Raw genomic sequence first — 115,343 nt, 5'->3', positions numbered from 1 at the left:
ATGGGAGTTTTGTAGCCTAGCGTATCAACAGCCAACACCCTGTTTCCATCATACATAATGAAACAGTAATCAAGCGTCACTCTCGTCATGTTCTTTCGCAATGTGCTCTTTTGGTACACTTGGTCCAGTAATTCATCTGGGAGATCTTCAATCCGGTTTGCCACATAATCAAACAAACGCTCGGTTACTTGTATAATCTCCGCTTGGTCCAACACTTCAATTCTGTCATCTGACGTCCATTCATGAAAAGGACATACGTTGTACCCGTTTTCTTCACCCTCGAACCAGTTAATCCATACATCACGGATCCGGGCCATGTCCTCACCCTCCTTGATATCCAGTAGTATCCACAGTATAGTCAGAGAGAAAATGTTTTATTCTTCCTCTCCCTTCATTTTTATCTATATTTTTCCGGCCAATATATACTTCCGGTAATAAGCAGTAGTCCAATTGCCAAAACATACAACTCCAAACGCTCTAGTATAAAGGCTCCGTACTGCGGTATTGAAAAGCCTGCTGGTATATAGTTCAAATAAGCAAGTAAGCTTACTCCCCCACCCGCTGCCAAACCAAAACCGACAGTCCAAACAATCAACCTGGCGATCATCAGCACTCGCCCCTTAAAATTAAAATGTACTTCGCCTTAAAAATAATAAAATCCTTTGTCTTTTAGGAAATCCTTGTTAAAATCATTCGACATAGGCTGTTTATTTCATTTATTTCTTACCATTATATTATGCACGAGGTGGTGGCGATGACTACACATCGAGAAAGATTGCAAAATGAATTGTATAAAAAAATCGAAGAATATGACGTTCTTGTCAGCTGCTTGAATGAACGAGCCCGCCATTTGGGAAATGAGACTTATTTTACCCACCTGCGGCTTTACAAAGAGCAAAAAGACCAAATAGAAGATATTATGAAGTATTTTGACGAGGTCGGTTTAGATGCCAAAGAAAACACAACAGAAATGATATTAACAATTGCTTTAAAAGAATTTCACCACTATATCATGAAAATTAAAAACGGGTAAACACTAAAGCCGGAGGGGTTCTAATGAAAATCATATTAACACACGATCATATGGATTTTGATGCGCTCGCTTCGCTCGTAGCCGCATCAAAGCTGTATCCTGCAGCGAAGATGTTACTTCCGAAATTGCAATCAGAACAAGTTAAGAAATACTTAGCTATCTATAGAGACAGCTTTGCCTTCTCATCTTTTAAACAAGTTGATTGGGAGGAGACAGATCACCTTATCTTAACGGATGTTGCCTCCGTTAAAAGGACGGAGGGGGCCTCCAAATGGAAAGACAGCATGGAAGTAACAGTTTATGACCATCATCCGTTAGCAGAGTCAGACAAAGAGGACCATTTTACATACCATATTCATCATACAGGAGCAGCCGTTACCATTTTAATTGAAGAAATCATCAAGCGAAATATCCCTGTTGCTCCTTATGAAGCGACCTTATTTGCTCTCGGTCTTTACACGGATACCGGTTCCTTTACTTACCCTCATACAACGATAAGAGATTTAAAGGCCGCCTTATTTCTAATGGAGAAAGGAATGCAGCTTGACATTGTTAGGCAATTTTCCGAGGAATCGTTCACAGTTGACCAACAGGAGGCATTTCAAAGCTATCTAAACAAGGCTGATAAACTCGTCGAACATGGGGTAACCATGATTGTGAGCAGCCTTGAAGCGAGTCGATTTGTTAATAATGTCAATAGTATTACGGCACGAGTCTTAGAGACGACAGGGGCAGATGCCGTCATTACAGTAACAAATATGCAAAACAAAGTATTTGTTATTGGCCGCTCGGCTACGGACCGCATCAATCTGCTTCCGCTTATGAAAAGATTCCATGGCGGTGGCCATCCTAAAGCAGCGTCAGCGTCTATCAAGCATGGAAATATAAAAGAGATTACAGGAACCGTCAAAGAACTGCTTCCGGGAATGATAACAGTTTCGGTTTGCGCAGAAGACCTCATGTCTGCCCCTGTTAAGACCATTACGGAGGAAGCGTCGATTGATAAAGCCAAGCAGCAAATGCTTTATTACGGCCATAATGGCTTTCCTGTTGTAGATGAAAATGGGAAATTAACAGGGATTATCTCCAGACGTGATATCGATAAAGCTGCACAGCACGGATACGGCCACTCCCCTGTAAAAGCGTATATGAGTACGGATCCGGTTACTATTTCTAAAGCAACGTCATTTGAGCGTATTCAACAGTTAATGATCCAACATAACATCGGCCGCCTTCCTGTTCTCTTTGAAGATGAACTGATTGGAATCGTCTCCAGAACAAATGTGATTGAACATATGCACTCGCAAACGATAAAAAGAGATAAAAATAATATAAAGGCGGACATGCAGTCCCTACTGTCGCGGCCCGTCTTTGATTTATTAACGAAGGTGGGGGAGCTTGCAGACCAGCTACATTTTAAATCGTATATCATCGGTGGTATCGTACGAGATTTGTTGCTTGGGATTCCTAATGAGGACATTGATATTGTAATTGAGGGGGATGCGATCAAATTTGCCGAGACATTCGCGGATAAATATGGTGGGACTGTAAAGCGTCACGAGACTTTCCAGACAGCTTCGGTAGAAACAACCGATCAGAGTAAACTTGATTTCACTACGTCGCGAACGGAGTTTTATAAAAGACCGGCAGCCCTGCCAACTGTAACTAACTCAAACATTAGAGAAGATTTGTACCGGCGTGATTTTACAATGAACGCAATAGCTGCATCTCTCCAGCCTGCGACATTTGGTGATTTGATTGATTATTTTAATGGCGCAGCTGATATCGAGAAAAAACAGCTTCGGGTTCTCCATAACCTCAGTTTCGTGGAAGATCCAACGAGGATTTTGCGAGGAATTCGTTTCGAAAAACGCTTTTCTTTTAAAATGGATAAAGAAACAGAGTCTTTTTTGCGGGAGTCCATTTCGTCCATAAGTGCGCTGACAAAGTCAAGAATTTCCACGGAACTTCGCTATCTGTTCGCAGCAACCGATCCTGCTGGCAGTATCGCACGGATGGATCATTTAAATGTCCTTGACGCTTTTTTGCCAGGGGCTGTTTGGAATGAACGAACGGCTGCCACGCTAAATGCCTTGCTTATCCATGAGGATATGAAGGATTGGGACAGATCTGGTAACGACTTTTGGTTTATCACCGTCCTCACCCTTTATACGATAGACCTTGACAGACTGCGGTATAGTGAAACAGTTGCCGAGACGAAGCATCAACGCAAGTTCGCACATGAACTCACTACACTTCTTGAGCATTATCCAAGTGACATCTTCACCTCCCCCGGGGCTTTGCACGAAATAGCTGCTAAAACGGAGGACGACGTGTTGGTATTCGCGGAATGTATGCTTAAAACTGGTGACGAAACCGAACAAAAACATTCCGCCACGATAAGAACATATCGAATCAAAAGAACGGAAATATCCAAGTGGATAACCGGAGATGACTTAAAATCGGCCGGCCTTACTCCCGGTCCGTCTTTCAAAACCTATATGTTTCAGATAGAACAAGCTGTGCTAAATGGGGATGTGACAAATAGAGAAGAAGCTTTGGACTATGTTCACACGCTCTTAGATTGAATTGTAGGATTTAATGCTTAATTTGTCGTAATTTCTGTTATAATAAGATAGGAGGTTAGAGGGGGTCAATATATGCGGACGAGACAAAGACGTCGTTCACATAAGAAAAAGATAATCACATTAACTTTTATGATAATCGTGTTGGCTTTTGCCGCCGTATTTACTGCCTACACACAAAATAGTTTATTTTTTGCCAAAAAAGAGGAAGAACCAACGAGTGACTTTGCAGCTGATGAAAAGAGCGAGATGAAATATGACGATTTTACACAAGATACTGAAGAAAAAACGGAAATAAAAGAAAATAAAACGGAGAAAGGCTTGAACTTTCTGTTAGTTGGGGTAGACGATGAGGAATCGGGCGGCGCCCGAACGGATACAATTTTGCTTGCCCATTTGAAACCTAAATCAGGGGAAGTCAAGCTCGCCTCGATTATGCGGGACTCTTATGTAGAAATTCCCGGCCACCAAAATAATAAAATTAATGCCTCTTTTGCTTTCGGCGGTATTGATTTACTGAGACAAACGATCGAAGAGAATTTTGATATACCGATCGATTATTATGCTACTGTGAATTTTGATGGCTTCGTGGAAGTCGCGGATACTGTTGCCCCTGAAGGGTTAGAGATAGACATCGAAAAACGTATGTATTATTCCGATCATTCAGGGAATGTCAATATCGATTTTTATCCCGGTACTCAACATCTGAATGGGGAGCAATTATTAAAATATGTTCGCTTTAGAAGTGACAGCGAAAATGATTTTGGACGGGTTGCCCGTCAGCAACAAGTCCTTAAAATGCTGAAAGATGAACTTTTAACTGTCAAAAGCGTTGTGAAAGTACCACAATTAATCGGGGCGATACGGCCAAACCTTGATACGGATGTTCCGACAAGTAAAATGCTCAGCCTCGGGAAAGATACACTGCTTAACCCGGTAGAAAATATTGAGACCATCCGGATTCCGGCTGATGATACTTTTATTGATCAACGCTACAGCCATGCCGGTGCTGTATTAGAGCTTGATATGGAAAAAAACAAACAACAACTTCGCGAGTTTTTTCATGAAACACCAGAGGGAGATCAAATGGTATCTGGAAACAACGATAACGACTGGAACAAATCTTATTAATAAGCTCCATTTATAGTAAAAAGATCAGCCTTTTTCTCCTTATGGACGGAGAAAAAGGACTGATCTTTTTTTACTCATTGCTGAATTTCTTAAAGACGAGCGTAGCATTATGGCCACCGAATCCTAATGAATTACTTAATGCTCCGTTTATTTCGGCTTTACGATGTTCATTCGGAACGTAATCCAAGTCACAATCCGGGTCCGGTTCTTGGTAATTAATGGTCGGAGGCACTACACTTTCTTCGATCGCTTTGATCGTGAACAGCGCCTCGACAGCACCTGCCGCTCCGAGTAAATGACCAGTCATCGATTTCGTCGAACTAATCATCAGCTCTTCGGCATGCTTTCCAAATACCGTTTTAACAGCAAGCGTTTCATATTTGTCGTTATACGGGGTGCTTGTCCCGTGGGCATTAATATATTGGAACTCCTCCGGGCGCATCTCGGCATCTTCAATAGCGAGACGCATGGCCCGCGCGCCCCCTTCTCCTTCAGGTGCCGGCGCTGTGACGTGGTACGCATCTCCTGTCGCCGCGTAGCCAACAATTTCAGCATATATACGTGCCCCACGTTTTTCGGCCGATTCTAAGGATTCCAACAGTAACACACTAGCGCCTTCCCCCATTACAAATCCGTCCCGATTTTTATCAAACGGCCGTGAAGCACTATTCGGATCGTCGTTCGTTGTCACTGCTTTAGCCGAACAAAAACCAGCAACGGCCATGTTCGTTATAGGAGCTTCTGCCCCCCCTGTAATCATTGCATCGGCGTCCCCGCGTTGAATGACTTTAAAAGCATCTCCAATCGAATTTGTTCCAGAAGCACATGCCGTCACACTACATGAATTGATTCCTTTTGCCCCTGTTACAATCGATACTTGTCCAGACGCCATATCCGGGATCATCATCGGGACAAAAAACGGACTGACTCTGCGGTAGCCTTTTTCCTTAAACTTATTAAATTGTTCTTCGTATGTTTCCATGCCACCGATACCTGAACCAATCCAAACGCCAACCCGGTGTGCATTCTCGTCAGTGATTTGGAAATCAGCATCTTCAAGAGCCATTAAAGTGGAGGCAACGGCAAATTGAGTGAAACGATCCATTTTGCGGGCCTCTTTACGGTCTACAAAAACAGTGGGATCGAAACCCTCTACTTCCGCAGAAACCTTCATCGGGAATTCCTCTTTGTTTACGCGTGTTAATTCTCCGATACCGGATACCCCAGCGACCGCATTTTTCCATGCCGTCTCCATATCAAGGCCTAGCGGGTTTACAGTACCCATTCCCGTAATAACCACTCGGTTACGATTAGCCATGTCTTTTCTCTCCTTTGACTGTTCTATAATCAACGTCCCCAACGGATGGCAGCAGATCCCCAGACAAGTCCCGAACCAAAGCCAACCATTACGACTAAATCTCCGTCTTTTATTTTACCATTTTTTCTCTCTTCTACAATCGCAATTGGGATAGACGAGGAAGATGTATTCCCATATTTATGAACTGTAACGGCCATTTTCTCTTTTGGCAAATCAAGCCGTTGCCGTGCTGCTTCCATAATACGGATGTTAGCCTGATGCGGAACGAGAAAATCTACATCCTCTTTCGTTAAACCTGCTTTTTCCACGACGTTTAGAGAAGATTCGCCCATTTGACGGACTGCAAATTTAAATACTTCTCTGCCATTCATTTTCAGCAACGGATCCTGGCGGATATGCATCGCTCCCGCCCCGTCTGAGCCAAGTTCAAAAGCTAAAAACCCTTTGTCTTCAGCCACTGGTCCGACAACTGCTGCCCCGGCACCGTCGCCAAACAAAACAGCTGTGTTACGGTCATTCATGTCCGTGATCTTCGATAGTTTTTCTACGCCGATGACTAATATGTTATCGTATGTGCCCGTTTTAATAAATTGATCAGCAGTTGACAGGCCATAGATGAAGCCGGCACACGCTGCACTGATATCCATTGCCGCTGCATGTTCTGCTCCTAGCCGTTCTTGTAACAGAGCCGACACGGAGGGGAATGGATAATCCGGTGTTACTGTCGCGACAAGAATCATGTCGAGATCACTGGCATCAATGCCGGCATCGTTTAATGCATCGACTGCTGCATAGTATGCCATATCGGATGTATCTATATCATCATCCGCGAAAACTCTTCTTTCAATACCTGTTCGTGTACGAATCCATTCATCACTTGTATCGAGAGTCTTTTCAAATTCAGCATTTGTAATTTCTCTGCCCTCCGTATATACTCCCATACCCCAAATACCTGCATTACGCATAATAAATATCCTCCTCAGGGCCATTTAGTTCTTATTTTTTTGTCCCTTTACCTTATTATTTCATATTAAGACCTGGTGTTATTTTAAACCAAGTCACCACAGCTGTCTAGCACGGTTTCCTATTGATATACGATAAGTTTTTTACGAGCAGTTGATTCCTTGCTCGACTTTACTGTTTGTTTACGGAATTATATAATAGAAAAATGGCCTCGTGGAGCTAACCTTTGCGGCAGTCAAAAAAACCACATTTGAGGTGTACATGTATGTTTCAAGAAATCTCGTTACTAGATTTATTCGACTTGCAGACAAAAAATTCTCATACACTCGTTGATGTTCGTTCTCCTAAGGAGTATGAGGAAGGATCTATTCCAGGAAGTGTTAACATTCCTATCTTCACGACGGCAGAACGTGCTGAAATCGGTACACTTTATAAACAAGCCGGCCCGGAAAGAGCAAAAGAAAGAGGCCTGGCTATCTTCTCACAGAAGCTTCCAAAGTTCGTAGCGGACTGTAAAAAATTAGAAACCCCAATCACTGTCTTCTGTTGGCGCGGCGGGATGCGCAGCAAATCGGCAGCTACCGTACTTGACTTGATGGGCGTATCGGTTTATCGCTTGCGCGGCGGGATTAAATCTTACCGGCGCTGGGTTGTCAGTACACTGGAGAAAGAAGATTTTGCACCAGCAATGATCGTCTTAAATGGTTATACCGGGACGGGGAAAACAAAAATTCTACGGCAGCTTCAGCAAACAGGTTATCCTGTTATCGACTTTGAGGGATTGGCGGATCACCGCGGTTCTATTTTTGGTCATATCGGCAGGCGGCCGCGTAACCAAAAAACATTTGAATCACTACTCGTTGAAGAGTTGATTCGCTACAGTGATACACCTTATGTAATTGTCGAAGGTGAAAGCAAGCGTGTCGGTAAAATCGCCATTCCGTCCTTTATCTTTAATAAAAAAGAGGCGGGAGTGCAACTATTTATTGATCTTCCAATGGATGAGCGCATTAACAATGTGCTCGAAGACTATCAACCTGCCCAGCATCGCGCACAATTTTGGGAAGCCTTTCAACGTATAAAAAAGCGAATCCATACGCCAATCGCTGTGCAAATTGAAAATGATTTACAGAACAATCGCTTTGCGGATGCAGTGAAACTACTGCTTGAATATTATTATGATCCCCGCTATGAGCATTCCACCAGCCACTTTCCAGATGATAAAAAGATCACAATCACAGCAATAAACACTGAAGATGCCCTTGAACAAGTTGAGAACTTATTACAAACAACCTTCCATCTTCACTCCACAAAAAAGAGATGCTAATCCGGCATCTCTTTTTTGTTTCTTCTTATTTTTTACCATCTTCGAGCCCCATATTATAAGCATCATGCATGACTTTCATCAACAGCTCAAGCAGCTCTTGATAGTCTGTCATTTCTAATTCAATTCCTTTTTTCTCGATAAAAGCTCGTCCTTCTTGAAGATGCTCCATTGCCATCCCCATAAACTTGGCATTCAATTCTTGATCCATGTCTTCACCTCATTACCATGTATTTTTGCTGGACTACTGTTACTTTTTCATCACGGCCGCTAAAACGGCTTTCTGGGCATGCAGTCTATTTTCTGCTTGATCATATACATAAGAATGCGGTCCATCAATGATAGAAGCTTCTACTTCTTCTCCACGGTGTGCGGGCAGGCAGTGCAAGAACATATAATCATCTTTGGCGTTAGCACAGAGCTCCTCAGAAACTTGAAATCCGGCAAAAGCTTCCTCTCGCTTTGCTTGTTCTTCTTCAAATCCCATACTCGCCCAGACATCCGTGTAGATCATGTCAGCCTCTTTCACAGCATCAGCTGGTGAATGGGTGAGTTCGAGCCTTGTACCATTTTCTTCAGCGACTTTCTCAATTTCCTTCCAAACATCCGGATCCGGCTCATAACCTTCCGGGACTGCAAGTGCAGCATCCATTCCTGTTTTGGCACAAGCAATCATCAGGGAATGTGCGACATTATTGCCGTCACCGACGAAAGCAGCCTTCAATCCCTCCAGCTTCCCTTTTTTCTCTTTCACCGTCAACAAGTCTGCCAAAGCCTGGCACGGATGATAAAGATCGGTGAGTGCATTAATAACAGGAACCCCGGCGTACGTTGCCAACTCTTCCACCATCTCATGAGAATTTGTCCGTATCATAATAGCATCGACAAATCGGGAAAGGACATTAGCCGTGTCCTTCACTGGTTCCCCACGGCCAATCTGTAAATCACGCGGGCTTAAAAAGAGAGAGTGACCCCCTAACTGCGTCATTCCTACTTCGAACGATACCCTCGTTCTTGTTGAAGCATTTTCAAAGATCATTCCGAGTGACTGGCCCGGCAGCATGTTCTGATGCGGATTTTGCTTCAGCTGTTCTGCGAATGTTAGTAAAGTCTGTATCTCTTCTGTTGTAAAATCAAGTAGCGTCAATAAGTCCCTGCCCTCAAAACCGGCAGGAATCTCTACGTTTGTATGGTCACTCATCTGTCGTTACACTCCTTCTTTTACTGGGGCAAACTGATTCAGCCACTCTCCGATGGAAGAAGGCTCGGTCAAGGTACCCGTCATGGCCTCCGTCATAATAGAAAATGTCTCCGGATTGGTAACAACCGTTTTCCTTTGTCTCATGGCCTCTTGCCGGCGCTCTTTACCGTTTGAATGCCCTGTTTTCGGAAAGCTGAGATAAGCGGCTGCATTTTCATCCTTCAGCCAATCCGAAAAAGTCATCATCTCATCCGCCCATTCTTTCTTTTCTTCTGTCACAAGCGTACATCCGAGCTCTTTTAACTGCATAAGACCCTGTTTACTTGCATCGTCTTGCGACTTATCAATGTCACAAAACACGAGACCTTGTTTTTTAAAGAGGAGCGGAATTTGACTTTCCGACCAGGCAAATGCCTTTTTAAAGGCTTCTTTCTTATCAGCTGCTAAACCGATCAGTTCTCCCGTAGATTTCATCTCGGCTTCAAGCAGAGGATCAATTCCCGGCAGTTTTTCATTAGAGAACACAGGCGCCTTCACTGTATAGAAAGGTGTTTTTTCAAGGATGCCGGTTTTCCCTCCACTCCATTTCCTTACTGATGTACCGAGAAGCATTTGTACAGCACCCTCTACTAGCGGAACACCTGTCACTTTAGCGAAAATAGGGACTGTGCGAGAAGCACGTGGATTAATTTCGATCACATATAACGTATCGTTCGCATAGACGAATTGAATGTTGAAAATCCCTTTAAAATCCATCCCTCTTGCAATATTTTGTGCGTACTGCACAGCAAGTGCCTCAATCGTCGCATCCAGAGTGAATGGCGGCGTCACGGCCATGGAATCACCAGAGTGGACGCCCGCGGGCTCAACATGTTCAAACATGCCCGGTATAAAAATATCATACCCATCCGTCAGTACATCCACTTCAAATTCTGTCCCGGGAAGGAACGCATCAATTAAAATAGGATACTCTACATTACCTTTGTTATCGTTCAAGTAACCTGTAAGCTCTTCTTCATCTGTCAAAATCGCCATTCCTTGGCCGCCAATGACATAAGAAGGACGCAACAGCACCGGATAACCGACAGCCTTTGCTTTTTCAATCACATCCTCTTTGTCAACCCCGGTCACCCCTGGGATGTGCGGCACGTTGACTTGGCTCATAAACTCATAAAACCGCCCGCGATCTTCTAACTGATCAATCGTATCAGAGGAAGTGCCGAGTACTTTTAGGCCAGCCTCTTCCAGATCCTTTGTCAGCGAAATACCCGTTTGGCCGCCAAGTTGAACAATGACTGCTTCCACTTTTTCATTGTCGGCAACGTGCAGAACATCTTCACTAGTCAATGGTTCAAAATAAAGATGATCAGCCATTTCAAAGTCCGTGCTGACCGTTTCAGGATTATTATTTATAATCACTGCTTCATAGCCGGCTTTTTGTACTTCCATCGCACCGTGTACAGAGCAGTAATCGAATTCAATTCCCTGCCCAATGCGAATTGGTCCTGACCCAACAATTAAAACTTTCGGTTTCGTGCTTTTCCCTTGTTCATCACTGTTATTAAACCAACTGGAATAATAATACGGAGTTTCCGCTGTGAATTCACCTGCACACGTATCAACCATGTGATAAGAAGGGAGAAGTCCCCATTCTTTTCGTTTCGCATAAATATCAGAATGATTTACTTGCCAAGCTGTAGCCAGCCATTTATCGGTAAAACCTGCTTTTTTAAAGCGAAGCAGATGTTCTGCCGTGACCTTTTCCCAGCTATACTTTTTAATGTCCTCTTCAAAGGTGATTAGCTTATGGAATACTTGTAAAAAGAACAAGTCAATTGCGGTACGTTCATGAATAGAATCTATTCCTTCTCCTTTACGCAACAGTTCCATAATGACAAAAAAACGCTGGTCATTTCGGGCTTCCAGCATGTCATAAAGCGCTGGAACGGTTTTATCCGCAATTTCCGGCAGAGACAGACCGTCTGTCTTTATTTCCAAGGAACGGACCGCTTTCTGCAGTGCCGCTTTCAAATTTCTTTCAATTGCCATCACTTCACCGGTTGCTTTCATTTGCGTACCAAGTGTGCGATCCGCATGAATGAATTTATCAAACGGGAATCGAGGAAATTTTACTACCACATAATCGAGCGCAGGTTCAAAGCTGGCATACGTATGGCCGGTCACTGGATTGAGTAATTCATGAAGGTGATAGCCGACACTAAGTTTCGCTGCCATTCTTGCAATTGGGTAACCTGTAGCTTTAGAAGCAAGCGCTGAAGAACGGCTGACCCGTGGATTTACTTCAATCAAATAATACTGTTTACTGTGGGGATCAAGAGCAAACTGGATGTTACATCCTCCGATAATACCCAGGGCGCGAATCACCCGAAGTGAAGATGCCCGCAGCATTTGGTATTCTGTATCCGTCAGTGTCTGTGAGGGAGCCACAACAATCGAATCACCGGTATGTACACCGACAGGATCTATGTTTTCCATATTGCACACCGTAATACAAGTGTCATTTTCGTCTCTCATGACTTCATATTCAATCTCTTTAAAACCAGCAATGCTTTTTTCGACGAGACATTGATGAATCGGACTTGCCTCAAGGCCACCGGTAACAATGTAGCGGAGCTCTTCTTCATTGTTCGCAATGCCGCCCCCGCCTCCTCCGAGTGTATAAGCAGGCCGGACAATAATGGGATACCCTGTTTCTTCCGCAAACGCAATGGCCTCTTCCTCTTTTTCAACTATTTCGCTATCCGGCACCGGTTCTCCTAATTCTTTCATTAAAGATCGAAAAGCTTCCCGGTCTTCTCCTTGCTTAATCGATTCTACCGGTGTACCGAGGAGTGTGACATTATATTTTTTTAGAATGTCTTGTTCATCAAGGGCAAAGGCAAGATTCAAGCCGGTCTGACCGCCCAGCGTTGCCAGCAGGCCGTCCGGCTTTTCTTTCTGAATCACTTTCTCTACGGAGGAAACCGTGAGTGGCTCAAAATATACCTTATCGGCACAAGCTTCATCCGTCATGACGGTTGCCGGATTATTATTTATTAAAATAACTTCCATACCTTCTTCGCGCAGAGCTAAACATGCTTGTGTGCCAGCGTAATCAAATTCAGCAGCCTGACCAATAACAATCGGCCCTGAACCAATGACGAGCACTTTTTTTATCTTTGTCTCTTTAGGCATACGTCTTTTCTCTCCCTTTTCTCTTTAGATATTCAAGGAATTGATGAAATATTTCTCTGCTGTCAGCAGGCCCGGGGTGTGCTTCTGGATGGAATTGCACCGTGATAATATCATACTTCAAGTGTGACAGTCCTTCGACAGACCCGTCGTTAATATTTTTGTATTGGACAGCAAGTTCTCCTTTAGGCAGACTGTTCTCTTTTACGACATAACTGTGATTTTGGGAAGTCATGAACACTTTGCCGGATTGCGTATTCTGAACCGGCTGGTTTGCGCCCCGGTGGCCAAACCGCAGTTTTTCCGTTTTTCCGCCAAAGGCAAGCGCCAACACCTGATGACCCATGCAAATGCCGAGAGTCGGGTACATTTGTGCAAGCTTCCGATAACGCGGCAGTAATTCCTGCAGTTGCTGTGGATTCCCTGGACCATTGGAAAAAAGCAAACCATCTGGGGTTAACTTCTCTATATCAGCAGCAGGTGTATCGAACGGAACAACAGTCACTTTGCAACCTTCACGAACAAGGCTCTTTACCATCGATCTCTTATAGCCAAAATCAATGACAACAATGTGATGATCCCCATCTCCGATCGTTTCCGGTTTTTTTACGCTCACTTCTGGAATGATCATTTTTTCGCCCAGTGGCTCGTAAATAGCAAAAGCAGCTTTTTCCGGGGACGCGCTTATAACAGCCCCCATATCGCCCGATTCGCGGATGCATTTGACGAGGGCCCGGGTGTCTACCCCTGTTAGTACCGGGATGCCTGCATCAGCGGCAGCTTCTTTAAATGTTTGAGTCGCTTCATAATGAAACGCTTCCCCGGCCGCCTCGCTGATCACCAGACCGGCTGGTTGTGTGGTCGCGCTTTCGATATCCGTCTCATTCCAGCCATAGTTGCCAATGAGGGGATACGTAAATACGACGATCTGACCGTGGAATGAAGGGTCTGTCATCACTTCTTGATAACCGGTCATACCAGTGAAAAATACGACTTCTCCGTATACTTCCTGGTTGCTTCCTGTAAGATTCCCTTCAAATACTTCTCCATTCTCCAGCTTGATATATCCCTTCATCTCTGTTCCTCCTCGTTATTCAAGCGAATCGTTCGATTTTTTTATGATAAGACCTCTTTTAATGCGTTTACGCCTTTCATTAACAGTTCCCATTCAATAGTAAGAGCCGGCAGCAACCGAATCACGTTCGGCCCGGCGCCAATAGCAAGAACCCCTTTGTCTTGAAGTGCTACTATATAGTCCGCTACGGGCTCCGTTAACTCAATCCCGATCATTAAACCTTTCCCGCGGATGTCTTTAACCACTGCAAGTGGCTGCAGTGTTTCTTTCAATTCTGCCAGGAGGGCATCTCCTTTGGATGCAACTGCGTCAATCCACTTTTCTTCTATCAACGTGGAGAGCGTTGCTTCAGCTGCAGCCATCGCAAGCGGATTACCTCCGAAGGTCGAACCATGGCTTCCTGGTCCAAAGGCATCCTTTAAGAAGGCTTTGCCAATTACACCCCCTGTTGGAAAGCCATTTCCCAAACCTTTCGCTGTTGTTATCAAGTCCGGCTGCAGTCCGTAGTGCTGGTGGGCAAAAAAGGCTCCAGTACGTCCAAGCCCAGTTTGGATTTCATCGCAGATGAGAAGAGCACCTGCTCTCTTTACCGCTTTCTCGACAGCTTGCAAAAACGCCTCTTCACCAGGTATAATGCCGCCTTCCCCTTGTACAACTTCGAGGATAACAGCAGCAGTATCGTCATCAACTGCTTTCTCCAGCGCGTTCACATCGTTATAAGGGATATATTCAAACCCCTCAAGCATCGGCCCGAACCCTTGATGGATGCTGTCTTGCCCGGTAGCGGCCATGCTGCCGAATGTGCGGCCGTGAAAGGACTGGACAAAGCTGATGATTTTTTGTCTCCCGGTGTGCTTTCGTGCTAACTTGATCGCTGCTTCATTCGCTTCCGTACCGCTGTTTACAAAAACGACCAGGTCGCCACACGAGTGTTTCGTTAACAGTTCCGCGGTATTCGCCTGACCTTCATACTGAAAAAAGTTTGAACCGTGCCACCCTTTGTACAACTGTTGTTCAACTGCTTTGGTGACGGCAGGATGGCAATGGCCAAGATTAGTCACCCCGATCCCTGCCATGAGATCGATATACTCTTTCCCATCCCCGCCGGTAATAAGAGAGCCGGAAGCTTCCTGAAAAGTAATGTTCCATCTTTTATATACTGGGAAAAGCTGTTCACTGAGTTTGGTTGGTTCTAATTGTGGAGTCATGTCTCCGTCTCCTCCTCTTGTTTACTTGATCCTTTGCGGCAGGGATAGCGTGGGCACTTGAACCTTTATTGAATCGTTTCTGTTTGTTTCATAATTGCTGTTCCTTTTAGGGTGCCGTCTTCGTAAGTATTTTCCCCGTTCCCGTTCGCGATAGTCACTTTTTCAATTTTTCCGGTTAAACTAGCGGCTGCTGCTTTTACTTTAGGTATCATTCCACCATAGATTGTATTATTTTCGATAAGGCTGTCGATATCTGTCATATCCAGTTTTTCTCTTAATTTCCCATTGATTATTACCCCGTCCACATCCGTGACAAACACTAACTCTTCTGCATGAAGAGCCTGTGCTACGGCTGCTGCTGCATCGTCAGCATTGACATTCAGCTTCTCACCGGCATTAGCTGAGGCGATCGGGGCAATAACCGGAATATAGCCGTTTTCTAAGAAAAATGTGATGATTTCTTCATTCACATCATCAATCTTACCGACCAGTCCAAGTGTTTCCAGATCTACTGGTGAAGCTTTGAGCAGTTGTCCGTCCACCCCTGACATTCCGACGGCTGCTGCTCCTGCTTGTTGAAAAGCTGAAACAAGGTCTTTGTTCACTTTCCCGCTTAGTACCATCTCGGCAGCTTCTAATACGTCACTGGTCGTTTTTCGCAGACCGTTAACAAACTCCGTCTTAATTTTCAATTGCTTAAGCATTTTATTAATTGCTGGACCGCCGCCGTGGACGATAACCGGATGCTTCCCATTATCTTTCATTGCTCTAATACTTTCAAAAAAGGCGGAGGGAAGAGCATCAACTGTAGATCCCCCGCATTTAATAACGACGATATTCTCCATGTTCTTCTCTCCTCTTTTTCATTAAGTACGGTAGCCGGCATTAATGCGGACATAATCATACGAGAGATCGCATCCCCATGCTTTTCCTTTGCCTTCTCCGATGTTTAAATCGACGGCTATTGTAATTTCGTCTTTGCTTAGATATTCTTTTGCTTCTTCTTCTGAAAAAGCAAGCGGCTTACTCCCCGTTAGTGTTTGGATTGGGCCAAGAGAGATGTCAATGTTATCTGGATCCAGTTCAATGCCGCTATAGCCAAGGGCACAAATGATTCTTCCCCAATTTGCATCACTGCCGTACACTGCTGTCTTTACTAAATCAGAGCCGACAATTTGTTTAGCAGCTTTTCCGGCATCTTTATCATTAGCCGCACCTGTTACATTGACTTCAATCAGTTTCGTCGCACCTTCTCCATCCCTGGCGATTTTTTTGGATAAGTCTTCGCTCGTTACTTTTAGAGCTTCAATAAAAGCAGGCCATTCGGGGTGTGAAGGATGCAGCGGGTCGTTGCCGGCAAGGCCGCTTGCCATGACAATCACCATATCATTTGTCGAAGTGTCTCCGTCGATCGTGATACAGTTAAATGTCTTGTCGGTCACCTCGGAAAGCGCTGTTTGTAAATGCTCCGGTTCAATCGCAAGGTCTGTCGTAATAAAGCTGAACATCGTGGCCATATTCGGGTTAATCATGCCAGATCCTTTCGCTGTCCCACCGAACATTACGTTTACATTGTCAATCGTTGTCTGAAAACAAGCATGTTTCTTGACCGTGTCTGTCGTTAATATCGCTTCATTAAACTGGTCAGCATCTTCAAAAGCAGCCAATGGATCGAGAGACTTGATACCGGGCAGAATCTTATCCATAGCCAAGCGTTCTCCGATTACTCCGGTAGAAGCAACAGCCACATGCTGATCCGGCACACCAAACGTCTCGGCAGCTGTTTGTCTCATTGTGTAAGCATCCGCCAGTCCTTCTTTTCCAGTACACGAATTAGCACTGCCACTGTTGACGACAATAGCCCGCAGCTTTCCCTCTTCGGCGATGCTCTCTTTTGTTACTTGGAGAGGAGCTGCTTGGATTTTATTTAACGTGTATACTGCTGCACTCGAAGCAGGCACGTCACACAAAATAACCCCTAAATCTCGGCGTTTCCGTTTCACCTTCGTGTGGACACCGGCTGCTTTGAAACCACGGGGTGTTACAATACTCCCGCCGTTTACCTCTGTGATATCTATTTTCGTATCTATCGAACTCATAACTTCCTCTCCCCCTCTTCTCCATTTCGTGTTTATGGGTAAATCGGAATAGCCTGTAAACCTGTTTCCTCAGCCAATCCAAACATAAGGTTCATATTTTGAATTGCCTGCCCTGAAGCACCTTTCACCAAATTATCTATAACGGAAACCACTGTCATTCGGCCGGTACGTTCATCTACCGTAAAACTAATGTCGCAAAAATTAGTACCGTACACTTCTTTCGTAAATGGAAAAGTGCCGCTTTCGCGCAGCCTGACGAATTGCTTTTGGCTGTACGCGTCTTGATACAGTTCTTCTATCTTCTGCTCGTTCCAATCCTTTTTGAGCGGAGCATACATCGTTGCCATGATTCCTCTCGTCATCGGCACAAGGTGCGGAGTAAACGTCACTGTTACATCGCTGTGCGACAAAGCACTTAGTTCCTGCTCGATCTCAGGTGTATGTTTATGTTCATTGACTTTGTAAACTTTTAAATTATCATTCATTTCACTGAAATGGGTGATCGCTGATAGTGAACGCCCTGCTCCAGTAGTTCCCGATTTTGCATCAATGATGAGCTGGTCCGTATCAATCACACCTTCTTGAACGAGAGGGGCCAGCCCTAATAGAACCGCAGTTGGATAACATCCTGGATTAGCCAGTAAAGAAGCTGTTTTAATTTCCTCTTCCTTCCACTCTGTTAAACCGTACACTGCTTTTTCCAGTAAACTGTCCACAGCGCTTTCGCGGCCATACCAGGCTTCGTATGCCGTACCGTCTTTAATTCGCAGATCCCCGGATAAGTCGATAACTTTCGTTTTCGGGATAAGTTTGCCGCTCAATTCTGCTGACACGCCAGGCGGTGTCGATAAGAAAACGACGTCGTACTTTGTTAACTTATCAGGGTCAATGCTCTCTAACGAAAGCTTTATGATATCCGTTACGTGAGGGTAATTCTCTACCATTGTTTTCCCCTCTTGTGAAGAAGAAAAAACAGCAATATCTTCAACAGCAGGATGATTATGCAAGAGGCGTATAAGCTCAATGCCTCCGTAACCGGTCGCTCCTACAATTGCAATTCTCATAAACTTGCACCTCGTTTTATCTTTATACATTTTCTGTTGTTTATTATTATAAGTGTGAATATATATTAATGCAACTGTATTTTTATATTTTTTTCAAAGGAAGCAGCCATTTAATAAAAAGTCTTACGTATACAAACCTAACAATCACTTTTCTTCGCTTTGCCTTCCGTTCGCTTCACCAAGTTAAAAATTAATACCGATGTATTTATATACATACATGAACTTTGCAAATAAAAAAAGCTTCCCTAGGTGAGTCTCGAAGAAAACCCACCACGGAAAGCCTTAACGGTTAAGGTAACGCCTTTTTTATTTTTTTTGCCGTTTGTTCTATTTCATCTCCCCAATAATCATTATGTTCCGACGTAACAAATTCACCATTTTTATCAAAAATGGAATAACCCCGTTTCGACACAGCTTGATCTTCCAGGTCTGCCTTTTCAATCAGCTTCATGGCCGGATCAGATAAAAACGGATAAGTGAATTGAAATTTTTCATTTAATTTTTTATGCTGCTGGGGAGAATCATTGCTGAGTGCATAAATATCAGCATCTAATCCTTCAAATAATTCGATATGTGTTTGCAGCTGCACGAGCTGCGATAGACAGTGCCCTCAATTAATACCAGTGAAATGAAAGAATACGGTTGGTTTATCTTTCCCCGCTATAGATACCTCCTCACCGTCTTCATCGAGGAGGGTAATCGCCTCTTCTTCGCTGCCGCAAGCGGCAACAAGCCCTGCTGTTATTACAAATAGAGCGAACAGAATAATGTGCTTCATTGTTCTCATACGCATCTCTCCTCCATGCATATCGCCAAGCTGCATTTATTTGGTTAACTGTTTGAGGTCTTGAACGATCGGATCGACATCGTTTTCAAGCCCGTCATAACTGCGGATCACTTGTCCGTCAGGATCAATTAAAAAAAATGTCGTTGCATGAATGATATCATCATTCTCCGGGTCTTTTTCAACTATACTTTTAAAAGAGTCTTTTGCAAGCTTTTGAATATCCTCTTGGGAATAGCCTGTAACAAAGTCCCAAGAACTGTAATCCGCTCCATAATTGTCGCCGTACCTTTTCAGCTGATCCGGACTGTCATAATCCGGGTCCACTGTAAAAGAGACGAAGTGGACATCTAGATTTTCTTCCTGAACCTTTCCTTGCAAGTTGAGCATATTCGGTGTCATCAAATTACAAACGGTCGGACAACGCGTGAACACCATGTCCGCTATCCAGTACTGTCCTTCTAGGTCTTTGTTCGAGACCGTCTCCCCGTCTTGATTCGTGTATTCAAACGGTATCATATGCATGTCCGCTTCTGATAAATCAGATCCACTTTTTACCGATTGATCCTTGCCGATTTCATACATCCAGGAACAACCTGACAAGAGGATGATTCCTAATACAGCCCATAAAAACAGGCTTAATGATCGTTGCACCGTGATCCCTCTCCCCTTATCCATAATGATACGTCATCTGCTTAATTTTTGAACTGATTGGCATGTGCTGGAATATCACTGATAGTCGGTTCACCGTCCTGCGGGTTCTCTTTTGCCATCCACTGCTTGAACACATAGCCGATCGTAGAAAGATATACGATTTCTTGAGAGATTTTCATTAAAACGCCCCCAAGCTGCTGATCAGGATGTGCATCTAAAAATCGAAAAGAACTTCCCGCTGTCTCCACCAGCCCAGGAGGGATTTTATCGCCAGGAGGGAGACAGTAGGCCATCACATTTGCCCAGACAGCAGGATTAGTAAATGTCTCGTACATCGCACTTCCTGCAAAAATGATTAACGCACACGCAGGGGTAATCAAAATACCATTCGCGAAAATATAAATAATACGACGCAAATCAGATAAGTTTTCACCTGTAGGCAATGGTGCCAGCATATGCCACCACATCAGTACGGCTGCCGCAAACAAAAGCATGTAATAGCCGCTGTGCAAAATCTTAGCCTGCATGAGAAAATCAAATACGACAGGTATATGATAAATGGAGAATAAGCCGTTAAACAAAAATAATCCGAGAATAGGATTTAACAGTAGTTTATATGTCCACTTGGCATTTTTCTTCCATTTATGCACCCACGTATGAAGCACCCATTTCGGGATCGATAAAATAAACAGAGGAACAGAAATGAAATATGCACATACCATTTGGAGCATATGAACTGTCATGGAGGAATGCCCTGCAATGTAAAACGGACTACCCCACCCTAAGTAAAGAGCAAACAAGCCGAGGGCAAAGTAGATTTTCTGTCGGAAAGACACAGCTTCCGCTCCGATAAACGTATGACGACGCTTTTCAATAATCCAATAATAGACGAAGGCGACTACTAATAAAACGACAATTAATTCAGGTGTCCACAGCGCTCGAAAAGAAAACGTTGAAAAAATATCAAGCATACGAATCATAACCCTCCTTCCGAATATAGCACTAAGAGCAGAGCCTTTCTTTTCTCTCTGCTCTGAGATAAAATAGTAATTGGCATCCTACCTTTAAATATAGCATATTTTATTTTATGGAGTCGTTCCTCGCGTACAATTTCGATGCTTTATTTCTGACAATCTGTTGAACGGCAACGGCAGACTGGAATGACATTGCTTCTCCCTATTATGGACAGAAAGCCGAGGTTAGACACATATGCGCAGACATTTAATCGTACTTGATTTGGATGGAACACTTTTAAAAAATGATAAAACGATTCCTACTCGTACGTTCCATGTTTTACAGCAAGCTGCGAGGGAAGGACATTTGCTCGCAATTGCTACTGGCAGACCGTACCGTGCAAGTAAGATGTATTATCAACAGCTGGGGCTTCGGACTCCAATCGTTAACTCCAATGGTGCTTACGTCTTTCATCCAGGCGACCGTTCTTTTGTTCCGCATCACTCTCCGCTCGACTTAGAGACAGCCATTACTGTTATCGAAACATGCCGGGCGTTTCAAGTGAATAACATCGTCGCTGAAGTGATAGATGATATTTATCTGGAACATTATGATGAGAAATTCATTGAGACGTTCACATTAAATGCGAAGCCGGCCGCTCATGGCAGCCTAGAAAACATTTTGCCTACTGACCCAACTTCCCTGCTCGTCTATCCGCGTGCTGATAATGCTGAAGAACTGCGGAACATTATTTCAGGCAAACGAAGCCAAGGTGTCGATCAACGTTCCTGGGGAGCGCCGTACAATCTAATAGAAGTGATACGTGCCGGTAACAGTAAAGCTATGGGACTAAGGAAAATAGTAGAGTATTGTAACCTGTCGATGAAGGATGTCATTGCTTTCGGAGATGAGAATAACGACTTGGAGATGCTCCGTGAGGCTGGAACTGGTGTGGCGATGGGAAATGCTTCCGCAGAAGCAAAGCGTACAGCTGATGAAGTTACCTTGACAAATGAAGAAGATGGGATTGCCTTATATTTAGAAGAACGTTTAAAATTGAAACCAACATCTACTACCTAGCTCACGTTCACCATGAATGCAACGATACCTCCATTACATTTAAACTTAAAAGAGAGGGGGCAGTCTATGAAGGTTTATGAATTAAGTAAAAATAGTGATCAGGAAACGCTTACTCGTGTCGCTGACCTTCTGATGGGCCAGATGGAAACTATCGGAAAAGATAATGCCTACGAACTGCTTATGGATTCCATCCAATTAGCGATGGAAGCTCACTCAGGCGCTCATATTTTTGTCGCCGAAGATCATGAGTCGATACTCGGGGCGGCGTTTTTAAATGTCAGCATTTCCCTTCAGAAAGGTGGATATTATATTTGGTTGAACGACTTATACGTACATAAAGAACACCGTAATCAAGGTATAGCCAAGAAGCTGCTTCTGAAGATCATTTACTGGGCGGAAAATAATGGAATAAAAGGAATTGAACTGGAGACAGGTATTAGTAATGCGGCTACAAAAGCGTTGTATAATTCCTTGGGTTTTTATGATGTAGTTTCAAAGCGGTACGGTTTTCAATTTTAAATAATAAGACAGAAACACGAGGGGACCTGACCTGTTCAAGGTCCTTTTCTTTCGAAAAAAATCTTCAGAAAGGAGACAAAACAGCAATGAAAACAGCAGAAACTCCTTTTCTTGGCAGCAACTTTTCACTTGGACTTCGAGACGGGCTTCCGATCGCTCTCGGCTATATTCCGGCGGCGATTACTTTTGGGTTCATTGCCCAGACAACAGGACTGACACCAGTTGAAAGCGTGATGATGAGTCTCCTCGTTTTTGCCGGTGCCGCTCAATTCATGGCATTAAGTCTGCTTGCAGCCGGTACCGGTTCGTTAGAAATTATCTTTACGACTTTTATCGTAAACATTCGCCATTTACTAATGAGTGCTTCACTAAACGAGAATGCAATGGACGATAATCCCTGGAAGAAAGCAGGCTATGCTTTCGGAATTACAGACGAAGTGTTCGCAGTTACTGCAACAAAAGAAGACAGTGTCCATACGGGGTATATTTATGGAGTATTTATTATTTCCTATGCAAGCTGGGTCGTGCAGACAGGTGTCGGCTATGCGGTCGGGGGACTGCTTCCGGCAACCATACAGCAAAGCTTGATGTTTGCGCTTTATGCTCTGTTTATTGCCCTCCTTGCCCCAGCATTGAAAAGGCAGCGAAAAGTACTAGTTCTAGCAGCAGCCTCGGCTGTGCTAAACAGCCTCTTTTCCCTTTTTCTAGACACAGGATGGGCAATTATCCTGTCTACTACCATCGCCGCAACCGTCGTTGAATGGATCGCACCTGCACAAAAGCGTCCGTCTGGCGGGACCAGCACGCAAAGGAGGAGTACCTGATGTCTTTACATATCATGCTGATTATCGTTGGTATGGCAGTTGTCACATACATTCCACGCATGCTGCCGTTTGTTTTTTTGAAAGCTGATATCGTTCCGCCTCGGATCGAAGGCATTTTAAAAAATGTTCCGCACGCAGCACTCGGTGCTCTTATTTTCCCGGGCGCATTACTCATTCATGATAATGTCCTTTTTGGCCTGTCAGGCATTGTTGCTGCGTTCACAATTTCCTTTCTTGGCGGGAACTTAATCACTGTCGTACTTGGATCCATCATCCTGCTTACGATTCTCATGCCGCTCTTTTAGCAGGCTTTCAGGAAAAAGGCTGCCCATTAGGGGTTATCACCCCCCTATGGAACAGCCTCATTTTTTCCTGTATTCCTCTTAATCTTTTCGAAACAGCCCGTAGATACCGGCTGTATTCACTATGTTTGTAAACGCCCTTTCATCCACTTCATTTATCACTTGTTGGAGCGCGAACAACTCATAGCGGGTAATAACGATCATTAACACTTCTTTTTCTGAGGCATCATAACCTCCTTTAGCCGGGAGTCTCGTTATCCCACGGGTAATATTTTCATGGATGGCTTCCCGCAGTTCGTCAGGTTTTTTCGTGACGATAAAGGCTGTCACTTTAACGTGCCGAGTGTGGATGGTATCAATCACACGTGAGCCCACATATAGGGTCACTAACGTATAAAGCGCGCTCTCCCAGTTAAAAAGCAAACCAGCGGCAAGGACGATAATACCGTTCAGCAAAAAAAAGTATGTACCGACCGGGCGATCACTAAGACGTGCCAAAACGAGGGCAATGATATCAAGGCCACCGGCGGAAGCGCCCCATTTTAAGGCAATTGCTGCTCCAACCGCGGTGATGACTCCGCCAAACACCCCATTAAGTAAAATATCCTCTGATAAATTTACTACAGGGATAATTTCAAGGAAGAATGTCGTTAGGGCTACGTGAAGAAAACTGTAAAAGGTAAACAATTTCCCTACTTTTACCCATCCGAGAACGGCAATTGGTATGTTTAAGATAAATAGAAACACACCAGTAGACAGGGGAAGAAGGGCTGCTAAGATTTGGGCAATACCAGTGGCTCCACTTGCGAAAACATTAGCTGGTATTAGAAATAGGTTCAAACCGAGTGCCATAATAATAGCGCCTAATATGATAACGCCTACTTTTTGGATCTCTTGCATTAACGTGGTGCTGCTCGTAATCATAGGATGCACACCTCCATCCTTCGTAAATTAAATATGATCCGCCATCCATTCTGTCATCGTAAGCATTCCTGACCTTGTCACTTTGTGACCTGCATTCTTATCAAGGTGATACACGAGACCGCTGTCCTCTTTTCTTGTTTTTTTTACCTGTGTATAAAATTTAAAAGAATCTTCATAAGAAACTACTTCGTCACGCTGTCCGTGCCAAAAAAACAACGGCCGTTCCCCTAACAGTTCATCATGTTGAGTAATATCATAACGAACAAGTTGTCGCACTTGTTCTTCTGCTTCATTTTCTGACAAAGGAAGAGACCCTTCCTGTTCCAAAAGCCTAATTTGCTGCCTGGCAAATTTCTCCCATGCCGGGCTTCCCATGAACACAGCGCCTCCTTTAATAAAAGGGTAGGCAGCGAGCGTCCCACATGTAATAATCCCGCCCATCGAAGTGCCCGAAAGGAATATTCGGTTGTTATCTATCAGCTGATTGTCTGTTAACGTATCATAAAGCAACTTCGTGTCTTGTACACTCTGCAAAACGATGGACCAAAAGGAAAATAATCGTTCCTTATCCGTCATGGCTCCCTCACGCGTGCCATGATGGAGAGCATCCGGGAGGATGACACGTATATTTTTGCTTGCTAATTGGTAGGCAACAGGAAGATTATGCTCTTTAGCGCTTGTGAAGCCGTGCCAGAAAATCACTGTCGGTAAAGGTTTCTCTATGTAATCTTGTTTGCAAATATGTAAAGCAGGAATACCAGCATAACTCTTTTCTAATATGGTAGTAAACATACTCGACTTCCTTTTTTATGAGATGAAATCCTTGATATTACTTATCCATTATACTGCATTGGTGCCAAGAGACAAAACAGACAGGCCTTTTCTCAGCATAATCTTTTGTTATACGAAAAGCTGTTCCTCCCTAATGGCAGGGGAACAGCTTTCTCCGTAACGTGCGCTTATCGTTTATTCATGCGTTGTATGAAGTGGCTCTTCATTTTCTTCCTGGGCTTTATTGAAATGATTCACAGAATACATAGCTCCTTCTGAAACCATCTCATTGTCTCTAAAATCATACGGCTCTGAATGGCCGATTTTTTTGTTTAGTTCCTCGTTCTCGTCTTCTTCGGTTCTTCCCTTTACTTTCGCCACTGTCCGGTCTATACCTTGTTTGACCCGATCTCTTTTTTGTTCATCTTTTAACAAAAAAGCAGTAGTTCCGACGGCACCGGCGACAAGCGATGGAATTAAAATACTTCTTTTCCTCATATACTTTCCCCCATTCCAATTAGTAAAAATCTTATGCAACTGTCCTGTTAAGGGTGCTACAAAAATCATACCCGTAACGGAAATGGGGTAAACGTAAATACTGCTTTATCTTTCGTATCCTTCTAATTGATAAGCCCATAATCCGATTCTCTCTAGCTGACGGTCTTCGTCCGCAATAAACCATAAACTGCCATCTTTAACGTGATAAATGTAAACAGTTTTTCCGTCGATCGTCTCGTTCATGTATTCAGAACCATACATTCGCGTCACATCAGAGAGCGTGTCGCCGACAGAAATTCCTTTCGTCGTTTCGTAAGATTCATCCGAAATAATCATGTAAGAAAGTATCCCATCTGTAATTTCGAGCTGAAGATCCGGCACCTCCCCCATGTGCTCCCTTCCGTATCGGTCCTTATATGTAAACGTATGTGTCCCTCCATGATACCCTATGTAATCGGCTGGCTGGCCGTATCCAGTGTTCCAGTGCACATCTATCTGTTGTTCAACTTCCTTTAAGGAATCACCAATTTTCAAGTTACCTACTTTTAATAAATCGACTGTTTCTAAATGAAGAGTTCCTGGGTTGTCGTACCAGAATGCTTGAATACCTAAATCTTGTAACGTTTTAATACGAACAACTTCCCGACTTTTCACTTTCTCAATTACATTATTTTTTTTCAAATAATCATAAGGTGAACGTTCTCTGGCATAAGGTACATTCGCTTGAACATCTGCTAATTCATTTAACACTTTTACCGCCGCCGGGATCGTGACATACATAATACCGTTTTGAAAAATAGGCCTTCCCGTGTAACTCTGTTTTTGGCCGTCAATATATAACGTATGACCTGTTTTTTCTTTTTGTACTTGCCTCTTTTCATCTGATACATCAGGGTGGAACGGCACGCTGGCCCTTGCCTCTATGTCCCCCAAAACAATAAAAACGATGAAACTGCTAAGTAGTAGGTGCAACCATTTCTTCATTGTATTCTCTCCCGCTGTTATAGTTTCTATGCCTTATTATAACGTAATTTCATAGATTAAGAGAAGATAGAGTATGATCAATCAGTGGAGGGTCTCTCCCCTCCACTGATCAGAGGTTAAGGTCCTTTCCGGCCGGTGAACAATTTTATGAGCAGTACAATGAGCGCAATTACGAGTAAAAGATGGATGAAGCCTCCTGCCACTTTAAAAATAAGTCCCAACAGCCAGATAATGATTAACAATACAATAAGAGACCAAAGAATAACGATAACCCCTTTCTATTTAGGTTACCGATAGTATTCCTCATTTAGCCTTTGACAAAACGAAAAAAGGAAAAGAAGCTCAGCAACTGCCTCTTTTCCTTGCCATGACTACTTATATAATTGACTTACATCTTCTACTTGATTCTCGATTCCTGTTGTAATCTCTTCATCCCAGGCCAACATCCCACCGGCAAAGTTTTTCACATCTTCAATCCCGTGATCCTTGAAATAAAGTGCTGTATGGTGGCTTCGGCCGCCACTTCTGCAGACGAGTATATAGCTTTGTTGTTTATCAAAGTCGTCTATGATTTCGGGGATCTTTTTCATCGGGATGAGCGGAATTCCTGGGATATGCCCTTCAGCATATTCACCTGGTTCTCTCACATCAATGATAATAGGTGCGTGCTCATCTTTTTGACACTGTTCTTTTAATTCTTCCTTGTCAATCTGCTCAATGCCTTCTCGATCATACCCCACACTGACACCCCTTTCTAATTCTCATTCATCAACCTTCGTTCTTAATTTTATCAAGCGATACGTATGGCTGACAACCACCTTGGCTACTGCGTACGTTGGCACAGCAAGTAACAAACCGACGACACCGGCAAAACTACCGGCAACGAGTAATAATAGTATGATGGTTAAAGGATGGATGTGAAGCTTTCTTCCCATCACCTGAGGAGAAATGAAATTGCTCTCAATCTGCTGTACAATCACCACTACAATAATTACGAGGAGCGCCATAAAAGGCGAATCCAAAAGGCCGACAATCACACCAGGAAATGTTCCAATCCACGGCCCGATAAACGGGATTACGTTAGTAAACATCGCTACTAAGGCAAGTACAAGTGGATAATCAAGCCCAATGATGACATAGCCGATAAATACACAAATACCTACGAAGACACTTACTATAATCTGACCTTGAATGTAAGAACTGAGTGCCGTATCCATGTCACTTAAAATACGGCGGCCTTCCTTTTCTTGTTTAGCAGGAAGAAGACGCAGAATAAATTCGGGTGCCTTCTCGCCCTCTTTCAACATATAGAAAAGAATAAAAGGCAATATTACAATCACAACGACAACACTTGTAATCGCACTGACAACGTTCGCAATATTATTCCCAAGCTTGGTCAAAACTTGATTCGCATATTCAGCTGCTTTGGCCGTTACCTCATTCCAAGAAAAGCCCTCCATCTCGTTTAAAAAGCGATTAAACCATTCCTGATTCTGGAGTTCCACAATCATGCGCTGTCCTTTATCAATATAGCGGGGAATGTTATTAGCAAGGCTCGTAAACTGGCTTTGTAAAGTTGGACCTACGAGTATAATGAGGAACGCTACCAGGCCTGCTGCCAACAAATACAATAAGATAATCGATAAACCTCTCGGTATTTTCAGCTGATGATTTAACAAGTTGACGACAGGTCGAAAGAGGTAATTCAATACCCCTGCAATTACAATCGGAGCAAACAAGGTTGAGACGAGTACAACGACTGGTTCAAAAATAAAATCAACAAGCGTTCCTAGGTATACAATAAGTAATAACAATATAATCCCATAACAAATGTAAAAAAATTTCCCTTGAGGCATCTCATCACCATATGCGTTAGTCTTATATTCCTTGATTATACCATAACTCGTTCGTTCTAATTATCATTATGAGTACATCAAACATTAAATTACTACTTCCTTCTCAACAGTACTCTGCTAGTCATGAAATACATCAAAAGTCTCCCATAAACCTTCCAGCTGCTGTAGACGAGTTTCTACTTTGTCGTGTTCAAGCCTTGTTACCGCAGTAATCAAGGCACTTACAAGACTAAGAGGTGCCGAAAAAGAGTTAATAAATGAATTGATTTCTGTGACAGCGAGCAACTTGCGATCACCAAATGGTACGAGTGGCGACAATAAATGATCTGTCAGTACGAGCGTTTTTGCCCCCCGCTGTTTCGCATACCTCAACGCCTCAACCGTTCGTTTCGTATAACGAGAAAAACCAAAACCTATGACAAGATCTTGCGGCGACAGATCAAGCAAATGTTCAGAAACACCGTCTGCTTCCCGAATCAACTCTGTATTTTGAAGCACTAAATCCAAATAAAATTCTAAAAAAGAGCCGACAGTTACAGCACTCCTATACGCAATAATATAAATCCGCTTGGCGTTGACGATGTCACGCACCGCCCCGTCAAACTCTTTCATTTCAATCTGCTGCAGAGTCTCTTGTAAATTGCGGATGTCATCTTTTAATATCTCCGTCACCGCATTTTCCGGACGATCTTCCTTATCGGTTGTACGTGCAAATACTTCAGCGGATGTCCATTTCCGCTGAAGTGCTTCTTGAAGGTGACGCTGCATATCAGGATATCCTTTGTAGTCTAAAAAGGTCGCAAAACGGATAACCGTCGCTTCACCTACCCCGGCATTTTTAGCTAACTTGGATGCTGTTAAAAAGGGGGCTGTTTCAGAATGATTTATTAAATAACTAGCAATTTTTTTTTGAGATTTGCTCATAGCGTCCTGTACCTCGGTAATTCGTCGGTATACATCGCTCTCAAGCACAGGCATCCCTCATTTCTTTGTAAACTATGAAAAGCGAAAGTCCTCTAAACTCTTCGCAATGCTTTGTGGTATGCGGCAAGCGTATCATTAATGTCTTCCTCGCTGTGAGCAGTCGATACGCTGTAACGATTTACAGGCTTCGTATAAATTCCTTCTCCCATTAAACAAAAGTCAAGTTCCTTTCTGCTCATAAGGTTCGTTTTTTGGAGTTCTCGATAGTTACGTATTTCATCCTTATCTGTTAATACTACACTAAAGATAGACCCCATGCCAATCGTCTTCCCCCCTATCCCATGCTTTTGGAGCAGATTATTAATCCCTGTTTTTAATTTCTCTGTCCTTGCTAAAACGCTGTCAATTTCCTTCTCTAATATATCTATTACTGCCATCCCTGCAGCGAGAATCATCGGATGTCCGTTATACGTCCCACTGTGGAATAAAACACTGTGTGACTTAGACTGTTTACTTTGGCTATTATCAAATACATCTGCTCCCTGTAGAGGGGAGCTGTGTATCATAATCTGTTTTTTACCGCCAACCATGCCGACGGGATATCCTCCGCCAATCACTTTTCCTAACGTTGTCAAGTCTGGCTGCACGCCGTATATCGTTTGAGCGCCGCCAAGACATGTGCGATATGCTGTTTTAACCTCATCGAAAATAAGCAAAATACCAAGTTTCTCTGTAAGCTTACGGAGTCCTTTAATAAAGGTTGGGTCGGCAGGTATGCAGCCTCCCTGAATTGGTTCCATGATGACGCAGCCAATTTCTTCTTTTTGAGCTGTTAATATTTTACTGCAAGCTTCTAGATCGTTAAATGGTAAGACAATTGTATTTCGTAAATGGGAAGGATTCATGCCTTTAGACTCCGGGTACGGGATCGGAAGTTCAGCTTTTCCTGCATTACAAGCGGTTGGGCTGATGCTGACAAGCATTTGATCATAACCACCGTGATAATGACCTTCAAATTTCGCTATTTTATGCTTTCCGGTATGGGCAGCGGCGATCCGGATGGCAAGCAAAGTAGCTTCCGTACCCGAATTCGTGTAGCGGATTAATTCCATACTCGGAAAATGCTTTTGTATTCTCTTTCCCATCCTTATCTCCAGTTCGTGTGGAGTACCAAAGAGCCACGTACCGTCACTTTCTACTTGTTGAATAATGGCACCCTTCACATATTCATGGCCGTGGCCGGTGGCGAGTGCTCCGTAACCCATTAAATAATCAATATATTCGCGGCCATCCAAGTCGATAAGTTTCGAGCCCTTTCCTTTTTTCATTGTGAGTGGATACGGCTCATAATACTTAATATTCGCTGTAACGCCACCCGGCATTACGGAAGCAGCCTCTTCAATGAATGCTTTCGACTTCGGAGTCTCTGCGACATACTTTTTTTGAAGAAGATCCAGCGGTCGTGTTGCCATCCCCTTACTCCCTCATTTCTTATAATATAAATGATCCCTTCATTGAATCAATGTCACGTGTTTAAGCAGACACTGCCTTGTTAAGTGTTTACGTTACGAAATTTTAATTTCAATATATATACTTTAATGAAGGTTTTAATTCATACTATGAAGGAGACGGACTAATATCCACACTTCATGCAGTCAATTATGAAATTAGGCCTTTTTAATAAGAAGATAGAAGTTTTTCCTTCACTTTCTTTTCCATTTTAAATTTTTCTTTCTTTTTTGACTTTTTTTGAAGTTTGTTGTTATACTCCAAAGGTAGTAGTCGATGCGGGGTTTTTCATTGTTGAACAAATTCTGAATAGGAAGGTGTGGGGGAATTATGGCATTGCCAAAATACATCACAAAAATCGACCAAATTGAACAAATTCCTGAAGCTGAAAAGGAAAAACTAAAGAAGATTACTGACAAATTTGTCTTTCGTGTAAACGAATACTATTTAAGCCTTATTGACTGGGAAGACCCAAATGATCCTATTAAAAACCTTGTCATTCCTAATGAAGGCGAACTATCTGAATACGGCCGCTGGGATGCTTCTGATGAGGACACAAACTATGTTGTTCCCGGGTGCCAGCATAAATACGAAACAACGGCGCTGTTAATCTGTTCGGAAGTATGCGGAGCTTACTGCCGCTACTGTTTCCGGAAGCGCTTGTTCCGTAATGATGTAAAAGAAGCGATGACAGACGTAGATCCAGGGTTAGAATATATCCGTAACCATCCGGAAATTAACAATGTCCTCCTGACAGGCGGGGATCCACTTATCCTGGCAACCAAAAAATTACGTTATATTATTGAGGAGCTGCGCAGCATTCCGCATGTGAAAATTATTCGCCTAGGCTCCAAGCTTCCTGTCTTCAACCCAATGCGTATTTACGAGGATGAGTCCTTGCTTGATCTGATCCGTGAATATTCGACCCCGGAGAACCGTATCTACATCATGGCACACGTTAACCACCCACGGGAAATCACGGAACAAGCTCGTAAAGCATTTCAGGCGCTTCACGAAGCAGGTGCAATTGTCGTAAATCAGACACCCGTCTTAAAAGGAATTAACGATAATCCGGATGATCTAGGAAGACTGCTTGATAAGCTGTCATGGGCTGGAGTGACCCCTTATTATTTCTTTATTAACCGCCCGGTTGCCGGAAACAACGATTTCGTCCTCACCTTAAAAGAGGCGTACGATGCGGTTGAACAAGCAAAGGCAAAAACGAGCGGCCTTGGGAAACGAATTCGCCTTTCCATGAGTCATACGTCCGGTAAAATTGAAATCCTTGCCATAGAAGACGGAAAGGCCTACTTAAAGTACCATCAATCACGTGATGGGAGTTACGGAAAGTTTATGGTTCTGGACTGTCCGGAGGATGCAGCATGGTTTGACGATCTTCCAGGGAATGAACAGTACTGGGTGCCGCCTGAGAAGAAAACCGAAGAAGTGGTGTCCGTCAATGAAATGCCTGACATGCCGCAAAAACGAAGAAGAGCTAATCCAAAGACAGTAACAGCCGCGAAGTAATAGACAAGAAGAGAGCCCCTATCCAAAAAGGGCTCTCTTCTTCTTCACTGAAACAATTGACTATTTTATTCCTACGTACGCGTTTGCATGCTGTGCTGCTTGTGGTTTAGTGGCGAAACTAATGACAACGACACAGACTATATTGACAATCAGCCCTAATATGCCGGCATGTATATCAAGCGGCGTGGAAGAGGCGACAAGTTGAAAGTAGTAGTTTGTGAACGTACCTGCTAATAGGCCGGTAATGATTGCCGGAGCGGTAGCTCTCCTCCAATACAGGGCCGAGTATACCCCTGGCGCAAACTGAACGATCGACCCGTATGCTCCTAACAAAAGGGCAATAAGCCCTTGTCCTCCAAATATAGTAATACAGTAAGCTAACCCACCAATAATAACGACAGCACTTCTCATAATTAAAAGTGTTGTTTGTTCGCGAAGGTCCTGTTTTACATTATGAATGACTCCATTTGTAAATTCGAGGGATGCGCTGTGGGTGATTGCATCAGCCGAAGACATAGCGGCAGCAAGCGCACCCGCCCCTACTAAACCATATAGCCAGCCCGGCATTTCCAGCACATTCGTAATTAAATAAGGTAGCACTTCGTCTGGAAGTACCTCTCCTGAATTCACGACACCGATTGCTGCATAGCCCGCAAGAAGAAGTGGGATCAGAAACAATGAGAACAACGGATAAACGAGAACGGTCCGTTTAATCGTTACCGGCCTGGATGAATAAGATTTGGAGAATAAATGAGGCCACATTAATAGACCGATCAGTGACACTAATATTGTCGTCGTGTATCCGACCGCTGACATCGTTGAACCTTCATGACCGATCTCTAAAAAACCTGGTTGTGCATTATTAATTGCTGTGAACATTTCGGTTGTACCACCATGCAATTGCATAACGACCGCGATTCCGACAACCCACGAGATGATCACCATCAAGAGGCCTTGAAACACATCGGACCAAGCAGCTGCACGAAGTCCGCCTGTCGCCACATAAATAACAACAATTCCATACGCAATCAGTGCTCCAAGCCAAAAGGGGACACGCCCATCTGTCATAATATTAAAAATGTAGGCCATGCCTTTCATTTGTGTCGCCAGATATTGAATAAATGCGAGGAGAGAAAATATACCTACTAAAATAGGAATCGATTTGTTTCGAAATCGACCTTTCAAAAAGCCGGATAATGTATACAGATCATATTTGCGGCCAATCTTACCAATTTTAGGGCCAATCAAATACCAAGGTAAAATAGCAAATGCTGTATAGACGATAATATACAAAGCAGGTGCTCCTCGTTCAAACGCCCATCCGGGAGCTCCTAAAAACGAGAAAGCACTAAACACAGCACCTCCCATCAAAAAACTTGTCACGACAAGACCAAGTTTTCTGCCAGCCACTACATACTCAGTTAATGAGCCGCTTTTGCCGCGTCCCGCTAGAATACCGATAAAAAGTGCAACAATTAAATAACCAATCATGATTACTAAAGCAATTTGCCAATGGGGCATCCTCTAATCCTCCTCTCTTTCATGTCGGTCCGGATCTTTAAAATAGAGAAACACGACGAGCGCAAATGTCACTATAATCCATAAAACAACCCAAAAAAAGTTAAAAGGAAATCCGAGGATAAACGGTTCTGCACGGTTTGCTATTTCAAATATTGGGAAAATTGTCATTAAAAAAGTGATAACTATTACTGTGATGTAGACGGTAGAAAAAGTGCTTTTAGACAATAGTCTCCCTCCCTTCCGTCATAATGAAAGCATAGTAATTCTTATGCCCGGGTACGTTTTAATATACTTGAGAAAGGTTCTTTTACCACTTTCCCTTTCTTTTCAGCTGTTAAACTAAAAATCCCCTGCTGATCGTAGCAGAGGATCCTTCTCGACGTTTTAAACTTCTAGTCACGGGCTACTTTGTTACTCAACCTGCCTATTTGCTCCACTTCTATTGTTACTTGGTCACCCGGTCTCAGAAATTTCGGAGGTTGAAAACCAGCACCAACACCGGCAGGAGTGCCAGTGGCGATGATATCGCCGGGCTCTAATGTCATTCCCCGGGAAATGATCTCAATAAGTTTAGGTACCGAAAAAATCAAATCTTTCGTGCTCGCTTCCTGACGCAATTCATCGTTCACCCACGTTTTTAACGTCACATCTTCTATGTTTACATCATCAGCTAAAACGACTGCCGGTCCCATCGGACAAAAGGTGTCCAAGCTTTTTCCGAGGAAAAACTGCTTATGGCGCTTTTGAATATCCCGTGCAGTTACATCATTTAATAGCGTGTAGCCAAATATGTATTCATGTGCTTCAGTTGCTTGAATATGATTGCCCTTTTTACCGATAATTAAGGCGATTTCTCCTTCGTAGTCAACAGAATCGGTCACTTCACGATGTGGGGTAATAAGTTCATCTGCTGCAATCACTGTTGTCGGGGACTTCGTGAAAATGATCGGGTCTGTCGGAATGTCTGCTTCACTTCCCATTTCTTTTGCATGGTCTGCATAGTTTTTCCCCGCGCACATGATATTTTTCTGTGGTTTCGGAAGCGGCGCTCTCAACACTATATCTTTTGTATCAATATTGTACACAAAGCCAGAGTTAGTCTTCTCTCCAACCCACTCTACTGTTTCTCTCGCTTCTTTAATAAACTGTTCACCGTCTACAATAGCTTCCAGCATCGTTCCCGGGAATATATAGCTGGAAGCCCGCTCTTCTGCGGCTGCTTTCAAATCCACAATTGTCGTTTCATCGATTAATGCTGCAATTTTTTCTTGACCATCTATTGATGCCGTTACTAATTTCAATTTTTGTCGCCTCCTAAAAAAGCCAATTAAAAGAAGGATTCTCCACCTCCTGAGCAGAATCCTCCTTTAAAGTTATTTTATCATTATCCAAGCACAGCTTTATCACTTGCCATTTTTTCACCGCGAATACGTTGGAATTCGTTCAGAAGTTTTTCAATCGTCAGATTTTGTTTTTCTGTTTCATCAACGTCAAAGATGATCTGGCCTTTATCCATCATAATAAGACGGTTCCCAAGATCGAGCGCTTGCTGCATGTTGTGTGTCACCATAAGCGTAGTAAGCTGGAATTTGTCTACGATCTCGGCAGTCAAGCTGGTAATTAGTTCAGCTCGTGATGGATCTAAGGCAGCTGTATGTTCATCAAGCAGAAGGATTTTCGGTTCCGTGAAAGTGGCCATCAATAAGGAAAGTGCCTGCCGCTCTCCCCCCGAAAGCAGTCCGACTTTTGCCGTCAGCCGGTCTTCAAGTCCTAAATTGAGAGACTCGAGATGTTCTTTAAATAATTCTTTTCTTTTTTTCGATACGCCAGGCTTCAGCCCCCGCTTTTTATTACGCGACCATGCCATCGCTAAGTTTTCTTCAATTGTCATCGAGGGGGCAGTACCAGCCATTGGATCTTGAAAAACGCGTCCGATCAGCTGGGCTCGTTTGTATTCCTGTAGATGAGTGACGGGACTGCCATCAATGAGAACATTACCTGTATCCGGAACTAAAGAGCCTGAAATAATGTTCATTAATGTCGATTTCCCTGCTCCGTTACTGCCAATGATCGTCAGAAAATCCCCTCGTTTAAGATCCAAGTGAACATCTTGCAACGCCTTTTTCTCATCCATCGTTCCTTCGTTGAACGTTAAGAACACTTGGTTAAGTTGCAGCATTGCGTTTCTCCCCTTCCTCTAAAGCAGCCAATTCCACTTCTGCTTTCTTTCGCAGCCGTCTTCTGCGTTCTCGTTGTGAATCTAAAATCTTCGGAGTTACAAGTGCAGCGATAACGATAACTGCCGTAATCAACTTCATATCGCCGGTTTCGAGGAAATCAACACGCAGAGCGAGCGACACAACTATTCGGTAGATAACAGCACCACCAATGACAGCAAGTGTCGTCCGGGCGATTGTCTTAGTACCGAAAAGCGCTTCTCCGATTATTACCGAGGCGAGACCAATGATAATCATGCCGATCCCCATGCCAACGTCCGCAAATCCACCATGCTGTGCAATCATTGCTCCTGACAGGGCAACGAATGCATTCGATATACCAAGCCCGATAATGATTAATATATCAGTATTTGCCGAAAAACTCCGAATCATCTTTTCATTATCTCCGGTTGCCCGTATAGCAAGCCCCATTTCCGTTTTTAAGAAATAGTCCGTAATAAATTTGATAATCAATGTAATAATCAATGAGAAAAATAAAATGGCCCATGTTTTCGGGGTTCCCGGTATACCAAGCGCAGATACCACACTGTTAAACGGTGCACTCAAGTTCGCATTTTCCCAAGCAGACGTGATGGAAGTAAATATCGTAGTCTTCCCTAAAAGAGGGATATTAGACTGGCCCATAATACGCAGGTTAATCGAATAAAGGGCAATCATCATTAATATTCCTGATAAGAGCGGGTTAATTTTCCCTTTCGTGTGCAATATTCCTGTGATGCAGCCAGCAAGGAAACCCGCGATAACTGCCGCGATAGTAGCTACAAAAGGGGACTGGCCGTTCATAATCAATATAGCAGCCGTTGCTGCTCCGGTAACGAAACTTCCGTCTACTGTCAAATCTGGAAAGTCGAGCACGCGAAACGATAAATATACGCCGAGCGCCATTAATGCATAAATAATACCAGATTCAAACGCTCCAAATATCGAAATAAACATGCAGGCGTTTCTCCTTTCCTATCCTTGTAAATAAAGCTTTTTAGAAACTAAAGGCTTGGCCTGATGCTTATGTAAACGGCAGGCCAAGCCCAACTTTGTCGCGATCACACAGAAGCTTTATTCTTCTCCAATGAACTGTGCCTTTTCTTCCCAGTCCTCATGGATTTCAATACCTTGTGCTTCTGCTGCCTCCTTATTGATAAACAATTCCATGTCTTGCGGGTACTCAGCAGGAATTTCTGCTGGTGTTTTCTCTCCACTTAAAATTTCTGCTGCCATTTCACCAGTTCGGTATCCGATGTCATGGTAATTAATACCGAAAGTAGCAAATCCTCCCCGCTCCAAAGAATCAGGTTCACCAACGATCAATGGAAGGCCTTGGGATTCAGCAACACCGACAACAGTCTCCAAAGCAGACACAACTGTATTGTCGGTAATAATGTAAAGGACATCCGCTTCACCGACTAGCGATTCTGTCGCTTGCTGTACTTCAGCAGAAGTCGACACACTGCGAGTGGCTATGTCGAGCCCAGTATCTGCAGCAGCTTTTTCTACTGCTTCTATCTGCGTAACAGAATTCTGCTCTCCAGAGTTATACACCATCCCAACAGTCGAATCCGGAAAATATTCTGACATAAAATCAACTGTCATTTGAATCGCTTCCGGATGTAAATCTACCACTCCAGTAATTAACTCGCCTGGGTTATCCATGCTGTCAACTAGACCCGCCTCTACTGCATCAGTCACGGATGTGAATAGAATTGGTGTTTCACTGCTTGCCTGCAAGGCTGCTTGGGCACTTGGTGTTGAATTGGCAAATATCAAATCAACGCCTTCTGCTATAAAGTTATTGGCGATTGTCGCTGTATTGTTTTGGTCTCCTTGTGCACTTTGATGGTCAAATTCAACATTCTCTCCTTCAACAAACCCGTTGTCAGCAAGTCCTTCTTTAAACCCTTCATAGGCTGCGTCCAGTGAAGGATGCTCTACAATTTGCGTAGCCCCGATAACAAAGGTCTCATCCGCATTCGCATCAGTCTCTGCTTCTTCAGTATCACCATTAGCGTTTTCTGCGTCTCCGCTTCCCGCTGCCTCCTCGTCCGATTGTCCGCACGCTCCCAGCATTGTAACGGATAAAGCTCCCGCAGCTAGCAGCTGCAACCATTTCTTGTTCATTCCCTCTCCCCCTCTTATTATAAAAAAACTCTGAATCTATTTTACAGCCGTACACACCTCTGTTTTTATTTTAGGCTGGAAAACAGATGTCATTATTTTAGCATATCCGCAAATTTTTAAACAGCAGTAACTGTTGTTCTGTAAGCCCTTTCAAAACGCAGTTAACTTAATATTGAAATCCTTTTGGATACAAGCAATAATTCCAAGATGACGAATAATAAACGCTAGAGTTTTATTTGTTTGACGATATTTTGTTATTTAAAAATTTACTAGACTAATTATTATTTGTCAACACTAAATGTTTAAATATTTCTGAACAGTTGTTAGCTACTCATCAGTATCTATATTGTATTTATCTACATGTACATTCTTTTCATTACTCTTCCAGCATAATTTAAACTAAAGCGTTAACGCGAATTAGCATTAACGCTTTTTACTAATAAAGAATGACGATTATTTAACGATCGCCTTTAAATCATTCTTCGTCATTCTCAAAACTCATTGACTTCTTTTCTATTGATAGTCCTTTCATTGTAATATCAGTTTCTTCCCATTTTTTTAGCAATATCGGTTTCCACGCCTTTTCATACGCTCTTTTAAAATTGAAGCGGGCTTGGTTTACAAATACCCCGTTTCCTTCAACAAAAGTAGAGTATTCTTCCAAAAAGGCTTGGCTGTCATCAATCTCGAAGGTCAGCGTAAATTCTTGGTTGTTTATACGATCTTTCACTATGTAGCCAAAATCGTAAAGCCGCTCGATTACGACGTATTCACCGAATGGAAGAAGCACTTCTTGTTGGGCATTTATTGTTTTTGTTCCACTATGAGAAATCACTCTCTCTCCTTGTGACGCCCTGTCAGTAAAAGAGTCGGTCACATACACATACAAAGCAGCCATTAGTAAAGCAAGCAGCAACGCAAAAATTCGTTCAGTAGTTTTGCTCACAGTTTCGTTTCGTTTCATAAAAAAATGGAGCGCACCGCCAATTAAAAACGCTAGAATGATAATAGTAATAGAAAGTAATAAATGAAACAGCCACGGGCTCAATGTTATAATCACAATTTCTCATCCTTTTTTGTCAACGTTTGGAAATGAAAGAAAAAGACGCCGCACATATGATACCATATTATCAGGATCCTTCGCGATGAGAATACATGACAAGGAGAGAGGTTTTGTGAACGTAGTCGTCAGCACACTGAATGCCAAGTATATACATACATGTCTAGCCCTTCGCTATTTAAAAGCATATGCGGAGCCGGATTATGAGGTGGAAATGGCAGAATACACGATTAAAGATCCCGCCATGAACATCGTCACCGACCTTTTCGACAAACAACCAGAAGTAATCGGCTTTTCTTGTTACATCTGGAACATTGAAGAGACGATTGAAGTCATTACCATGTTGAAAAAAATTAAACCTGAATTACAAATCGTCCTCGGTGGGCCTGAGGTATCCTATGATACCGACTACTGGATGAAGCGCCTATCTGATGTTGACTTTATCGTAATTAATGAAGGAGAAGAAACATTTAAGCACCTTCTTGATGAATTGTCAGGCGGTCAAAAATTTCACATGGTATTCGGCATCGCCTACCGAAGTGGTGATAATGTCCACATTAATCCGCCTCGTCCAAAAGCTGAGCTTGAAAGATTACCAAGCCCCTACCGGTTTCCGGAAGATAAAAAAGGGCTTCCCAAACGAGTGACCTACTTTGAAACGAGCCGAGGCTGTCCGTTCAGTTGCCAATTTTGTCTATCATCGATCGAGACCGGCGTTCGTTACTTTGATATCAACCAAGTCAAAAGCGACCTGTTGTATTTAATTAAAAACGGGGCGAAAATGATCAAATTTGTTGACCGGACCTTCAACATCCAGCGCGAATATGCCAAAGAAATTTTTCAGTTTCTTATTGACAATCACGACGGGTGCGAGTTTCAGTTTGAGATCACAGCAGACATCATGCCCCCTGAGTTACTGGAATTTCTCAATGAACACGCGCCACCAGGAGTATTTCGGTTTGAAATAGGAGTACAATCCACAAATGATGCAACAAATAAGCTCGTCAAACGGCACCAAAACCTGCAAAAATTGGAACGGACGGTGCGTCTCATTAAAGAAGGGGGAAAAGTCGTCCAGCATCTTGACTTGATCGCCGGCCTTCCTGAAGAAGACTATAGTCGCTTTAAACAAACGTTCAACGATGTTTTCACGATGGAACCAGAAGAACTACAGCTCGGCTTTTTAAAAATGCTCCGTGGTACAGGTTTGCGCGTTCAAGCTGAAAAATACGGCTATGTGTATACCGATCATGCTCCTTATGAGATGCTTTACAATAACGTTATCAGTTTTGCTGATATTGCCCGTATTAAGCGCGTAGAAGATATTCTCGATAAATATTGGAATGATCACCGTATGGATCACACTGTCACTTATTTGGTTAAGCATGTGTTTCCAACTCCATTTGACTTCTTCCAGGCGTTTGGTGACTACTGGCATACTAATGGCTGGAGTAAGATCGGACATCAGCTCGAAGACTTATTCCTCCGTCTGCAAGCATTTCTTCATGATTATGGGTGTAACGACACAGACATTATCGAGGGTTTGATGACATATGACTATCTTCTGCATCAGAATCATAAACCGAGAAAATCATGGGGAGAGCCTGTTTTATCCAAAGAAAAACACATACAATATCTACAGTTATTCAAAGAACAACAAGAGCTTTTGAGTCTTCCTGACTCCATTCACCATCATGACTGGCCGAAGCACGCGATTACGGAACAGCTTCCCTTTTCTTTACAGCACTACTTAGACACCGGGGAAATGATCCGTGACAATGAAATTTTGTTCGTCCATTACAACGTGAAAACCAAAACAAAAACCGTCCGGCATATTCCGCTCCGCACGATTCAAACAGCTGCAACATAATGGTTAACTAACCGGGGTTCCGTTTGCAACGGATTCCCCTGGTTGCAATAACACGACATCTCCCTCTTCCGGCACCCCGCCAAGAACGAGCACTTCCGATTTAAACCCGGCAATCCGCATCGGTGGAAAGTTAACAACCGCAGTTACTTGCTGGCCAACAAGTTCTTCCACTGTGTACCTTTTTGTAATCTGTGCTGAAGATTGCTTGATCCCTAATTCTCCAAAATCAATTTCTAATTGATACGCTGGCTTACGTGCTTCTGGAAAAGAGCTTGCCTTCACCACAGTTCCGATCCGAATATCCAACTTAGAAAAATCCGTTATTTCTGCCATTTTTTCAAATAGCTCCTTTGCTAAAATATAGTAAATACAGCCGTGTAACGTCCATTACCGTTTCTTTATTGCGGCTTTTGCTAACACAACCAGTTCCAATTTATTCAGTCCAAAACAAAACTCACTCGTCATATCAAACAAACGGGGCACAGAGACAGCTTTCATATATTCAAACGCAGTATCGTCCTTCCACCAGTCACCGTGCTGAGGCGGCTGAAAGGGGTGGTCATTCCAAGCGTCTTCTAAAAATGGGCTGTAAAACGGCGGGGCACCGTCAATTATTTGGCACGCATTTAGTCGTTCCTTTTCATATTGTTTGTTCTTGTATACTTCTTTGGCGGAAAATAGTGATGCCCAAAAATCCGCTCGTGATCCAGTATGTGGGGTCGTTTTTGCAAAATGAAGCGCACCTTGCAATACTTCCTCTATTCCAAACAATATCGCATACAGCTTTTTTCCCGTTTCAATTCGTTCCTTCACATCTGCAAAATTCTCGATAATTAGCCCGGCTAGTCTCATGGAAGACGGCGCCTTTTCAGTACTTGTTACGTAAGGAAAAATTACTTGAGTTAACTGAACAGCTTCCTGCCCTTTAAATTTCAACGTTTCAATAACATTTTCACGAAAGTAACGGTTTTGGATCACTCGTTCTTCCATGTAGCGCTGTTCATTAATAATTAACGCTGTCGTTATTAAGGAAGATTCCTTCGTTTCTATGAAGCGGTCCCAAAAAGGCTTCATGAAACGGGAGACGTGAAAGGCCGGGAGAAGATAAAATAGATTTTTTTGCTGATTTTTACTCTCTTCATATAGAAGCAGCTGCGGATAGGCATCACGGAAGATTAACGCGTTTGCCCGCTCAAAAAACTCAAACAAATGTATTCGCTCTTGTTTATTCAGTAATGTTGATAATAAACTTCCTTGAAGGTCTGTCATATTCCAACCACCATTCCTGGAAACCATGTGGGCTAAAAAAGCCCAATGCAGCTCAGGATGATGAAAGAAAAATATCCGGTATGCTTCCGTTCTTGTGACGTTGTTTCGGTTATGTTTCTCTGTTTCTCTTCGAATACGTTCGACCAGTTGCCAGTCAGTGGCAGACAGTGCGCCCTGAGACAGGTCCTGTCGGCTCTCTGTCTCAAGTTTCTCTTTCACCCATAAGACTTCCGTCTCTCTCAGTGTTACCGGAAGGCCATTTCGTGACGCATTCCAGTTTTGCTTCATACTGCTCAACTTCACTTCTACGTTATCACGAAAACGTTTATATGAAAACATATGCTTCCTCCCGCTATGTGTCTAGTCTTTTTTTCATAATGCTCTTCAATTTTTTGCAATTCAAACGAGATTACCAACTATCCTTTACACCATAAGAGGAGAATCAACTTCCGGCCAGGCATAGCTAGCTTTCGCATACTTTTAAATGAATCCCTTTCCCCTCCAGAAGGCGCCACCTTACAAGTAATGGCGGTAACGGCATCGTATGACACTGTCAAAATGCATGAGCAGAAATATAGCATCGTCACTGAGAGCCTATGAGGTTGCTAAAATGTGCTGGCTAGAAAATAGAAGCATCATATAACGTATATGACGTCTTGAAAATAGGCGGGAGGGAAAATAGCAACACCATTGCTGTTGTATGACGTTACCAACTAGTACAGCCGCGAAAATAGCGACGTCAATGGAAGCTTATGACATCTTCAAAACCCTCGGGCTAGAAAATAACGACATCAAAGTAAGCATAGTAAGGGTGCGGACAGTGTCCCTAGCATGTCCTACGCGGATTAGCAACTAGTAACTGGTTTATGTTCAGCTTTCTCCATTTCCGCCATCTTCATTCACCTGATTCTTCCAATGGAAGTTGTTGTAGTTTTAGGTAGAACAAATGGACTTTTCCACACAAAAACAGCCTGCTTCTCTGCTGGCAGACTGTTTTTTAACTGTTATTCTTTATTCTTTATCATTTCTCCATTCTTTCCTTCAAAACGCAATCCCTTGCTAGTCAAAGCTGCGACTAACATAATCAAGGCGAGCAGCCAACCGTGAAATACAAATGGAAACACGTCTGTAGGCTCTACGACCGGAAGCCACGAATATGTTTCTTTCATATTAATGATGGTAGACCATCCAAGAATTACGGGAGCGCCCCACGGAAAAATATAACCGAGTGCCGACGTAACCGCATCAAGCATGTTGGCTCGTCTATAGCGGTGAATGTGATAATGTTCCCCGATTACTTTGACAAACGGTGCAGCCGCAATTTCTGCTGCTGTATTAATAGTTATTGCACTGTTTAAGAGGGCAACGATTGACCAAATCGCAGATTCAGCGCGCCGTACAGAAGCCTTTGCCCATTTTATGACCCACGTCGTAATAGACTCCATTGTTCCACCGAGTTGCATGATATAAGCTGCAGCAACGATTAATAAGATTAAGATCGCCATATTCACATAGCCGGTAATTCCGTCGATTAATGCACCTTGTATCACCTGGTCGGATGATGCGTCGAAGCTGATTATGTCACTTAGGCTTCCTAAATCCAAAAACAAAATAAACGGAACGGAGGTTATAATGCCCCACGTCAAGGACGTTAGCAGGTGCTGTCCTGTCAAGGCAAGGATGAGAACAACAGCAAAAGGAATAAGCATCGTGAGTCCAATTGGATTAACCGATTCTGCAATATCAGCAAAGACCCCTTGTTCCGCCCCAAATGCACTGCCTTTCCCGCCGAAAACAGCAAACAAGAGCAAGGAGGGAACAGCCGCTGCCACTGAATAAGGAAAACGACTTCTTACCACTCCAGGTACATCCGCTCCCTGCGTCGTTGCTGACACGATCGTTGTATCAGACACGGGTGCTAAATTATCGCCAAACACGGCTCCAGACAAAATAGCTGCAAATAATATGACCGGATCTGCTCCTACAGCAACACCAGCCGGGTACATCAATGTGCAAAATGCCACGGTCGTCCCGTAACCTGTTCCTACCGCAGTCGAAAACACAGCCGCTAATATATAAGTGAGGGAAACAAAAAGACCGCCTGTTACGCCTGTTGTTATCCCGATCCAGACAAGACCTTCCACAAGTCCGCCTAACTGGAGCATTTGCGAAAACATCCCCGCATAAAACCAAGCCACCATCGCAATGACACCTACAGGCTGCGCTAAGCCTGCAAATAGTCCATTTGCATAGTCTTCCCAGCGGCTTTTACACAGCAAGAGTCCGAGGGTTAATCCGATCATCGCACCCATCACGAGACCTGTCTCAGAAGAAATTTGTAAAACACTAGTGGTCACAGCCCAAACAACAAAGAAAGTTAACGGAAGCGCAGCTCCGATTGATCCTAAACGAAATTGCAGAGCAGGCTTTTTATTTATGTCCACCTGACTAGCATTTTCTGACATAGTTTCACCCTCATCCCAACAAATAATCTAAAAATCCAATAGTACATTATTGCACTTTTTCTATGAACAAATCAATAAGGATATTCAATTCTACCCCATCATGTGTTGAAAAAGAGAAGTAATTAATCGCATTCTCTCAATGAAAAAGGGCGCCTGTATTAACATGGCACCCTTGTTTTTTTATTCATTTTTTGTTTTTTGGTAGGCATCCTGCACTTTCGGAATCAAGGTTTCCCAATCTGCGTCTCCTGTTTTGTTCACGGTTACAAAGTCGCCATAACCAAAAATATTATCAACGCCCTCCAGTTCAAGCAATGCTTTTGCAAAGGCATTGTCTGTCTCCTGTCCTTGTTTTAACGAAGTGCTTCCTTCAAAAAGTGATTCACTCGCTGTGAATTTGATCGCGTTTGGATTTGGTGTCTGATCTACTCTTAGTTCCATTACTGCCAATTCCCCCTTACGTATATTTGCTGCTTGGATCTATCGACATCGTACCAATGAATCTCCTTTATCGCAACGAAACTCTCTTTTCAGTATCTCATTTCCTATTCTTTTTTTGTAAAATTGTAACAACCATCTAAAAAACTGAAGAAATAACTTCGTTTTCGTTTATTTTTAACAAAATAGGATATATAAATGAATACATCTTACAGTTGTTAAAAATTTCATAACGGAGGCGAATTCGCCATGAACAAGCTGCTCACAGGACTGGCTGTTTGGACAATCTTTTTATTTGTGATGGGTATCTTTTTTCCAATTCCAACAACTAGTGCAGCTACTTCTGTGGAAAAAGTCATGCAAAGCTATACCATTTACGGATTCTATTCGTTAACTCCGATAGTATTTTATGGTTCGGGAATCTCACTAGTGGCAGATTGGCTGGCACACCGGTTCAAACGCTTTGTCCAGCCGCTTTCTTTTCTCTTCCATGTGGTTGGGGGGATCACATGCTATCTTGTTACTCAGAACATTGATATAACCATCTTAGCCGTCATGGCAGCCATCATTTTTTTTCTAGCCGACCGTTTTTTCAATTTGTTTGACCAGGCCCCCGCAAAAATTTATTCGTTGCAAAACCTGCCTATTGTATTAGGTATTATCGGTATAACCGCCATGGTCATAGGCTCGGCGATTGGATGAATACTACACCGAGACTATCTTGCAAAAAGCCGGTAAAACGTTCACGTTCCGGCTTTTTTATTATGCCTTCTCCTCCTGTATAGAGATAAATTGAAATGAGGAAACATGAAACAGTCCTGAATCTGTTATTTTTAATTCCGGAATCACCGGCAGTGGTAGAAAAGATAAAGTAGAAAATGGGTTAAAGTTACCAGTAAAACCGATATTAACCAAAGCGTGGTGTAAGGCGTTAAGCTCTCCCGCAACGTCAGTATAGGCTTTCTCAGACATTAACCCAGATAAGGAGAGAGGCAGCACCGCGAGTAAACGGCCATCTTCCACGACAGCTTGTCCACCTTTGTACTCGCCGATAGCTCGTATTGCCGTCAAGATGTCTTTATCATTTGTACCTGCTGCAATAATATTATGGGAATCATGGCCGATTGTAGACACAATAGCGCCTTTCTTTAGGCCAAGTCCTTTAAGTATCCCTGTTCCGACATTCCCGGTCTTATTATGACGTTCTACCACCGCAACCTTCAATTGATCCTTCTCTATGGAAGGGTGAAAATAGCCACCCTGTACGGTAACGTTTTCCCGCAGATGCTTGGTAACGATACTGTTTGGGATGATACCGATCACATTGGCATCACGGCCTTCTTCAATCGGGATTTGCAGCTCTTCTTTCTTTACCTCTTGATAGTTCACACTGTCCGTAACGCTTACCGGCGGTTCCACGTTCGGTGCATGAAAAGGAAGACATGTACCCTTTTCTGCCGCTATGACGCCTGCTTTATATACGGCGGCAATCGAAACCTTTTCTAGATCATCTAGCAATAAAAAGTCTGCTTCATACCCAGGGGCGATTGCTCCTTTTTTATGAAAACGAAAACACTCAGCGGCATTTAACGTAGCCATTTGTATAGCAGTAAGAGGATCTGTCCCTTTTCCAATTGCCATCCGTACATTATGATCAATGCTGCCTTCTTCTAATAATTCATCCAAATGTTTGTCATCCGTAACAAACAGGAATCTCCGTGCATTTCGTTCGTTTACAAGCCCAATCAGCGCTTGTAAATCTTTTGACGCTGTCCCTTCTCGAATCATTACATACATTCCACGCCGGAGCCGTTCCACTGCTTCCTCCTCTGTCACGCACTCATGATCCGTCCGAATGCCTGCGGTCATGTAAATATTTATCCCTTCTGCACCAATACCAGCCGCATGCCCATCAATATTTTTCCCAGCCCGGGCAGCATCGGTAATTTTCTGAAGAATATCCGGTTCCCCCTCAGCAACCGCCGTAAAATTCATTACCTCACCTAGCCCACGTACTCTCTCTTGCTCATAAAAAGGCCGGAGCTGTTCGGCATAAAGAGCTGCTCCTGTGTTTTCAAAAGTGGTTACCGGGACACAGGAAGGCATCATCACATACACATCCAACGGAATCCCTTCCGATGCAGCGATCATAAACTCAATACCAGTTTCACCCGACACGTTGCCGATTTCATGGGGATCAGCAACAATCGTTGTCACCCCATGAGGAAGCACAACCTTCGCATATTCCGATGGTGTTACCATAGATGATTCAATATGGATATGCCCGTCAATAAAACCGGGTGAAACATACAAACCTTTCGCATCAATCACTTGCTTCCCTGCGTAGCTTCCGATACCTACAAACATTCCATCTGTAATTGCCACATCTGCCTCTATAACCTCATGACTGAAAACATCAATGATTTTTCCATTTTTAATGACGATATCAGCTGGCTTTTCTTTAGCTGATGCAGCTATAGCCTGCTGTAACTGCTTAACCTCTTCTTCTACACCCATTTCCTGTCCTCTCCTTTATTACACTTTACTATCATCTATAGATAGTCAGTTCTTGACTATTCAACAACAAGTTAATTATAATTTTAACGAAGGAGGCCTTGTCTAATATGGACCATCGTTCTTTACTGCTTCTCGGTTTACTTATTTCCCAAAGTCAGCACGGTTATCAGATTCATGATTTTATTGAAACCAATCTTCCTTTTATCACAGACATGAAAAAAGCAACCGCATATGCACATTTGGAGAAATTGAGCAAAGGAAAATATATCGATGTATCTGTGGAGCAAGAGGGCAGCCGCCCGCCGCGTAAAGTGTACTCTATCAACAACCAAGGCATGGAGCTCTTTTACCAGTTGTTAGCGGAAAACTTAGCAGCTGCCGATACAGTCTTTTATGAAGGGGATATCGGCTTGATGTTCCTCGATCATCTACCGGTTGAAGATACCGTTCATTACTTAAATAAACGGCGCAAAGACTTAGAAAAGAAACACCATGCTGTTCAACTTACTCCTCTTCATGATACCAGTAAAGGAGTAAACATTGCATTCCAGCATAAGAAAAAGATGCTTGAAGCAGAACTATCCTTTTTAAATGAAACGATTCAACAGTTGAAGGCGTCTCCGGATTACAACAAAGAAGTGGAGTGAACTTTCGTTTTGGAAAATAATAAAGCATTACCTATATTATTTGCTGTTATGTTTTTCGTCATGGTCGGATTCGGTATTATTATTCCAGTTCTCCCCTTTTATGCAGAGGAGTTGGGAGCTTCTCCAACCCAATTAGGACTATTAATGGCTGTGTACTCGCTAATGCAGTTTATTTTTGCTCCAATGTGGGGAAGGATATCGGACCGTGTCGGTCGTAAACCAGTGATGATGATTGGAATTCTAGGACTTTCTTTCTCATTCTTTTTTATGGCTTTTTCATCATCACTATGGATGCTATTCGCTGCCAGAATTCTCGGGGGCTTCCTTTCTTCCGCCAATATGCCAACGGTCCAAGCGTTCGCTGCTGATATTACAACGGAGGAAAATCGTGGAAAAGGGATGGGCATTATAGGCGCGGCAGTCGGGCTCGGCTTCGTTTTCGGTCCGGCAATTGGCGGGGTCTTTTCAAAAGCCAGCCTTGCCACTCCTTTTGTGATAGCCGGGATCTCTTCGCTCGTGACGTTTCTCCTTGTTACTTTTGTTCTAAAGGAATCACTGCCTAAAGAAGAACGTGGCGTTCAACCAAAAGAGAAAGGCCCGCTTCTCAAAACGTCCGGAAGTACCATTTCAATGTTGTATTTCTTACAGCTGTTCGTCTCTATATCTCTAGCGGGCCTTGAAGCAACGTTTGCTTATTTTGCAGCTGAAAAAGCTGGACTTGGTACCATCAAACTTGGCTATATTTTCATGATCATGGGGCTTGCCGGGGCGTTTGTACAGGGTGGTCTCGTCGGAAGAATGACCAAGCGCTTCGGAGAAGGCTCGGTTATCCAGATCGGCATTGCCGTCTCCGCTGTCGGTTTTGGGTTGATCTTATTTGTGGATAATTTCCTGACAGCTGCCATTTTCCTCAGCATATTCGGAATTGGTAACGGGGTCATTCGTCCAAGTGTTTCGGCACTCATTACAAAAACTGCAACAGCTGGTATCGGGAAAGCTACTGGGGCGCTTTCTTCCTTTGATTCACTTGGCCGTATCATCGGACCTCCATTAGGCGGCTGGCTGTTCTCTGTTGCGGCTGGGCTCCCTTATATTTCCGGGATCATTTTATCTATTGTCGCGTTCATTCTCTATGCTACTTACACAGCACAGCTCAAAAAACAAAAGCTTTCATCTGTCACATCCTCATAATCACAGCAGCTTAATTTGAACAGATAGAAAGCCCCCGGCACACCGTAAAGGATGCCGGGGGTTCTTCTTGGTATAAACTACTTCCTGTATATTTTCATTAAATACTGTACTGCCTGCGCTAACGGAATGGTTCCTTCATTTACTTTTTGTTTCATTTCCGGAAGGACCCGCTTCATTTCATCGTCCTCATAAAAAGTGTGAGTAAGCTCATCTTCAATCAAGCGATCCATCCATTCTGACAGTTGTGCAGCCCGTCTTTCAGAAAAGAAGCCACTTTCCTTCATTTTCTTTTCATAGTTTTGAATAACTTCCCAGATGTCCGGCACTCCTTCGCCGGTAAGCGCAGAAACCGTATAAGCTTGCGTTTCCCAACCAGGAGTTGCAGGCTGCAAGTAGTGAAGTAAACGGTTGTATTCAGCCTTCGCGTTTAACGCAGCCTGTTTGTTATTGCCGTCCGCTTTATTGATAAAAATGGCGTCTGCAATTTCCATGACTCCCTTTTTCATCCCTTGAAGTTCATCGCCGCCTCCGGTCAACATAAGCACGAGGAAAAAGTCGACCATCGACCGAACGGTTATTTCACTTTGGCCGACTCCCACCGTCTCTACAAAAATGACATCGAAACCGGCGGCCTCACAAATAAGCATTGTTTCTCTACTTTTCCGCGCGACTCCGCCGAGCGTACCACTTGACGGGGAAGGACGAATGTATGCGTTCGGATGATTAGACAGCTTCTCCATTCTCGTTTTGTCACCAAGAATACTACCTTTGCTGACGCTGGAGGAAGGATCCACCGCTAAAACAGCCAGATGATGCCCTTGATCACACAGCATCGAGCCGAATGCTTCGATTAACGTACTTTTCCCTGCTCCGGGCACTCCTGTAATACCTACCCGAATAGAACGCCCTGTATAAGGCATAAGGCGTTTCAGCACCTCTTGCGCGAGCGTGAAATGTTTGGGTGCATTACTTTCCACAAGTGTAATGGCTCTTGCGATTATCGAGCGGTTCTGGTTTAATACACCATCTACATAATCTTCAACGGTTAACGCGTTTTTTTTGCCCCTCTGAACAGCCACTTTTCCCCCTCCCTTCTCTTTTGAATGTCTGGCTATTTATTCTTCAAGTCGTTTATTTACTTCAGCCATCACTTGCTTGGCAGCAGCAGGGATCACGGTACCTGGTCCAAAAATAGCTGAAGCTCCCTTTTCTCGTAAATAATCGTAATCTTGAGCTGGGATAACACCGCCGATGACAATGACAATGTCATCTCGTCCCTGTTTTCTTAACTCTTCTTTTACTTGCGGAAGAAGTGTCTTATGGCCAGCTGCAAGTGAACTCATTCCTAAAATATGAACATCATTTTCAACAGCTTGTCTTGCCGCTTCTTCTGGTGTCTGGAATAAAGGACCGATATCCACATCAAATCCGAGATCCGCAAAAGCAGTTGAGATCACTTTCGCACCACGGTCGTGTCCGTCCTGCCCCATCTTGGCAACCATGATCCGTGGACGCCGTCCTTCTTTTTCGGCAAATTCGTCTGTTAATTGGCGAACTTCATTCATAAGCTCTTCCTCTCCAAATTCCGCACTGTATACTCCGCTTATCGAGCGAATAATCGCTTGATGACGTCCTGCCGATTTCTCAATAGCATCGGATATTTCACCAAGACTCGCGCGAGCCCGAGCAGCATCGACTGCAAGTTTCAAAAGGTTGCCTTCCCCTGTTTCTGCAGCTTTGGCAAGTGCGTTCAAGCATGACTTCGTTTTATCTTCATCACGCTCAGCACGTAGTTTCGCAAGACGTTCCAACTGCGCTTCACGAACCGCTGTATTGTCAATATCAAGAATATCAAGTGGATCTTCTTTTTCAAGCCTATACTTATTGATGCCGACTACTGTTTCGCGTCCTGAGTCAATATGTGCCTGTCTGCGTGCCGCCGCTTCCTCAATTCGCATCTTTGGAAGTCCTGCTTCAATGGCTTTCGTCATCCCGCCGGCTTCATCAATTTCCTGTATATGTTCCCAAGCTTTTTGAGCAAGTTCTGCCGTTAGTCTTTCTACATAGTAGGATCCACCCCATGGGTCAACGACATTGGTCATACCTGTTTCTTCTTGCAAGTACAACTGCGTGTTACGGGCGATCCGCGCCGAAAAATCAGTTGGAAGCGCAATCGCTTCGTCAAGAGCATTCGTATGCAAAGACTGGGTGTGTCCCATAGACGCTGCCATTGCTTCGACACACGTCCGGATCACATTATTGTATGGGTCTTGCTCCGTAAGACTCCAGCCAGATGTTTGCGAATGGGTCCGTAGCGCCATTGATTTTTCATTTTTCGGTTGAAACGGTTTTATTAAACGAGCCCATAAGAGCCGTGCTGCCCGCATTTTAGCAATTTCCATGTAGTGATCCATGCCAATCGCCCAAAAGAAAGACAGACGCGGGGCAAACTGATCAATATCAAGCCCTGCTTTTAACCCCGTTCTTACATATTCAAGACCGTCCGCCAGTGTATATCCAAGCTCAAGGTCAGCCGTTGCTCCCGCCTCCTGCATATGATAACCGGAGATGGATATGCTGTTGAATTTCGGCATATGCTCCGACGTATAAGCAAAAATATCAGCTATAATTTTCATCGACATTTCAGGAGGATAAATGTACGTATTCCGCACCATGTATTCTTTCAAAATGTCGTTCTGAATGGTACCTGTCAATTTCTCTTGACTGACCCCTTGCTCCTCAGCAGCGACAATATAAAAAGCCATAATCGGAAGTACAGCCCCATTCATTGTCATTGAAACTGACATTTGATCTAATGGGATTCCATCAAACAATACTTTCATATCTAAAATGGAATCCACCGCAACTCCGGCCTTGCCGACATCTCCAACAACACGGGGATGATCCGAATCGTAGCCGCGATGTGTCGCCAGGTCAAACGCGATCGACAACCCTTTTTGCCCTGCAGCCAGATTCCGCCGGTAAAATGCGTTTGATTCTTCGGCAGTGGAATAGCCGGCATATTGCCGGACCGTCCATGGTCTTGTTTTATACATGCCCGGGTACGGCCCTCGTAAAAAAGGAGCAATTCCTGATACATATCCGGTATGCGGTAAATCCTTCGTATCTTCTTCTGTGTAAAGGGGCTGGACTCGAAGTCTTTCACCGGTTCTTGAAAAATGCTTCTCTGCGTTTTTCCCAGTTGTTTCCTCTACTTTTTCCTCCCACTGTTTAAAATCATCTGATGACTGTACAGCATTGTATGCAATTTTTGTAAAATCTGGATTTTTCATTAAACCTTAGCTCCTTCCACACTTTGCAGCCATGTTAATGTTTTATACAAATTAGAGCGGAGATGAATGGTGTCATCTAAACCATTGTCTGCATATTCCTGTTCTTGCTCTGATGAAAGTTTGCCAGCGAGTAATATCGTTTTTTCAGGTGCCTTTTCTTTCATCAGGCGGATAGCAGGAAGAGCAAGCTCCTCATACGCGGCATCTGCTCCACATAACACAATGATGGACTCCTCCGCTTCCGCAGCTGCTTGTGCTGCTTCTTCTGCTTCCTGCACTCCTTCTGTTCGTTTCACATGGAAGCCACCCGTCTGTAAAAATCCAGACGCAAAATCAGCACGCGCTTTATGAGCAGCAAGTGGACCTAACGTTACCAACAAAGCGGAAAGTTCTTGGTTGTTTCGCTCTTTATATTTTTCAGCATTTTCGCGTAGCTTTTCGAACATTTCTGCTTCCCGCATCGGCGCCAGCGGAGTGATTTTCTCTACATGTAAGCCCCAGCCGCTTTTTTTGGCAAGTGCAGACACAGGTGCACCATTTTTTGCTGCTGTAATGGCATCCTCTACGACGTTATCCGAATGATTTAAGGAATCATCCGTAACAGCTGGACGCTTTTCATTAGAACGCTTAATAAACCGGCTTACTTGTTCAATATCATCTTCAGGGGTAACCGAAACAGGTTTTTCTTGAATATCCGCATATTTATTCACTCCGACAAATACGCGCTGCTGTTTTTCTACTTGGTTTTCTTTTTCAGCTCGGCGCGTCTCTACTCGTTTTTGCGGCCCACCTTCGTGAAGGCTCACTTCAAGTCCGCCTTCTCCTTCGATCTCCTGGAATAACTCCCACGATTTCGCTGCTAATTCATCTGTTAATTGTTCGATGTAAAAAGAACCACCGCCACTGTCTATGGTACGTCCGACATGGGCTTCTTCCTGCAAAATAATTTGTGTATTTCTAGCAATTCGTTTGGAAAAAGCAGTAGGACGCTGAAATGCTTCATCAAACGGAGCAACTTCCAGACTATCAGCACCACCTGCGGCTGCCGCAAATGATTCTGTGGTAGCCCGCAGCATGTTAACATACGGATCGTATTTTGCTTTTGTCCTTTTGGAGGTCGTCCCCTGAACGTGCATAACGCGCTCTGTTTCATCAATCCCAAAAGCTTCCTGGATATTGGACCAGAGTAGACGCGCAGCCCGGAACTTTGCAATCTCCATAAAGAAAGAAGCACCGGCCGGATAGCGGAATTGGAACGATGAGACGGCTTCCTGCGCGGGAATTCCTCTCTCCTGCAAGGCACGAATATACGCTACTGCTGCCGCCATCGTATAAGCTATTTCTTCTACTGCGCTGGCGCTTCCATTGTGATATGGCTCACTGGTTACAAGAATTGTACGGACAGCAACATCTTTTTCTTTACACCATTCGATAATTTTCGCGGCGTGGTCATAGCAAGTTTCTAAGGAAACAGGCAGGCTCCCTGTTTTCACCCAATGGCCGAGTGGATCAGCCGCAACGCTACCCTTTGCCTTGGAAAGGCCTCCTTTTTCCTCTGCAGCTGCCGCCCACAGAGCAAAAACTGGGAGGACATCTGGTCCTGCATCTATATAAATCGAATGATCTTCCCAATTAATACCCGCAAATAATTCAGCAAAATCCTCTGCATCTGATGCTAATACTCCAATGTCTCCCACGTTATCTATGTGTAGTTTCTCTCCAGCTAAAATTGCTTCATTTAATTGAATCGTTATTCCATGCTGGCCTTTCGCTAACCCTTCACTAACTTCTTGACCCGCCGCTTCCGGAGTTCTTTCTACCACTTTTTGCGTTATCTCCCAAGGATGGGGTTTTTCCGGAAGGACTTTCATTCCCCGCAAATGCGGGGAATACCCAGGTAAGCTATTTGCATAAGTAAGTTTCTCTCTGTCGTGTTCAAAATATAGCGGTTTCAATGTGATTCCTTCATCTGTTTCCGTATACAACATTTTCTCTACAGATTTTCCTTTTAGTGACTTGGCAGCAGCTTCATACCACTCTTCTTCACTAGGAACAGGAAAGGCACAAATATCCTTTAATACGTTTTGTAATTCCTCTTTCATTTTTTTCTTCCTTTCTGCTCTCGGCTACAAGGGAATATTGCCGTGTTTTTTCTTAGGAGTTTCTTTCTTTTTATTGCGCAGCATATCCAAGGAATTAATTAAATACTTTCGTGTATCCCGAGGGTCAATGACGTCGTCTACCATTCCGTTGCTTGCGGCTATATAAGGGTTCGCAAAACGTTCCCGGTACTCTTGAATTTTCTCTTGCCGCGTTTTCTCGGGATCTGCACTTTCCTTGATCTCTTTGGCAAAAATAATATTCGCCGCACCTTCAGGCCCCATCACAGCAATTTCAGCGTTTGGCCAGGCAAATACCATATCCGCCCCTATTGCTTTACTGTTGAGGGCAACATAAGCCCCGCCAAAGGCTTTACGTAAAATAACGGTTATTTTCGGTACGGTTGCTTCTGAATAGGCGTATAATATCTTAGCACCATGACGGATAATTCCGCCGTGTTCCTGCTGGACCCCTGGAATAAAGCCGCTTACATCTTCAAGAGTGAGGATCGGGATATTAAAGCAATCACAGAAACGAATAAATCGTGAACACTTATCAGAGGAATCAATGTCTAGTCCTCCTGCCATCATCTTCGGATTATTCGCTACGACGCCAATCGTTTCACCGTTCACTCTACCAAAGCCGATAACAATATTTTTTGCAAAACTTGGCTGGATTTCCATAAAATCTTCATTATCAACAAGCAGCTTGATTACTTTACGGACGTCGTACACTTTTGTACTGTCGGTTGGCACAATATCGAGCATTTCATTCATCCGCTCTTCCGCGTGGACAAGGCTGACAGGCGTTTTAGAAGGTGGTTTTTCCTCATAGTTCGAGGGTAAGTAACTGATTAAGCGCCGCACCGCCTCAAGTGTCTCTTCTTCCGTCGGAGCAGTAAAATGAGCGTTACCACTTTTGGACGAATGTACTTTGGCGCCGCCAAGATCCTCACTGTTAATCTTCGCCCCTGTTACGCTTTCAATTACTTTTGGTCCGGTAATAAACATTTGGCTCGTCTTTTCGACCATAAAAACGAAATCAGTTATCGCAGGCGAATAAACGGCTCCTCCTGCACAAGGTCCCATAATGACTGAGATCTGGGGCACCACCCCGGAATAGATTGAATTACGATAAAACACGTGTCCGTACCCGTCGAGGGAGAGCACTCCTTCTTGAATGCGGGCGCCGCCTGAATCATTTAATCCGATTATCGGGGCACCGTTTTCTGCTGCCAGATCCATTATTTTGGCAATTTTTAAAGCGTGCATTTCTCCCAATGCACCGCCGAAAACGGTAAAGTCCTGGGCAAATAAGAAGATCAGCCTTCCCTCTACTTTAGCATAGCCGGTAACAACACCTTCGCCTGGTGCCTCAGTATCGCCATAGTCCATCCCGCGATTTTCGATAAATGGATTTACCTCGACAAAGGAGCCTTCATCCGCGAGGAAGTCAATGCGTTCACGGGCCGTTAATTTTCCGCGCTCGTGTTGAGCATCGATCCGGTCTTCCCCGCCGCCCAGTTTTACTTTATCACGCCTCTGCTCCATCTCGTCAATGTGGTCAAATATATCACTCATTGAAATTTCCTCCTTTTAAAAAACGCACGCGTTGTATTGCTTTGACATTGCGGCTATTTGACGAGGAAGAGCGGCTGTCCATATTCTACAAGTTCACCATTTTCAACAAGAATCTCTACGATTTCTCCAGAAGTTTCAGCCTCTAGCTCATTCATCAATTTCATCGCTTCTACAATGCAAACGATCGTTTCCTCTGACACCTTGTCTCCTTCTTTCACATATGGATCGGCTTCAGGAGAAGGTGACCGGTAAAACGTCCCGACCATCGGAGAAGTAATTTTGTGCAACGTTTCATCAGCAGCAGTGTCGTTTTCTTTTGAGACCGGTGCTGGAGCTTCTTCTTTAGGTTCAGCAGATGCAGCAGGGAGCGGGGCAGACGGCTGTGGTGCAGGTGCTGTTTCTTTAGGCTCTCCTGTGGAAACGGTGGCAGCAGCGGACACTTCTTTTTTTATCGTCAGTTTTTCCTTATTTTCTCCACGAATCTCTAATTCACCAATTCCTGACTTGTCTACTGCCCGAATAAGTTCTTTAATCTCGTTCACTTTAAACAATTTTATCACTCCTTGACTATTTCATTATTTTTAAGAAAGAAATGCTGATAAGCTTGGTTTTTTCGAGCTTTTTCAGTTAATACCGACTGCATAATTAAATCGGCATATATGTCGGCTATTTCTTGAATAGTAAACTTCCCATCTGCTTTATACCACTTGTATGTCCAATTGATCATACCGAAAATCGCCATCGATGTGATTGGAACCGGTAGTTCTTTTCGAAATTCCCCTCGTTGAATCCCTTCCTCCACAACCGTAAACATCATAATTTTGTACTGGTCACGTTTTTTCTTAATACTGTCGAAATAAGAGGGAGATAAATACAAACTTTCCTGGTAAAACACCGTCACATGGGCCCGGTACATTTCAAACATCTTCACAAACGAACGAATGGTTTCATACAGCTGTTCTGCAGGAGTTGCATAGCTGGAATGGGCATCCGCTGCTTTGTCTATCACATACGTAATAAAAGAATCATGTATCGTGTAAAGCAATTCATCTTTTGATTTAAAATTATGATAAAAGCCGCCTTTGGAGGTGTTGCTATTTTTAACTATTTTATCAACCGTAACGGCGTGAAACCCGTATTCTTCAAAAAGCTGAAGTGCTGCTGCGATAATGCGTTCTTTTGTTGATTTGCGTGGCACTCCTTTCACCTGCTTTCTTTCCAACCTCAATCCATAATAGTATGATTTTCTAAAAATGTCGTATTAAAATCTCCTTTTTGAAAATCAGGGTGATCCATTAGTTTGAGATGAAAAGGAATCGTTGTGTCTACGCCTTCCACGACAAATTCCGAAAGTGCTCTCTTCATCCGCGAAACCGCTTCTTCACGCGTTTTTCCTTTTACAATTAACTTCGCGACCATAGAATCATAAAAGGGAACAATGGTATAGCCGGGATAAGCGGCACTATCGACCCGTATACCTAAACCGCCAGGCGGCAAGTATGTCTCAATCTTTCCTGGTGATGGCATAAAGTTTTTGGCTGGATTCTCAGCATTAATACGGCATTCAATCGCCCATCCGTCTATCAGAATGTCATCCTGTTTGATGGATAGTGTTTTCCCGGCTGCAGCCCAGATCTGTTCCTTAATTAAGTCTGTACCTGTTACCTCTTCGGTGACAGGGTGCTCCACTTGAATACGCGTATTCATTTCCATGAAATAAAACTTTTTATGTTTATCCAAGAGGAATTCAACGGTTCCTGCTCCACAGTAATTTACCGCCTTCGCCGCTTTAACAGCTGCTTCTCCCATCGCCTCACGAATATCTTGATCAAGTGCGGGCGAAGGTGCTTCTTCGACCAATTTTTGGTGCCGTCGCTGAATGGAACAATCACGTTCGCCGAAGTGTACGACATTACCATGGGAATCGGCCATAATTTGAATTTCAACGTGGCGAGGTTCTTCAACAAACTTTTCCATGTACACTCCTGCATCGCCAAATGCTGTTTCAGCCTCACGCTGTGCCATACTGATGGCCTTCTTCAAATCGTCAGGATCCGCCGCTGTCCGCATTCCTTTTCCACCGCCGCCGGCAGTAGCTTTAACGATGACAGGGTAGCCGATTTTTTCCGCAATCGTTAGTGCATCTTCTTCGTTTTCGATAATGCCGTCTGTCCCTGGAACGATTGGCACTCCTGCGGCTTCCATCGTGTCGCGCGCGACCGCTTTAGCTCCCATTTTATTAATTGCCTCAGGAGACGGTCCAATGAACGTAATCTCATGATCTTCACAAATCTCCGCAAATTCTGCGTTTTCCGCTAAAAAGCCATATCCAGGATGAATGGCATCTGCTCCTGTTTTTAACGCGGTTGCAATCAAGTTTGTTTTCTTTAAGTAACTATCCGCAGAAGACGGTGGTCCAATGCAGTAAGCTTCGTCTGCCATCATGACGTGCAAGGCTTCTCGGTCAGCCTCCGAATATACTGCTACCGTCTCGATACCCATTTCCTTGCAGGCCCGGATAATCCGAACCGCAATTTCTCCACGATTCGCGATTAGAATCTTCTTAAACACACTTGACACCCTCTTTCCTTTTTCCACTGTAATTTTTTTCGTTCGTCTCCTGACATTAGCCGCCTCAACCCGAACCGACTAGTCAGTCTGAGTTTATTGTAGAAAAATTTAAACAATATGTCAATAATATCTTTTAAGCTGCTGTTCTTGTGAAAACGAAAAACACTCCTGCCCTTTCAAACAAGAGTGTGCTCGTTTTCTCATTTTAATAGCAGATCTCCGTTTTTATTTAGACGAGCTCTTACATGACGAAGTTCTTCTGTACATTCATATCTTCTTTTTCCGACCTTCAAAATCGTGTCTTCCATCGCTGTTTCGATATGAATTTCAGCTTGTTCTGGTACTTCCAAGAAGGTTTCTACTCCCGACCTGGAACCAGACACCCCGACTTGGATGCCTTTACCAGCATAAATCTTTCCTCCGATAAAGGAACGTGCTACGGTTGCTTTCCCTGCAGCATAGACATTCGTGTGGTTACAGCCTTTTCCAGTCACTTTCACGTCATTAGCACTGAACACCTCACTGTTCATGGCATAAACAAATGACACATCAGAGTTGGAAAAAGAGAACGTCTCGTCTCCTTCTTGAAGGGCCAGCATCTGTTCATTCAAAATACGTAAATCGTCTAAACTTCTCAGCCCATCCTTATGTAAAATAATAAAAGTCCGGTACAGTTGCTGCGACAATGCGACCCATCCTTCATCCAAGACTTCTTTTTCTCTTTCTATTTCTTTCATCAACGTCCTCGTACGTGGGATAAACGATTTATATTTATTATTTAATAATAAGTTTAATAAAGTTCTTAAGCCGGCTTGACTGTCGGCCTTTTCATGGACAGCGGATGTTTGCTGCAACTGTCTGATGCCTGCAATGATCTGCGTTAGTTCTGTAGACAGCTCTACAAGTTGCTCTTCTAGTTCTGGCAAGGAACGATGGTAATTTCCTGCGCTCACTTTACTGTTAATGACGTTATGGGTAATATTCAAAGCATGGCCGGCTCGAACTGTCGCATTTATGACATGGCCTTCTATAATCGCCTCTCCGTCTGCTTCCACTTTCATCGTCTCATCCACATTGCCGTGTACGTGGATATCACCCACAAATTTCAAGTTGCCGCTTTCCAAATTAACGTTCCCTTGATGTACAAGGCTTGGCATTATCGTAACGTAAATTAGTTTCCCTTTATTTTCTACGTGAGGTCTGCCTGCTTTTTCTGTAATTATCTTTTGTTCTTCCTTTACAAATCGAGTTCCGTCCCCTGTCCGAATGACCACCGGTATTCCAGCTTTTGCGGGGACTTCTTCGCCGTGAATGTTTATTCCGGCTGTTCCTTCTGTAGGTGGCTTTACATAAGCTAGAGTTTCCCCTTCCAAAATCGTAGGTATATAACTCGATTCACGGAAATCAGCACGTCCGTCATCGGTAATTTTCGCAGCCATTCGTTTTGGTTTAATCTCCACCTGGTAGTCCAGCTTCCCATTTATCCCGTTAACAGGTGATTTTCCATGCGCGATAGCAAACGTATCTGTCTCAAGCGTTTCACAAGCAAGCTTGATCTGTTGAGGGTCGATACCATAGTTTATTTTTAACTCTTTTAGCTTTGCCACAACATCCTCTGCTGTCAAGCTGTTATGCAGTTGTTTTTGCTCCTCGATGCAAGGTGTAAGCACCTCCTGGGGATGGCAGTCGAGTAGGGTTCTCTCTATTACGTACCCCGGTGTGACGAGTAATTCAGCACTTTGTTTATCAGCACTAATTGATATTTTCCACGATGTTTCGACGTGTTCCCCGAGAGCTTCTACAGACCATTCATCCCTTTCGCGAATTCTCGTCGTTTCTGTTATTTCTTCCCCATTACAACGAAGGATAAGGCCTTCTCTCGGTTCAATTTGCGGATACTCCTCTTCGCCGTCACAGCTGTGAATTTTACCTTCCTTCACCCAGGCTTTTCCTTTTAAAATACGTTCATGATCAGCTGGTCCGCTTTCTGGTACCTTTTCGGCATCGGACGGAAGCAGACGTGCCTGAATCGTCACTTGCTGCTTTTTAAGTCCGAAGAGTCCTCCTTTGCTTTCAGATAATATGTCAATTTTCAGGCTTTTGCGCGACTTTTGAAAAGCCCGTTCTGCTTTAGAAACTGCCTTCTCAAAGGTTACATCTTTGAATTCTAATACACGCTCCATAGCCCCACTTCTTTCATTATTTAAACTTATCCACAGACGTATCTAACATATTATAGCTTATACTATTAGTATAGCCTTTACCTATAAGGTTGACAATCGTAAAAAGGTTTGAATAAGCTTGAGAAGTGGAATTGTTATTTACGGCAGGGTTTGCCTGTTTTTTGTCGAATCCTTGTCTTAACGAAATGTAGTAACCATTAAGCAAAAAACAGTTGGAGGGATATGATTTTATGGACTTAGTAGGCATTGGAGTACTTATTGTCGCAATTGCATTTGCTGTTCTCGTCATTTTTCTGATTAAAACACTTAATAATGTCAGCCAAGTACTGCATGGTGTGAATGAAACGGTAGAAAAACTACCCGACCAGCTAGACGAGGTGTTGAAGGAGACGAGTGAAGTCATTCATCAAAGCAGTGAAACACTGGAGGACTTAAATGAAAAAATTAGAACCTTGAACCCTTTATTCTATATTTTAAGCGATGCCGGGGAAGCTTCTCGTAAGCTTTCTTCCTCGTTGGTAGACGTAACAGCTTCGATGAAGAAAAACACAACCGAAGGCAAAGAACTCATTCAGAAGAAAGACTTAAATGGAGTATACGGATTGGCATCTCTCGCTTACTTTCTATTCCAGAAACGAAAAGCACTGAAAGATTTAAAACAAGAGGACGATCATTATGAGTAAAAAAACATCAGCAGGCAGAACGAGGAACAAGCAACCATTCCTACTCGGAGCCGGTTTCGGTTTTGCCATTATGTTTCTCGCCGCACTCTTTACCGCACCGACAGACGGTCACACATCACGACAGAAAGCCGGCAAAGCGGCCGCCGCGTTAAAAGACGCCCCAGGCCGCAGTGCTAAGCGCCTGCAATCCGAAACGGAAAAAATGTGGAAATCCGGCCGTGTACGCTACGAGCTGATATATGGCAAAATGGACGAACTGCAAGAAGAAGCGTGGCTTTCCGCCGCCCGGAAAAACGGCGTTTGAGGGAATTCTCAAACGCCGTTTTTTTATCCTTATCTTCTATTAATACGCCCCTTGTGAACCCAGCACATACACAATAATGAAGATAAAAACCCATACGGTATCTACGAAGTGCCAGTATATCGCGAATGCTTGCAACTTTTTCCAATTAGTCCACTTGGTTTTTTTCCTAAAACAGTGCCATAAAATCAGCATCATCCAGACTGAACCGAATAAGACGTGGGCGCCGTGCGTGCCAACGAGTACATAGAAAGCAGCCAAGAAAGGCGAGGTAGTTATCGTATAGCCTTTCCCTATATAGCTTGTAAATTCATGTGCTTCAAACCCAAGGAAAAGAAGCGCACAAAGGAGCGTAATACCAAGCCACACCATTGTTCCCCGTACTCCGTCATTTTTAAAATGTTTTTCTGCTCGATAAAAGGTCCAACTACTTGATAGCAACAAAAAGGTTGGGAGTAGAATAGACTTCAGCTCAAGCAGTTCTTTTGGAACGGGACCGTCCAGCGTACTGACACTGGAAACTAAATAAGTGGCGAAAAAACATAGAAACAATATCGTCTCTGCTCCGACAAACATCCACATGCCAAACCGATCGAGTGATCCGGCCCAGTCATTTTTGCTGCTTGTTTCCACCCTTCCTGCTTTGTCCACAAAGCATCCCTCCTTACCGTGACAACGTAATGTTTTTATCAAATGTTAACGAGCGGACAATCATGGTCGCAAATATCAATGCTATCCCAGCAGTTCCGACCCAATGCAGACCGAAAATAAATCCAAAAGAAGCAACAAAAAAGAAACCACTGATCAACACGGGGAGTATCGTGTTTCCTTCTTCCACATAAGGCTGAGCTTCCGTTTCATACTCAAGCCGACCTTGATGTTGTTCTTTTGCTGCCCAAAAAGGGTCTCTGCTTCTTACTACAGGAAGTTTGCTCCAGCGATGTTCCGGGGCCGGTGATGGGATAGACCATTCTAAATTGCGGCCATCTCCCCAAGCATCCCCTTCTGCGTCGCCTTCCTTCTTGAGGAAACTGCGGATGAGATTGAATAGAAAAACTGCGGTACTAAAGGCCATAATAATTGCCCCGATGGAACTGGCGAAATTGAGTCCGAATAAATCATCCTCCGGCAAATACGTATACACACGACGTGGCATTCCGTTCAATCCCGCGAGATGCATCGGAAAAAAAGTAAGATGCAATCCAACTAAAAATGTCCAGAAATGGATCTTTCCAAGCGTCTCATTTAGAATAAGACCAAACATTTTCGGCATCCAATAATAGAGACCAGCAAAAATCCCCATCAAAGTGCCTCCAACCATTACATAATGAAAGTGACCGACGACAAAGTAACTGTCATGATATTGATAGTCAGCAGAGACCATCGAAACCATGACACCGGTGACACCACCCATAACAAATGTCGGAATAAAACCTAACGCAAATAGCATCGGTGTCGGGAAACGTACAGACCCGCCCCGTATGGTGAACAACCAGTTAAACACTTTTATCCCTGTCGGGACCGCAATCAGCATCGTCGAGATGGCAAAAATAGCGTTAATCGCTACGCCATAGCCAACGGTAAACATATGATGGACCCAAACCATAAAACCGAGGAATGCAATTAAGCCAAGAGCAATGATCATCGACATGTAGCCAAAGACAGCTTTTCTCGCAAAGTGACTGATAATATCGGAAAACAGTCCAAAAGCAGGCAAGATAATAATATATACCTCCGGATGGCCAAAAATCCAAAATAAATGTTGCCATAACAAAGGCTGGCCTGGCCCACCCGTGTAGAAATCGGTTGCTAAAATATTATCAAAAGTAAGCAGTACCAGCGCAGCTGCTAACGCCGGGAATGCAAATAGTATTAAAATAACCGTGATAAAACTCCCCCATGTAAATAAAGGCATACGCAGCATCGTCATCCCCGGAGCGCGCATCTTTACAATGGTCACAATAAAATTTATGGCCGTCATTATTGTTCCGATTCCGGACACTTGAACGCCGAATGCATAGAAATTGTTACCTGTATTACCTGTAAATCCATCAATCGCAAGCGGCGCATAAGATGTCCAACCAGCTTCCGGGGAACCTCCTAATAGAAAGCTAATATTAACTAGCATTCCTCCGGTTAGGAACAGCCAGAAGCTGAGTGCGTTCAGAAAAGGAAATGCTAAGTCCCTGGCCCCTATTTGCAGTGGAATCGCCACATTCATCAACCCAAACAAAAACGGCATGACGACAAAAAAGATCATAAGGGTGCCGTGAGTAGTCATCATCTGATTGTACTTTTCCCCTTGAAACACCCAAAAATCGATATTGGGAAACGCGAGCTGCATACGCATAAACATTGCATCCAACCCGCCACGCAATAAAAATGCACAGGCAGCTGCCAAATACATAATTCCAATTTTCAAGTGGTCGGTCGTTCTTATCCAACCCCAGAGAATGAGCCATTTCTTTTTATAAGTGATAAAAAACAAGGCTCCACCGCCTAAGATAAAAGCAGTAATATAGCCAAATATAATATCAGATGCCAGTTTAATTTCTGTATTGAAAAATGGGATAGAATACATGTCACTCCCTGCCTTCCAGTACATTTTCTTGACGAAGACTATGTAGATAGTCAACGAGCGCATTCAATTCCTGCTCACTTAAATTGTTATGGGAGGGCATATCGATTGACGGTTTAAATTTTTCAGGGTTCTGTATCCACTCTTTCAAATGCTTTTCGTCGTTTGGAAGAATAGCTGAAATTTTCTCACGGTCTCCGTAGAGGGTAAGATTAGGCCCCTTCGTATGTTGAACAGCTGTTCCGTCTGCCGCGTGACAGGTAAGGCAATTCTGTTGAAAGACTCGTTTCCCTTCATGAGAAACGGTTTCCCCCTCTTTTGGCGTCACTTCCTTCTTGACAGCTGTCTTCCATTTTTTAAAATCTTCTTCCTCGTGAACGATGACTTGAAAACGCATGCCTGCATGAGAAGCACCGCACAGTTCTGCGCATTTCCCTTCATAAATGCCTGGTTCTCCAGTCTTTAAGTATAATTGATTCGTCTGTCCGGGAATCGCATCTTTTTTTCCACCTAATTGTGGTATCCAAAATGAGTGGATAACATCGGATGACTCCAAATGAAATATTATCTCTTCATTCGCAGGCAGATGTAATTCCTGCGCGGTCCGGATGTTATCGTTTGGATAATCAAACTGCCACCAGTAGCGGTGACCTGTCACATTGATTTGCATAGCATCTGTCTCTGTATCTGCCTTCGTCTCCAAATTATATGTCTGTATCAACATCGGTACTGCCATCAAGGCAAGCAATAACACAGGAAGAACAGTCCAGGCAATTTCCAACTTCCTGTTGCTATGCTTGAGCATCTGACCTTTCCTTTCTATGGGCGACCCAGCGCGGTATTTCCAAAGAAACCAGATAAACAGTATGGCAACGACAATTACGACAATCATCATCACCGCGAGCGAGAACACAATCAAATCTCGTTGTCCTGCCGCTACATCCCCAGCCGGATTTAAAACGTCCAGGCGCATCTGGCACCCGGAAAGGAAAAGGAAAATTATCATTAACGCACCAACATATCGCCTTTTCATTTCTGTGCCTCCTCTCTTTGCTTTCGGAAACAACGTGTTAATAACTTGCCACTCTGATTCCCTTTTCCCTACCCTCTTTTGCTTAAACATTACAAGTGCATTAAAAAAACGCCGCAGATACAATAGCTCTGCAGCGTTTCATTTACTAACGGTTATCAATTTTCTCCGGATACATGTCGTGGTACATTAATCGTTGTGCAGCCATGTCCGCAAATCTCGTGTCTGCTTTTCCGTAGTTCACGTATGGATCAATGGAAATGCCACCGCGCGGGGTGAATTTCCCCCATACTTCTATATATCGTGGATCCATTAAGGATACTAAATCGTTAAGGATGACATTCATGGCGTCTTCGTGAAAACCTCCGTGATTTCTAAAACTAAATAAGTAAAGCTTTAAGGACTTACTCTCTACCATTTTCTCATCGGGAATATAACTAATATAAATAGTACCAAAATCCGGCTGTCCTGTTTTCGGACACAGTGTCGTAAATTCAGGACAATTAAATTTAACAAAATAATCTCGGTTCGGATGACTATTGTCAAATGTTTCCAACACCGATGGATTGTAGGAAAATGTGTAGTTCGTTTGTTCACTCCCAAGGTGAGATAGATCTTCAACGTCTTTTCTCTCTGTCATTTGTTACACTCCTTGTTTATTTCCCCACAACAGCGTATGGAGCTGCGGTAACACTTTCACTTCATTCAGCCGGTCGGAGGAAACGATTTGGTTAACGAGCCATTCATACTTTGTCAGCAGCTCTGAAAGAAGCCAGCTGCTATCATCGGCAGTAAGATGCGGATTACCGGTTTGTAAAAACATCGGCACGTGTGGATAGCGTCCATGAATTCTTTCCGCATATTCCAAATCATCATTGTCGAAGATAACCACTTTTAAGCTGACTCTTTTTTCTTTGCGTTTTGCCAGACGACTCACATATTCATCAAGCTGTTCCCAATTTGTTTCCATTTTCGAGCTTGGGGGCTTTGGGGAAATCGTGACATCGTCAATTTCAAGGAGCCAGTCTTGCCAGATAGACCCTTGCGTCTCCACTGCCGTTTGCAGTCCTTCCTTGTTCAGAGCGCTCACTACGTCACCCAGCCCCTGATGAAGTGCCGGGTTCCCTCCTGATATAGTGACATGATTAAACTTGTTTCCCCCTGTCTGCCTGACTTTTTCCACGATTTCCTCAGCTGTCAGCAGCTCAGCCTTTTGCGTACCGTCCCACGTGAATGAGGAATCGCACCATTCACAACGGTAATCGCAACCTCCTGTGCGGATAAACATCGTTTTCTGACCGATAACCATTCCTTCTCCTTGGATCGTCGGTCCGAATATCTCCAGAATAGGAATTTTTTTTGTCATCTAAAATCCCCTTCCTTAGGACGATATACGACATAACTCGTCGGTGTTTCTCGGACAAGAACTTGAATACAACGCGGTTTGTTTGGATATTTATCCAGCTCCATCTGGATAAGACGCCATATTGTTCCTGCCACCACTTCTGTCGTAGGAAACGAATCAGGCATATCTGTTTCCGAATCTGCGAATTCTTTATGGTTATTTAAAAGGGAATGGTCATAACGTTTATGGACGATATCCTTTAATGTTTTAAAGTCAACTAAAAATCCGGTGTCATTCAGGGCATCGCCTGCAATCGTCAAGTTAATGACATACGTATGGCCATGAACGTTCGTACATTTACCAGCTGCCTTGGCAGGAATAAAGTGAGCTGCCGCCAGATGCATGTCCTTATTCAATTCATAGCGGTACGAATGCATAACTTGCGGGTAAAATTGATGGAGCATTATACTTCCCGTTCCTTTTCTTTAAGATATCGCACGTACCCGGCGCGACGCAATTGACAAGCTGGGCATTCACCGCAACCATTTCCGCGAATACCGTTGTAACAAGTTAATGTCCTCTCTTTCACAAAAGAAAGCTTTCCCAGCTGGTCAGCCAGAGCCCATGTTTCTTTTTTATCTAGCCACATGAGCGGTGTATGGAGCACAAACTCTTTACCGACAGCCAAGTTCAAGGTTACGTTCAGTGATTTCACAAATGCGTCCCTGCAGTCTGGATACCCGCTGTAATCGGTCTCCGACACCCCGGTTACGACGTGTTTAGCTCCTTTTTGAGAAGCATAAATAGCGGCGAAAGAGAAAAATAACAAGTTCCGTCCTTCCACGAAGGTGTTCGGCAGCTCGCCATCCTCTCCTTCCTGTATGTCGATATCCTCTCGTGTCAAGGCATTGGGTGCTAGTTGATGTAAAAGGCTCATGTCGATAATGTGATGTTCCACACCTAGTTCTGCTGCAATTTCTTCTGCAACTTTCAATTCTTCACGGTGGCGCTGTCCGTAATCGAATGTGACCGCGCTCACTTCCGCAAACTTAGTTCGCGCCCAGAATAAACAAGTCGTACTGTCCTGGCCACCACTAAACACAACGACTGCTTTGTCTTCAGCAAAACTCAAAACGAATACCTTCTTTCTATAGAATTCCCCAAACCAAAGGGAATAATTTCATTTGCTGTGAATGCCTTTATTATAACATTTTCACCGATCATTCGCTTTTAGGGAAATCTTAACGGCGCTCGGTCTTTTCACATAAAAACGGCCCCTAGCAAGCAGGGGCATTTTGTCTACTCTATTCAAAAAACGGCCATTTATTTCTTCATGACGACTTCTTGATCTAAATATACCTGGCTTCCGACCGCATTGCGCTGCCCTTGGTATTTGCCCCGGTAAGGAGTCTCTGCTTTTTCATCCATAAACGCCAGGACGAGTTGGGCAATGCGGCGTCCGGCAATTAACCGAATAGGCAGTCGGTTCGCATTGTAAAGCTCCAGTGTTATTTCACCTTCGAAGCCCGGATCTACCCAACCAGCGTTTTGAATAAAAAGCCCCATTCGGCCTATAGAGCTTCGACCTTCCACAAACGCCGTGACATTATCAGGCAGTTTGATATACTCTTTTGTTGTAGCCAACAGGAAAGAGTTAGGTGGAATGATGATCTCTTCACTTTCGAATTCCACATATTTGGCGGGCTCGTCTAACGCAATCGATTCAATCGCGTTCTCATCAATTTTTAAGAAGTGCGTTCCAAGCCGGATGTCAACAGATGCCGGCTGTATTTGGTGTGGTTCTGCCGGATGAATCTGCAATTCTTCTGACTTCATCATTTTCTTAATCGTTTGGTCTGATAATATCACTGTACTGCCTCCCTGTTCTACGTTAATTTCATTCTACCATACAGGATAGTGGAACCGGAAGCTTACACCCTGACGAAAAGCACAATGCCCCAGCTGAATGTCACAGCTTCTTTACGTATGACGCATGTCAGGCCAGCTGAGCCGCACCGGCTTTGCCATTTGATAGCGGATCGTTGTATAGTGCATAAGCGTAAGGAGGACAACTCCTGTATTCATTCCAATAATAATCCCGTCCATTTGCAGGGACGGCAGTGATCCTAGAAAATACATTAGCAAAAAAGAGAGGACCGTTGACCAGATCGAGTGGAGAAAAGCATCTTTAACGAGCCCAAGACCGATAAGAAACGCCTGCATCGGGATGACAAAAAAATGAAAGAAAAAATAAGGTACAAGTAACTGTAAGTATATGGATGCCGGTGAATTTTTAAAGAACAAACTCGTCAGATCCTCGGAAAAAAAGTAAAAAACCATGATTACCGGTATTGCATAAACGAAAGTAAACAACATAACTCTTCGCAAAAGTATGTCCAATGACATAATATCTTTTTTGGCATATGCTTCCGAGACTGTAGGAATTAAAATGATAAGCAGAGAATGGGCAATAAATGCCGGAAAAAAACCAATCGTAAACGCCACCCCGGCGAGCTTTCCATATTGGGCCGTCGCCTGCGCCTCGAGAACGCCTGCATTCATGAGAGCTGCTTTTATTAGAAATGGCTTGGCTGCAAAAGATGCAGCATGAAAAATACGCAACCCGGTTGTTGGTAAGGATACAGATAAAAGCGTATCCAGTACTGATTTCTTGTTTAGTGTTGTTTTGGGGATCTTTTTTAATCCGCTCCATTCCTTAAGAAACCCGATAAACAAATATAAAAAGACGATCAACTCTGTTCCTATCAGCGTACAAAGGCTGAGTAGAATCGCTACGTCTTCTTCAAAGCGAAACCACTGAAAAACAGCAATCAACAACACTAATTGAACTGCTCTTCGTAAAAAGTTGGCAATGGCTATTTTCCCCATTCGTTGTATCCCCATATAATAACCTCTTGCAATCGACGAGAACGAGATAATAGGAACTAATATGAGTAGAAGCCATGGCAGGGATGGATGATATTGATCAAACACTGGTATCAGCGGGAATACAATAAAACCAGCTACCAAACAGGCTGTTGCAAAGGCTGTTCCGAAACGAAGTGTGTGTGCAAGGAAGCTGTGATGACTCGCTGGTTCTCGTTCGGCGACTGCTTTCGACACAGAAACGGGAAGCTCCATACTCGCAACCACAACTAAAAAAACGATCGTCGGCAAAATCGACATATACATACCGAGTCCTGTTTCCCCTAACTCGCGGGCAAGCAGCATATTAATTAGGAACTCCAGACATTCTCCTAAAAATGCAGCTACAATTAACATGATTGTCCCTGTCAAAAAGGTTTTGTTCATATGGCCTCCCCTTCTTCTCATACCTCCTTCATATATATGAACAAAGTTATAAAATAGGAGTCCAAGTCTAAAATTTGATAAAGCTCTTCCTTTTTTAATCAAAAAAGTACCGGCTTATGTTGCTAAGCCGGCATTGTATCTATTTGACTTTCTTGTTTATTTTGAAATCCAAGTCAATTTCATATCCTTGTTCTGATATTGTCTTACCATCCTTGTATTCGTCGATAAGTGCATTGTACTCTTTAGTGAGTACGTCAAACAGTTTCGGATCTTTTTGGTCTAAAGCTTCGTCGATCATGCGCTGCAGCCGCTCTTTGTTAAACTGAAATACAGAATATTCCATCGTCATTTGTGCATATAACGACTGAAGAACCTGCCTTGACGGGCGTCTGCCATTTTTCGCAGACTTCACTTTTTTCATAAAATGTTGTTCATGAGTAGGATGTAACATATTCGTCGAACCCCCTATCCTTTCACCGGACCTCCGGTTTTGGCTTATTTCCTTACCGTGGCGGGCGACGCGCGCATGAAGTTACTGGCTCGGGTTAAACTTTGTTTGTTAATGACAACATACCCGCCTGCCTTTTCCTTTAAACGCTTTTACTTACATCATCCTAAAGCTTTTCTCTTCTTTCTCATTACTTTCATGTTGTTCTCATAATTTTCTGTGTGCTATTACATACATATGTGTTCTTGTGACGAGAAATGCGGGCTGATATCCCTCTTTTTTTCAATCGGTGTTATTTCACTTATTAGCTGATGACGGGACAACGCCGCTCCCTTCATTGATGCTGCCATGCGCGCCCTTACTGCTCCTCTAAAAAGCACATTATGTTGCAAGCGCTTTCTTCTATTATAACCTATGTTGTCTAATTTTTTAAATAACTATGCTCAAAAGTTAAAAAATTCCGCTTGTGCGGAAGAAGAAAAATTCGCTATAATACCAATTACAAACAAACGTTCTTAATGAGGAGGGGTTGCTGTGCATATTAAAGAAGAGGAACATATTATGATTCACTACTTTATTTTACTTCCCCTGGTCAAAAAGGTTCTCGAAAAAGATGCCCTGCTTATTGCAAAAAGTACTTTTAAAATAAAAGACCCTTATCTTGACCTCATTCAAGATGCTTTGCTGCACCTCCATAAAGATATGCGCCACGTAAAGCAATTCATGCATGAGAACCGGATCCAGGTCCATTTTCAAGAAAACGACGGTATGTTTTCTCGTTATTCTTACGTGTGCCGTGGCTATGAAGGGAAAAGCAGCTATTTAAATGCAAATTTAAAGCGTCAGACACGGGACTGCATGAATGCTTATTTTCTGAAAAACTCTCCCTTGGAATCAGACTCCATCTTGCATTAATTTAACACTTCACCACGTTTTATTTTTGTTTGACAAATCGCAGCGGGAACGCGTACATTACAATTATCCTTACAGAAGGGAGATACTACCGTGAAAAAACAATTTGCGGTTATCGGTCTTGGACGTTTTGGTCTAAGCGTCAGCAGCGAGCTCTATAAACTGGGGCATGACGTACTTGCAATCGACATCAGTGCCTCCAAGGTAAACGAGATAATAAATGATTCCACTCACAGCGCCGTAGCCGACGGCACCGATGAAAAAGCACTGCGTGAACTTGGGATTACTAACTTCGACCACGTCATTGTCGCGATCGGAGACAATCTGCAGTCCAGCATTCTGTGTACACTGCTTCTCAAGGAGATGGGGATTGAATCGGTCTGGGCAAAAGCACAAAATGCCCATCATCACAAAGTGCTCGATAAAATAGGTGCCGATAAAATCATTCACCCGGAACATGATATTGGCAATCGCATCGCTCAACACCTTATGTCCGACAAGGTAATTGACTACATCGAACTTTCGAATGATTTTTCTATTGTGGAAATCGCTGCTCCAAAAACAATGAACAAAAAAACGCTGATCGACTTAGACATAAGAGCGAGATATGGTGTGACGATACTGGGGATCAAAAGAGGAAAGGAAATTAATATATCACCAATGGCAGATGACATGGTATATGAAGACGATGTCTTGTTTGTTATCGGCCACAAAAATGATTTAAAACGTTTTGAAGAAGATACATAAACAATGCCCCATGTAAAGCACACGGGGCATTTATAAATTGTCTTTTTAATAGTTATTAGTTAGTCTAAATCTGCTGCTGGGCCGAAGAATTCAAAATACACTCGCTCTTCCGGAATCCCAAGATCCTTTTTAAGCAGATTGTTCATTGCTTTTAAGAAAGGGGTCGGTCCACAGAAGTAACAATCAGCTTCTACTTCCGGCAGTATGGACTCAAGCCATTCTTTATCAATATGGCCTTCTTTTTGAATGTAAGGGTCTTTTCTGTCTTCATCGGTAACCACATCGTAACAGACATGATAAGAGACATGCTCGTGTTCATCAGCAGTCCTAGCAGTATGAGCATGCATCGCATGGAGATTCCGTCCTTGTGCAGCCTGAATAAAGGTAACAGGACGCCCGTCTTTCACAAGGGTGTTAAACATGCTCATCAGTGGAGTCAACCCAACACCGCCGCTAATAAGGACAACAGGCCTGCCGCTTGGCTGCAAATAAAAATCACCTGCAGGGGCTGTTAGCTCAAGAGCATCTCCTTCATTAATTTGTTTATGGAGGAAATTAGAAACTACACCATCCGGTAAATCCCCGAGCCCTTCTTCGCGTTTCACACTGATACGGAAATAATCATTGCCAGGTGCATCTGATAGTGAATATTGTCTTAGATGTACATACTCTTCCCCTGGTATTTGTGCTTTTACTGTAATGTACTGACCCGGCTCAAAGTAAGGAAGTTCTCCACCATCGGCTGGTTGAAGATAGAAAGAAGTAATGGCATCACTTTCCGGTACTTTTTTCATCACTGTGAACGTGCGGAATCCGTCCCAACCGCCGTATTGTGCTTCTGCTTCTTCATACATTTCTTTTTCCACAGAAATGAACACATCTGCAATGATACCATACGCTTCAGCCCAGGCATTAATCACTTCATCCGTGGCTCCGTCGCCAAGTACCTCTTTCATCGCACCAAGCAGGTTTTCTCCAACAATTGGATATTGTTCAGGCTTGATTTGCAAACTGCGATGTTTGTGAGCAATTTGCTTAACCACTGGTAAAATTGTCTCCAGCTGGTCAATGTTTTTGGCAGCAGCTAATACGGTGTTAGCCAAAGCTTCTGGCTGCCGGCCTATTTCCTGGTTTGTTTGATTAAATATGTTCAACAGTTCCGGGTTGTTTTTAAACATTCTTTTATAAAAGTGGGTTGTAATTTCTGCCCCTTTGTCCTCCAAAATTGGAGCAGTAGCTTTAACAGTCTCGATCATTTTAGGGTCTAGAGTAACTTGGCTCATGAAAAGCCCTCCTTGTTTAATATGCATCGTTTTTACATATTTAATATTACCACGTCCATTTTTGAAATCAATATTGTAAATGCATATTTTAATGGCGATTTAGTGAAGTTATGTTAAAATGGAGAAACAAGGAGACAAAAATTTGTAAATAGGAGCGCTTTCGTATGCAATTAACTTCCTACACGGATTATTCTCTACGTGTGTTAATTTACTTGGACACTATTGTACCCCCGAAACTAACGAGTATCAGGGAGATTTCCGAAGTATATAAGATTTCATATAATCATTTAACAAAAGTGGTACATGAGCTTGCAAAGCTTGGGCTGGTGGAATCGATCAAGGGCCGCAACGGCGGGGTCCGTTTAGCTAAGAAACCAGCCGATATTAATGTAGGTTGGGTTGTACGCCAGACAGAAGATAATCTTACCCTTGTTGAATGTTTTGATGAAGAGAACAGCGCTTGTGTCCTTACTGGTCATTGCCGGCTACGAGGAATATTGAAAGAAGCATTGCATGCCTATCTAGAAGTCTTGGATAGTTATACGCTTGCAGACTTAACAGCCAACCAATCCATCTTACACCAACTATTAAAGATTAAATAAGAAAACAGGACTGTATGTATCAGTCCTGTTTTCTTTCGTCTGAGTTTAACATCCGGTAGATATTTGAATGGCCATCTTCCATGGAATACACAAGAACTGAACGTGGAGGCTGCTCACTGCTATGGGTTGCAGCAGCAGTCACCATGTTCATCGCTCGCATAAGAAGATGTGGGTTTTTCTCAAATATATATAATTTATACGTATCGCCGTCCTGGATTAAGGGAACTGTAAAATGCTGAGAACTCCAGGCTTTTGGGTACTTTCTATATTGGATCCAACCTTTGAAACAGCCAGTTTCCTCCTCAAGTAACGGGAGGAGCAGGCTGGAAACATGGACTAACCAAAGTAAATACGAGGTTTCATGCCGGAACCAGTCTACAGACAGGTCGTGCCATTTCCGTTTAAAAATATCAGTTAATAGCCAGATATTACGTTCTTCCGTTCGGAATTTTAAAGTATCAGCGATGACGTCGTTAATGACATCTTGTACAGCACGCTTCCAACGATCCATCCGGAATTCTTCTACAGGATAGAAGGGTCCTTCTTGTTTAAAAAAGGAATCAAATTGTTCTTCCATACTTCCCCTCCTCCTTTCATGAGTTACCCTCATTGTACGAGAAAAAGCACAGCTTTGTAAACGCTTTTTCTCACAAATACTGGAGAAAGGAGGTAGCAACTGAAAAATAAATAAGCAGACTGACGATATCATTTAAGGTAGTAATAAAAGGGCCAGAGGCAATAGCAGGATCCAGCTTCATTTTATTGATAGCAAGCGGGACAACCGAACCTACAACACTTGCTGTACCTAGTGACAGCATGATCGATAACCCGACGATCCCTCCCAGCAATAGATCCCTGTAAAAGATTGCCAGCAGTCCAGCTATTGCCACTCCCGACATGACCCCAATCAGAAGACCTGTCGAAAACTCACGGCCAATTGTGCGCCACAATCCTTGTTTTTCCAAAGATCCCGTAGCCAGTGCCCGCACAGAGACAGCTAAAGATTGCGTACCCGTGTTACCAGCAGAACCCATAATCATCGGGATAAAAGCAGCAAGCATGACAACGGTCTCTAATGTTTTTTCAAAACGGCCAATCACTTCAGCAGTAAACAGCCCAAAAAACATAAGCAGGATAATCCACGGTGCTCTCTTCACAGCAGCTTGGAGCGCCGTCAGTGTCATATCAGTGGAACCGCGGGATGCAGTAATTTCTCCTAAGTCTTCCATCGCTTCTTCCTCAAGCACATCAATAACGTCATCGACAGTAACGATGCCGACTAGGACATTATGCTCTGTCACGACAGGAGCCGCTAAGAAATCGTATTTTTGAATAAGCAACGCAACTTCTTCCTGATCCGTCGCGACGTACACCGACACGACACGTGTGCTCATGATATTTTGAATCGTTTCCTGGGATGAAGATGTAATTAAATCACGAATCGAGGTGACACCGACGAGCCCGCCTTTTTGATTGATCACATACAAATAATAAATTGTTTCCGCGGTAGGGCCTTCCCGGCGTAGCCTTTCGATCACCTCTCCAACTGAGTCTGTTGCTTTAATCGCAATAAATTCCTTTGTCATGATGGCGCCGGCCGTACCTTCTTCATAAGTAAGAAGTTCTCTTACGTCATCCGCTTCCTCCGTGCTCATTGCCTTCAAAATATCATCCACATTTTCGGGTGGCAATTCATTGAAGAAGTCCGCTACATCATCAGCGTACATATTGTTAAACATTTCCGCCGCATAATGTTTATTTAATTCGTTCGCAATTTCTTTCTGTTCGTCTACTTCAAATCCCTCAAAAATCTCAGCAAATTCTTCCGGGCTTAAGTATTCATATACGCGAGATCGCTCTGCCGGTTCCAAATGCAAAAAAACATCTGTCTGGTCTGCCGGATGCAATTCCAGGAACAAATGACGAAATTCATCAATATCCCCTTTCATTGCGGCGGTCATCACTTGATTCATATATTCTTCACGTGTTTGTTCATTTAACTTAACCACAGCTTACCCATCTCCCGAGAGAAAGAACCAGTTGCCCGCCCTCCCTTTGGAAATGACAGGGGTTGGTTCTTTTGATTTTTTCCACATTTACATTGTTTGTCCTCATTATTTTGTATCACCCTAGAAGAAGGACTATTGTCCAAACCCCTCACCTCCAAAGATTTTTCATAAAAAAAGCCCTCCACGGAATGGAAGGCGTGCGGTTGTTTATAAAAGAGTAAGGCACGTTCCCCATTTCGTAGAGCTTTAGCACTGCATGACATAGGAAAACAATTCCAGCTGCATTAAAAACCACCTTAAGTCGATGGTTCCTGTTGACCCATTGGCGTCTTTAGACGTTTTTGGGCAGCAGCGTCTCTTCATGCAGGAGCCTCACCTAACGAGAGTTGTAAAAATTGTACAACGTTGAATATAACGCGATGGTCCGCTTTTTGTCAATGACTTGACTTATAGTCGTCCCTAAAGAAAGGCCAAGAGTGAAGGGCATTTTAGCTACCCGGGAGCTTTACTTTTGCCACTTTTTTCTTGTTGCCATAAACGAGCCGAGTGATGGCTGGCGCTAACAGAAAGAGCATAATGCCTAGACTTGCAGAAACTAAAATGAACATACTGCCAAATGCCAGCACTTCTGCAGATGCAATACTAGCCACAATAATGGAGAACTCTCCTCTTGCGACGAAAGACAAACCGGATCGAAATGCAATTCGCGAAGAGAGCCCGTACATTTTACCGCCAATCACGCCGACCAATACCTTAGCTACGACAGACCAGATAAGGAGAACAATTAACAAAACTCCCCAAGAGGCATCGATGCCCAGTTCTATCTGAGTACCGAACCAAAGAAAAAAAAGCGGCAGTGTTAATTCCCGGACCGGCAGAACGAGAGCACCCATTTTTTCACTCTTTTTCGCCTCCGCAAGCATTATTCCCGCTAGAAATGCTCCTAACACTTCAGAAAGACCTAAATAAATCGCAAGCCCGCTGTATGTGAAAGCAATCCCAATAATAAGCAAGTGAAAAATATTGGAATCCGCGTTCCGATCAATGAAGCGAGGCAGTTTCCTAAACAAAAATTGCCCAAGTAAAACGGCACCGGCTATAAAGAGTGCGACCTTGCCAATCAAAAGGATAAAAGCCCCACCGCTAAGGCCGCTTCCCGCACTGATACCAGCAAAAACTGCAACCATAATTGGGGCTACTAAATCTTCAAAAATGAGAACGCCAAGTAAAAATTCTGCCTCCGGATTTGCTGTACGTTTCTCCCCCTCCATCATCTTCATCGTGATGGACGAACTGGTAGCATATAGAATACCACCAACTATTAGTGCTGAAACAAAATCAAGATTAAATAAGACACAAACCATAACCGATAATACAAAATTCAAAAACAAATCAAGCACTCCAGCCGGAGTCACTCTCTTAGCTATACCGGCAAGCTGTCTTATCGGGAACTCCATCCCTAACATAAAGAAAAGTAAAACAATGCCAATTTCACCGGCAAAATACAGTACCTCTGAACCACCAATCATACCGCCAACAGCGATTCCGACCAGAATATACAACAAAACATCAGGAACTTTTGTACGCAGGCCGATAAAACCAATTACAAACATCGTTAGCAAAATTAAGCCCGCCGCAAGTAACTCCGGCATCTGAAATTGCACTCGTCAGATCCCCTCCCCGTGAGCCATTTCTTCAAATTCTGCAATTTGCCGGCTTTTCCCAACTACCATTAATGTGTCGCCAACTTGCAGTACCTCATCAACTCCCGGGCTTGCTACTACTTCGTCCTTCCTAAAAATACCAACAACGGATACCCCGGTTTTCTTTCCTGCTTCCGATTCGCCAAGTGTTTTTCCGGCAAAAACGGAGCCATCTTTTAACTCAATCCACTCCATGACAATTTTACTTTTGAACAATTTCATCTTGTCACTGTCTACCGGCTGAAATACAGCGCCAAGTAATTGTGCTCCTAACTCACGAGTTTCTTCCGAGGTTAGCTCCAATGAGAAATCTGCTTCGTCTTCTTCAGGATCTTTAAAAAAGTATAACTCGCGCTTCCCCGTATGATGAGTTACCAGCACAATCATGCTTCCTTCTGCTGTTAAAAACGACATTTTTTTACCGATACCCGGCAAATCAGCCATCGTCACTTCCATGACAATTCCCCCCTTATCTTTTTGCTTCTATAAAGTAATTTCATTGTAAAGCAGGCAGCATGAATGCCACAAGCATTCATTGAAATCAGGCAATTTCCTCTTGCTAAATTGGATAGGATTGTCTAAAGTTTGTTTTGGGTACGGAAAGGAGCTAAATCGTTGAATAATACGTTTACATTTAAATCACCAAAAAAAACAGCCGTCTGGTCCATTGCTTTTATTGTAGCTACATTAATGTTTTCTACCGGCTCCATGGTCGGCAGTATAATGGAACGAAACATTTATGAAAGCTATCCAGCAGCCGCTTCCTTTTCACAACTGGCGGATGCCGATAAACAGACACTTGCAATCATAACAGCTGGTGTTGATATTCCAAAAACGATCTTCTTCATTGTGTCCATTTGTGTGTTTTTTATATGGGTTTATAGAGTTCACGCCAACGGTCACGCCTTGCAGCTAAATGGAATCATCAATGTACCAGGCTGGGCGGTTACGGTTTATATGATACCGGTAGTAAATCTTGTAATTCCTTTAATATCTCTTCTCCACCTTCACAAAAGCAGCGTATCACGAGCTTCTGCTAACATAAATTCGTCTATAAAATCTGGCACTTGGAACATTTACGCTTGGTGGATTTTATTTTGGGGTTCTTATTTAGCAGCTCTGCCGGGAAATATGACAGCGGTCGGTGACACCGTTGAACTGCTCAGAAAGCCACTGCCATTCTTCATCATATCCGATGTGCTGTACATCGTGTCCGGCATTTTTCTTATCATCGTCATTCGAAAAATAACGGCCGTACAAGAGAAACTAAAAAAAGCGTAATGGAGAAAGGGGGGCTTTCAAATGTGGAAAACAGCAGTCATTACATGTATGACAGTCCTTCTTTCTGTTCTTCTTACAGGTGCCGGCTACGCCTACTATTTATACGACCTCACATCTGACAGCCTTAGTAAAATGAATACAGAGTATGAGGCGGCGAACAATGAGTCAGTCCCTGAAGCACGCAGTTCGCTGCGCGGTCCTTTACGCTTTCTCGTGGTCGGAGTCGCCGGCCGTCCTGGAGAGCCTGCATTATCTGATGTCATCATGGGTGTTTCCGTCAATCCAAACCATGAATCGACATTGATTTTTAATATTCCCCGTGACACTAAGACAGCGATACCAGGACGAGCCCGACCTGAAAAAATAAACCATGCCTATAGTTACGGAGGGGCAAGCCTAGTGAAAGAAACCGCAGAACGTGAACTCGGGCAGTCCTTTGACTTTGTGGTTGAAGTAGATATGGAGGGGTTTACTAGGCTCGTAGACCTAGTAGGAGGTATTGAAGTCGAAAATCCGTTTGCGTTTTCTCAAAACGATATTACCAACGATCACACCTATCATTACGACGAAGGCCCGGTTCAACTAGATGGGGAAAGAGCCCTCCATTACGTGCGCATGCGAAAGCAGGACCCTCGAGGAGATTTGGGGCGTAATGCCCGGCAGCGTGAGGTCTTTGAAGCCTTGTTGCGGAAAAGTCTTACGATTGACAGTTTGATAAAAAGCAGGGAGATACTTGATCACTTTAGTAAGTACATAAAAACAAATTTAACTTTTGCAGACGCGCGTGCCCTTCTTCATCACTATCGTCCTGCCGCTGACTACGTAAATACTTTCGAACTGACCGGTACGAATAAAGTGGAAGACGGGGTTAGTTACTATATTATCTCAGACAAGGAATGGAAAAAAGCTTCCTTGCGGCTGGAACGTCATGCATCACGAAGATAATCTCATACAGACCGCAGCATACGAAGGTAATTTATGCTGCGGCCGTTTTTTTTTAAGAATATATGCTAGGCAGCCATTGTACGTTACATGGGCCGCAATAGGAGCCCACAAGCTTCCACTCCAAATAAACAAGCCGCCGAGGATAAGTCCCATCACAAATACGAGCGTGTGAATGAATGCACTTCCTTTGTATTGCGGAATATGAAGAATCATAAATACACCAGCAATGAGAAGCAGTGCCGGTACGGAACCTATGTATACAGTTAAGACACCTTGCAGTGCACCGCGAAATAACAGTTCCTCCGACACTCCTGCTCCGAAAGCAATCGTTACAATGCCATATTTTTTAAACACCATACCGATAATCAACCGTGTATATTCATTATCCGGAAGCGTTACATAAGATCTCGTATAAAGAAACACGACAAGGCTTGCTAGGATGATCCCAGCCCCTATCCCGTAAGCTAAAGCCGGCGCTAAATCGAAAAATGACCACAATTGAGACAAGTAGGATATACGTCCTTCGCCGTAAAATAGCAGGATAATAAGAAATCCTGCAACTACGAAGACCCAGAAACCAATCCAAACACTTTTTATTGAAATATCAGGTGGCTTTTTTTCTTCCACGTTTTTTCTCCTATTATGGTTTGATTTTTTCCATGTAACTTCTAATTCTATCTTCTGTCATGCCGCCGGTGATAATTTGCACGACTTCCCCGTTCGCATCGACTAAGAAAGTCGCCGGCAACGGACCAATACCGTAACGGTCCAGCACGTTTTTATTACGATCCAGCAGAATGGGATACGTTAAGTCATGACGGCTGACAAATCGGTCAACTACTAAATCCGACTCCCCTACATTTACAGCGAGAATTTCCACTCCTTTTTCTTTATACTCCTGATAAAGTTTATCCATATAAGGCATTTCTTTTTCGCATGGTGGGCAATACGTCCCCCAAAAGTTCAGGAACACTCCTTGGCCACGGTAATCCTTTAATTCTACTTCCTCCCCTTCCGCATTCATTAAAACGAAATTAGGAGCGATCTCTCCTTCATTTACGAGCGTTTCTTCACTTTTTATAAAATTAGTATAGAAGACGTAACTTAACACAACAGCTAACACGCCTAGCACCGAAGAACGCATGACCAGCCGTTTACGCTTTTTCTGTGACATATAACTCCACCTTCCTCCTTCCTACACTGACCGTTTTATTAGTTTCTCATGATGAAAAAGTGCAAGTCAATCAACTCTCCCCTCTTTATACACTAACTTCTAATGAAAAAAAAGCCGTTTCCAACCGTGATGTTAACAAATTATTGAAAAGTGTTGGTCCAAAATGCCACGAATCTTGAACATTCGGGCGACCTCAGTTGCACATCGTCTAAAACCATAAAAAATCCCCACCGTTATCATCTCGGTGATAACATCGGTGGAGATTTAATTTAGGATTTTAGACGTCCCGTTTTATCCCTTGCATCTACGTTCTTTTCTATCAAACAAAATTAGAAAAGATGGTGATTTTTGTTTTTACTGTAAGCGGGCTCTTTAGATAAACAGAAGAGCTGTTTACTCGACAAAACGGCCACGTTGTCGCAGTAATTCACGGTGCAGGTTTTCATTTTTTTCAAAAGGAGCGCGCCCGTGCATCCAGAATAAATTGTTCAACATGACGAGGTTGCCAACAGGGAGTTTTAATTCGACAAGGTTTTTGTCGTTTTCCAATGAATGAGACATATCCCGCAAGTACTGAGCTTCTGAGACAGAAGCAGGATATGCAAATTGGTCAATAAAGCAAATGCACGGTTTGCCGTTGTCATGGAAGAACGTTTTTCTTTGCACTTCCTGCGCCACATTCTTACTGGAAGGAGCTTTGTACGTGATTTCTTTTTGGGCAAGCGGATGGTTGTAATAATAGTCCAGCTCTTCCCAATCGTCCAAGTGAATCAAACGAGACTCACCGCCAACTGCATTTTCCTCCTCCATTTTCATCATCAACAGCCAATCTGTCGGTTCATCTACGAACGTTCCGTCTGTGTGTAAAGTAAAAAGACGGTATGCTTGGCGAAGGTAAGAGTCACTATTGTCTGTATGCTTAACAGAGAAACGGGCATAGTAGTTACCTGTCATCGCATCAAAGTTAGGATCGCCGACTAAATAAGATATCGCAGTAGAGAAGATTACGTATTTATCTGTATCCGCATGGTCTTCGTTTAAGCCAATGGTATAACCACCCGTCTCCCGGTCATGAAGAATAGCGCGCAATGTTTTGCCAAAATCTTCATCAAGCACATCTAGAAGGTATTGAGAAACAATAAATCTCATATACGGTACGTATTCCAACTCTTGCACCGACACATCTTTTGCTTTTTCAAAGAAAGCATCCAAAGCAGATTTCTCAATCTCAATATGATACATTCTTTTCGATTGTGGGTGTTCCTCGATACGATAATTTTTCGTTTGAACAGTAAAATCCATAACTGCTTTTTCCGTCATACTCATGAAAAATCTCCTCCCATTTGTTTCACATTATTTTTCTTCTAAAAGCAAAAGAGCCAGCCACACGCATGACAACATGCATGACAGGCTGGCTCTAATAGACGGTATGGCTTTCTGGTGAAAAGTCCGCGTCTTATTAAACAGCATTTTAAATTTTCATTGTATTTAAGGTTATAATGTACTCATGGATAGAAAGAGATCTATTCTCTAACTAGATGAGAACTAATTATAGATTAACAATTTTTCATAAAACTGTCAATTGTTTTTCAAAGAAATTTTTGATCTAATGAAGCAATTATGAAACTAGCGCATATGTCAAGATGTCACCATTTTTTCTGACATTTGCCGGTATACTTCTTCGCCTATTTGCAGTGCGCCTGTTGCGGCAGGGGAAGGGGCGTTACAAACGTGAAAGCTGTGTGCGCCTGCGACAATATAAAAATCATCAACGAGTTCGCCGTTCGTGCGTAGTGCTTGAGCGCGCACCCCCGCTGGCGCTGCCATCACATCATCTTCCGTGATTTCCGGGATCAACTCTTGAAGGCTTGCGATGAATGCCTTTTTACTAAAAGATCGTTTCATCTCGTTTAATCCTTCCTTCATATTAGCGGAAGCCAGTTTCCAAAAGCCGAAAGAGCGAAGTACTTGAGATAAGTCTTTTACACTAATATCTAATTTGGTGTATCCCTCTCTCTTAAAACCAAGCACCGCATTGGGCCCCGCCTCTACGCTCCCGTCGATCATACGCGTAAAATGAACGCCAAGAAATGGAAAGTCAGGATTAGGAACTGGATAAATTAAATCCTTTACCAAGTGTTTAGCCGAATCTTTCAGTTCAAAGTATTCACCGCGGAACGGCACAATCTGCATATCTAAATGATAACCGGCCATTTCTGCGATACGATCACTATGTAATCCAGCACAGTTAATCATTAGTTTCGTCTGTAATGTCCGTTTATTTGTTTCAATCGTCACCCCTTTATTTTCTACAATCGCTTTCACTTCTTCATTTAAAAAGAGATCCGCTCCTTTTTCTTGAATGAGCGAAGCGATTTTCTTACTCACTTCTTTGTAGTTAACGATACCTGCAGCCGGCACTTCTACAGCTGCCACCCCATTCACATGAGGCTCACGCTCAAGCAAGGCATCACGTTCCATCCAGTTCACGGTCAAACCATTCTCTTGGCCGCGCTCATAAAGCTTGTTCAAAGCAGGAAGCTGCTCATTGTTTGTTGCCACAATCACTTTCCCGCATTGATCATACTCTACTCCGTGCTCCTCACAAAAAGCAATCATGGACTTGCTTCCTTCTCTTGCAAATCTTGCTTTATAGCTTCCCGGACGGTAGTAAATACCGGAATGAATAACGCCGCTGTTATGACCCGTTTGATGGCTAGCCACTTCTTTTTCTTTATCAATAACAGCAACCGCTGCGTTCGGCTCTTTCTTTAAAATAGAATACGCAACTGACAACCCAACAATACCTGCTCCAATAATCGTATAATCGTACATTTACTTGGCACCTCCGGATTTATTGGTAGACGGGAGCGCTTTGTACTGCGTATACAAATCTTTCAGTGCAGCAATAATAGCGTTTTTCGCTTTCCCGTAATAATTTTCTTCAAGTGCCTTAATAGGCTTTTCGATTCCATTTCGCAAACTGTACCCGCGAAACAATTGATTAATGAATTCACGGCCATGTTCAGTTGCGAGTGTACACGAGCATTGCAAAATGACTCCGTATTGACGATCCAGCTCGGCTGTCACTGTCAATGTTTGAAACATACTCTGAGCGGCCATTCCTTCTGGCAGCCGGGAATGTCCCGCAATAAAAACCACATTATTATTGTTCATTATCGTTCCCCTCACTTACTTCCGAAAAATTTAGGCATTTTTAGATATTTTTCCGTCACCCATGTATGTAATATCTCTGTATTTCCCGTAATGGGTCACCATAAAGAATACACCTATTAACCACCAACCTAAAAGGATTATCCATTCATGAGAACCTAATCCGGCAGGCATTCCCGGTAAATATTGGACACCGATCCCAATGCTTAGCACTAAGCCGATTACAGCAATAAGATTTGTTTTTCCTGCCTTGAAGGGGCGAGGCATATCAGGCTCATTTTTACGTAACCTCAAAAATGCAACCGTCACCATTAAGTAAGCAATCACGATGGTCGATCCACCTGCATCAACAAGCCAGCCTAGCATCGGAGTACCAAAGAGCGGACTAATCGTAGCGAGAAGACCAATGAATAAAATAGCGTTAGAAGGCGTCTTGTATTTAGGATGCAGCTTTCCGAACCATGCTGGCAGCATTTTTGTTTCAGCCATCGCATACAATACACGGCTGCCCCCAATAATAAACCCGTTCCAGCTTGTCATGATACCAGCGATGCCTCCGAAAACGAGAATAACACCAAAAATTTCACCACCATATACATTTGCCATAGCCTCCGCGGTACTAAGTTCAGCGTTCATTAATCCTTCCTTATCTATGCCAAAGCCAACCGCATAAATGATACCAATATAAAAAACAACAGCTAAAATAACAGAAGTGATTAATAGTTTCCCAATAGATTTCGGTTTCATGTTCAATTCTTCTGCAGCTTGCGGAATGACATCAAATCCGACAAACATAAAGGGAGTAGCAATAATGACTGCGATTATCCCTTTTGCTCCTCCTTGCAGAAGTGGCTCAGCATTCGCTAGCTCACCGTTCATCCCAGAGCCGAATATAAGCATGACACCAACTGCCAGAATTAAAACAGTTAGGATCATCTGAACAGAAGCGGCAAATTTAACGCCAATGTAATTCACAGCAGTAACAAAAACAGATGCCACCATCCCAACGGCAACCCAAGTAAAGTATACATCATAGTTCGTAATCGTGTACATGTACCCAGCCTTATAATCCGGAAAGATAAATTCCAGTACATTAGGAAGCGCAACGGCTTCAAACGAAACAACTGAAATATAACCTAATGCAATGGCCCACGAGGCAATAAAAGAAGCTACAGGCCCTATACCTCGTAATGTATACACAAGTTCCCCGCCTGCTTTTGGCATAGCAGCAGCCAATTCAGAGTACACCATTCCAATAAAGATTACCAAAGCTCCACCAATTAGAAAAGCGATGATAGCCCCTAACACTCCAGCTTCTAACACCCAATCACCAGATAGGACGACCCAGCCCCAGCCGATCATGGCACCAAAAGCCAGAACAAGGGCATCTGCTCGTCCAAGGACTTTTTTTAGCTTTTTTTCCTCACTCATATTGTCACTCCTAAAACAGTTTGAATAACAGCGCTTTCATTGATACTTAAATGGATCACCCTCTGTGACTCCAGAAAGAATCAAACCCTCCTTCGAATGTTAATTTTTAGTCATATATAAAAAAGCCAGCTATACACTACGAGGATCTAAAAGTCCACGAGTGTATAACTGGCTCACATCTAAGGGCAGCACTATTTAAACAATAGCGTCTATTAGACTCGACAGTTATTTTTAAAAAATATAGCAAAACTAGCAAGTAAGTCTTCTTCATTGATCTAGATAGGGGGAACCGTTCTAGGAATGCGATAGACTTTCTTTTTCAAAGTTCATATAATTTTAACACTATATTCAAGTACAGGTCAATAAGAGTGTTATACATTAGGAAAAAATTACCAACTTATCTGTTACGTTACACTCATAATCATCACTTGTTTCGTACAAACGTGTAGCTCGCTGCAGTCACTACAGTCCTGATTCATTTTTTGAGGAACATTTTCTATATCAGTGAGGTGGAAGCCACATTTCGCAAAGAAACCTGTTTCTCCGGTAGTCGCCATGATCCTTTTTATATGAAGGTGCTTCGTTTCTTTTATTAGACGCTCAACAAGTGCTCTGCCGATACCACTCTGTCCTTTGTTTACATCTACTGCTAACGAACGAACTTCTGCCAGGTTTCTGTCAAGTTGATATAAACTCGCTGTACCAATTATTTCGTCCTCTGCGACTGCTACGTAAGTCAAGGAAAGGTTGTTGTATAATGAACGTCTTGTTTGTTTTAAAAGAATGCCTTGCTCCGTGTATCTATTAATTAACGATAAGATCTCATCGATTTCAGAGACAGCAGCTTTCTTAATGGTGATCACTTTTTCCCCTCCTTGCTTATCCACTATTTCACTAGTCTGTACTTCGTCAATCATAAAGAAGTACAACTTCTTACCGTTTCACTTCAAAAAAGTATGATTTAGAATGATAGCGGACACTCATGATCATCCCGAGTGCAAAGGTAGTCGCTACCAATGAACTGCCGCCGTAGCTTAATAACGGAAGGGTAAAGCCGGTAACAGGCAATAGTCCGAGACTCATACCAATATTTTGAAATACCTGGAAAGACAGCATCCCGATCAAACTGGCACAAAGATATTTCCCAAACGCATTGTGACAGCGGAGAGCGGTTATCAAAATTTGATAAAGCAATACAAAATAGAGCGTTATGACAAAAGCACCGCCTAAAAAACCATGCATGGAACTAATGACGGCGAATATGAAGTCAGTATGGGCTTCGGGTATATAAATAGACGTGTCATTATTTCCATAAAGTCTTCCCGAACCAATCGCTGTAATGGCCCGCACCGTCTGAAAGCCGGCATCTACATATTCAAATGGATTGAGCCAGCCATATATCCGGCTTACTTGATAATCTTTCAGCATAGACAGCAAATACGTTTCGACAAAAACGGGAAAGCGAAAAAATGCAAAAATAAATGCCGAGAAGGCAAGAAGCGGACCGCCAATTATAAGGACAAGCAGTTTGTATGAAATGCCTGACACGATCAATAAGGCAATAAAAATGGAGGCAATTAACATTACACTCCCCATGTCAGGCTGTCTTTCTAATAAAATAAGAACAGGCAGGACAACAAGCCCCATTTTCCCTATCAAAGTTATGTCCGTTTTTAATTCCCGATTATCCTGATACTTGGAATTATGTCGGTATGTCACCGCACTAAGCGTTATAATCAAAAAAATACGCATCAACTCGGATGGCTGTACAGAACCGATAACGGGGAAAGTAAACCAACTAACCGCCCCATTCCGCAAAGGTGCAATGGCCTCATTAGGTCCTATCACATCCAGTGCCACCAGCAAGAAGAGGCCGAAACCATATAAAAACCAATGGATATTAAGATAATACTCGAAATCAAAATGGAGGACGGCAAGCGCAACTACGAAAGCGAGCACATAAAAGATCATCTGCCGAATCGCAAAGTTCGTGTCGTACTGCCCCATTTCCTGTGCATAATTAATATAAAAACAGCTGATGACACCGAATAAAAAAATGACAAACAGCATGTTAATATCGTATTGCTTCTCCGTTACTGAATTTTGTAAACTCAATCGCTCATCACCAGATTCTACATATAGGGTATAACCTCAGAGTTGAAGTTTCTATGAAAATAATACACGATAAATGCTTACCCGTATAGGGGGAAGAAACAACTCCCTATTTACCGAGATATAAAGTATGCTGGATAGTGACACGCGAATTTAGAAGGAGAGAACACTAAACCATGAAAACATCACCTGTGCAAAAAAGCGAACGAATTGTCACATTAGATATCGTAAGAGGTGTCGCCCTCTTAGGAATTCTTTTTGCGAACATGTCCTTTTTCAAATCACCTGTTTATCAGATGCAGAGTTTACCGGGGCAAATATCCGCGTTTACCGATCCTTTCGACGAATGGACTGCTTTTTTTATTGACGTGTTCGTCGTCGGAAAATTTTATCCGATGTTTTCCCTACTGTTTGGTCTTGGTTTCTATTTGTTTTATGAACGCTTAAAGCACAAAGAACTCCCTGCCAAAAAGATCTATATAAGACGTCTTATTTTCCTTATCATTCTTGGATTGGCCCACCTTGTGTTTATCTGGTCCGGGGATATCCTTCATACCTACGCGGTGACTGGTTTTTTTCTCCTTTTCTTTGTCAGGAGAAAAGCAAAGACGCTTCTTTATTGGGGAATAAGCTTGATCACTGTTTCTGCCGTCGTGTTCTTTCTCCTTACGACAGCTGGCGGCTTCGTCATTAGTCTTAAATCTGGGACAGCGTTGGAATTGGAAGCAACGAACCTTGTACAAGCAGCCCATGCTATTTACAGTTCCGGCACTTATGGTGAAATTCTTTCTTTTCGCCTTACAGAAGAGGTCATCTATATCATCATCAATATCTTTTTTACGGTCCCAAACATTCTCGGGATATTTCTCTTAGGCATGTACATCGGACGGAGAAACCTGATACAGCAACCAATCAATCATCTGCCTTTTTGGAAAAAACTGCAGCTCATTTCTTTTATCATCGGTGGCCCGCTCGCTATCCTTTATGCCTGTTTACAACATGGATTCTTCGACCTCCCGTACTGGCTGGCAAGCGGGATAGCTGAAGGACTGAACATCTTTGCCGGTCCTTTGCTCATGTTGTTCTACGTCGCGTCGGCCGTGCTATGGCTACGCCGCCCGCACAGAACACGTTTATTCCAGCCTATCGCTTCCGTCGGCAAGATGGCGTTGACTAACTACTTGTGTCAATCTCTTATCGGTGTGTTCATTTTTTATGGGTTCGGGCTTGGTTTTTACGGCACAGTTGGCCCAACTGCCGGGGCACTCTTAACCATTCTCATTTATTCGTTACAGACAGTTGGGAGTGTACTCTGGTTAAAGTATTTCAACCAAGGACCGCTGGAAAAAGCGTGGAGAATTTGGACATATCGCTGACTCTGCAACTAACCACTGACCTGAAATGGGACCGCTATGGATATTTCATAGGAAGGGTCCCTATGGATTACTGTCTTCACAAGTCGGTATTCTCCCGCTGGAAAGGTAATACCTAGTTCTGCGGGAGAGTATGTTTGCACGATCGTCTCCCCCGCCCTAAGTTCCAACCCATAATTTTTGAAATCGCGGTTCTTATAAAAAACAGCATTTGAGTATAGTACGATGTACCACAATCCGTCCACCTTTTGCTCCAATTGGTAAAATTCTCCCAAAGTGAAGTCCTTGGTGCTTTGATTTTCAAGCGTCACCCTCATTTCTTCCGGCGTCCCTGTATATTTCGTTTTGTCAAGCGACAGCAAGAGTCCTTGTTTGGCAGAGGGTCTTTCTTGATCCGGGACGGGATCCGCTACCTTATCGAGCTCCACTTCCGGAGCACACGCACTTACACCTAAATGGAGCCCCACAGCCAAAAAGACCAAAAAAATCATACGCGGCATCACTATCCCCCCTTGTCCCAAATTAGCTAGAAACCGGAAGTGTAAACCAAAAAGTGTGAGAACGGCCCTGTGTATACAGACCGGCATTCCCGCCGTGTTGACAAACAATCTCCCTCACAATGGCAAGTCCAATCCCTTCTCCATCCCTGAGTTGGTGAGCACTGTCGGAACGCTGCTTTCTTTCAAAAATTTTCGTTTTTTCCTCTGGGGGTATTGGGCATCCTTCTGTCTGGACAGAAACGATGTAATTTTTCTCGTCTACTTTTCCCTTCATTGTGATAGGCGACGAATGGGTTCGATATTGAATCGCGTTCTGCAGTAAATTAAATATCACTTGTTGTATCGCATCACTGTCAAGCGGAATACTCCTCTCTTCAACTTCTACGAGGACCTTTATCTCTTTTTCTTCCAACTCCCATTCAAACAATTTCACACATTGCTGAATGATAGATTTGATATTTTGATTTTGTTTTTGGACCCCGGTAACGGAGGAAACAATTTCCCATTCTGAGAGCTTATATAAATCATCTACCAAATGTATAAGACGGGTAGATTCCTTATGAAGCGCGTCATAGAGTTCGGGTTCTCCATCTATCACTCCTTTTTTCAACCCCTCCAAGTAACCGTTAATATTAGAGAGCGGAGTTCTCAGCTCATGTGCTGTGTCGTCGACGAGACGCTGTCGTGATTCCTCGATCTCTTTTAATTTTCTGGAGAGATCATTGAAGTTATTCATTAACATACTAATCTCGTTCTCATTCTTAATTGTTAAGCTGTCCGGGAACTCTCCTCTTATTAACTTTTCCGTATAGCCGGCTAGTTTCCGAATAGGTATGACTACTTTTTTAATAAAGTATAAATAAAAAAGACAGCTCGCCGAAAAGGAAAGAACGAGAGTAAGCAGCAAATACCCAAATAATGTGTTGTTGAAAGCTTGCTGCTGTGTTGCGTTCACCCCGTTAATACCTCCGACGAGCTTACAGGCATATTGATATACCGTGAAACCGCTGATCCCAATTATCATACCAATAATAAGAAAATTACCTATTGTGAGACGCCCTACAAAGGATAATGCAGCTGCCTTCGACTTTTTAATCAACAAACTTATACCCCATTCCTCTTACGGTAGTAATGCGCTTTGGAGACGAAGGATCCTTTTCAATTTTTTCCCGGATGTGTTTCACATGCACATCAATCGTCCTATCTTGGACAACACTTTCTGTTAATGGGTAAATTTGTTCCAGCAGCTGCTCCCTTGAAAAGACTGTACCAGGATAACGCATAAAGTGATAAAGTAACGTGAATTCGATTTTTGTCAGGGAAAGAGGGGTTCCGTTTAGAGTAACTTCCCCCTTTCTCGGTTTGATTGTCAGACCATGACTCGTTAGACGTTGACATGTGTGACCGGTCCTTCTTAGGATCGTCTCAACTCGCGTAATAAGTTCTTCCGGGCTGAAAGGCTTTGTCATATAATCATCTGCGCCCAATTTAAGTCCGGTTATTTTTTCACGGCTGCTCACTTTTGCCGTCAACATTAAAATAGCGGTCTCATAGCCACGCTCTCGAACCCAACGACACACTTGTTCACCGGATATTTTCGGCAGCATTAAATCAAGGATAATAAAGCACGGCTCTACTTCCTGGATAACATGTATGGCCTCTTCTCCGTCATTCGCAGTCACAGCTTGATAACCATTTTTCTCTACATATATTTTGAGAAGATCCTGAATCATCAGATCATCTTCCACGATTAACACTACATGTTCCATTATTTCACCCTGCCATGGATTTTTAGTTAGTCCATCTTTTTCGTCTCATTCACCATCATGTCATATGTCATCGGCCCAATACTTATATGCTGGATGATCCCTTCCGAATCAACAAAATAGGAAGTAGGAATCGGCTGAATGTCATACAGATTCGCCACTTTTATATCCTGGTCCAATAAAATCGGAAAAGAAACACCAAAGTCATCTCTAAAGTCTTCTACCTGTTCAACGCCTGGTTCCGTTTGCGTCAGATTGACTGCTAGAATTTCAACACTATCTCCGTGCTCCATGTAAAAGTCTTGCATCTCCGGCATTTCTGCACGGCAGGGCGGACACCAAGACGCCCAGAAGTTAACAATCACTTTCTGTCCTTGCAAATCGGACAGACTTATTTGCTCTCCGGCAAGTGTCTCAAGCGTAAAGTCGGGCGCGCTTTCTCCTGTACGCAGCCAATCCCCTGGTTGCTGTGTCTCTCCTTCTTCACTTTCTACTAACTGAAACTCTTCACCGGCGGGAACCTCCGCCTTCGGTTCCCCTTGTGATTGCTGGTCATTCTCATCACTTGAAAAAGCCTCAAAAAAAGCCCAACCAATCATTACTGCTAGTATAACACCAATAATCGTTGTTCTCATTCTTACAAACTCCTCCCAATTGTCTTTCATAAAAACATTAACCTAGTTGTTCAAACCAGGTTCCTTCTATCAGTCTTAGTAAATAAATCGATAACCGCGTCAACTCTCCAGAATAAAGCAAAACCCCAATTATAATTAATAAAACTCCACCTATTTTCATGATGATAGCGGAATGTCTTACAATCCACCTTGTAGACCCGGCAAACAAGCCTAATGTTAGAAACGGTACCGCGAAACCAGCCGAGTAGGCAACAGAGTAGAAAAATCCTGACGATGGATTTGAGGCAGCTAGCACGAGGATGGAAGCAAAGATCGGTCCAATACACGGTGTCCACCCTGCCGCAAAACCAATACCGACAAGAAAGGTTCCGGCGAGTCCTGCCGGCTTCTTCGCAAAGCGAAACCGCTTTTGCTTGGAAAACAGTGTAATCTTAAGCCAGCCTGCTATGTAAAGTCCCATGACGATGATAAGTACACCGCTAATCCGTTGAATGAGAAGTCCCGTATCGCCGCGGAGAAGATTGTTCACGAACTGTCCCGCGTACGACGCCCCCAGTCCCAGGCCAATAAAGACTAGCGAAATACCAGCTAAAAACAAAAAAGAATGAGCAAGTATTTTTTTCCGTATCTCTTTTGTCTGTCCACTCTGCAAATCTTTCACCCCAACGCCCGTAATATACGATAAATAAGCAGGGAACAAAGGAAGCGTGCATGGGGACAAAAAAGAAATGATACCCGCCCATAAAGCAATCCATAATGTTACATCAGTCGTGTTCATCGCTACCTCCACCACCTAAGTGTGTTTTTTTGACAAGGTCATATACGGAGACAGTGCCTGTTATTATTATGGTAAGCATAAACGGAAGCACCGGCATATAAACGAATAGTATCTTGACAGAAATAAACGTTGTCATGATTCCTTTGAATAGTGCATACAATCCCACTCCCATCAGAAAAGAACACTGGTAGGAGCAACGTCTCCTCGTCATGGACAGCATAAAAAGAACTACTCCATTTACCAACATATGATAAGCGAAATCTCCACTGTCTGCTTGTATATAAACGTGGGCGAAAGCGTACAAAAATTCCATTAAGAGAAATAATTGAAATAAGTAAAGTGCCACTTCATAAAAATTGCGCGTTGTTTCGCTTTTAATGCCTACATAAACAACCGCAGCCAGACTAGCCAAGCTCCATTCCTTCCAAGTTCCGGGAGTTGCCAAGACCGCCACCGGGTCCTGCCATGAGCGTGGTATGTAAAATAAAAATGATGATAATTGGTAGGTGATAAGGAATAAAAATAAACTATTCACGTGCAAGTCTTGACGTTCTTTCTTGCCTTTCTTGCCCAACTCAGCCGGGAACAGCCAGCGGACGATCCCTAAAGATAAAACATAAGCACCGAGCAGTATCAGCCATTCTTTCTGTATGAGAAACGGTCCTACCTGCCAAACTCCCATCCACATTCACCCCTTCCAGATACCAGTACCCAATCTACCAAACTAATGTTAAGTTTTTATGAAGAAATCATTCATGAACATTTTCTATAAAACCGTCCCCAACCATTATTGAAATCAAAGACAGGAGGCCGATGCCGCTCAGGCAAATAATAAAATAGTGAAGTAACGACACTTCAGGAGTGTGGTATGACGTTGTGAAATCAAGAAAATACTAAAATAACAACGCCATAAGCATCCTATGGAGTCATGAAACAGGTAACTCCATGAAATAGAGACATCATTGCATGTGTATGAAGCTATGAAACCCGCAAGTTGCCAATATAACAGCGTCAATGCGTTCATATGAAGGTGTCAAAAGAGATAACCACAGAAATAACAACCTCATAGTGATCCAATGGCGTCTTTAAAGCAGACCACTCCTGAGATACAACGTCTTCGCTTTTGAACCGTGTTAGTGAAACCCGGAACTGATGTCGATCTTGTGCCTTTGGTGGTAAGACCCATCCACTTAATCAATTGTAACTCTGCTTTTGACAATCTTTTAGAAAACAAAAAAAGAGACCATCCCCACTACTTATGGGACAGCCCCTTCGCCATTCAAAAACATGAATGCTGTGTTTTTTCGTAGACCATCTACTCCGCTTTGGAAGCGAAATCATCCATTCTTTCTAGATAGCTTCCGATTTTCAATGGTCGCCTCCTAAACTAGCCAAAACGTCCAGAAATATAACCCTCCGTGCGGCTGTCTCGTGGAGAAGAGAACATTCTAGCTGTTTCATCATATTCAATTACTTCTCCATTTAAGAAAAAAGCTGTTTTGTCCGAAACTCGTGCCGCTTGCTGCATGTTATGGGTGACCATCACAATACTGTATTTTTCTTTCAACTCTGTAACAAGTTCTTCTATCTTCAAGGTAGAAATTGGATCTAGTGCGGAGGTCGGCTCATCCATTAAGATCACATCTGGCTCGACAGCCAAGCACCTGGCGATACAGAGTCGCTGTTGCTGGCCACCCGAAAGGCCCGTTGCGTTTTCCTTCAGGCGGTCTTTCACTTCCTCCCAAAGCGCTGCCCCTTTTAAACTTTTTTCCGCAATATCGGCAAGCAGCCTTTTGTCTTTTATTCCGTGTATTTTAGGTCCGTATACGACATTTTCAAAGATGGATTTAGGAAATGGGTTCGGTTTTTGAAAAACCATACCAACTTTCGTTCGCAGCTGTTCCACTCTGAAACTTTTATCAAAAATATTTTGCGAACGATAATAAATACTTCCGCTCGTCCGAACAGAAGGAATTAATTCGGTCATCCGATTCAACGTTTGAATAAACGTTGATTTCCCGCATCCAGACGGACCAATAACGGCGGTAATTTCATTTTCAGCAATCTTCATATCGATATTTTTCAGAGCTTGGTCAGCACCATACCACAAATTTAGCTGGTCGATCTGATACACATCTCGTTTATTATTGGCCGTTTGAGCGTGTATACGCGTTTCTACAGCTGGTTTTTTCAATTCTGCTAACATGTGTATTCACCTCTTATTTTATAGACGCTTTTGGAATTTGTTTCGAATCCATACTGCTACCGCATTCATTATTAACAACATCACTAAAAGGATGATAATTCCCGACGCCGCCACTTGATGGAATTCTTCCTGCGGCCGGCCAGTCCAGTTAAAAATTTGAATCGGCATTACGGTAAAAGATGACAATAATCCTTCAGGTAAAAAGGCTACATACGTAAGCGCACCGATCATAATAAGGGGAGCTGTTTCTCCAATCGCTCGTGATAAGGCTAGGATATTGCCGGTTAAAATGCCGGGCAGGGCAGCTGGAAGCACAATTCGATAAGTCGTCTGCCATTTCGTTGCTCCCATCGCAAAGGAAGCTGATTTCAACTCTCCTGGGACCGCACGAATCGCTTCCTGGGAAGCCACCACAATAATTGGGAGAATCAACAGTGCCATCGTAAGTCCTCCGGCCAGCACACTGCGTCCAAGCGCCATTTCCCGGACAAAAATTGTAAGGCCAAGAAGCCCGAAAACAATCGAAGGCACACCAGCCAAATTAGATATATTCATCTGGATTAAACTCGTAAACCAATTCTTTTTAGTGTATTCCTCTAAATAAATCGCCGTTCCCACTCCTATTAAGAAGGAGACAGGGGCCGTGACAGTCATCATCCAAATCGTTCCGATAAACGCTGAGAAAATGCCAGCCTCTTCTGCCTTTCTTGATGGGAACGAGGTCAGAAAGTCCCAGTCTATATACACGTAGCCTTGAGTAATAATGCGAGTGAGTAATACAAGTAACATCAAAAGACTAAAAGCGGTTGCTCCCACGAACAATCCCTTAAACCCTTTGTTTTTTACGATTCTCCACGAAAAGGAGGGGCGCGACTTGACAGATTCTGCGTAGTTCCTTTCGGTTGTTTCTGTCAGCATTAATATACCTCCCGAAATCGTTTGGAAATAAAATGAGCAAGTAAATTCATGATTAATGTGAAAATAAATAGAGTCATACCAACTGCATAAATGCTGTAGTATTCTGTTGTTCCATAACCAGCGTCGCCAAGACTGATCTGAACAATATAAGCCGTCATCGTCTGCACAGCAGAAGTAATATCAATCGATGCTGTCGGATTCGCTCCTCCTGCTACGGTCACGATCATCGTTTCTCCAATCGCTCGTGATACAGCAAGGACGAAGGACGCAATAATACCGGAAAAAGCTGCGGGCAGAACCACTTTGACCGCCACTTCTAAACGTGTGGATCCAAGTGCAAAGGCGCCTTGCCGCAAAGAATCCGGGACAGCGCTCATGGCATCTTCCGAAAGCGAGGCCACCATTGGGATAATCATTATTCCAACGACAATGCCCGGACTCAAGGCATTATAGATAGAAAGACTTGGAATCAAATGTTGCAAAATCGGTGTCACGAACGTTAATGCGAAGAAACCATATACGATGGTAGGAACACCTGCTAACACTTCTAAAATCGGCTTCACCGTGCGTCGTGTTTTATCGGATGCATATTCACTTAAGAAAATAGCTGATGCTAATCCAAATGGGATGGCAATGCACATCGCAATAAAAGCAATAACGAGCGTGCCCGTTAATAACGGACGGATCCCATAGGAAGCGTCATTGTGTAATGGATACCATTCGCTGCTCATCATAAATTCGATAATAGAAACTGCTTGGAAAAATGAAAGAGTTTCCGATATTAAGGTGATAATGATGCCGATTGTAGTAAGGATAGAAATAATGGCACATATTAAAAAAACGTTCGGCATCAGCGTCTCAGTTAGCTTTGTCATTCCTCGTCGCTTCGTATTTCGTTCGATCCTTTCTCTGACTGATGGACTCGATTGCTCGTTCATCCTGCTCCCCCCGATGTCGCTCTCCATTTTAAGTTATGAGTAAGATGGAGCCTCTTCTAACGAAGAAGAGGCATTTTATTTTATACTTAGCAACTATTTCCCGGCAGCTTCTTCTATCATTTTCTTATTCTTTTCATACTGTTCGTCTGGGAGATTGATATAACCAACTTCAAGAGCCAGGTCTCCCGCAACAGTATTCATAAATTCCACATAGTCACGCACTTGGGGTTTTTCTTGAAGGGACTTTGTCTTCACATACGTAAACAGCGGCCGTGAAAGCGGTTCGTACGTACCATCGTTAATTGTTTCGGGAGTTGGCTTTACCGGGCCGTCTCCATTATCGACGGGTACTGCTTTTAATGTATCTCTGTTTTCCGCATAATACGCATAACCGAAATAACCGATAGCATGAGGGCTGTTCATGACACCATTAACCAGGACATTATCATCCTCGGAAAGCTGTGCGTCTTTAGAGATGTCGCCTTCTTCCAAAATCACTTCACTCCAATAATCGAACGTACCGGAATCTGTGCCGGGGCTGAACCGTTCAATTGGCTCATCAGGCCATCCTTCACGGACATCACTCCACGTCTCAGCTTGACCATCCGTCCAAATTTTTTGCAGTTCTTCCACTGTTAAATAATCGACAAAATCATTCTCTTCACTTACTACGACGGAGATGCCATCGTAAGCGAGCGGCAATTCGATATAGTCAATTCCATTTTCTTCAAGGCCTTTCTTTTCTTCTTCTTTAATAGGACGTGATGCATTGCTGAGATCTGTCTCTCCATTAATAAATTTTTCAAAGCCGCCTCCTGAGCCAGATACCCCTACTGGAGCTTGGACATCAGGCGCTTCCATTCTATATTCTTCAGAAACAGCTTCCATAATAGGGAATACCGTAGACGAACCGTCAATCGCAATTTCACCAGAAAGGATTCCTTCATCATCCGAAGCATTATTTTCTTCCGCATCAGATTCTGTCTGTTCCCCTCCGTTCCCTTGTGCGTTTGTCTCTGAATCGGTTTCGCTCTCTCCACAAGCAGCTGTAAATGTCATCACAGCCGCCAATGCAGACACCATCCATACCTTTTTCACACTAACAACTCCCCTTCTTTAACATAGGTTGATAGATTTTAATAAGGAGTTCGTCTCTCCTAATTCCTAGTATAAAAAAGGGATATTAATAGGAAGTAGTGCTAGTGTTAACATTATGTAAATCTATGTTTGGATATTGTTAATAGAATCAATTTCACAAGTGCTTAATTTAGGTGACAACACGAATAAAACAAACAAATAAATTAGAAATCATTCGTTTACTATCATAAATATCTGCTGTTGATTGTAACGGAGGGCGGCGACTCCTGCGGGAATAGCATGAGTCTTGAGACCTCCGCTGTTTAAGCAAGGATCAAAGGCTAAAAGCGCCACGTCCTGTGGCAACGCCTTTGTGACCAACATCGTGTTGGCCTGAGGAGGGCTCAAACCATGCCCGCGGCTAAGAAGACACAGTGAGAACGAGCGTAAGCGAAGTTCGAACTGATGTCGCCCTTGTGCCTGGAGGTGAAAGCGTCCGCCTGCAGTGGAAATCAACTTTTCAACGCTGCTTCTAAAATGTTCGGATTTTAATCACTGAATTTATATTATGAAATTGACTTAATAGATAATACAAAAAATGGACTGGACAAATAAATCAATGTCCAGCCCATTTAAATTATTTATATATTTTTTTGCCAGCCTGAAGACGCGAGTTCTACTTTAGTTCCGGGACATTCCTTTGCTGCTTCAGCTGCTAGTTGCTGATGGTCGCCAAAGTGGGGCAAGTGGCTGAGTAAGAGAAGAGGCGCTTTTGCAGTCCTTGCCATCCTCCCTGCCTCTTCGCTGTTCATATGTCCGGCCTTTTTACCATCTTGTCCCTTGTAAAGACTACATTCTGCAATAAGTAAATCAGTGCCAGCGGCAGCTTGAGCCAACGTTTCTGAATAACTCGTATCTGCGGTATAAAATAACGCCGCTTTCTCTGTTTCTACTTTCATCGCATAACAGGGAACTGCGTGGCAAGTCGGATAGAAGGAAAAGGTGAAAGGTCCAATCTGTACAGGCTGTCCCGCTTCATAAGGGGAAGCAGATACAACATCTTTGTAGGAAAGTTTTGCAAAACCGCTTTTATCATCCTGATGACCAAAAATAGTGAATGGTTTTATTTTTTCGTCCGATATATATGGCTGCAGCAGACGAAAGTAGTGAAGCGCCCCTAAGTCGCCTATATGATCGTTATGATAATGGGAAACGACGAGAGCATCAAGCTCCTTTAAGTCACAATAATATTGAAGCTGAGCAACAACACCACTTCCACAGTCAATTAACACCCGATAATTTTCTTCCTCTATCAAGTACCCGGAAGCAGCTTCTCCTTTTTCCGGGTACGCGTGCCAATAACCAACAACAGTAACTTTCATGCAAACACCCTCTTCCTGTAATAAATTCCTTACCAAAAAGTATACCCTGTCCGTGAAAAGTATTCACGAACAGGGTATGTGATTTGCAAAAGGATCTAAAGCTATACTCCAAATGGGTTCAGCGGCTTCGCTCCGTAGTAGGAGAGGACGCTCTTGTCTTCCATATACAAATCTAACGTTTCTACGCAGAGCTCTCTTCCATAACCGGACTCTTTGTAACCTCCAAATGGGGTTCCTGGAAAAGCGGAAAAGGGGCAATTAACCATGACAATGCCTGCTTCGATTTGATGTGCTACACGGGTGGCCCTTGCCTGGTTTGTTGTCCAGATTGCAGACCCCAGCCCATATTCAGTATCATTTGCACGCTTAATGGCATCTTTTTCATCACTGAACTTCTCTACGACTACCACCGGGCCGAAAATTTCCTCCCGAACTGCTTTCATGTCAGGCGTGACATTGGTTATGACAGTCGGCTCGTACCAGTGACCATTTTCAAAGCCTTCTATCTTTTTCTCTTTTCCGCCTGTTGCAATCGTGGCTCCTTCTTTTTTAGCAGATTGAACGTATCCATCAATCACTTCTAATTGGTCACGGCTGATGATCGATCCGAGGTGTGTACCTTTGTCAAACGGATCTCCCAATTGCAACTTCTCTGTCTTTTCGATAAATTGTTCCATGAATTCATCATAAATATCTTCATGAACAAACATCCGTGAGCGGGCCTCACACGATTGACCCGTGTTAAAATATATTCCAAAAAGTGATCCGGCAACGGCTGCCTCCATGTCTGCATCCGCAAATACGATGTTCGGAGATTTCCCTCCCAACTCAAGCGTGGTGCGTTTTAGGGTGCTGGAAGCTTTTGCCATAATATCCTTACCAGTAGGGGTTGAACCGGTAAATGCCACTTTGTTTACATCTTTATGCGTGACTAGGTAATCCCCAATTACGCTTCCGGACCCCGGGATCGTATTGACAACCCCTTCCGGAACGCCGGCTTCATGGCAGATTTCATTGAGAATGAGCGCTGTAATTGGTGTAAGGCTGGCGGGTTTCACTACAACCGAGCACCCTGCGGCAATGGCCGGTGCAATTTTCCATGCGGCCATCATCAACGGATAGTTCCACGGAATAATTTGAGCACATACCCCTACAGGCTCCTTGTGGGTATAGTTAAAGAATCCATTAGGCATGTTATTGACATGGCCGCGATGCCCGACAATAGCCCCGGCGTAAAATTCAAAGTCCTCTATGGATTGATTAATCTGAACCTGGGCAGCACCGACCGATTTTCCACTGTTTAACACTTCTACTTCAACCAGTTCCTTAAAACGCTTTCTCATAATGGCAGCTATCTCATTTAACACACGCGAACGTTTTCCTACTGGATATTTCCGCCATTTCCCATGGTCAAATGCTTCTCTTGCTGCTTGTACAGCTTTTTCTGCATCTTCTTCGGAAGCTTTCGCTACCGTTGCGAGTACCTCTCCTTTCGCCGGGTTGTATGTGTCGAACACTTCACCAGAACGACTGTCTACTCGTTTGCCGTTTATAATCATGGAGTAGTGGCTGCGCTTCATTACTCCTGTTTCCGTAATTAGATCCGCAGATGCTGTTTGTGTCATAAATGCAATCACTCCTTTATTTATTTTCCGGTAAATTGAGCGGTTCGCTTTTCTTTAAACGCCGCTAGCCCTTCTTTATGATCAGCTGTTGCCCCAGCTATTCGTTGTGCTTGTGCTTCCTTTTCTAAGAATTCATCCAGTGGTTCGTGCATACTGTCAATCATATATCGCTTGATGAGTGAGACCGCTGTAGTTGGCATTGCAGCTAATTTATCGGTGAATTGCACCGTCTTTTCTTCCCATTCGGGAGGCTCGATCATCTCCGTGGCAAGCCCGAGCTGGAACGCTTCCTTTCCGGTAAGCGGTTTTCCAAGCACTGCAAGCTCCATGGCTTTTGCGTAGCCGATCACGCGCGGAAGCATGTATAAAAAACCAGTGTCAGGAATCAACCCAATACCTGTGAAAGCACTGACGAACTTAACATCTGGTTTGACTAAACGAAAATCACAAGCTAAAGCTAAGCTCATGCCGGCTCCTGCTGCTGTACCATTTACCGCCGCTGTTACTGGTTTTGAGGTATTTTTCAATGCTTTTAACATTGGATGATAACGCTTTCTTAAAAATGCTGCATGGTTTGTTTTTTCATCCACACCACCTAAATCTTCACCAGCGCAAAACGCTTTTCCAGCCCCTGTTATCATGATGCTTCTTACTCCGTCATCTTTCTCTGCTTGGCGCAGCGAATGGATGATATCCTTGTTCATCTGGGCAGTGAAGGCATTAAAAGCTTCCGGACGGTTTAAACAAATTGTCGCTGTCCCACTTTCTTTACGATACAAAATAGTTTCATATTCTTGGCTCATTTTTCACTCCCCCTTAAAAGTAGGGCGCCGTTTTTCTACAAATGATTGCATGCCTTCTTGTTGGTCTTGGGAGTCAAACAGCATGTAGAAATTCTTCCTCTCAAAATAGAGACCTTCCATTAAAGGAGTGTCAACTGCTTTATTAACTGCCTCTTTAATCAGCCGTACGGAAATGGGCGCTTGTTCACTCAGCTGGACAGCAAGCCGCATCGCTTCTTCTTCCACCATTTCAGGAGCAGTGATCCGGTTAATGATGCCATAGTGTGCGGCTTCCTGAACACTCATTGGCTCACCAAGCCAAATCCACTCAAGCGCCTTCGCCCGCCCCATCGCTTTCGTCAAGTATTGTGTCCCGCCCGCTCCCGGCATCACGCCTAACTTCACTTCCGGAAACCCAAAAGAGGCATTCTCTGCTGCGACAATTAAGTCACAGTGGAGTGCTAATTCAAAGCCGCCCCCCAAAGCAAATCCTGCAACAACAGCAATCAACGGCTTTTTCACTAACATTAACCGGTCCCAGGAAGAAAACGGATCGGCCATCTCCAGTGAGAGCGGAGTCTCCTTCATCATTTCTTCAATGTCTGCCCCGGCGGCAAATGCTTTTTCGTTTCCTTTCATGATGATGACACGAATATTCTCATCACGATCAAATGCTTCAGCTTGGTCTACTATTTCTGCAACCATCTGCCGATTCAGCGCATTCATTACGCGCGGGCGATTCAATTGAATAACCCCAACTTTTCCTTCTGTGAAAGCTATTACCTGCTTATCACTCATTAACTTCTTCCCCTATCATTAACGTGACAAGATCACCCGCGAATTCCATCACGTCTTTCCCAGAAGCCTTCCCTTCGTCTGTTTTCATCGCTTTTTGCAGGGATTCATGGTCATCATAGAACATTTCACACAGTAAATAGTAATCACTTTTCCCCATTGGTGAACCAACAATTTTGGTGACTTTCATTTCCCTTAATCCAGGAATCTTTTTAGTAATGGGGGTGTGAACGTTAAAGTAGTGTTCGTCAAAATTCTCCTTATTTTCCGGCTGTTTGTACAGAGCGATTAGCTTTACCATGGTTACTATCTCCTCTCATCATTACAAAATGGAATATTCTACTACCGGCTTCATCGCTTCAAAAGGATTTTTACAGGATCGGCAATATAAAATACTTCGGCAAGCCGTCGGACCAAAAATATTATCCATCGATGTATAAGACGAATTGCAATATGGACAATCAACACGCCATTCCTCACCCGGCCGATAGTTTTCAGGCGGCGGGGACACCCCATGTCTTTTCAGCTGTCGTTTTCCTTCCTCTGTAATGGCATCTGTGGACCATTTTAAGGAGAATGAAAACGTAACCCGGCAATTGTCCACCCACTCCAGTTCCGCAATTTCTTTTTGCACGTTTTTTTCAATGATATCGAGCGCAGGGCAGCCCGCAAACGTCGGAACCATTGTCACTGCAACGTCCTTGCCATTGACTGCTATTTCATGCACCATGCCTAAATCAACGACGCTGACGCCCGGAAGTTCTGGATCATCTACTTTTTTTAAACGTTTCATAATTTCCGCAGTTCTCTGTTGCATTTCCATGATACCTCTCCTCTTTCAACCACTTACCAAACAGCTTCTCGATCACTTACGTACACTTCAGTAAGTGTAGCGAGTGCCTGCTCTAAATCTTTTGTATGCTGTTTGGCACGGCCGTTTCCGAGATTTTTTCCTAAAGGGATATTTGGCAGAAAACCAAGTGTTTCTTCCACACTCTGCTGCCACTCTTCTTGTAAGTCTTTTTCCTTTTTAATAAGTTTCTGTCTTTCCATCTCCTCTGCCAGCGGACCAAGCTCAAGTGCATCTAATATTTCCCGCCACGCCTCTTCCAGTCGTGAATGAATTCTCATCCTCGCTTCCTCTGTCGCACCATGCAGCTGAGTAATCCACATTTTCCAATGTGCTAAATGATAGGGTTGTTCCATTAGAATTTTCTGTGCTGTATGAGCAAGAGGCTCGTAGGAACTTCGCGATGCTGCTTGTAATTTCACTTTTTTGAAAGTTTCATAAAGAAATTGACGAACAACGGTTAAAGCCCAATCGTAATAAGGTTCTTCTACATACGTTCCTTTACCATTCACTTTTTCAAAATAAACAGCATTCCGTCGTTCACTCGCAGAGCGATCATGAGCGAGGGAGTCCGCACTGCCTTCTCCCAAATCTTCCAACAGCTGATAAAACAAGAAAGCATGCCCCATTGTGTTTTGGGTTATAGAGGAAAAAGCTACATCCTCTTCAATATGAGGAGCAAGCCCGAGCCATTCTGAACCTCGGAAGGAAACGATAAAGTCATCATCCGCGAACTGGTACAACAGTTCCACTAAGGCGTTGTAGTATGACTGATTCTTCTGAGCTTCTGCAGGTGTCTCTACCAAATTCATTTCTTTTTCACCTCTTTCCAAGATAGGATTTCTTTTTCGTCTAACATACCCTGTTCTTTTTCCCGCCATTTTTTCCGCAAATAGCCATATCCTTTTGTTGTTCGGTAATCTTTATTGTCCAGACGCTTCGTCCATTGTTTTCGCTCTTCGCTCGTCAACCCCCGGATTTCTTCCCTGGGTACTACCCAGACATCGATGACATTTTCTCGACGCATGAAATTCTCTTGAGCTAGATTAAGTGCCATTTCTGCGTTAGGAGCAAGCAAGCTGAATTGATGTTGAATCGGCGATTTTTCATTCTTTTTACTGAAAACCTCATACTTTTTGTAAAAGTTTGCTTCTGTTTTTTTATCTGCCATTGTGAAGGGCCTCCTCCTCTCTACATTTTTAAGACATTGCCGCTGTCGGAGCTAATGCTTCACGCACCCAGCTATTATTTTCATATGCGATTTCACGAAGCCGCAGTCTTTCTTTAGATCGTGGTCCATTGTTACTAATAATCTTCTTAAATTCAGTCCAATCGGGCTGTTTGTAGATCCACTTCTGCTTATCTTCATCGTAATGTGCCGTCTCGTCTGGAACAGTGAGTCCTAAAGCGAAGACACGAGGTAAGTACTTATCAAGAAATGCCTGACGCAGCTCTTCATTCGAGCTCTTTCTAATGCGATATTTTGTTGTCACCTCTTGCTTTGACGAACCCGTTGTCGAAGCAGACGCTGGGCCAAAAAACATGAGTAAGGCCGACCACCAACGGTTTACTGCATCTTGAAGCATCGCACGTTGTTCTTTCGTTCCCTCAGCAAGCGCCATAACAATCGCCTCTCCGTGCTGGGCATGAAAGACCTCTTCTGCACAGATGCGCTGTAAGGCACGCTGGTATGGTCCGTATGAGGCATCAAGCATATTTGTTTGCGAGATGATCGCCGCCCCGTCCACTAACCAGCCAATCACCCCTGCATCCGCCCACGTTTTCGTTGGCATGTGAAAGACGTTATGAAACTTCAATTTGCCTTCTAGCAAATCTCGCATTAAGTCTCCTCTATCTTTACCGTAAGGAGCCATTAAATCTTCAGCCACTCGGAGAAGAAGTTGTCCATGACCCATTTCATCTTGAACTTTTGCCATAATTCCCAGTTTTCTTTTTAGAGTCGGAGCTTTCGGTACCCATTCTTTTTCAGGAAGTGCTCCCATAATTTCACTTATGCCGTGCATGGAAATCAGCTTAATCAGCGTTTGCCGGTACTCATCCGGCATCCAGTCATCCGCTTCAATTTTTTCCCCCGCTTCAATACGGGCCATAAACTCTTCATACTTCTCAGGATCCTCTTTCTGCTCATTTTCTGAATATATTCCATGTTCTACAAGGTTATACATCATCTCACCTCTTCATCACGTTTATTTAACGTCATTATATTATAATGTTATACAATTCGCAATGATGAAATATTATTTAATTGGAAATTTTTTATGAAAAGGTTATTATTCCCTAGTATCAAGCTTTTTATATTTTTTGTTATATAGTTAATTTTCCAAAAACTATTGACAGCGCTTTCTGTCAAGGGTAATTTATACATAACAAAATTTTTAAAAACGTTATTTTTTTATCATTAGATAAGGAGGGGTACACATGTCTGTTTTCGCGGCAGAGGAAGTGTTTAATCAATCAAACATGAAAGATCTTCAATGGAAGCGCTTAAAAGGAACAATTGAACGTGTTTACGCAAATGTACCTTTTTACAAAGAGGCCTTTAAGGAACATCATATCCACCCAAATGACATCCAAACTTGGGATGATATCAAGCGTCTGCCCTTCACACAGAAAAACCATTTGCGTGAAAACTACCCTTACAATATGATTGCTACGCCTGTAGAAGAGGTTGTAAGATTACACGGATCATCCGGGACAAGCGGCAAACCGACGGTTGTTGCCTATACAAAAAATGATATAGTGAACTGGGCAGATCTCATCGCTCGTGCCATTTACATGGCCGGAGGAAGAAAAGGCGATATCCTTCATAATGCCTATGGCTACGGACTATTTACAGGCGGCCTTGGTCTTCATCACGGTTCTGAGCGTTTAGGCTGTGTAACAGTACCAGTATCCGGTGGCAATACGGAAAGACAAATTACTTTGATCCAGGATTTTAAACCGCGGGTCATATGTGGCACACCATCCTACATCTTAAATATTGGGGAAACAATGTTAAAAATGGGGCTCGATCCAACTGCAACTTCGTTAAAATATGCCATTCTCGGAGCGGAGCCGTGGTCGGAAGAAATGAGAACTACGATCGAACAACTCTTTGACATGAAAGCAATGGATATATACGGGTTGAGTGAAGTAATGGGACCGGGGGTTGCCATGGAATGTGAGGAGTGCCAGGACGGCCTCCATATTGCTGATGACCACTTTTACACAGAAGTAATTAATCCAGATACATTAGAAGCCGTCCCTGATGGTGAAGATGGCGAACTCGTATTTACCAGTTTGACGAAAGAAGCCTTGCCGATTATCCGCTACCGCACCGGTGACATCGCATCCCTTACTCGCGGGAAATGTAAATGCGGACGCACCACGACGAAAATGAGCCGCGTCAAAGGCAGGATTGATGACATGTTGATTATTCGCGGGGTCAATGTCTTTCCATCAGAAATTGAACGCTGCATCTTACAAATAGAAGAAATTATGCCACACTATCAAATTCATCTTTCTAAAAAAGGAGTAATGGACCAGGCTACACTGCATGTAGAAGTGAACGAAACGTTTTTCAACACCTTGTTAGAGAAAAACTTAGAACATCCTAACGCAGTAAAAATTGCACGAAAAATAGAGTCAGCGCTTAAAACGCAGGCATTAGTTTCCATGGAAGTCTGCTTAGAAGGTCCTTCATCCATCCCCAGATCAGAAGGGAAAGCTAAACGCATTGTTGATAATCGTAAAACATTGGTATAGTCGTTTTCTATAGCGAAGGAAAAATCCTTCGCTATTTGCCTTTCCTCATACCTTTCGCGTTCCAGCCCATATTAAAACGAGTATTTAAAATGAACATTCCCTATTTATAGTGTATGATATTAGGATCACCGTTTTTTTATTGTTATAATAATACACATTAGGTGACAATACGACAAAAGGAATGGAGAGTATATGGAAAAGACGTTCAATACCCGTTCAATGATATTCACCTTATATGGTGATTACATTCGTTATTACGGAAATGTAGTGTGGATAGGCAGCCTCATTCGACTTTTGGAGGAATTTGGTCATAATGAACAATCGGTGCGGGCGGCTATTTCGAGGATGAGCAAACAAGGGTGGGTAGAATCCGAGAAAAAAGGCAATAAGAGTTATTACTCGCTAACGGAGCGCGGTCGGGCACGGATGGAAGAAGCAGCTAAACGAATTTACAAATTAGAATCCCCTTCCTGGGACGGTAATTGGCGGATTCTCGTTTATACGATTCCTGAAGAAAAACGCCATATTCGTGATGAACTCAGACGCGAACTTGTCTGGAGCGGTTTTGGCCTTTTATCCAACAGCTGCTGGATTACTCCCAACCCGTTAGAAGAACAGATTCATCAAATGATTGAAAAATATGACATTGAGGATTACGTGAATTATTTTATTGCCTCTCATGGCGGGATGAAAGACCACGGTGATTTAGTAGCAAAATGCTGGGATTTGGAAGAAATAAACGATTTGTATTCGAAGTTTATTCAAGACTACAGCCAGAAATATATTATCGACAAGAGTAAAATTGAAAAAGGTGAAATGACGGACGGTGCTTGTTTTGTTGAACGTACCTTGCTCGTTCATCAGTACCGCAAATTTTTGTTTGTAGATCCAGGTCTTCCCCAAGAACTATTACCAAAAAATTGGTTAGGAGACTCTGCCGCTTCCCTGTTTGCTGATTATTACCGTACGCTGGCTGAGCCAGCAACACGCTTTTTTGAGTCGGTTTTTGAACAAGGTGAGTTAGATCTGAAAAAAGATCATAGTTATAACAACTTAAATCACCCTTTAATCAGTACAAAAGCAAACCAGCCATAGAGTAACTCTGCAAATGTTCGAGCTAGAAGGATGAAACTTTTACGTTTCATCCTTCTTTTTTATTTAACGAAAATTTATCGATTCGTTCCAAAACCGATATACCACAATTTTCACTTGCAGCATAAATGGACAATTAACTTCTCAGGGGCTTTATTCTACAGCGGTTATCATGTTATTTTAACGAAAAATAAAATAAATTTATTACCCCCTGTTGACTTTTACACTGTTTTCTTTTATCATTTTTATAACAATTTTAAGAAATGGCGTTAAAATAACGTTATATATTAGGGGGGGTTCATTCATGGCTATTTTTACGATAGTTGATCAAGATACTTGTATTGCTTGCGGCGCTTGTGGTGCATCCGCTCCTGATTTATTTGACTATGATGAAGATGGCTTATCTTTCTTTGTTGGCGATAACAACCAGGGAAATACGCCTGTCGACGAAGATTTGGTCGATGACTTAGAGGATGCTGTTGAGGGTTGTCCAACAGGATCGATAAAGACCGCAGAAGAGGCATTTGCTGGAGATCCTTCCAAAGCCGTTATCGCTTAAAGTGAATTTTCAATCATAGTTCCCTCCTTCACCTGCCCTTCGAACTATGAGGGGTGTGTTCGTACAACAATGTAACAGGACATTGTTTGTCGACACGCCCGTTAATTTGCGACTTGAAATAACTGAACATTCGTGAAAAAGGTGGTGCTAGACGGAGTGACTGATAAAAAAATCTTCGACATGACTATTATTGGAGCTGGGCCAGTTGGTTTGTTTACTGCTTTTTATGCCGGCATGAGGAATGCATCTGTAAAGTTAATGGACAGCATGCCGGAAGTTGGCGGACAGCTCTCCGCTCTCTATCCGGAAAAGTATATATATGACGTTGCTGGTTTTCCAAAAATAAAAGCACAAGACCTCGTCGATCAGTTATATGAACAGGCGCGGCAGTTTTCACCGGAAGTATGCGTCAAGGAACCGGTAGAAAAAGTAAATAAGCTTGATGACGGAACGTTTGAGCTTGTTACTCCCCTTGGTGTTCATTACTCACGAACCATTATTATTACCGCCGGTGCCGGGGCGTTTCAACCGCGCAAACTGAAAGTAGAACATGCTGATCATTATGAAGAAGGCTGCCTGCAGTATTTTGTAAAAGACCTGGAGCGTTATAGAGACCGCCGTGTCCTCGTCTGTGGCGGTGGAGATTCTGCTGTTGATTGGGCGCTTATGTTGGAGCCGATCGCCAAGAAGGTAATTCTTATTCATCGGCGTGACAAATTCCGCGCTCACGAACACAGCTTGGAGGAATTAAAAAAATCACGTGTAACCATGATGACCCCATATGAAGTGAACCAATTAATCGGTAATGATAATAAATTGAAACAAGTGCTCATAAAAGAAGTTAAAGGAGATGATACCTCCTTAATCGATGTAGACGAACTCATTGTGAACTTCGGTTTTGTTACCTCTCTCGGCCCTTTAAAAACATGGGGGCTCGATATTGAAAAAAATGCGGTCTTCGTAAACTCACGTATGGAGACTAATATTCCAGGTATTTATGCAGCTGGGGATATTTGCACGTATGAGGGGAAGGTCAAGTTGATTGCTACCGGCTTTGGCGAAGCACCGATTGCCGTTAACCACGCTAAAAACTTTATTGATCCAAAAGCAAAGCTTTTTCCGGGACACAGCACAAACTTATTTGCTTCTGCCGCCACTTAAAGAATGGAGCATAGTTTTGAGATAACAGTCTCCCGCCGCTTTTCTGGGAGACTATCGTTTAGCAATTGTTTTCACATTGTTATATTTAAAATAATCATAAATCAGGAGATGAAAATGTGAATAATAAGCCGAATGACAAGGAGCACCATCACCAGCATAAACAAGAAATTTATGACATTCTTTCAAACGAGCCTTACGCTCAGTTTTTGGGGATACAGTTAACGGATCTCGGAGAAGGCAGTGCTCAAGCGGAGTTGGAAGTGAAAGAGCATATGCTGAACGTACACGGCACCGTTCACGGGGCAATTATTTTTGCACTGGCCGATTATGTTTTTGCTTCCGCTTGCAATTCTTACGGTAGAACGGCGGTCGGACTGTCTACTACTGTTAACTTTATGGCGGCGGGTAAAAAAGAGGAACGGCTGCACGCCATCGCTAAAGAAGAAAAGAAAAACCACCGAACGAGCTGGTACAAAATTAACGTTTACAGTGGCAAAGAATTAATAGCAACAATGGAGGCTCTCGCTTATCGGAAAAACCATTACTTCGTTGCAAATAATGAGGAACAAGGAGGACGTAATCCGTGAGCAATGTCGTACTAGAAAGAGATGGACACCTTGCTGTATTAACTGTTAATCGACCTCAGCAGCTAAATTGCTTTGATTACGCCACGCTCGTCGAATTAGGTGAGATAACGGAAAGTCTGCGAACTGACCGGGGTATCCGGACCATCATTGTGACGGGGGCTGGGGAAAAAGCTTTTAGTGCGGGGGCTGATCTAAAAGAACGCCGGACGCTTCGCGAACACGAAGTACAGCGTAATGTAAATAAAATTCGTTCTGTATTCAGCATGATAGAGGAGCTGCCGCAGCCAACTATTGCCGCGGTCAATGGGTATGCGCTCGGCGGAGGATTCGAACTGGCACTTGCTTGTGATTTCCGTTATGCAGCCGACCATGCTATAATAGGTCTGCCAGAAGTGAGTATGGCTATCATTCCCGGCGGTGGCGGCACCCAAAGGCTGACACGGCTAATCGGACCATCACGAGCAAAAGAACTAATTCTTACTGCACGCCGTCTGTCCGCAGTTGATGCAGCAAAATTGGGGATCATTAACAAGGTCACATCCAGCAATCATTTAATGGCAAGTGCACGAGAACTAGCTGATGAAATAAATCAAAATGCGCCGCTTGCTGTCACTCAGGCCAAATTTGCGATCGATCAAGGCTGCAACACAGACATTCATACAGGTATGGCTATCGAGGCGAAAGCATATGAAGTAATTATCCCAACGGAAGACCGTACCGAAGCACTCGAAGCTTTTAAAGAAAAGCGGAAACCAACATTTAAAGGAAAATAATTCAAAAAAACCCCATCCGTGAAGAATGGGGTTCTTTATTATGCTTCCTTCGGATATACACTTACCTGCTTGCGCTTTTTACCGAGGCGCTCAAATTTCACCACGCCGTCGATTTTAGAGAAAAGGGTGTCATCGCCGCCAATTCCTACGTTCACACCAGGATAGATGCGAGTACCGCGTTGGCGCACGAGGATAGATCCGCCTGTGACAGCCTGGCCGTCACCGCGTTTTGTACCGAGACGCTTCGCGATGGAATCGCGGCCGTTCTTCGTACTACCTACCCCTTTTTTCTGAGCGAAAAATTGAAGGTCAAGTTTCAACATCAAGCTCACCTCCTATCTGTCTATGAGTGTAATATGTTCGCCGTATTGATCAGCGATCGTCTGCAAAGAGACGAGCATGCCTTCTAACAGCAACTGAACTTTCTCCCTGACGTGCCTCTCCGCAAGTTCCGGCACGGCGCAGTGGAGATAACCGCCATCTTCCTCCATCTCTATATCCATTTCCACCTCACACAGTTCCGCTACAGCGTTTACTGCTCCGAATGATATAGCAGAAGCCCCGGCACAGACAAGATCATAGCCATAAGGCCCGGCTTCAGCATGTCCTGCCATAGAAAAGGATTGTATTTCATTATGATGACGGATGACGTTTACTTTAATCATGGGTTTTCCTTATGCGTCAATCTTTTCGATGAGAACTTTCGTGTATGGTTGACGATGACCCGTTTTCTTGCGGTAATTTTTTCTACGCTTGTATTTAAATACAGTGATTTTCTTTTGGCGTCCTTGCTTATCGACTTTACCAGTCACTTTAGCGCCATCAACAAATGGGGCACCAACCTTTACTGTGTCGCCGCCGACAAACACGACATTCTCAAATGTCACAGCATCACCAGCAGAAGCGTCCAGTTTTTCTACGTAGATTTCCTGTCCTTCTTCTACCTTTACTTGTTTTCCACCAGTTTCAATAATCGCATACATGATATGCACCTCCTATTACTCAGACTCGCCAGAGCAGGTGCCTTTTTAGGACTTTTACCTGCAATTGTGCGGTTGTAGTTTGGGTGCTAACCAAACAACATAACAGAAAAAATAATAACATATTCTCTATCCCGTGTCAATCATGCTATCAGAGCTCTTTCCGTTGATTATCCCAGCTCTTATATCGCTTCTCTGCTTCTTCTTTTGATCCGATAAACCGAATGCCGATCGTTTCGGAACGCTGCTGGAGAAAAAAAAGTACAAATGGGTATCGCTTTTGCCATTCCGTTACCAGTTCGCCCCCTTGGGTGTTCAGCCAATCCATCACCCGATCAGGCAATTCGACGACAAGTGCTTCTGTTTCCAGATCTTTATGTTCATGTAATAGCCGTTCCAACCGGTATGCTAGTGCTTCAGCCGAAAGTAAACGGCCGTTTCCCCGGCAAGTTGAACAATCTGCAAATAAGGTATCTCCCAGGCTCCTTCTTACTTTCTTTCTCGTCATTTCTACTAAACCGAGTGGGCTTATCCCAATAACATTCGTTTTCGTGCGATCTTCTCCTAAAGCTTGTTTAAATGAGGATAACAGCTTGCGTTTGCTTTCTTCTTTCTTCATGTCAATAAAATCAATTACGATAATCCCGGATATATCACGAAGTCGTAATTGCCGGGCAATCTCCAAAGAAGCTTCGATGTTCGTTTTTAGAATCGTTTCTTCTAAATTTCCCTTTCCCGTAAAACGGCCGGTGTTCACGTCAATTACTGTCATTGCTTCCGTATGTTCAATCATTAAAAAACCGCCGCTTTTTAACCACACTTTCGGCTGCAACGCTTTATCCAGCTCTTTGTCTATTCCTTCACTAGAGAAAATATTTTCATTTCCTCGATGATGGGCAACTTTTTGTAACGCTGCTTCATCAAAACGTAACAATCGCTTTATTTGTAAAAGATCCGGACGATGGTCCACGACTATTCTTTCAATCTCTGAGAGAGAATATTCCCGAAGCAGCCGCTCTACAATACCGCCATCTTGGTACATAAGTGCAGGAGGGCGCTCGTTTTTCGTTTTCTCGAGAGCTGCTGCCCAATCTTCCCGTAAAAAAGCTAAATCCTGCTTAACTGCTGCAACGGACTCTTGTTCACAGACGGTACGGATGATGATCCCCTCATCATCTTCGAGCAGTGACTTAGCGGTTTCCCGCCATTTCTCCCTCATGCTTTCAGAGTAAATACGTTTCGAGACTCCGATATAACTGCCTTCAGGCATATATACCGTGTACATTCCGGGAATGGCAACATTTTCTGTCAAGCGCGCTCCTTTGTCGCCAAATTCTTCCTTTGTCACTTGAACTACAATTTCCTGGCCTTCGGTGATAAATTCCGAGATACTGCGCTTCTCTTTTATCGAGGCCGCTTCGTCTAAATTTTTGTAGCCGATAATTTCATCCCGGTGCAGAAAACCGTTTTTCTCCCGTCCGATATCGATAAACGCTGCCTCCATGCCCGGTATAACGTCTTTTACTCTCCCTTTATAAATACTTCCGGCAATCCGGTCATCTTCCGGTCGCTCCAAATAAATTTCAATCACTTTTCCTTGTTTTTTTATTGCTGCCCGTCGTTCTGTTGTCGCTGTGTTAAATATTAGTTCATACATGAGCGCACCTCATTTTCTGTTAGCATACATATCCGTCTTGTCTTTTTTTAATAAGTCATTAAGTGGAACTAACCCAGCACGTTTATTTATGATTGTGTCAAGAATATAAGATTCAGGCAAGGTTTGTCTATTTTCTTTAATATAAAAGGCAGCACGTTTATTTTTATGAATCTGCTTGGCGACGTCCAACGGCCGTTCATACATAGAGATAATTTTCAATACAGGCTCCATATTCTTTTTGTGCTTCTGTTGAGTCCGTTCAAGTAAAAACTGAAAGAAACTGTAAGGCTGCTGCTTCCATTCCGTATAGTGAGCCACAATAAAAAATAACATGATAATCCATGCTTGCAGATGAGCTGGGAATAAAAAAAGAGTAAGGAACATTAATCCACATAAAAACAAGCAAGAAGTTATCCACATTATTTTCTGTGCAAAGTAATAGGGGACTCTTGAACAAAACCAGCAATATAGTATTTTACCCCCATCAAGCGGCCACACAGGCAGCAGATTAAAACAGAGGAGGGTTAAATTATAGTGCATAAAAAGCTGATGGTCAGCTTGCTTCCAGACAGACGCCGCAAGTAAAAGATAAGAGAGTAACATAAGCGGAAGATGTACGAGAGGACCTGCCGCCGCTACGATTACCTCTTCCCGCAACGGGCGCCTGCCGTATTCCGGTGTCTCTAGTACACCACCAAAAGGAAGAAGTTCTATCTT

At 43.3% G+C, this 115,343-nt stretch carries 118 protein-coding genes, 1 pseudogene, 1 riboswitch and 1 other annotated feature (2 of these 121 running past the window's edge); of the genes and pseudogenes, 27 read left to right on the top strand and 92 right to left on the bottom strand.

The annotated features are described in order from the left end of the window. Together LOR49_RS04160 and LOR49_RS04155 are read right to left on the bottom strand one after the other, a co-directional pair. A protein-coding gene (locus LOR49_RS04160; protein WP_240374847.1) for a DUF3603 family protein crosses the window boundary here: on the bottom strand, positions 1-317 show its beginning. 430 nt of this gene lie to the left of the window's left edge; the window shows 317 of its 747 coding nt (coding positions 1-317); the start codon lies at positions 315-317; its stop codon lies beyond the left edge, outside the window. An 80-nt stretch (positions 318-397) separates the two neighbouring features. Continuing rightward, positions 398-607, bottom strand: coding sequence for a YuzI family membrane protein (locus LOR49_RS04155; RefSeq protein WP_240374846.1), 210 nt, complete (start codon positions 605-607; stop codon positions 398-400). A 147-nt stretch (positions 608-754) separates the two neighbouring features. Between LOR49_RS04155 and LOR49_RS04150 the strand changes: the two genes are divergently transcribed. From LOR49_RS04150 to LOR49_RS04140, 3 genes are all read left to right on the top strand, one after another. Next, a complete protein-coding gene (locus LOR49_RS04150) occupies positions 755-1,033 on the top strand; it encodes a hypothetical protein (RefSeq protein WP_240374845.1) in 279 nt (92 codons plus the stop codon). Between the two features lie 23 nt (positions 1,034-1,056). Further along, entirely contained in the window at positions 1,057-3,621 is a 2,565-nt protein-coding gene (locus LOR49_RS04145; protein WP_240374844.1) for a CBS domain-containing protein, read from the top strand. Between the two features lie 72 nt (positions 3,622-3,693). Then, positions 3,694-4,749, top strand: a complete 1,056-nt coding sequence (locus LOR49_RS04140) for an LCP family protein (protein ID WP_240374843.1) — start codon at positions 3,694-3,696, stop codon at positions 4,747-4,749. Between the two features lie 70 nt (positions 4,750-4,819). On the opposite strand, the gene fabF is transcribed toward LOR49_RS04140, so the two are convergent. Next, entirely contained in the window at positions 4,820-6,067 is a 1,248-nt protein-coding gene (gene fabF, locus LOR49_RS04135) for a beta-ketoacyl-ACP synthase II (protein WP_240374842.1), read from the bottom strand. Between the two features lie 29 nt (positions 6,068-6,096). After that, positions 6,097-7,032: a beta-ketoacyl-ACP synthase III gene (locus LOR49_RS04130; protein ID WP_240374841.1), complete on the bottom strand. Its 936-nt coding sequence runs from the start codon at positions 7,030-7,032 to the stop codon at positions 6,097-6,099. Between the two features lie 263 nt (positions 7,033-7,295). Between LOR49_RS04130 and mnmH the strand changes: the two genes are divergently transcribed. Continuing rightward, positions 7,296-8,357, top strand: a complete 1,062-nt coding sequence (mnmH, locus tag LOR49_RS04125; RefSeq protein ID WP_240374840.1) for a tRNA 2-selenouridine(34) synthase MnmH — start codon at positions 7,296-7,298, stop codon at positions 8,355-8,357. A gap of 25 nt (positions 8,358-8,382) precedes the next feature. Here mnmH and LOR49_RS04120 read toward each other — a convergent pair whose 3' ends face one another. The 12 genes and pseudogenes from LOR49_RS04120 to ctaG form a co-directional block, all read right to left on the bottom strand. Then, positions 8,383-8,565 carry a ComZ family protein gene (locus LOR49_RS04120; protein ID WP_240374839.1) on the bottom strand — a complete coding sequence of 61 codons (183 nt, stop codon included), beginning with the start codon at positions 8,563-8,565 and terminating at the stop codon, positions 8,383-8,385. 39 nt (positions 8,566-8,604) lie between these two features. Continuing rightward, a complete protein-coding gene (gene argF, locus LOR49_RS04115; protein WP_240374838.1) occupies positions 8,605-9,555 on the bottom strand; it encodes an ornithine carbamoyltransferase in 951 nt (316 codons plus the stop codon). Between the two features lie 6 nt (positions 9,556-9,561). Beyond that, positions 9,562-12,750 carry a carbamoyl phosphate synthase large subunit gene (locus tag LOR49_RS04110; protein WP_240374837.1) on the bottom strand — a complete coding sequence of 1,063 codons (3,189 nt, stop codon included), beginning with the start codon at positions 12,748-12,750 and terminating at the stop codon, positions 9,562-9,564. Then, the gene (locus tag LOR49_RS04105) at positions 12,743-13,822 is read right to left on the bottom strand and encodes a carbamoyl phosphate synthase small subunit (protein ID WP_240374836.1); all 1,080 of its coding nucleotides are present in this window, start codon (positions 13,820-13,822) and stop codon (positions 12,743-12,745) included. The genes LOR49_RS04110 and LOR49_RS04105 overlap by 8 nt, the downstream gene beginning before the upstream one ends. 41 nt (positions 13,823-13,863) lie before the next feature. Then, positions 13,864-15,030: an acetylornithine transaminase gene (locus tag LOR49_RS04100; RefSeq protein ID WP_240374835.1), complete on the bottom strand. Its 1,167-nt coding sequence runs from the start codon at positions 15,028-15,030 to the stop codon at positions 13,864-13,866. 65 nt (positions 15,031-15,095) lie between these two features. After that, the gene (gene argB, locus LOR49_RS04095; protein WP_240374834.1) at positions 15,096-15,875 is read right to left on the bottom strand and encodes an acetylglutamate kinase; all 780 of its coding nucleotides are present in this window, start codon (positions 15,873-15,875) and stop codon (positions 15,096-15,098) included. Positions 15,876-15,896: 21 nt separating this feature from the next. Next, positions 15,897-17,129: a bifunctional ornithine acetyltransferase/N-acetylglutamate synthase gene (argJ, locus tag LOR49_RS04090; protein WP_240374833.1), complete on the bottom strand. Its 1,233-nt coding sequence runs from the start codon at positions 17,127-17,129 to the stop codon at positions 15,897-15,899. 32 nt (positions 17,130-17,161) lie between these two features. Beyond that, entirely contained in the window at positions 17,162-18,193 is a 1,032-nt protein-coding gene (gene argC, locus LOR49_RS04085) for an N-acetyl-gamma-glutamyl-phosphate reductase (protein ID WP_240374832.1), read from the bottom strand. 289 nt (positions 18,194-18,482) lie between these two features. After that, positions 18,483-18,788, bottom strand: a pseudogene (locus LOR49_RS04080) (redoxin domain-containing protein); the annotation flags it as partial. Between the two features lie 15 nt (positions 18,789-18,803). Next, entirely contained in the window at positions 18,804-18,980 is a 177-nt protein-coding gene (locus tag LOR49_RS04075; RefSeq protein ID WP_240374830.1) for a hypothetical protein, read from the bottom strand. A gap of 36 nt (positions 18,981-19,016) precedes the next feature. Beyond that, positions 19,017-19,631, bottom strand: a complete 615-nt coding sequence (locus LOR49_RS04070) for an SCO family protein (protein WP_240374829.1) — start codon at positions 19,629-19,631, stop codon at positions 19,017-19,019. A gap of 41 nt (positions 19,632-19,672) precedes the next feature. Further along, positions 19,673-20,602 (bottom strand): cytochrome c oxidase assembly factor CtaG, encoded by a 930-nt coding sequence (gene ctaG / locus LOR49_RS04065; protein ID WP_240374828.1) that lies wholly within the window; start codon positions 20,600-20,602, stop codon positions 19,673-19,675. 238 nt (positions 20,603-20,840) lie between these two features. On the opposite strand from ctaG, the gene LOR49_RS04060 reads away from it, so the two are divergent. The 4 genes from LOR49_RS04060 to LOR49_RS04045 all read left to right on the top strand — a co-directional run bounded on the left by LOR49_RS04060 (position 20,841) and on the right by LOR49_RS04045 (position 23,313). Beyond that, complete coding sequence (locus tag LOR49_RS04060) at positions 20,841-21,665, top strand: Cof-type HAD-IIB family hydrolase (RefSeq protein WP_240374827.1); 825 nt, start codon at positions 20,841-20,843, stop codon at positions 21,663-21,665. 66 nt (positions 21,666-21,731) lie between these two features. Next, positions 21,732-22,184, top strand: a complete 453-nt coding sequence (locus LOR49_RS04055) for a GNAT family N-acetyltransferase (protein ID WP_240374826.1) — start codon at positions 21,732-21,734, stop codon at positions 22,182-22,184. 86 nt (positions 22,185-22,270) lie between these two features. After that, the gene (locus LOR49_RS04050; RefSeq protein WP_240374825.1) at positions 22,271-23,008 is read left to right on the top strand and encodes an AzlC family ABC transporter permease; all 738 of its coding nucleotides are present in this window, start codon (positions 22,271-22,273) and stop codon (positions 23,006-23,008) included. Beyond that, positions 23,008-23,313: an AzlD domain-containing protein gene (locus LOR49_RS04045; RefSeq protein ID WP_240374824.1), complete on the top strand. Its 306-nt coding sequence runs from the start codon at positions 23,008-23,010 to the stop codon at positions 23,311-23,313. The genes LOR49_RS04050 and LOR49_RS04045 overlap by 1 nt, the downstream gene beginning before the upstream one ends. Positions 23,314-23,391: 78 nt before the next feature. Here LOR49_RS04045 and LOR49_RS04040 read toward each other — a convergent pair whose 3' ends face one another. The 9 genes from LOR49_RS04040 to LOR49_RS04000 form a co-directional block, all read right to left on the bottom strand. Continuing rightward, positions 23,392-24,234 (bottom strand): YitT family protein, encoded by an 843-nt coding sequence (locus tag LOR49_RS04040; RefSeq protein WP_240374823.1) that lies wholly within the window; start codon positions 24,232-24,234, stop codon positions 23,392-23,394. A 27-nt stretch (positions 24,235-24,261) separates the two neighbouring features. After that, positions 24,262-25,026, bottom strand: coding sequence for an alpha/beta fold hydrolase (locus LOR49_RS04035; protein WP_240374822.1), 765 nt, complete (start codon positions 25,024-25,026; stop codon positions 24,262-24,264). 174 nt (positions 25,027-25,200) lie between these two features. Further along, positions 25,201-25,503, bottom strand: a complete 303-nt coding sequence (locus LOR49_RS04030; RefSeq protein WP_240374821.1) for a hypothetical protein — start codon at positions 25,501-25,503, stop codon at positions 25,201-25,203. A gap of 105 nt (positions 25,504-25,608) precedes the next feature. Beyond that, positions 25,609-26,487 carry a hypothetical protein gene (locus tag LOR49_RS04025; RefSeq protein WP_240374820.1) on the bottom strand — a complete coding sequence of 293 codons (879 nt, stop codon included), beginning with the start codon at positions 26,485-26,487 and terminating at the stop codon, positions 25,609-25,611. A gap of 116 nt (positions 26,488-26,603) precedes the next feature. Further along, positions 26,604-26,750, bottom strand: coding sequence for a lmo0937 family membrane protein (locus LOR49_RS04020; protein WP_240374990.1), 147 nt, complete (start codon positions 26,748-26,750; stop codon positions 26,604-26,606). Positions 26,751-26,858: 108 nt separating this feature from the next. Continuing rightward, complete coding sequence (locus tag LOR49_RS04015; protein WP_240374819.1) at positions 26,859-27,227, bottom strand: rhodanese-like domain-containing protein; 369 nt, start codon at positions 27,225-27,227, stop codon at positions 26,859-26,861. 21 nt (positions 27,228-27,248) lie between these two features. Next, complete coding sequence (locus LOR49_RS04010; protein WP_240374818.1) at positions 27,249-28,343, bottom strand: AI-2E family transporter; 1,095 nt, start codon at positions 28,341-28,343, stop codon at positions 27,249-27,251. 117 nt (positions 28,344-28,460) lie between these two features. Then, positions 28,461-29,315, bottom strand: a complete 855-nt coding sequence (locus LOR49_RS04005) for a MurR/RpiR family transcriptional regulator (RefSeq protein ID WP_240374817.1) — start codon at positions 29,313-29,315, stop codon at positions 28,461-28,463. Between the two features lie 44 nt (positions 29,316-29,359). Beyond that, complete coding sequence (locus LOR49_RS04000; protein WP_240374816.1) at positions 29,360-30,739, bottom strand: aspartate aminotransferase family protein; 1,380 nt, start codon at positions 30,737-30,739, stop codon at positions 29,360-29,362. A gap of 367 nt (positions 30,740-31,106) precedes the next feature. Here LOR49_RS04000 and LOR49_RS03995 point away from each other — a divergent pair, with 367 nt between their 5' ends. Then, entirely contained in the window at positions 31,107-32,303 is a 1,197-nt protein-coding gene (locus tag LOR49_RS03995; RefSeq protein ID WP_240374815.1) for a KamA family radical SAM protein, read from the top strand. A 60-nt stretch (positions 32,304-32,363) separates the two neighbouring features. Here the strand turns inward: LOR49_RS03995 and LOR49_RS03990 are convergent, their stop codons facing one another. The 7 genes from LOR49_RS03990 to LOR49_RS03960 all read right to left on the bottom strand — a co-directional run bounded on the left by LOR49_RS03990 (position 32,364) and on the right by LOR49_RS03960 (position 39,233). Next, a complete protein-coding gene (locus tag LOR49_RS03990) occupies positions 32,364-33,824 on the bottom strand; it encodes a sodium:solute symporter family protein (RefSeq protein WP_240374814.1) in 1,461 nt (486 codons plus the stop codon). A 3-nt stretch (positions 33,825-33,827) separates the two neighbouring features. After that, entirely contained in the window at positions 33,828-34,049 is a 222-nt protein-coding gene (locus LOR49_RS03985; protein WP_240374813.1) for a DUF3311 domain-containing protein, read from the bottom strand. A gap of 167 nt (positions 34,050-34,216) precedes the next feature. Next, on the bottom strand, positions 34,217-35,125 hold the full coding sequence (locus LOR49_RS03980) for a fumarylacetoacetate hydrolase family protein (RefSeq protein WP_240374812.1): 909 nt from the start codon (positions 35,123-35,125) through the stop codon (positions 34,217-34,219). Between the two features lie 83 nt (positions 35,126-35,208). After that, positions 35,209-36,003, bottom strand: coding sequence for an ABC transporter ATP-binding protein (locus LOR49_RS03975; RefSeq protein WP_240374811.1), 795 nt, complete (start codon positions 36,001-36,003; stop codon positions 35,209-35,211). After that, the gene (locus LOR49_RS03970) at positions 35,990-36,997 is read right to left on the bottom strand and encodes an ABC transporter permease (RefSeq protein WP_240374810.1); all 1,008 of its coding nucleotides are present in this window, start codon (positions 36,995-36,997) and stop codon (positions 35,990-35,992) included. The genes LOR49_RS03975 and LOR49_RS03970 overlap by 14 nt, the downstream gene beginning before the upstream one ends. A 117-nt stretch (positions 36,998-37,114) precedes the next feature. Continuing rightward, on the bottom strand, positions 37,115-38,173 hold the full coding sequence (locus tag LOR49_RS03965; RefSeq protein ID WP_240374809.1) for an ABC transporter substrate-binding protein: 1,059 nt from the start codon (positions 38,171-38,173) through the stop codon (positions 37,115-37,117). A gap of 475 nt (positions 38,174-38,648) precedes the next feature. Next, positions 38,649-39,233, bottom strand: a complete 585-nt coding sequence (locus LOR49_RS03960; RefSeq protein WP_240374808.1) for a hypothetical protein — start codon at positions 39,231-39,233, stop codon at positions 38,649-38,651. A 115-nt stretch (positions 39,234-39,348) separates the two neighbouring features. Between LOR49_RS03960 and LOR49_RS03955 the strand changes: the two genes are divergently transcribed. After that, complete coding sequence (locus LOR49_RS03955; protein ID WP_240374807.1) at positions 39,349-41,103, top strand: B12-binding domain-containing radical SAM protein; 1,755 nt, start codon at positions 39,349-39,351, stop codon at positions 41,101-41,103. A gap of 3 nt (positions 41,104-41,106) precedes the next feature. Here the strand turns inward: LOR49_RS03955 and csaA are convergent, their stop codons facing one another. The 4 genes from csaA to LOR49_RS03935 form a co-directional block, all read right to left on the bottom strand. Then, entirely contained in the window at positions 41,107-41,436 is a 330-nt protein-coding gene (gene csaA / locus LOR49_RS03950; RefSeq protein ID WP_240374806.1) for a chaperone CsaA, read from the bottom strand. Positions 41,437-41,490: 54 nt separating this feature from the next. Continuing rightward, complete coding sequence (locus LOR49_RS03945; RefSeq protein WP_240374805.1) at positions 41,491-42,711, bottom strand: DUF2515 domain-containing protein; 1,221 nt, start codon at positions 42,709-42,711, stop codon at positions 41,491-41,493. 665 nt (positions 42,712-43,376) lie between these two features. Then, positions 43,377-44,837, bottom strand: coding sequence for a Na+/H+ antiporter NhaC family protein (locus tag LOR49_RS03940; RefSeq protein ID WP_240374804.1), 1,461 nt, complete (start codon positions 44,835-44,837; stop codon positions 43,377-43,379). 180 nt (positions 44,838-45,017) lie between these two features. Continuing rightward, positions 45,018-45,278, bottom strand: coding sequence for a NifU N-terminal domain-containing protein (locus tag LOR49_RS03935; protein WP_240374803.1), 261 nt, complete (start codon positions 45,276-45,278; stop codon positions 45,018-45,020). A gap of 246 nt (positions 45,279-45,524) precedes the next feature. Between LOR49_RS03935 and LOR49_RS03930 the strand changes: the two genes are divergently transcribed. Next, positions 45,525-45,977 carry a hypothetical protein gene (locus tag LOR49_RS03930; RefSeq protein WP_240374802.1) on the top strand — a complete coding sequence of 151 codons (453 nt, stop codon included), beginning with the start codon at positions 45,525-45,527 and terminating at the stop codon, positions 45,975-45,977. Positions 45,978-46,037: 60 nt separating this feature from the next. Here the strand turns inward: LOR49_RS03930 and ade are convergent, their stop codons facing one another. Continuing rightward, positions 46,038-47,792 (bottom strand): adenine deaminase, encoded by a 1,755-nt coding sequence (gene ade, locus LOR49_RS03925; RefSeq protein WP_240374801.1) that lies wholly within the window; start codon positions 47,790-47,792, stop codon positions 46,038-46,040. Positions 47,793-47,899: 107 nt separating this feature from the next. Between ade and LOR49_RS03920 the strand changes: the two genes are divergently transcribed. Beyond that, a complete protein-coding gene (locus tag LOR49_RS03920; RefSeq protein ID WP_240374800.1) occupies positions 47,900-48,439 on the top strand; it encodes a PadR family transcriptional regulator in 540 nt (179 codons plus the stop codon). Positions 48,440-48,448: 9 nt separating this feature from the next. Further along, a complete protein-coding gene (locus tag LOR49_RS03915) occupies positions 48,449-49,630 on the top strand; it encodes an MFS transporter (protein WP_240374799.1) in 1,182 nt (393 codons plus the stop codon). Between the two features lie 77 nt (positions 49,631-49,707). On the opposite strand, the gene meaB is transcribed toward LOR49_RS03915, so the two are convergent. The 8 genes from meaB to LOR49_RS03875 all read right to left on the bottom strand — a co-directional run bounded on the left by meaB (position 49,708) and on the right by LOR49_RS03875 (position 61,357). Then, positions 49,708-50,709 (bottom strand): methylmalonyl Co-A mutase-associated GTPase MeaB, encoded by a 1,002-nt coding sequence (gene meaB, locus LOR49_RS03910; protein WP_240374798.1) that lies wholly within the window; start codon positions 50,707-50,709, stop codon positions 49,708-49,710. 36 nt (positions 50,710-50,745) lie between these two features. After that, a complete protein-coding gene (gene scpA, locus LOR49_RS03905; RefSeq protein WP_240374797.1) occupies positions 50,746-52,923 on the bottom strand; it encodes a methylmalonyl-CoA mutase in 2,178 nt (725 codons plus the stop codon). Then, entirely contained in the window at positions 52,923-55,025 is a 2,103-nt protein-coding gene (locus LOR49_RS03900; protein ID WP_240374796.1) for a methylmalonyl-CoA mutase family protein, read from the bottom strand. The genes scpA and LOR49_RS03900 overlap by 1 nt, the downstream gene beginning before the upstream one ends. A 24-nt stretch (positions 55,026-55,049) precedes the next feature. Next, complete coding sequence (locus tag LOR49_RS03895) at positions 55,050-56,603, bottom strand: acyl-CoA carboxylase subunit beta (RefSeq protein WP_240374795.1); 1,554 nt, start codon at positions 56,601-56,603, stop codon at positions 55,050-55,052. A 53-nt stretch (positions 56,604-56,656) separates the two neighbouring features. Next, positions 56,657-57,154 (bottom strand): acetyl-CoA carboxylase biotin carboxyl carrier protein, encoded by a 498-nt coding sequence (accB, locus tag LOR49_RS03890; protein ID WP_240374794.1) that lies wholly within the window; start codon positions 57,152-57,154, stop codon positions 56,657-56,659. Positions 57,155-57,159: 5 nt separating this feature from the next. Continuing rightward, on the bottom strand, positions 57,160-57,801 hold the full coding sequence (locus LOR49_RS03885) for a TetR/AcrR family transcriptional regulator (RefSeq protein ID WP_240374793.1): 642 nt from the start codon (positions 57,799-57,801) through the stop codon (positions 57,160-57,162). Positions 57,802-57,827: 26 nt separating this feature from the next. Beyond that, positions 57,828-59,174 (bottom strand): acetyl-CoA carboxylase biotin carboxylase subunit, encoded by a 1,347-nt coding sequence (gene accC / locus LOR49_RS03880; RefSeq protein ID WP_240374792.1) that lies wholly within the window; start codon positions 59,172-59,174, stop codon positions 57,828-57,830. Positions 59,175-59,374: 200 nt separating this feature from the next. Next, entirely contained in the window at positions 59,375-61,357 is a 1,983-nt protein-coding gene (locus tag LOR49_RS03875; protein WP_240374791.1) for a DUF342 domain-containing protein, read from the bottom strand. A 230-nt stretch (positions 61,358-61,587) separates the two neighbouring features. Here LOR49_RS03875 and LOR49_RS03870 point away from each other — a divergent pair, with 230 nt between their 5' ends. Both LOR49_RS03870 and LOR49_RS03865 read left to right on the top strand, forming a co-directional pair. Further along, the gene (locus LOR49_RS03870; protein ID WP_240374790.1) at positions 61,588-62,040 is read left to right on the top strand and encodes a DUF948 domain-containing protein; all 453 of its coding nucleotides are present in this window, start codon (positions 61,588-61,590) and stop codon (positions 62,038-62,040) included. Then, positions 62,033-62,344, top strand: coding sequence for a hypothetical protein (locus LOR49_RS03865; protein ID WP_240374789.1), 312 nt, complete (start codon positions 62,033-62,035; stop codon positions 62,342-62,344). The genes LOR49_RS03870 and LOR49_RS03865 overlap by 8 nt, the downstream gene beginning before the upstream one ends. Positions 62,345-62,383: 39 nt before the next feature. Here the strand turns inward: LOR49_RS03865 and LOR49_RS03860 are convergent, their stop codons facing one another. The 10 genes from LOR49_RS03860 to LOR49_RS03815 form a co-directional block, all read right to left on the bottom strand. Beyond that, positions 62,384-62,992, bottom strand: coding sequence for a cytochrome c oxidase subunit 3 (locus LOR49_RS03860; RefSeq protein WP_240374788.1), 609 nt, complete (start codon positions 62,990-62,992; stop codon positions 62,384-62,386). Positions 62,993-63,005: 13 nt separating this feature from the next. Next, entirely contained in the window at positions 63,006-64,922 is a 1,917-nt protein-coding gene (locus LOR49_RS03855; protein WP_240374787.1) for a cytochrome c oxidase subunit I, read from the bottom strand. 1 nt (position 64,923) lies between these two features. After that, on the bottom strand, positions 64,924-65,952 hold the full coding sequence (gene coxB, locus LOR49_RS03850; protein WP_240374786.1) for a cytochrome c oxidase subunit II: 1,029 nt from the start codon (positions 65,950-65,952) through the stop codon (positions 64,924-64,926). 145 nt (positions 65,953-66,097) lie between these two features. Then, a complete protein-coding gene (queF, locus tag LOR49_RS03845) occupies positions 66,098-66,589 on the bottom strand; it encodes a preQ(1) synthase (protein ID WP_240374785.1) in 492 nt (163 codons plus the stop codon). A 3-nt stretch (positions 66,590-66,592) separates the two neighbouring features. Continuing rightward, entirely contained in the window at positions 66,593-67,315 is a 723-nt protein-coding gene (gene queE, locus LOR49_RS03840; protein ID WP_240374784.1) for a 7-carboxy-7-deazaguanine synthase QueE, read from the bottom strand. After that, positions 67,312-67,758: a 6-carboxytetrahydropterin synthase QueD gene (queD, locus tag LOR49_RS03835; protein ID WP_240374783.1), complete on the bottom strand. Its 447-nt coding sequence runs from the start codon at positions 67,756-67,758 to the stop codon at positions 67,312-67,314. The genes queE and queD overlap by 4 nt, the downstream gene beginning before the upstream one ends. Continuing rightward, positions 67,758-68,426 (bottom strand): 7-cyano-7-deazaguanine synthase QueC, encoded by a 669-nt coding sequence (gene queC / locus LOR49_RS03830; protein WP_240374782.1) that lies wholly within the window; start codon positions 68,424-68,426, stop codon positions 67,758-67,760. Before queC ends, queD begins: the two co-directional genes overlap by 1 nt. 191 nt (positions 68,427-68,617) lie before the next feature. Beyond that, positions 68,618-69,163 (bottom strand): dCTP deaminase, encoded by a 546-nt coding sequence (gene dcd / locus LOR49_RS03825; protein WP_240374781.1) that lies wholly within the window; start codon positions 69,161-69,163, stop codon positions 68,618-68,620. Between the two features lie 111 nt (positions 69,164-69,274). Continuing rightward, on the bottom strand, positions 69,275-70,606 hold the full coding sequence (locus LOR49_RS03820) for a polysaccharide biosynthesis protein (protein ID WP_240374780.1): 1,332 nt from the start codon (positions 70,604-70,606) through the stop codon (positions 69,275-69,277). Positions 70,607-70,745: 139 nt separating this feature from the next. Beyond that, positions 70,746-71,057, bottom strand: a complete 312-nt coding sequence (locus tag LOR49_RS03815; protein ID WP_240374779.1) for an IDEAL domain-containing protein — start codon at positions 71,055-71,057, stop codon at positions 70,746-70,748. A 531-nt stretch (positions 71,058-71,588) separates the two neighbouring features. Here LOR49_RS03815 and LOR49_RS03810 point away from each other — a divergent pair. Further along, complete coding sequence (locus LOR49_RS03810) at positions 71,589-71,969, top strand: YhjD family protein (protein ID WP_240374778.1); 381 nt, start codon at positions 71,589-71,591, stop codon at positions 71,967-71,969. Positions 71,970-72,059: 90 nt separating this feature from the next. Beyond that, positions 72,060-72,713, top strand: coding sequence for a potassium channel family protein (locus tag LOR49_RS03805; RefSeq protein WP_240374777.1), 654 nt, complete (start codon positions 72,060-72,062; stop codon positions 72,711-72,713). A gap of 59 nt (positions 72,714-72,772) precedes the next feature. On the opposite strand, the gene hmpA is transcribed toward LOR49_RS03805, so the two are convergent. Continuing rightward, positions 72,773-73,996: an NO-inducible flavohemoprotein gene (gene hmpA, locus LOR49_RS03800; protein WP_240374776.1), complete on the bottom strand. Its 1,224-nt coding sequence runs from the start codon at positions 73,994-73,996 to the stop codon at positions 72,773-72,775. A 164-nt stretch (positions 73,997-74,160) separates the two neighbouring features. Between hmpA and LOR49_RS03795 the strand changes: the two genes are divergently transcribed. After that, positions 74,161-74,598, top strand: a complete 438-nt coding sequence (locus LOR49_RS03795; RefSeq protein WP_240374775.1) for an Rrf2 family transcriptional regulator — start codon at positions 74,161-74,163, stop codon at positions 74,596-74,598. A gap of 19 nt (positions 74,599-74,617) precedes the next feature. Here LOR49_RS03795 and LOR49_RS03790 read toward each other — a convergent pair whose 3' ends face one another. The 4 genes from LOR49_RS03790 to LOR49_RS03775 all read right to left on the bottom strand — a co-directional run bounded on the left by LOR49_RS03790 (position 74,618) and on the right by LOR49_RS03775 (position 78,766). Then, a complete protein-coding gene (locus tag LOR49_RS03790; protein ID WP_240374774.1) occupies positions 74,618-75,175 on the bottom strand; it encodes a hypothetical protein in 558 nt (185 codons plus the stop codon). 70 nt (positions 75,176-75,245) lie between these two features. Beyond that, positions 75,246-76,607 carry a magnesium transporter gene (gene mgtE / locus LOR49_RS03785; protein ID WP_240374773.1) on the bottom strand — a complete coding sequence of 454 codons (1,362 nt, stop codon included), beginning with the start codon at positions 76,605-76,607 and terminating at the stop codon, positions 75,246-75,248. Positions 76,608-76,831: 224 nt separating this feature from the next. Next, a riboswitch (M-box (ykoK) riboswitch) is annotated at positions 76,832-76,998 on the bottom strand. A 97-nt stretch (positions 76,999-77,095) separates the two neighbouring features. Next, the gene (locus LOR49_RS03780) at positions 77,096-78,271 is read right to left on the bottom strand and encodes a cation:proton antiporter (protein ID WP_240374772.1); all 1,176 of its coding nucleotides are present in this window, start codon (positions 78,269-78,271) and stop codon (positions 77,096-77,098) included. 3 nt (positions 78,272-78,274) lie between these two features. After that, complete coding sequence (locus LOR49_RS03775) at positions 78,275-78,766, bottom strand: cation:proton antiporter regulatory subunit (protein WP_240374771.1); 492 nt, start codon at positions 78,764-78,766, stop codon at positions 78,275-78,277. A gap of 159 nt (positions 78,767-78,925) precedes the next feature. Here LOR49_RS03775 and LOR49_RS03770 point away from each other — a divergent pair, with 159 nt between their 5' ends. Together LOR49_RS03770 and LOR49_RS03765 are read left to right on the top strand one after the other, a co-directional pair. Continuing rightward, positions 78,926-79,591, top strand: coding sequence for a DUF4328 domain-containing protein (locus LOR49_RS03770; protein ID WP_240374770.1), 666 nt, complete (start codon positions 78,926-78,928; stop codon positions 79,589-79,591). Between the two features lie 21 nt (positions 79,592-79,612). Then, positions 79,613-80,536, top strand: a complete 924-nt coding sequence (locus tag LOR49_RS03765) for an LCP family protein (RefSeq protein ID WP_240374769.1) — start codon at positions 79,613-79,615, stop codon at positions 80,534-80,536. Here the strand turns inward: LOR49_RS03765 and LOR49_RS17600 are convergent. The 8 genes from LOR49_RS17600 to LOR49_RS03725 all read right to left on the bottom strand — a co-directional run bounded on the left by LOR49_RS17600 (position 80,525) and on the right by LOR49_RS03725 (position 88,430). Continuing rightward, positions 80,525-81,163 (bottom strand): CPBP family intramembrane glutamic endopeptidase, encoded by a 639-nt coding sequence (locus LOR49_RS17600; protein ID WP_240374768.1) that lies wholly within the window; start codon positions 81,161-81,163, stop codon positions 80,525-80,527. The genes LOR49_RS03765 and LOR49_RS17600 overlap by 12 nt on opposite strands. A 13-nt stretch (positions 81,164-81,176) precedes the next feature. Next, the gene (gene resA, locus LOR49_RS03755) at positions 81,177-81,710 is read right to left on the bottom strand and encodes a thiol-disulfide oxidoreductase ResA (protein WP_240374767.1); all 534 of its coding nucleotides are present in this window, start codon (positions 81,708-81,710) and stop codon (positions 81,177-81,179) included. A 393-nt stretch (positions 81,711-82,103) separates the two neighbouring features. Further along, entirely contained in the window at positions 82,104-83,036 is a 933-nt protein-coding gene (gene glaH / locus LOR49_RS03750; RefSeq protein ID WP_240374766.1) for a glutarate dioxygenase GlaH, read from the bottom strand. 312 nt (positions 83,037-83,348) lie between these two features. Then, entirely contained in the window at positions 83,349-84,545 is a 1,197-nt protein-coding gene (gene lhgO, locus LOR49_RS03745; RefSeq protein ID WP_240374765.1) for an L-2-hydroxyglutarate oxidase, read from the bottom strand. Then, positions 84,546-84,887, bottom strand: coding sequence for a DUF3870 domain-containing protein (locus LOR49_RS03740; RefSeq protein WP_240374764.1), 342 nt, complete (start codon positions 84,885-84,887; stop codon positions 84,546-84,548). Positions 84,888-84,917: 30 nt separating this feature from the next. Further along, complete coding sequence (locus LOR49_RS03735; RefSeq protein ID WP_240374763.1) at positions 84,918-86,315, bottom strand: APC family permease; 1,398 nt, start codon at positions 86,313-86,315, stop codon at positions 84,918-84,920. Between the two features lie 404 nt (positions 86,316-86,719). Then, complete coding sequence (locus tag LOR49_RS03730; protein WP_240374762.1) at positions 86,720-87,232, bottom strand: GNAT family N-acetyltransferase; 513 nt, start codon at positions 87,230-87,232, stop codon at positions 86,720-86,722. Between the two features lie 16 nt (positions 87,233-87,248). Further along, a complete protein-coding gene (locus LOR49_RS03725) occupies positions 87,249-88,430 on the bottom strand; it encodes an FtsW/RodA/SpoVE family cell cycle protein (protein ID WP_240374761.1) in 1,182 nt (393 codons plus the stop codon). A 173-nt stretch (positions 88,431-88,603) separates the two neighbouring features. Here LOR49_RS03725 and LOR49_RS03720 point away from each other — a divergent pair, with 173 nt between their 5' ends. Further along, positions 88,604-89,803, top strand: a complete 1,200-nt coding sequence (locus LOR49_RS03720; protein WP_240374760.1) for a DUF418 domain-containing protein — start codon at positions 88,604-88,606, stop codon at positions 89,801-89,803. Positions 89,804-89,811: 8 nt separating this feature from the next. Here LOR49_RS03720 and LOR49_RS03715 read toward each other — a convergent pair whose 3' ends face one another. From LOR49_RS03715 to paaA, 19 genes are all read right to left on the bottom strand, one after another. After that, positions 89,812-90,300 carry an immunoglobulin-like domain-containing protein gene (locus LOR49_RS03715; protein ID WP_240374759.1) on the bottom strand — a complete coding sequence of 163 codons (489 nt, stop codon included), beginning with the start codon at positions 90,298-90,300 and terminating at the stop codon, positions 89,812-89,814. Between the two features lie 22 nt (positions 90,301-90,322). Next, complete coding sequence (locus tag LOR49_RS03710) at positions 90,323-91,402, bottom strand: HAMP domain-containing sensor histidine kinase (RefSeq protein WP_240374758.1); 1,080 nt, start codon at positions 91,400-91,402, stop codon at positions 90,323-90,325. Further along, the gene (locus LOR49_RS03705) at positions 91,392-92,069 is read right to left on the bottom strand and encodes a response regulator transcription factor (protein WP_240374757.1); all 678 of its coding nucleotides are present in this window, start codon (positions 92,067-92,069) and stop codon (positions 91,392-91,394) included. The genes LOR49_RS03710 and LOR49_RS03705 overlap by 11 nt, the downstream gene beginning before the upstream one ends. Before the next feature lie 26 nt (positions 92,070-92,095). Next, on the bottom strand, positions 92,096-92,701 hold the full coding sequence (locus LOR49_RS03700; RefSeq protein WP_240374756.1) for a redoxin domain-containing protein: 606 nt from the start codon (positions 92,699-92,701) through the stop codon (positions 92,096-92,098). Between the two features lie 37 nt (positions 92,702-92,738). Continuing rightward, positions 92,739-93,479: a cytochrome c biogenesis CcdA family protein gene (locus LOR49_RS03695; RefSeq protein ID WP_240374755.1), complete on the bottom strand. Its 741-nt coding sequence runs from the start codon at positions 93,477-93,479 to the stop codon at positions 92,739-92,741. Beyond that, positions 93,466-94,161, bottom strand: coding sequence for a hypothetical protein (locus LOR49_RS03690; RefSeq protein WP_240374754.1), 696 nt, complete (start codon positions 94,159-94,161; stop codon positions 93,466-93,468). The genes LOR49_RS03695 and LOR49_RS03690 overlap by 14 nt, the downstream gene beginning before the upstream one ends. Positions 94,162-94,866: 705 nt before the next feature. Then, positions 94,867-95,685, bottom strand: coding sequence for a phosphate ABC transporter ATP-binding protein PstB (gene pstB, locus LOR49_RS03685; protein ID WP_240374753.1), 819 nt, complete (start codon positions 95,683-95,685; stop codon positions 94,867-94,869). An 18-nt stretch (positions 95,686-95,703) separates the two neighbouring features. After that, on the bottom strand, positions 95,704-96,603 hold the full coding sequence (pstA, locus tag LOR49_RS03680) for a phosphate ABC transporter permease PstA (RefSeq protein WP_240374752.1): 900 nt from the start codon (positions 96,601-96,603) through the stop codon (positions 95,704-95,706). Beyond that, positions 96,603-97,541: a phosphate ABC transporter permease subunit PstC gene (pstC, locus tag LOR49_RS03675; RefSeq protein ID WP_240374751.1), complete on the bottom strand. Its 939-nt coding sequence runs from the start codon at positions 97,539-97,541 to the stop codon at positions 96,603-96,605. The genes pstA and pstC overlap by 1 nt, the downstream gene beginning before the upstream one ends. 93 nt (positions 97,542-97,634) lie before the next feature. Continuing rightward, positions 97,635-98,624, bottom strand: a complete 990-nt coding sequence (locus LOR49_RS03670) for a PstS family phosphate ABC transporter substrate-binding protein (RefSeq protein WP_240374989.1) — start codon at positions 98,622-98,624, stop codon at positions 97,635-97,637. Positions 98,625-99,259: 635 nt separating this feature from the next. Further along, on the bottom strand, positions 99,260-100,000 hold the full coding sequence (locus LOR49_RS03665) for an MBL fold metallo-hydrolase (RefSeq protein ID WP_240374750.1): 741 nt from the start codon (positions 99,998-100,000) through the stop codon (positions 99,260-99,262). Positions 100,001-100,101: 101 nt separating this feature from the next. Further along, positions 100,102-101,625 (bottom strand): aldehyde dehydrogenase family protein, encoded by a 1,524-nt coding sequence (locus LOR49_RS03660; RefSeq protein ID WP_240374749.1) that lies wholly within the window; start codon positions 101,623-101,625, stop codon positions 100,102-100,104. A gap of 20 nt (positions 101,626-101,645) precedes the next feature. Further along, positions 101,646-102,428: an enoyl-CoA hydratase/isomerase family protein gene (locus LOR49_RS03655; RefSeq protein WP_240374748.1), complete on the bottom strand. Its 783-nt coding sequence runs from the start codon at positions 102,426-102,428 to the stop codon at positions 101,646-101,648. A 3-nt stretch (positions 102,429-102,431) separates the two neighbouring features. Beyond that, positions 102,432-103,205, bottom strand: a complete 774-nt coding sequence (locus tag LOR49_RS03650) for an enoyl-CoA hydratase-related protein (RefSeq protein WP_240374747.1) — start codon at positions 103,203-103,205, stop codon at positions 102,432-102,434. Next, entirely contained in the window at positions 103,198-103,503 is a 306-nt protein-coding gene (locus LOR49_RS03645; protein ID WP_240374746.1) for an EthD family reductase, read from the bottom strand. The genes LOR49_RS03650 and LOR49_RS03645 overlap by 8 nt, the downstream gene beginning before the upstream one ends. 21 nt (positions 103,504-103,524) lie before the next feature. Next, complete coding sequence (gene paaD, locus LOR49_RS03640; RefSeq protein ID WP_240374745.1) at positions 103,525-104,025, bottom strand: 1,2-phenylacetyl-CoA epoxidase subunit PaaD; 501 nt, start codon at positions 104,023-104,025, stop codon at positions 103,525-103,527. Between the two features lie 23 nt (positions 104,026-104,048). Then, positions 104,049-104,864: a 1,2-phenylacetyl-CoA epoxidase subunit PaaC gene (gene paaC / locus LOR49_RS03635; protein WP_240374744.1), complete on the bottom strand. Its 816-nt coding sequence runs from the start codon at positions 104,862-104,864 to the stop codon at positions 104,049-104,051. Continuing rightward, positions 104,861-105,223, bottom strand: a complete 363-nt coding sequence (gene paaB, locus LOR49_RS03630) for a 1,2-phenylacetyl-CoA epoxidase subunit PaaB (protein ID WP_240374743.1) — start codon at positions 105,221-105,223, stop codon at positions 104,861-104,863. Before paaB ends, paaC begins: the two co-directional genes overlap by 4 nt. A 28-nt stretch (positions 105,224-105,251) precedes the next feature. Next, complete coding sequence (gene paaA / locus LOR49_RS03625) at positions 105,252-106,238, bottom strand: 1,2-phenylacetyl-CoA epoxidase subunit PaaA (RefSeq protein WP_240374742.1); 987 nt, start codon at positions 106,236-106,238, stop codon at positions 105,252-105,254. Positions 106,239-106,491: 253 nt separating this feature from the next. Between paaA and paaK the strand changes: the two genes are divergently transcribed. From paaK to LOR49_RS03595, 6 genes are all read left to right on the top strand, one after another. Beyond that, a complete protein-coding gene (gene paaK, locus LOR49_RS03620) occupies positions 106,492-107,817 on the top strand; it encodes a phenylacetate--CoA ligase PaaK (RefSeq protein WP_240374741.1) in 1,326 nt (441 codons plus the stop codon). Between the two features lie 192 nt (positions 107,818-108,009). Next, on the top strand, positions 108,010-108,912 hold the full coding sequence (gene paaX / locus LOR49_RS03615; RefSeq protein ID WP_240374740.1) for a phenylacetic acid degradation operon negative regulatory protein PaaX: 903 nt from the start codon (positions 108,010-108,012) through the stop codon (positions 108,910-108,912). A gap of 301 nt (positions 108,913-109,213) precedes the next feature. Next, positions 109,214-109,468, top strand: coding sequence for a ferredoxin (locus LOR49_RS03610; RefSeq protein ID WP_240374739.1), 255 nt, complete (start codon positions 109,214-109,216; stop codon positions 109,466-109,468). A 180-nt stretch (positions 109,469-109,648) separates the two neighbouring features. Then, the gene (locus LOR49_RS03605; RefSeq protein WP_240374988.1) at positions 109,649-110,629 is read left to right on the top strand and encodes an NAD(P)/FAD-dependent oxidoreductase; all 981 of its coding nucleotides are present in this window, start codon (positions 109,649-109,651) and stop codon (positions 110,627-110,629) included. A 116-nt stretch (positions 110,630-110,745) separates the two neighbouring features. Beyond that, positions 110,746-111,216: a PaaI family thioesterase gene (locus LOR49_RS03600; protein ID WP_240374738.1), complete on the top strand. Its 471-nt coding sequence runs from the start codon at positions 110,746-110,748 to the stop codon at positions 111,214-111,216. Next, a complete protein-coding gene (locus tag LOR49_RS03595; protein WP_240374737.1) occupies positions 111,213-111,989 on the top strand; it encodes an enoyl-CoA hydratase-related protein in 777 nt (258 codons plus the stop codon). Before LOR49_RS03600 ends, LOR49_RS03595 begins: the two co-directional genes overlap by 4 nt. Before the next feature lie 38 nt (positions 111,990-112,027). Here the strand turns inward: LOR49_RS03595 and rpmA are convergent, their stop codons facing one another. The 5 genes from rpmA to LOR49_RS03570 form a co-directional block, all read right to left on the bottom strand. After that, entirely contained in the window at positions 112,028-112,312 is a 285-nt protein-coding gene (rpmA, locus tag LOR49_RS03590) for a 50S ribosomal protein L27 (protein ID WP_240374736.1), read from the bottom strand. 12 nt (positions 112,313-112,324) lie between these two features. Further along, on the bottom strand, positions 112,325-112,654 hold the full coding sequence (locus LOR49_RS03585) for a ribosomal-processing cysteine protease Prp (RefSeq protein ID WP_240374735.1): 330 nt from the start codon (positions 112,652-112,654) through the stop codon (positions 112,325-112,327). Between the two features lie 9 nt (positions 112,655-112,663). Continuing rightward, positions 112,664-112,972: a 50S ribosomal protein L21 gene (rplU, locus tag LOR49_RS03580; RefSeq protein ID WP_240374734.1), complete on the bottom strand. Its 309-nt coding sequence runs from the start codon at positions 112,970-112,972 to the stop codon at positions 112,664-112,666. A gap of 11 nt (positions 112,973-112,983) precedes the next feature. Then, positions 112,984-113,056 (bottom strand) — a sequence feature (ribosomal protein L21 leader region). 64 nt (positions 113,057-113,120) lie between these two features. After that, on the bottom strand, positions 113,121-114,626 hold the full coding sequence (locus LOR49_RS03575) for an Rne/Rng family ribonuclease (protein WP_240374733.1): 1,506 nt from the start codon (positions 114,624-114,626) through the stop codon (positions 113,121-113,123). A gap of 9 nt (positions 114,627-114,635) precedes the next feature. Continuing rightward, positions 114,636-115,343: the 3' portion of a M50 family metallopeptidase gene (locus tag LOR49_RS03570; protein ID WP_240374732.1), read on the bottom strand. It continues 168 nt past the right edge of the window; the window shows 708 of its 876 coding nt (coding positions 169-876); its start codon lies beyond the right edge, outside the window; it ends in the stop codon at positions 114,636-114,638.

The organism is Bacillus piscicola, from assembly GCF_022458745.1.
Lineage (GTDB): Bacteria > Bacillota > Bacilli > Bacillales > Marinococcaceae > Alteribacillus_A > Alteribacillus_A piscicola.
This window is presented reverse-complemented; position numbering and strand designations above follow the sequence as displayed.

Coding starts and splice junctions, on each gene's coding strand:
- LOR49_RS04155 (WP_240374846.1), bottom strand. CDS start 607: ATGATCGCCAGGTTGATTGTTTGGACTGTCGGTTTTGGTTTGGCAGCG.
- LOR49_RS04150 (WP_240374845.1), top strand. CDS start 755: ATGACTACACATCGAGAAAGATTGCAAAATGAATTGTATAAAAAAATC.
- LOR49_RS04145 (WP_240374844.1), top strand. CDS start 1,057: ATGAAAATCATATTAACACACGATCATATGGATTTTGATGCGCTCGCT.
- LOR49_RS04140 (WP_240374843.1), top strand. CDS start 3,694: ATGCGGACGAGACAAAGACGTCGTTCACATAAGAAAAAGATAATCACA.
- fabF (WP_240374842.1), bottom strand. CDS start 6,067: ATGGCTAATCGTAACCGAGTGGTTATTACGGGAATGGGTACTGTAAAC.
- LOR49_RS04130 (WP_240374841.1), bottom strand. CDS start 7,032: ATGCGTAATGCAGGTATTTGGGGTATGGGAGTATATACGGAGGGCAGA.
- mnmH (WP_240374840.1), top strand. CDS start 7,296: ATGTTTCAAGAAATCTCGTTACTAGATTTATTCGACTTGCAGACAAAA.
- LOR49_RS04120 (WP_240374839.1), bottom strand. CDS start 8,565: ATGGATCAAGAATTGAATGCCAAGTTTATGGGGATGGCAATGGAGCAT.
- argF (WP_240374838.1), bottom strand. CDS start 9,555: ATGAGTGACCATACAAACGTAGAGATTCCTGCCGGTTTTGAGGGCAGG.
- LOR49_RS04110 (WP_240374837.1), bottom strand. CDS start 12,750: ATGCCTAAAGAGACAAAGATAAAAAAAGTGCTCGTCATTGGTTCAGGG.
- LOR49_RS04105 (WP_240374836.1), bottom strand. CDS start 13,822: ATGAAGGGATATATCAAGCTGGAGAATGGAGAAGTATTTGAAGGGAAT.
- LOR49_RS04100 (WP_240374835.1), bottom strand. CDS start 15,030: ATGACTCCACAATTAGAACCAACCAAACTCAGTGAACAGCTTTTCCCA.
- argB (WP_240374834.1), bottom strand. CDS start 15,875: ATGGAGAATATCGTCGTTATTAAATGCGGGGGATCTACAGTTGATGCT.
- argJ (WP_240374833.1), bottom strand. CDS start 17,129: ATGAGTTCGATAGATACGAAAATAGATATCACAGAGGTAAACGGCGGG.
- argC (WP_240374832.1), bottom strand. CDS start 18,193: ATGAGAATTGCAATTGTAGGAGCGACCGGTTACGGAGGCATTGAGCTT.
- LOR49_RS04075 (WP_240374830.1), bottom strand. CDS start 18,980: ATGAGAACAATGAAGCACATTATTCTGTTCGCTCTATTTGTAATAACA.
- ctaG (WP_240374828.1), bottom strand. CDS start 20,602: ATGCTTGATATTTTTTCAACGTTTTCTTTTCGAGCGCTGTGGACACCT.
- LOR49_RS04060 (WP_240374827.1), top strand. CDS start 20,841: ATGCGCAGACATTTAATCGTACTTGATTTGGATGGAACACTTTTAAAA.
- LOR49_RS04055 (WP_240374826.1), top strand. CDS start 21,732: ATGAAGGTTTATGAATTAAGTAAAAATAGTGATCAGGAAACGCTTACT.
- LOR49_RS04050 (WP_240374825.1), top strand. CDS start 22,271: ATGAAAACAGCAGAAACTCCTTTTCTTGGCAGCAACTTTTCACTTGGA.
- LOR49_RS04045 (WP_240374824.1), top strand. CDS start 23,008: ATGTCTTTACATATCATGCTGATTATCGTTGGTATGGCAGTTGTCACA.
- LOR49_RS04040 (WP_240374823.1), bottom strand. CDS start 24,234: ATGATTACGAGCAGCACCACGTTAATGCAAGAGATCCAAAAAGTAGGC.
- LOR49_RS04035 (WP_240374822.1), bottom strand. CDS start 25,026: ATGTTTACTACCATATTAGAAAAGAGTTATGCTGGTATTCCTGCTTTA.
- LOR49_RS04030 (WP_240374821.1), bottom strand. CDS start 25,503: ATGAGGAAAAGAAGTATTTTAATTCCATCGCTTGTCGCCGGTGCCGTC.
- LOR49_RS04025 (WP_240374820.1), bottom strand. CDS start 26,487: ATGAAGAAATGGTTGCACCTACTACTTAGCAGTTTCATCGTTTTTATT.
- LOR49_RS04010 (WP_240374818.1), bottom strand. CDS start 28,343: ATGCCTCAAGGGAAATTTTTTTACATTTGTTATGGGATTATATTGTTA.
- LOR49_RS04000 (WP_240374816.1), bottom strand. CDS start 30,739: ATGGCAACACGACCGCTGGATCTTCTTCAAAAAAAGTATGTCGCAGAG.
- LOR49_RS03995 (WP_240374815.1), top strand. CDS start 31,107: ATGGCATTGCCAAAATACATCACAAAAATCGACCAAATTGAACAAATT.
- LOR49_RS03990 (WP_240374814.1), bottom strand. CDS start 33,824: ATGCCCCATTGGCAAATTGCTTTAGTAATCATGATTGGTTATTTAATT.
- LOR49_RS03975 (WP_240374811.1), bottom strand. CDS start 36,003: ATGCTGCAACTTAACCAAGTGTTCTTAACGTTCAACGAAGGAACGATG.
- LOR49_RS03970 (WP_240374810.1), bottom strand. CDS start 36,997: ATGTTTATTTCGATATTTGGAGCGTTTGAATCTGGTATTATTTATGCA.
- LOR49_RS03965 (WP_240374809.1), bottom strand. CDS start 38,173: ATGAACAAGAAATGGTTGCAGCTGCTAGCTGCGGGAGCTTTATCCGTT.
- csaA (WP_240374806.1), bottom strand. CDS start 41,436: ATGGCAGAAATAACGGATTTTTCTAAGTTGGATATTCGGATCGGAACT.
- LOR49_RS03945 (WP_240374805.1), bottom strand. CDS start 42,711: ATGTTTTCATATAAACGTTTTCGTGATAACGTAGAAGTGAAGTTGAGC.
- LOR49_RS03940 (WP_240374804.1), bottom strand. CDS start 44,837: ATGTCAGAAAATGCTAGTCAGGTGGACATAAATAAAAAGCCTGCTCTG.
- LOR49_RS03935 (WP_240374803.1), bottom strand. CDS start 45,278: ATGGAACTAAGAGTAGATCAGACACCAAATCCAAACGCGATCAAATTC.
- LOR49_RS03930 (WP_240374802.1), top strand. CDS start 45,525: ATGAACAAGCTGCTCACAGGACTGGCTGTTTGGACAATCTTTTTATTT.
- ade (WP_240374801.1), bottom strand. CDS start 47,792: ATGGGTGTAGAAGAAGAGGTTAAGCAGTTACAGCAGGCTATAGCTGCA.
- LOR49_RS03920 (WP_240374800.1), top strand. CDS start 47,900: ATGGACCATCGTTCTTTACTGCTTCTCGGTTTACTTATTTCCCAAAGT.
- scpA (WP_240374797.1), bottom strand. CDS start 52,923: ATGAAAAATCCAGATTTTACAAAAATTGCATACAATGCTGTACAGTCA.
- LOR49_RS03900 (WP_240374796.1), bottom strand. CDS start 55,025: ATGAAAGAGGAATTACAAAACGTATTAAAGGATATTTGTGCCTTTCCT.
- LOR49_RS03895 (WP_240374795.1), bottom strand. CDS start 56,603: ATGAGTGATATATTTGACCACATTGACGAGATGGAGCAGAGGCGTGAT.
- LOR49_RS03875 (WP_240374791.1), bottom strand. CDS start 61,357: ATGGAGCGTGTATTAGAATTCAAAGATGTAACCTTTGAGAAGGCAGTT.
- LOR49_RS03870 (WP_240374790.1), top strand. CDS start 61,588: ATGGACTTAGTAGGCATTGGAGTACTTATTGTCGCAATTGCATTTGCT.
- LOR49_RS03865 (WP_240374789.1), top strand. CDS start 62,033: ATGAGTAAAAAAACATCAGCAGGCAGAACGAGGAACAAGCAACCATTC.
- LOR49_RS03855 (WP_240374787.1), bottom strand. CDS start 64,922: ATGTATTCTATCCCATTTTTCAATACAGAAATTAAACTGGCATCTGAT.
- coxB (WP_240374786.1), bottom strand. CDS start 65,952: ATGAAAAGGCGATATGTTGGTGCGTTAATGATAATTTTCCTTTTCCTT.
- queF (WP_240374785.1), bottom strand. CDS start 66,589: ATGACAGAGAGAAAAGACGTTGAAGATCTATCTCACCTTGGGAGTGAA.
- queE (WP_240374784.1), bottom strand. CDS start 67,315: ATGACAAAAAAAATTCCTATTCTGGAGATATTCGGACCGACGATCCAA.
- queD (WP_240374783.1), bottom strand. CDS start 67,758: ATGCTCCATCAATTTTACCCGCAAGTTATGCATTCGTACCGCTATGAA.
- LOR49_RS03820 (WP_240374780.1), bottom strand. CDS start 70,606: ATGAACAAAACCTTTTTGACAGGGACAATCATGTTAATTGTAGCTGCA.
- LOR49_RS03815 (WP_240374779.1), bottom strand. CDS start 71,057: ATGTTACATCCTACTCATGAACAACATTTTATGAAAAAAGTGAAGTCT.
- hmpA (WP_240374776.1), bottom strand. CDS start 73,996: ATGAGCCAAGTTACTCTAGACCCTAAAATGATCGAGACTGTTAAAGCT.
- LOR49_RS03795 (WP_240374775.1), top strand. CDS start 74,161: ATGCAATTAACTTCCTACACGGATTATTCTCTACGTGTGTTAATTTAC.
- LOR49_RS03790 (WP_240374774.1), bottom strand. CDS start 75,175: ATGGAAGAACAATTTGATTCCTTTTTTAAACAAGAAGGACCCTTCTAT.
- LOR49_RS03775 (WP_240374771.1), bottom strand. CDS start 78,766: ATGGAAGTGACGATGGCTGATTTGCCGGGTATCGGTAAAAAAATGTCG.
- LOR49_RS03765 (WP_240374769.1), top strand. CDS start 79,613: ATGTGGAAAACAGCAGTCATTACATGTATGACAGTCCTTCTTTCTGTT.
- resA (WP_240374767.1), bottom strand. CDS start 81,710: ATGTCACAGAAAAAGCGTAAACGGCTGGTCATGCGTTCTTCGGTGCTA.
- glaH (WP_240374766.1), bottom strand. CDS start 83,036: ATGAGTATGACGGAAAAAGCAGTTATGGATTTTACTGTTCAAACGAAA.
- lhgO (WP_240374765.1), bottom strand. CDS start 84,545: ATGTACGATTATACGATTATTGGAGCAGGTATTGTTGGGTTGTCAGTT.
- LOR49_RS03740 (WP_240374764.1), bottom strand. CDS start 84,887: ATGAACAATAATAATGTGGTTTTTATTGCGGGACATTCCCGGCTGCCA.
- LOR49_RS03735 (WP_240374763.1), bottom strand. CDS start 86,315: ATGAGTGAGGAAAAAAAGCTAAAAAAAGTCCTTGGACGAGCAGATGCC.
- LOR49_RS03730 (WP_240374762.1), bottom strand. CDS start 87,232: ATGATTGACGAAGTACAGACTAGTGAAATAGTGGATAAGCAAGGAGGG.
- LOR49_RS03720 (WP_240374760.1), top strand. CDS start 88,604: ATGAAAACATCACCTGTGCAAAAAAGCGAACGAATTGTCACATTAGAT.
- LOR49_RS03715 (WP_240374759.1), bottom strand. CDS start 90,300: ATGCCGCGTATGATTTTTTTGGTCTTTTTGGCTGTGGGGCTCCATTTA.
- LOR49_RS03705 (WP_240374757.1), bottom strand. CDS start 92,069: ATGGAACATGTAGTGTTAATCGTGGAAGATGATCTGATGATTCAGGAT.
- LOR49_RS03700 (WP_240374756.1), bottom strand. CDS start 92,701: ATGAGAACAACGATTATTGGTGTTATACTAGCAGTAATGATTGGTTGG.
- LOR49_RS03695 (WP_240374755.1), bottom strand. CDS start 93,479: ATGAACACGACTGATGTAACATTATGGATTGCTTTATGGGCGGGTATC.
- LOR49_RS03690 (WP_240374754.1), bottom strand. CDS start 94,161: ATGGGAGTTTGGCAGGTAGGACCGTTTCTCATACAGAAAGAATGGCTG.
- pstB (WP_240374753.1), bottom strand. CDS start 95,685: ATGTTAGCAGAATTGAAAAAACCAGCTGTAGAAACGCGTATACACGCT.
- pstA (WP_240374752.1), bottom strand. CDS start 96,603: ATGCTGACAGAAACAACCGAAAGGAACTACGCAGAATCTGTCAAGTCG.
- pstC (WP_240374751.1), bottom strand. CDS start 97,541: ATGAACGAGCAATCGAGTCCATCAGTCAGAGAAAGGATCGAACGAAAT.
- LOR49_RS03670 (WP_240374989.1), bottom strand. CDS start 98,624: ATGGTGTCTGCATTGGCGGCTGTGATGACATTTACAGCTGCTTGTGGA.
- LOR49_RS03665 (WP_240374750.1), bottom strand. CDS start 100,000: ATGAAAGTTACTGTTGTTGGTTATTGGCACGCGTACCCGGAAAAAGGA.
- LOR49_RS03660 (WP_240374749.1), bottom strand. CDS start 101,625: ATGACACAAACAGCATCTGCGGATCTAATTACGGAAACAGGAGTAATG.
- LOR49_RS03655 (WP_240374748.1), bottom strand. CDS start 102,428: ATGAGCCAAGAATATGAAACTATTTTGTATCGTAAAGAAAGTGGGACA.
- LOR49_RS03650 (WP_240374747.1), bottom strand. CDS start 103,205: ATGAGTGATAAGCAGGTAATAGCTTTCACAGAAGGAAAAGTTGGGGTT.
- LOR49_RS03645 (WP_240374746.1), bottom strand. CDS start 103,503: ATGGTAAAGCTAATCGCTCTGTACAAACAGCCGGAAAATAAGGAGAAT.
- paaD (WP_240374745.1), bottom strand. CDS start 104,025: ATGGAAATGCAACAGAGAACTGCGGAAATTATGAAACGTTTAAAAAAA.
- paaC (WP_240374744.1), bottom strand. CDS start 104,864: ATGAATTTGGTAGAGACACCTGCAGAAGCTCAGAAGAATCAGTCATAC.
- paaB (WP_240374743.1), bottom strand. CDS start 105,223: ATGGCAGATAAAAAAACAGAAGCAAACTTTTACAAAAAGTATGAGGTT.
- paaA (WP_240374742.1), bottom strand. CDS start 106,238: ATGTATAACCTTGTAGAACATGGAATATATTCAGAAAATGAGCAGAAA.
- paaK (WP_240374741.1), top strand. CDS start 106,492: ATGTCTGTTTTCGCGGCAGAGGAAGTGTTTAATCAATCAAACATGAAA.
- paaX (WP_240374740.1), top strand. CDS start 108,010: ATGGAAAAGACGTTCAATACCCGTTCAATGATATTCACCTTATATGGT.
- LOR49_RS03610 (WP_240374739.1), top strand. CDS start 109,214: ATGGCTATTTTTACGATAGTTGATCAAGATACTTGTATTGCTTGCGGC.
- LOR49_RS03605 (WP_240374988.1), top strand. CDS start 109,649: ATGACTATTATTGGAGCTGGGCCAGTTGGTTTGTTTACTGCTTTTTAT.
- rpmA (WP_240374736.1), bottom strand. CDS start 112,312: ATGTTGAAACTTGACCTTCAATTTTTCGCTCAGAAAAAAGGGGTAGGT.
- LOR49_RS03585 (WP_240374735.1), bottom strand. CDS start 112,654: ATGATTAAAGTAAACGTCATCCGTCATCATAATGAAATACAATCCTTT.
- rplU (WP_240374734.1), bottom strand. CDS start 112,972: ATGTATGCGATTATTGAAACTGGTGGAAAACAAGTAAAGGTAGAAGAA.
- LOR49_RS03575 (WP_240374733.1), bottom strand. CDS start 114,626: ATGTATGAACTAATATTTAACACAGCGACAACAGAACGACGGGCAGCA.